The sequence below is a fragment of the Pseudomonas syringae pv. tomato str. DC3000 genome (genome assembly GCF_000007805.1).
GTDB classification, from domain to species: Bacteria; Pseudomonadota; Gammaproteobacteria; order Pseudomonadales; family Pseudomonadaceae; genus Aquipseudomonas; species Aquipseudomonas avellanae.
The window spans coordinates 5,366,171-5,481,513 of the sequence record NC_004578.1 but is presented as its reverse complement, the minus strand read 5'-3'; the positions used below and the strand labels follow the sequence as shown (position 1 = coordinate 5,481,513).

General features: G+C 56.3%; 104 protein-coding genes and 4 pseudogenes (2 of these 108 running past the window's edge). 58 read left to right on the top strand and 50 right to left on the bottom strand.

The window, feature by feature from the left end:
• The 4 genes from speA to PSPTO_RS25015 form a co-directional block, all read right to left on the bottom strand.
• Positions 1-217 carry the 5' end (the start) of an arginine decarboxylase gene (gene speA / locus PSPTO_RS25030; protein WP_005763203.1) on the bottom strand. It extends 1,697 nt beyond the left edge of the window, so the window shows 217 of its 1,914 coding nt (coding positions 1-217); its start codon is at positions 215-217; the stop codon falls past the left edge of the window.
• Between the two features lie 88 nt (positions 218-305).
• Complete coding sequence (locus PSPTO_RS25025; RefSeq protein ID WP_011105201.1) at positions 306-677, bottom strand: translation initiation factor Sui1; 372 nt, start codon at positions 675-677, stop codon at positions 306-308.
• A 209-nt stretch (positions 678-886) separates the two neighbouring features.
• On the bottom strand, positions 887-1,429 hold the full coding sequence (locus PSPTO_RS25020) for an NUDIX hydrolase (protein ID WP_007244663.1): 543 nt from the start codon (positions 1,427-1,429) through the stop codon (positions 887-889).
• Positions 1,429-2,508 carry a DUF2333 family protein gene (locus PSPTO_RS25015; protein ID WP_011105200.1) on the bottom strand — a complete coding sequence of 360 codons (1,080 nt, stop codon included), beginning with the start codon at positions 2,506-2,508 and terminating at the stop codon, positions 1,429-1,431. Before PSPTO_RS25015 ends, PSPTO_RS25020 begins: the two co-directional genes overlap by 1 nt.
• Before the next feature lie 327 nt (positions 2,509-2,835).
• Between PSPTO_RS25015 and PSPTO_RS25010 the strand changes: the two genes are divergently transcribed.
• Positions 2,836-4,491 (top strand): response regulator, encoded by a 1,656-nt coding sequence (locus tag PSPTO_RS25010; protein ID WP_011105198.1) that lies wholly within the window; start codon positions 2,836-2,838, stop codon positions 4,489-4,491.
• Between the two features lie 6 nt (positions 4,492-4,497).
• Here PSPTO_RS25010 and PSPTO_RS25005 read toward each other — a convergent pair whose 3' ends face one another.
• Positions 4,498-5,280 (bottom strand): response regulator transcription factor, encoded by a 783-nt coding sequence (locus PSPTO_RS25005; RefSeq protein WP_005763213.1) that lies wholly within the window; start codon positions 5,278-5,280, stop codon positions 4,498-4,500.
• Positions 5,281-5,437: 157 nt separating this feature from the next.
• Positions 5,438-5,908: an A24 family peptidase gene (locus PSPTO_RS25000; protein ID WP_005763215.1), complete on the bottom strand. Its 471-nt coding sequence runs from the start codon at positions 5,906-5,908 to the stop codon at positions 5,438-5,440.
• A gap of 75 nt (positions 5,909-5,983) precedes the next feature.
• Here PSPTO_RS25000 and PSPTO_RS24995 point away from each other — a divergent pair, with 75 nt between their 5' ends.
• Entirely contained in the window at positions 5,984-6,439 is a 456-nt protein-coding gene (locus PSPTO_RS24995; RefSeq protein ID WP_005763217.1) for a TadE/TadG family type IV pilus assembly protein, read from the top strand.
• Positions 6,429-9,197, top strand: a complete 2,769-nt coding sequence (locus PSPTO_RS24990) for a PAS domain-containing sensor histidine kinase (RefSeq protein WP_046463552.1) — start codon at positions 6,429-6,431, stop codon at positions 9,195-9,197. Before PSPTO_RS24995 ends, PSPTO_RS24990 begins: the two co-directional genes overlap by 11 nt.
• Here the strand turns inward: PSPTO_RS24990 and PSPTO_RS24985 are convergent.
• From PSPTO_RS24985 to PSPTO_RS24975, 3 genes are all read right to left on the bottom strand, one after another.
• Positions 9,194-11,212, bottom strand: a complete 2,019-nt coding sequence (locus PSPTO_RS24985; RefSeq protein ID WP_011105196.1) for a pilus assembly protein TadG-related protein — start codon at positions 11,210-11,212, stop codon at positions 9,194-9,196. The two genes, PSPTO_RS24990 and PSPTO_RS24985, sit on opposite strands and share 4 nt — an antisense overlap.
• 147 nt (positions 11,213-11,359) lie before the next feature.
• Positions 11,360-12,676, bottom strand: a complete 1,317-nt coding sequence (locus tag PSPTO_RS24980) for a bifunctional DedA family/phosphatase PAP2 family protein (protein WP_007244669.1) — start codon at positions 12,674-12,676, stop codon at positions 11,360-11,362.
• A 3-nt stretch (positions 12,677-12,679) separates the two neighbouring features.
• The gene (locus PSPTO_RS24975) at positions 12,680-13,351 is read right to left on the bottom strand and encodes a DNA-3-methyladenine glycosylase (protein ID WP_005763225.1); all 672 of its coding nucleotides are present in this window, start codon (positions 13,349-13,351) and stop codon (positions 12,680-12,682) included.
• Positions 13,352-13,633: 282 nt separating this feature from the next.
• On the opposite strand from PSPTO_RS24975, the gene PSPTO_RS24970 reads away from it, so the two are divergent.
• The 12 genes from PSPTO_RS24970 (at position 13,634) to lipA (ending at position 25,042) form a co-directional block, all read left to right on the top strand.
• Positions 13,634-14,899, top strand: coding sequence for a glutamate-5-semialdehyde dehydrogenase (locus tag PSPTO_RS24970; RefSeq protein WP_011105195.1), 1,266 nt, complete (start codon positions 13,634-13,636; stop codon positions 14,897-14,899).
• Positions 14,900-14,921: 22 nt separating this feature from the next.
• On the top strand, positions 14,922-15,581 hold the full coding sequence (gene nadD / locus PSPTO_RS24965) for a nicotinate-nucleotide adenylyltransferase (protein WP_161458274.1): 660 nt from the start codon (positions 14,922-14,924) through the stop codon (positions 15,579-15,581).
• A gap of 60 nt (positions 15,582-15,641) precedes the next feature.
• Positions 15,642-16,028 (top strand): ribosome silencing factor, encoded by a 387-nt coding sequence (gene rsfS, locus PSPTO_RS24960; RefSeq protein ID WP_005763231.1) that lies wholly within the window; start codon positions 15,642-15,644, stop codon positions 16,026-16,028.
• A 9-nt stretch (positions 16,029-16,037) separates the two neighbouring features.
• Positions 16,038-16,505 carry a 23S rRNA (pseudouridine(1915)-N(3))-methyltransferase RlmH gene (rlmH, locus tag PSPTO_RS24955; RefSeq protein WP_003313894.1) on the top strand — a complete coding sequence of 156 codons (468 nt, stop codon included), beginning with the start codon at positions 16,038-16,040 and terminating at the stop codon, positions 16,503-16,505.
• Positions 16,506-16,534: 29 nt separating this feature from the next.
• Positions 16,535-18,430, top strand: coding sequence for a penicillin-binding protein 2 (gene mrdA / locus PSPTO_RS24950; RefSeq protein WP_011105194.1), 1,896 nt, complete (start codon positions 16,535-16,537; stop codon positions 18,428-18,430).
• A 31-nt stretch (positions 18,431-18,461) separates the two neighbouring features.
• A complete protein-coding gene (gene rodA, locus PSPTO_RS24945) occupies positions 18,462-19,565 on the top strand; it encodes a rod shape-determining protein RodA (RefSeq protein ID WP_007244673.1) in 1,104 nt (367 codons plus the stop codon).
• Positions 19,566-19,582: 17 nt separating this feature from the next.
• Complete coding sequence (gene mltB, locus PSPTO_RS24940; RefSeq protein WP_005736753.1) at positions 19,583-20,590, top strand: lytic murein transglycosylase B; 1,008 nt, start codon at positions 19,583-19,585, stop codon at positions 20,588-20,590.
• Positions 20,590-21,618: a septal ring lytic transglycosylase RlpA family protein gene (locus PSPTO_RS24935; protein WP_007244675.1), complete on the top strand. Its 1,029-nt coding sequence runs from the start codon at positions 20,590-20,592 to the stop codon at positions 21,616-21,618. The genes mltB and PSPTO_RS24935 overlap by 1 nt, the downstream gene beginning before the upstream one ends.
• A 241-nt stretch (positions 21,619-21,859) precedes the next feature.
• Positions 21,860-23,020, top strand: coding sequence for a D-alanyl-D-alanine carboxypeptidase family protein (locus tag PSPTO_RS24925; protein ID WP_003376558.1), 1,161 nt, complete (start codon positions 21,860-21,862; stop codon positions 23,018-23,020).
• Positions 23,021-23,110: 90 nt separating this feature from the next.
• Positions 23,111-23,386, top strand: a complete 276-nt coding sequence (locus PSPTO_RS24920) for a DUF493 domain-containing protein (RefSeq protein WP_005763243.1) — start codon at positions 23,111-23,113, stop codon at positions 23,384-23,386.
• Positions 23,386-24,042 (top strand): lipoyl(octanoyl) transferase LipB, encoded by a 657-nt coding sequence (lipB, locus tag PSPTO_RS24915; protein ID WP_007244676.1) that lies wholly within the window; start codon positions 23,386-23,388, stop codon positions 24,040-24,042. Before PSPTO_RS24920 ends, lipB begins: the two co-directional genes overlap by 1 nt.
• Complete coding sequence (gene lipA / locus PSPTO_RS24910; protein ID WP_005763246.1) at positions 24,035-25,042, top strand: lipoyl synthase; 1,008 nt, start codon at positions 24,035-24,037, stop codon at positions 25,040-25,042. The genes lipB and lipA overlap by 8 nt, the downstream gene beginning before the upstream one ends.
• 264 nt (positions 25,043-25,306) lie before the next feature.
• Here lipA and PSPTO_RS24905 read toward each other — a convergent pair whose 3' ends face one another.
• The 6 genes from PSPTO_RS24905 to leuS form a co-directional block, all read right to left on the bottom strand.
• The gene (locus tag PSPTO_RS24905; protein WP_005763248.1) at positions 25,307-26,644 is read right to left on the bottom strand and encodes a lytic murein transglycosylase; all 1,338 of its coding nucleotides are present in this window, start codon (positions 26,642-26,644) and stop codon (positions 25,307-25,309) included.
• 83 nt (positions 26,645-26,727) lie between these two features.
• Positions 26,728-26,883 carry an alternative ribosome rescue factor ArfA gene (gene arfA, locus PSPTO_RS24900; RefSeq protein ID WP_003376569.1) on the bottom strand — a complete coding sequence of 52 codons (156 nt, stop codon included), beginning with the start codon at positions 26,881-26,883 and terminating at the stop codon, positions 26,728-26,730.
• A gap of 165 nt (positions 26,884-27,048) precedes the next feature.
• Positions 27,049-27,255: a hypothetical protein gene (locus tag PSPTO_RS24895; RefSeq protein ID WP_011105192.1), complete on the bottom strand. Its 207-nt coding sequence runs from the start codon at positions 27,253-27,255 to the stop codon at positions 27,049-27,051.
• A gap of 4 nt (positions 27,256-27,259) precedes the next feature.
• Entirely contained in the window at positions 27,260-28,297 is a 1,038-nt protein-coding gene (holA, locus tag PSPTO_RS24890; RefSeq protein ID WP_011105191.1) for a DNA polymerase III subunit delta, read from the bottom strand.
• A gap of 41 nt (positions 28,298-28,338) precedes the next feature.
• A complete protein-coding gene (gene lptE / locus PSPTO_RS24885) occupies positions 28,339-28,944 on the bottom strand; it encodes an LPS assembly lipoprotein LptE (protein ID WP_005763254.1) in 606 nt (201 codons plus the stop codon).
• A gap of 89 nt (positions 28,945-29,033) precedes the next feature.
• Entirely contained in the window at positions 29,034-31,640 is a 2,607-nt protein-coding gene (leuS, locus tag PSPTO_RS24880) for a leucine--tRNA ligase (protein WP_011105190.1), read from the bottom strand.
• A gap of 311 nt (positions 31,641-31,951) precedes the next feature.
• On the opposite strand from leuS, the gene PSPTO_RS24875 reads away from it, so the two are divergent.
• The gene (locus tag PSPTO_RS24875) at positions 31,952-32,302 is read left to right on the top strand and encodes a hypothetical protein (protein ID WP_011105188.1); all 351 of its coding nucleotides are present in this window, start codon (positions 31,952-31,954) and stop codon (positions 32,300-32,302) included.
• A gap of 70 nt (positions 32,303-32,372) precedes the next feature.
• Positions 32,373-33,143: a YdcF family protein gene (locus PSPTO_RS24870; RefSeq protein WP_011105187.1), complete on the top strand. Its 771-nt coding sequence runs from the start codon at positions 32,373-32,375 to the stop codon at positions 33,141-33,143.
• Between the two features lie 51 nt (positions 33,144-33,194).
• On the opposite strand, the gene lnt is transcribed toward PSPTO_RS24870, so the two are convergent.
• The 5 genes from lnt to miaB all read right to left on the bottom strand — a co-directional run bounded on the left by lnt (position 33,195) and on the right by miaB (position 38,626).
• Positions 33,195-34,715, bottom strand: a complete 1,521-nt coding sequence (lnt, locus tag PSPTO_RS24865; RefSeq protein WP_011105186.1) for an apolipoprotein N-acyltransferase — start codon at positions 34,713-34,715, stop codon at positions 33,195-33,197.
• Between the two features lie 41 nt (positions 34,716-34,756).
• A complete protein-coding gene (locus PSPTO_RS24860; RefSeq protein WP_007243836.1) occupies positions 34,757-35,599 on the bottom strand; it encodes an HlyC/CorC family transporter in 843 nt (280 codons plus the stop codon).
• A gap of 5 nt (positions 35,600-35,604) precedes the next feature.
• A complete protein-coding gene (gene ybeY, locus PSPTO_RS24855) occupies positions 35,605-36,105 on the bottom strand; it encodes an rRNA maturation RNase YbeY (RefSeq protein WP_011105185.1) in 501 nt (166 codons plus the stop codon).
• A complete protein-coding gene (locus PSPTO_RS24850; protein WP_005763270.1) occupies positions 36,098-37,120 on the bottom strand; it encodes a PhoH family protein in 1,023 nt (340 codons plus the stop codon). Before PSPTO_RS24850 ends, ybeY begins: the two co-directional genes overlap by 8 nt.
• 177 nt (positions 37,121-37,297) lie before the next feature.
• The gene (gene miaB / locus PSPTO_RS24845) at positions 37,298-38,626 is read right to left on the bottom strand and encodes a tRNA (N6-isopentenyl adenosine(37)-C2)-methylthiotransferase MiaB (RefSeq protein ID WP_005620645.1); all 1,329 of its coding nucleotides are present in this window, start codon (positions 38,624-38,626) and stop codon (positions 37,298-37,300) included.
• A 130-nt stretch (positions 38,627-38,756) separates the two neighbouring features.
• On the opposite strand from miaB, the gene PSPTO_RS24840 reads away from it, so the two are divergent.
• Positions 38,757-39,083, top strand: coding sequence for a DUF1820 family protein (locus PSPTO_RS24840; RefSeq protein ID WP_003376591.1), 327 nt, complete (start codon positions 38,757-38,759; stop codon positions 39,081-39,083).
• Between the two features lie 42 nt (positions 39,084-39,125).
• Here the strand turns inward: PSPTO_RS24840 and PSPTO_RS24835 are convergent, their stop codons facing one another.
• The 4 genes from PSPTO_RS24835 to PSPTO_RS24820 form a co-directional block, all read right to left on the bottom strand.
• Complete coding sequence (locus PSPTO_RS24835; RefSeq protein WP_003376593.1) at positions 39,126-39,674, bottom strand: tetratricopeptide repeat protein; 549 nt, start codon at positions 39,672-39,674, stop codon at positions 39,126-39,128.
• A gap of 295 nt (positions 39,675-39,969) precedes the next feature.
• Positions 39,970-41,253, bottom strand: coding sequence for a glutamate-1-semialdehyde 2,1-aminomutase (hemL, locus tag PSPTO_RS24830; RefSeq protein ID WP_007243834.1), 1,284 nt, complete (start codon positions 41,251-41,253; stop codon positions 39,970-39,972).
• A 205-nt stretch (positions 41,254-41,458) separates the two neighbouring features.
• A complete protein-coding gene (gene thiE / locus PSPTO_RS24825) occupies positions 41,459-42,076 on the bottom strand; it encodes a thiamine phosphate synthase (protein ID WP_005763279.1) in 618 nt (205 codons plus the stop codon).
• Between the two features lie 23 nt (positions 42,077-42,099).
• Complete coding sequence (locus PSPTO_RS24820) at positions 42,100-42,897, bottom strand: hydroxymethylpyrimidine/phosphomethylpyrimidine kinase (protein ID WP_011105183.1); 798 nt, start codon at positions 42,895-42,897, stop codon at positions 42,100-42,102.
• 434 nt (positions 42,898-43,331) lie between these two features.
• Here PSPTO_RS24820 and PSPTO_RS24815 point away from each other — a divergent pair, with 434 nt between their 5' ends.
• The 3 genes from PSPTO_RS24815 (at position 43,332) to PSPTO_RS24805 (ending at position 47,672) form a co-directional block, all read left to right on the top strand.
• Positions 43,332-45,338 carry a sensor histidine kinase gene (locus PSPTO_RS24815; RefSeq protein WP_005763284.1) on the top strand — a complete coding sequence of 669 codons (2,007 nt, stop codon included), beginning with the start codon at positions 43,332-43,334 and terminating at the stop codon, positions 45,336-45,338.
• 158 nt (positions 45,339-45,496) lie between these two features.
• Positions 45,497-46,960 carry an AMP nucleosidase gene (amn, locus tag PSPTO_RS24810; protein ID WP_003376603.1) on the top strand — a complete coding sequence of 488 codons (1,464 nt, stop codon included), beginning with the start codon at positions 45,497-45,499 and terminating at the stop codon, positions 46,958-46,960.
• A 79-nt stretch (positions 46,961-47,039) separates the two neighbouring features.
• Complete coding sequence (locus tag PSPTO_RS24805; protein ID WP_005763288.1) at positions 47,040-47,672, top strand: rRNA large subunit pseudouridine synthase E; 633 nt, start codon at positions 47,040-47,042, stop codon at positions 47,670-47,672.
• 13 nt (positions 47,673-47,685) lie between these two features.
• Here the strand turns inward: PSPTO_RS24805 and PSPTO_RS24800 are convergent, their stop codons facing one another.
• The gene (locus PSPTO_RS24800; protein ID WP_003376607.1) at positions 47,686-48,165 is read right to left on the bottom strand and encodes an Lrp/AsnC family transcriptional regulator; all 480 of its coding nucleotides are present in this window, start codon (positions 48,163-48,165) and stop codon (positions 47,686-47,688) included.
• Between the two features lie 377 nt (positions 48,166-48,542).
• Here PSPTO_RS24800 and PSPTO_RS24795 point away from each other — a divergent pair, with 377 nt between their 5' ends.
• Positions 48,543-49,967, top strand: a complete 1,425-nt coding sequence (locus PSPTO_RS24795; RefSeq protein ID WP_003408269.1) for an IS1182-like element ISPsy6 family transposase — start codon at positions 48,543-48,545, stop codon at positions 49,965-49,967.
• Between the two features lie 167 nt (positions 49,968-50,134).
• Here the strand turns inward: PSPTO_RS24795 and PSPTO_RS24790 are convergent, their stop codons facing one another.
• Entirely contained in the window at positions 50,135-50,671 is a 537-nt protein-coding gene (locus PSPTO_RS24790; RefSeq protein WP_174518819.1) for a hypothetical protein, read from the bottom strand.
• Between PSPTO_RS24790 and PSPTO_RS24785 the strand changes: the two genes are divergently transcribed.
• Positions 50,573-51,379: a DUF6515 family protein gene (locus PSPTO_RS24785; RefSeq protein WP_310886616.1), complete on the top strand. Its 807-nt coding sequence runs from the start codon at positions 50,573-50,575 to the stop codon at positions 51,377-51,379. The genes PSPTO_RS24790 and PSPTO_RS24785 overlap by 99 nt on opposite strands.
• 6 nt (positions 51,380-51,385) lie before the next feature.
• Here the strand turns inward: PSPTO_RS24785 and PSPTO_RS24780 are convergent, their stop codons facing one another.
• From PSPTO_RS24780 to PSPTO_RS24750, 7 genes and pseudogenes are all read right to left on the bottom strand, one after another.
• Positions 51,386-52,279: a cation diffusion facilitator family transporter gene (locus PSPTO_RS24780; protein WP_005763294.1), complete on the bottom strand. Its 894-nt coding sequence runs from the start codon at positions 52,277-52,279 to the stop codon at positions 51,386-51,388.
• A gap of 15 nt (positions 52,280-52,294) precedes the next feature.
• Positions 52,295-52,714 (bottom strand): hypothetical protein, encoded by a 420-nt coding sequence (locus PSPTO_RS24775; RefSeq protein WP_003376614.1) that lies wholly within the window; start codon positions 52,712-52,714, stop codon positions 52,295-52,297.
• A gap of 364 nt (positions 52,715-53,078) precedes the next feature.
• On the bottom strand, positions 53,079-53,642 hold the full coding sequence (locus PSPTO_RS24770) for an RNA 2'-phosphotransferase (RefSeq protein WP_011105180.1): 564 nt from the start codon (positions 53,640-53,642) through the stop codon (positions 53,079-53,081).
• A gap of 138 nt (positions 53,643-53,780) precedes the next feature.
• Positions 53,781-54,419 (bottom strand): annotated as a pseudogene (locus PSPTO_RS24765) (ATP-binding protein); the annotation flags it as partial.
• A 113-nt stretch (positions 54,420-54,532) separates the two neighbouring features.
• Complete coding sequence (locus tag PSPTO_RS30565; protein ID WP_007243826.1) at positions 54,533-55,846, bottom strand: methyl-accepting chemotaxis protein; 1,314 nt, start codon at positions 55,844-55,846, stop codon at positions 54,533-54,535.
• A 184-nt stretch (positions 55,847-56,030) separates the two neighbouring features.
• Complete coding sequence (locus tag PSPTO_RS24755) at positions 56,031-57,131, bottom strand: GGDEF domain-containing protein (protein ID WP_011105177.1); 1,101 nt, start codon at positions 57,129-57,131, stop codon at positions 56,031-56,033.
• A gap of 41 nt (positions 57,132-57,172) precedes the next feature.
• Complete coding sequence (locus PSPTO_RS24750) at positions 57,173-58,021, bottom strand: hypothetical protein (RefSeq protein WP_011105176.1); 849 nt, start codon at positions 58,019-58,021, stop codon at positions 57,173-57,175.
• Between the two features lie 381 nt (positions 58,022-58,402).
• Here PSPTO_RS24750 and PSPTO_RS24745 point away from each other — a divergent pair, with 381 nt between their 5' ends.
• A complete protein-coding gene (locus PSPTO_RS24745; RefSeq protein WP_011105175.1) occupies positions 58,403-59,329 on the top strand; it encodes a Gfo/Idh/MocA family protein in 927 nt (308 codons plus the stop codon).
• A 74-nt stretch (positions 59,330-59,403) separates the two neighbouring features.
• Positions 59,404-60,375 (top strand): alpha/beta hydrolase, encoded by a 972-nt coding sequence (locus PSPTO_RS24740; RefSeq protein WP_046463556.1) that lies wholly within the window; start codon positions 59,404-59,406, stop codon positions 60,373-60,375.
• 7 nt (positions 60,376-60,382) lie between these two features.
• Here PSPTO_RS24740 and PSPTO_RS24735 read toward each other — a convergent pair whose 3' ends face one another.
• Complete coding sequence (locus tag PSPTO_RS24735; RefSeq protein WP_011105173.1) at positions 60,383-60,922, bottom strand: DsbA family protein; 540 nt, start codon at positions 60,920-60,922, stop codon at positions 60,383-60,385.
• A 119-nt stretch (positions 60,923-61,041) separates the two neighbouring features.
• Positions 61,042-61,737, bottom strand: a complete 696-nt coding sequence (locus PSPTO_RS24730) for a tRNA (adenine(22)-N(1))-methyltransferase (RefSeq protein WP_011105172.1) — start codon at positions 61,735-61,737, stop codon at positions 61,042-61,044.
• 167 nt (positions 61,738-61,904) lie between these two features.
• On the opposite strand from PSPTO_RS24730, the gene PSPTO_RS24725 reads away from it, so the two are divergent.
• From PSPTO_RS24725 to PSPTO_RS24715, 3 genes are all read left to right on the top strand, one after another.
• Positions 61,905-62,288 (top strand): RidA family protein, encoded by a 384-nt coding sequence (locus PSPTO_RS24725; RefSeq protein WP_011105171.1) that lies wholly within the window; start codon positions 61,905-61,907, stop codon positions 62,286-62,288.
• Positions 62,289-62,337: 49 nt separating this feature from the next.
• On the top strand, positions 62,338-62,961 hold the full coding sequence (locus PSPTO_RS24720; protein WP_011105170.1) for a glutathione S-transferase family protein: 624 nt from the start codon (positions 62,338-62,340) through the stop codon (positions 62,959-62,961).
• Positions 62,962-63,340: 379 nt separating this feature from the next.
• Complete coding sequence (locus PSPTO_RS24715; protein WP_005763320.1) at positions 63,341-64,807, top strand: J domain-containing protein; 1,467 nt, start codon at positions 63,341-63,343, stop codon at positions 64,805-64,807.
• 98 nt (positions 64,808-64,905) lie between these two features.
• On the opposite strand, the gene PSPTO_RS24710 is transcribed toward PSPTO_RS24715, so the two are convergent.
• Complete coding sequence (locus tag PSPTO_RS24710; RefSeq protein ID WP_005763322.1) at positions 64,906-66,246, bottom strand: PLP-dependent aminotransferase family protein; 1,341 nt, start codon at positions 66,244-66,246, stop codon at positions 64,906-64,908.
• A gap of 194 nt (positions 66,247-66,440) precedes the next feature.
• On the opposite strand from PSPTO_RS24710, the gene PSPTO_RS24705 reads away from it, so the two are divergent.
• A complete protein-coding gene (locus PSPTO_RS24705) occupies positions 66,441-67,619 on the top strand; it encodes an MFS transporter (RefSeq protein WP_011105169.1) in 1,179 nt (392 codons plus the stop codon).
• A gap of 50 nt (positions 67,620-67,669) precedes the next feature.
• A pseudogene (locus PSPTO_RS24700) lies at positions 67,670-68,050 on the top strand (DEAD/DEAH box helicase); the annotation flags it as partial.
• Positions 68,051-68,464: 414 nt separating this feature from the next.
• Here PSPTO_RS24700 and PSPTO_RS24695 read toward each other — a convergent pair.
• Positions 68,465-69,505, bottom strand: coding sequence for a DUF4062 domain-containing protein (locus PSPTO_RS24695; protein WP_011105167.1), 1,041 nt, complete (start codon positions 69,503-69,505; stop codon positions 68,465-68,467).
• A 239-nt stretch (positions 69,506-69,744) separates the two neighbouring features.
• Entirely contained in the window at positions 69,745-70,779 is a 1,035-nt protein-coding gene (locus tag PSPTO_RS24690; RefSeq protein WP_046463555.1) for a hypothetical protein, read from the bottom strand.
• A gap of 198 nt (positions 70,780-70,977) precedes the next feature.
• Here PSPTO_RS24690 and PSPTO_RS24685 point away from each other — a divergent pair, with 198 nt between their 5' ends.
• Positions 70,978-71,826, top strand: a complete 849-nt coding sequence (locus PSPTO_RS24685) for a DUF2726 domain-containing protein (RefSeq protein WP_011105165.1) — start codon at positions 70,978-70,980, stop codon at positions 71,824-71,826.
• Between the two features lie 10 nt (positions 71,827-71,836).
• Here the strand turns inward: PSPTO_RS24685 and PSPTO_RS24680 are convergent, their stop codons facing one another.
• On the bottom strand, positions 71,837-72,439 hold the full coding sequence (locus tag PSPTO_RS24680) for a DUF4145 domain-containing protein (RefSeq protein WP_226992662.1): 603 nt from the start codon (positions 72,437-72,439) through the stop codon (positions 71,837-71,839).
• Positions 72,440-73,034: 595 nt separating this feature from the next.
• Here PSPTO_RS24680 and istA point away from each other — a divergent pair.
• The 7 genes from istA (at position 73,035) to PSPTO_RS24645 (ending at position 78,949) form a co-directional block, all read left to right on the top strand.
• Positions 73,035-74,057, top strand: a complete 1,023-nt coding sequence (istA, locus tag PSPTO_RS24675; RefSeq protein WP_002551322.1) for an IS21-like element ISPsy4 family transposase — start codon at positions 73,035-73,037, stop codon at positions 74,055-74,057.
• On the top strand, positions 74,054-74,863 hold the full coding sequence (gene istB, locus PSPTO_RS24670; protein WP_005741073.1) for an IS21-like element ISPsy4 family helper ATPase IstB: 810 nt from the start codon (positions 74,054-74,056) through the stop codon (positions 74,861-74,863). Before istA ends, istB begins: the two co-directional genes overlap by 4 nt.
• A 211-nt stretch (positions 74,864-75,074) precedes the next feature.
• Positions 75,075-76,058 (top strand): pentapeptide repeat-containing protein, encoded by a 984-nt coding sequence (locus tag PSPTO_RS24665; protein WP_011105164.1) that lies wholly within the window; start codon positions 75,075-75,077, stop codon positions 76,056-76,058.
• Positions 76,058-76,678, top strand: coding sequence for a nucleotidyltransferase domain-containing protein (locus tag PSPTO_RS24660; RefSeq protein WP_046463621.1), 621 nt, complete (start codon positions 76,058-76,060; stop codon positions 76,676-76,678). Before PSPTO_RS24665 ends, PSPTO_RS24660 begins: the two co-directional genes overlap by 1 nt.
• A complete protein-coding gene (locus PSPTO_RS24655) occupies positions 76,668-76,976 on the top strand; it encodes a hypothetical protein (protein WP_011105163.1) in 309 nt (102 codons plus the stop codon). The genes PSPTO_RS24660 and PSPTO_RS24655 overlap by 11 nt, the downstream gene beginning before the upstream one ends.
• A gap of 42 nt (positions 76,977-77,018) precedes the next feature.
• The gene (gene tnpB / locus PSPTO_RS24650; protein WP_003409203.1) at positions 77,019-77,378 is read left to right on the top strand and encodes an IS66 family insertion sequence element accessory protein TnpB; all 360 of its coding nucleotides are present in this window, start codon (positions 77,019-77,021) and stop codon (positions 77,376-77,378) included.
• Positions 77,379-77,395: 17 nt separating this feature from the next.
• Positions 77,396-78,949: an IS66-like element ISPsy5 family transposase gene (locus PSPTO_RS24645; RefSeq protein WP_003409202.1), complete on the top strand. Its 1,554-nt coding sequence runs from the start codon at positions 77,396-77,398 to the stop codon at positions 78,947-78,949.
• A 488-nt stretch (positions 78,950-79,437) separates the two neighbouring features.
• Here the strand turns inward: PSPTO_RS24645 and PSPTO_RS24640 are convergent, their stop codons facing one another.
• The 5 genes from PSPTO_RS24640 to PSPTO_RS24620 form a co-directional block, all read right to left on the bottom strand.
• Positions 79,438-80,262, bottom strand: coding sequence for a hypothetical protein (locus PSPTO_RS24640; protein ID WP_046463619.1), 825 nt, complete (start codon positions 80,260-80,262; stop codon positions 79,438-79,440).
• A 688-nt stretch (positions 80,263-80,950) separates the two neighbouring features.
• Positions 80,951-81,733, bottom strand: a complete 783-nt coding sequence (locus PSPTO_RS24635; protein WP_011105162.1) for a PP2C family serine/threonine-protein phosphatase — start codon at positions 81,731-81,733, stop codon at positions 80,951-80,953.
• 3 nt (positions 81,734-81,736) lie between these two features.
• Positions 81,737-82,411 (bottom strand): vWA domain-containing protein, encoded by a 675-nt coding sequence (locus PSPTO_RS24630; protein ID WP_011105161.1) that lies wholly within the window; start codon positions 82,409-82,411, stop codon positions 81,737-81,739.
• A 32-nt stretch (positions 82,412-82,443) separates the two neighbouring features.
• On the bottom strand, positions 82,444-84,453 hold the full coding sequence (locus PSPTO_RS24625; protein ID WP_046463617.1) for a hypothetical protein: 2,010 nt from the start codon (positions 84,451-84,453) through the stop codon (positions 82,444-82,446).
• Between the two features lie 356 nt (positions 84,454-84,809).
• Positions 84,810-85,214 (bottom strand): helix-turn-helix domain-containing protein, encoded by a 405-nt coding sequence (locus tag PSPTO_RS24620; protein ID WP_226992661.1) that lies wholly within the window; start codon positions 85,212-85,214, stop codon positions 84,810-84,812.
• Positions 85,215-85,521: 307 nt separating this feature from the next.
• Here PSPTO_RS24620 and PSPTO_RS24615 point away from each other — a divergent pair, with 307 nt between their 5' ends.
• The 6 genes from PSPTO_RS24615 to PSPTO_RS24590 all read left to right on the top strand — a co-directional run bounded on the left by PSPTO_RS24615 (position 85,522) and on the right by PSPTO_RS24590 (position 88,716).
• Positions 85,522-86,271, top strand: a complete 750-nt coding sequence (locus PSPTO_RS24615; protein WP_046463616.1) for a metallophosphoesterase — start codon at positions 85,522-85,524, stop codon at positions 86,269-86,271.
• Between the two features lie 14 nt (positions 86,272-86,285).
• Positions 86,286-86,594, top strand: coding sequence for a hypothetical protein (locus PSPTO_RS24610; RefSeq protein WP_046463615.1), 309 nt, complete (start codon positions 86,286-86,288; stop codon positions 86,592-86,594).
• A gap of 87 nt (positions 86,595-86,681) precedes the next feature.
• Entirely contained in the window at positions 86,682-87,179 is a 498-nt protein-coding gene (locus PSPTO_RS24605) for a hypothetical protein (RefSeq protein WP_046463614.1), read from the top strand.
• Between the two features lie 16 nt (positions 87,180-87,195).
• Complete coding sequence (locus PSPTO_RS24600) at positions 87,196-87,516, top strand: hypothetical protein (RefSeq protein ID WP_046463613.1); 321 nt, start codon at positions 87,196-87,198, stop codon at positions 87,514-87,516.
• A gap of 41 nt (positions 87,517-87,557) precedes the next feature.
• Positions 87,558-88,187: an HAD family hydrolase gene (locus tag PSPTO_RS24595; RefSeq protein WP_046463612.1), complete on the top strand. Its 630-nt coding sequence runs from the start codon at positions 87,558-87,560 to the stop codon at positions 88,185-88,187.
• Between the two features lie 292 nt (positions 88,188-88,479).
• The gene (locus tag PSPTO_RS24590; RefSeq protein WP_046463611.1) at positions 88,480-88,716 is read left to right on the top strand and encodes a hypothetical protein; all 237 of its coding nucleotides are present in this window, start codon (positions 88,480-88,482) and stop codon (positions 88,714-88,716) included.
• Between the two features lie 313 nt (positions 88,717-89,029).
• Here the strand turns inward: PSPTO_RS24590 and PSPTO_RS24585 are convergent, their stop codons facing one another.
• Positions 89,030-89,404, bottom strand: a complete 375-nt coding sequence (locus PSPTO_RS24585; RefSeq protein WP_011105154.1) for a histone-like nucleoid-structuring protein, MvaT/MvaU family — start codon at positions 89,402-89,404, stop codon at positions 89,030-89,032.
• A gap of 185 nt (positions 89,405-89,589) precedes the next feature.
• Here PSPTO_RS24585 and PSPTO_RS24580 point away from each other — a divergent pair, with 185 nt between their 5' ends.
• Positions 89,590-90,435 (top strand): AbiJ-NTD4 domain-containing protein, encoded by an 846-nt coding sequence (locus PSPTO_RS24580; protein ID WP_011105153.1) that lies wholly within the window; start codon positions 89,590-89,592, stop codon positions 90,433-90,435.
• Between the two features lie 803 nt (positions 90,436-91,238).
• Here the strand turns inward: PSPTO_RS24580 and PSPTO_RS24575 are convergent.
• Positions 91,239-92,330, bottom strand: a complete 1,092-nt coding sequence (locus PSPTO_RS24575; RefSeq protein WP_011105152.1) for a TauD/TfdA family dioxygenase — start codon at positions 92,328-92,330, stop codon at positions 91,239-91,241.
• A 144-nt stretch (positions 92,331-92,474) separates the two neighbouring features.
• On the opposite strand from PSPTO_RS24575, the gene PSPTO_RS24570 reads away from it, so the two are divergent.
• From PSPTO_RS24570 to PSPTO_RS24555, 4 genes and pseudogenes are all read left to right on the top strand, one after another.
• The gene (locus tag PSPTO_RS24570) at positions 92,475-93,440 is read left to right on the top strand and encodes a hypothetical protein (protein ID WP_011105151.1); all 966 of its coding nucleotides are present in this window, start codon (positions 92,475-92,477) and stop codon (positions 93,438-93,440) included.
• A gap of 2 nt (positions 93,441-93,442) precedes the next feature.
• Positions 93,443-96,748 (top strand): UvrD-helicase domain-containing protein, encoded by a 3,306-nt coding sequence (locus PSPTO_RS24565; protein ID WP_046463610.1) that lies wholly within the window; start codon positions 93,443-93,445, stop codon positions 96,746-96,748.
• Positions 96,749-96,862: 114 nt separating this feature from the next.
• Positions 96,863-97,342: a hypothetical protein gene (locus tag PSPTO_RS24560; RefSeq protein WP_011105149.1), complete on the top strand. Its 480-nt coding sequence runs from the start codon at positions 96,863-96,865 to the stop codon at positions 97,340-97,342.
• Positions 97,263-98,339, top strand: a pseudogene (locus PSPTO_RS24555) (ATP-dependent helicase C-terminal domain-containing protein); the annotation flags it as partial. The gene PSPTO_RS24560 and the pseudogene PSPTO_RS24555, both read left to right, overlap by 80 nt.
• Positions 98,340-98,410: 71 nt before the next feature.
• Here the strand turns inward: PSPTO_RS24555 and PSPTO_RS24550 are convergent.
• Genes PSPTO_RS24550 through PSPTO_RS24535 form a run of 4 tightly spaced genes read right to left on the bottom strand, consistent with a single transcriptional unit; the run spans position 98,411 to position 104,934 of the window.
• The gene (locus PSPTO_RS24550; RefSeq protein ID WP_011105148.1) at positions 98,411-99,835 is read right to left on the bottom strand and encodes a tyrosine-type recombinase/integrase; all 1,425 of its coding nucleotides are present in this window, start codon (positions 99,833-99,835) and stop codon (positions 98,411-98,413) included.
• Positions 99,836-99,837: 2 nt separating this feature from the next.
• A complete protein-coding gene (locus PSPTO_RS24545; RefSeq protein WP_011105147.1) occupies positions 99,838-100,476 on the bottom strand; it encodes a hypothetical protein in 639 nt (212 codons plus the stop codon).
• Positions 100,473-102,569: an integrase gene (locus PSPTO_RS24540; protein WP_011105146.1), complete on the bottom strand. Its 2,097-nt coding sequence runs from the start codon at positions 102,567-102,569 to the stop codon at positions 100,473-100,475. Before PSPTO_RS24540 ends, PSPTO_RS24545 begins: the two co-directional genes overlap by 4 nt.
• Complete coding sequence (locus tag PSPTO_RS24535; protein ID WP_162491830.1) at positions 102,553-104,934, bottom strand: ClbS/DfsB family four-helix bundle protein; 2,382 nt, start codon at positions 104,932-104,934, stop codon at positions 102,553-102,555. The genes PSPTO_RS24540 and PSPTO_RS24535 overlap by 17 nt, the downstream gene beginning before the upstream one ends.
• A gap of 14 nt (positions 104,935-104,948) precedes the next feature.
• On the opposite strand from PSPTO_RS24535, the pseudogene hrpB reads away from it, so the two are divergent.
• The 9 genes and pseudogenes from hrpB to PSPTO_RS24490 form a co-directional block, all read left to right on the top strand.
• Positions 104,949-107,072: pseudogene (gene hrpB, locus PSPTO_RS24530) on the top strand (ATP-dependent helicase HrpB); the annotation flags it as partial.
• Positions 107,073-107,151: 79 nt separating this feature from the next.
• Positions 107,152-108,639, top strand: coding sequence for a site-specific integrase (locus PSPTO_RS24525; protein ID WP_011105143.1), 1,488 nt, complete (start codon positions 107,152-107,154; stop codon positions 108,637-108,639).
• Complete coding sequence (locus tag PSPTO_RS24520) at positions 108,632-110,527, top strand: hypothetical protein (protein ID WP_057443144.1); 1,896 nt, start codon at positions 108,632-108,634, stop codon at positions 110,525-110,527. The genes PSPTO_RS24525 and PSPTO_RS24520 overlap by 8 nt, the downstream gene beginning before the upstream one ends.
• On the top strand, positions 110,527-112,575 hold the full coding sequence (locus PSPTO_RS24515) for an integrase (protein ID WP_011105141.1): 2,049 nt from the start codon (positions 110,527-110,529) through the stop codon (positions 112,573-112,575). The genes PSPTO_RS24520 and PSPTO_RS24515 overlap by 1 nt, the downstream gene beginning before the upstream one ends.
• Positions 112,576-112,578: 3 nt before the next feature.
• Positions 112,579-113,001, top strand: a complete 423-nt coding sequence (locus PSPTO_RS24510) for a hypothetical protein (RefSeq protein WP_005888823.1) — start codon at positions 112,579-112,581, stop codon at positions 112,999-113,001.
• Between the two features lie 252 nt (positions 113,002-113,253).
• Positions 113,254-113,394 (top strand): IS66 family insertion sequence element accessory protein TnpB, encoded by a 141-nt coding sequence (gene tnpB, locus PSPTO_RS30390; RefSeq protein ID WP_226992660.1) that lies wholly within the window; start codon positions 113,254-113,256, stop codon positions 113,392-113,394.
• Positions 113,395-113,429: 35 nt separating this feature from the next.
• Entirely contained in the window at positions 113,430-113,780 is a 351-nt protein-coding gene (tnpB, locus tag PSPTO_RS24500; protein WP_226992659.1) for an IS66 family insertion sequence element accessory protein TnpB, read from the top strand.
• 42 nt (positions 113,781-113,822) lie between these two features.
• Positions 113,823-114,182: an IS66 family insertion sequence element accessory protein TnpB gene (tnpB, locus tag PSPTO_RS24495; protein WP_003409203.1), complete on the top strand. Its 360-nt coding sequence runs from the start codon at positions 113,823-113,825 to the stop codon at positions 114,180-114,182.
• A gap of 17 nt (positions 114,183-114,199) precedes the next feature.
• Positions 114,200-115,343, top strand: partial view of an IS66-like element ISPsy5 family transposase gene (locus PSPTO_RS24490; RefSeq protein ID WP_003409202.1) — the 5' portion only. It continues 410 nt past the right edge of the window; 1,144 of the gene's 1,554 nt are visible here — the first part of the coding sequence; its start codon is at positions 114,200-114,202; its stop codon lies off the right edge, out of view.

Here is a 115,343-nt window from a genome sequence, read left to right as displayed (position 1 = left end):
CCAGCAACGGCAGCGACAGGCCACTTTTGCGCAGGTTGTCGACTTGCTCATAGAGATCGATGGGCGAGCTGTCCGGCCCGTTGGGGCGAACTTCAACGCGGCCCGCCTCGTTGATTGCAAAATAACCCGCGCCCCAATGGCGAATGCCATAAACGCTGCGGCTGTCCGCAACTGTCCATTGGCTGCCATCGTCTTTGCGTGTGCGTCGTACGGACATCGAGGTCCCCTATAAAGAAGTCATAGCGCCAGCCAGTAGCCGGCTGGGCGCAGTGTAATGAGTTGAAATGACGATTTGAGTCGCGGGTTCAGCCGCCGGACTTTTTGGCCTTGAAGCCTTTCTTGACGAGTTCTGCGATCAGCAGTTCGACATGATCGCCCTGGATCTCGATCACATCGTCCTTGAGCGATCCGCCGGTGCCACAGCGTTGCTTGAGGGCCTTGGCCAGCTCTTTGAGCGGCTCTTCGGCCAGCGGCACGCCGCTGATGGTGGTGACTGTCTTGCCGCCACGGCCTTTGCTTTCGCGACGTACCCGAGCAACGCCGTCGCCTTCGGGGATGGCAGTCTGTTTGCAGGTGCATTCGGCAACAGGCTGACGACAATCGGGGCAGTGGCGCCCTGCGTCGGTTGAAAACACCAGGCCACCCAGGGCGGCGAGGGAAGCGGCTTTTTTAGCCACGGAACATCCTCTTGTTGAGGACTGAAGATGGGTCGGGCTCACACGAGCCATCGACCGCGAAGCCCCACTCTGGCAGGGGCAGCGCTACTGGAAGGGCAGGGCCGGTCCAGTTTGAAAAAGGTCGCGCAGTGTAACGGCAAATAGCCCGAATGCTAAGAGGCTCGATGCGCCAATTTACTGAACAGTCGCTTTACCGAACACTTTCATCGCTAAACAGAAACAGACTGATTCAGGTAGCGTTTCAGCGCAGCCAGCGAGTCCGGGCAGTAGGGCGTGTGTTCTGCCTGATGCAGCACTTCGTCGATGGGCATGAAGCGCGCTTCCAGTACCTCCTCAGGTTGCAGTTTCAGCGGCCCGTCCCACACAGCCGAAAACACTGCACACCACAGGCGGTTGCCGGGCTGATCGAAGAAAAACTGTTCGTGCGCCTGCAACGGCACGCCACTGACGCCCAGCTCTTCTTCAAGCTCACGGGCCGCAGACTCGGCGTAGCTTTCCTCCGCCTGAACCATCCCGCCAGCCGCCACATCCCAGTAACCTGGGTAGATCGCCTTGCTCAGCGTGCGCCGATGCACACAGAGGTCCCCGGCACTGTTGAACAGCAGAATATAGGTGCCGCGGCCGATCAGCCCGCGTTCACGCAAATCGGCGCGTACCCGTGAACCGAGCAGACAATCCTGCTCGTCGACCCAGGCAATGTGCTCGGCGTCGGAGGCGGCGCGGTGCGCGGCCTCGTTCGGGGAGATATCCATCAGCCCTGATTCAGCAACTGGCGAAGGTCGATCACCGCAGCATTGGCGCGTGAGATGTAGTTGGCCATGACCAGCGAGTGGTTGGCGAACACACCGAACGGGCTGCCGTTGAGAATCATCGGGCTCCACAGCGGCTCCTGAGAGGCCTCCAGTTCACGAATGATCTGACGCACACTCACTGTCGCGTTCTTTTTGGCCAGCACATCGGCAAAATCCACTTCGATGGCGCGCAGCAAGTGCGACAGCGCCCAGGCCTGACCGCGCGCTTCATAGAAGACGTTGTCCACTTCCAGCCATGGGGTTTCAACGATTTCCTCGTCAACCTGCGGTACTTCGCCAGGCTTGACCGAAACAGCGGCTTCGGTTTTCAGCGTGCTGTTGAGTTTGACCCTGCCGACACTGGCCGAGAGGCGCTGCGACAGCGAACCCAGGCGCGTTCCGACATCACCCAGCCAGTTGTTGAGGTTGTCGGCGCGGGCGTAAAACAGTGCGCCTTTCTGGTTCGGATCGGACAGTCGTGCCTGGTAGCGGCTCAGAGATTTAATGCCCTCGGCATACTGCGATTCACTGGAGGGCAGGATCCAGCTGCGATTGTTGAAGTTGAACAGCGGCTCGGCACGCGCCAGATCGCCATCTTCGGCAGATTGCGACTGCGAGCGGGCGAAGTCCTTGCGCAGCGCACGGCTCAGGTCACGCACCTGAACCAGCACGCCGTATTCCCAGCTCGGAATGTTGTCCAGCCACAGGCCAGGCGGCATGCGGTCGTTGGAGAGGTAGCCGCCACGCTTGTCGAGCAAAGTGCCGGCCACGGTTTTCAGGGTTTCGACCGTGGTGTAGCCGATCACTATCTGCTTGCCTTCGCGTTCTGCGGCGGCTTGAGCGTTTTGTTGTACCGGGAACAGTGCGGGTTCTTTGCTCCAGTACCAGCCGACAACGAGCGCCACCAGCAGGTAAATCAAGATCAAGGCGCCCAGAGCGCGGCTATAGAACAGGTTACCCAGGTAACCCCGGCGCTTGACCGATGCGGTGTCAGCGGTGCGCTCACCCGCGCTGCCTGCGCGGTTTTTCCAATCCAGCATGGTAGGGTCCTTTCGATCTTGAGTTGAATGCTACACGGCGTTCGACCGCAACCTTCCTGGGCAGTTTCAAGCGATAAGCTGGAAGCTGCAAGCGGTTAGCTTCAAGCCTCAAGCCTCAAGCCTCAAGCCGACCGCTTCTAGTTTGCAGCTTGCAGCTTGCAGCCAAAAGCTTATAGCTATTATCTATCAGTCGATTAATTTTGAGTAGTGGCCATGCGCCATCAAAATGTTGTCAAATAAGTGACTTGCGGCGCTCTTCTGTCGTATGGGAGGTGCTAGCATAGCGCCATCAGCCATTTCGCTCAGTAAATCAACAGTAGTCTGAATATGACCGAGCTCGAAGATCCTAGCCGCGATCGTCTCAAGCATCACTTTGCCCAAAGGGTCATTCATCAGGCTCGGCAGATTCTGGAGACGTGGCAACGCCTGCAAAAAGCCCAGTGGTCGGTTGCCGACATGGCCGAGCTCAAAGAGGCCACGCTGCGTCTGATGCGTTTTGCCGAGCGCTTCGAGCAAGCTGAGCATGTGGCCCTGGCTCACGAGATCAATCAGTCACTGGACGCGGTTGACGCCAATCGCGGCCGGCTCAACAGCCACGTCATCACAGAACTCAATCGCCTCATGCAGCGCCTGTCGCGCACCGGGCTGCGGCATGGCGACCGGCTCGAGCAAACGTCGCTGCCGCCGCTGCGCAAGCCGGTTTACGTGGTGCTTCAGGACCATGAGCGGGCCGAGCGTCTGGCCAAACAGCTGGAGTTTTTCGGTTTGTCGGCCCTTTCACTGCACAGCGTTGCCGATTTCCAGCGTGCCATGGCGCAGCGGCACCCGGCGGCTATTGTCATGGACGTCGATTTCAGCGGTCCTGGCATGGGCTTGGAGCTGGCCTCGCAGGCGCAGGAAGGGTTGGAGCAAAAGCTGCCGCTGTTGTTTTTCAGTGTGCATGAAACCGACACGCCGACCCGGCTGGCAGCGGTGCGCGCCGGTGGTGAGGAGTTTCTGACCGGCGCGCTGGAAGCATCGAGCCTGCTGGAAAAAATCGAAGTGCTGACCTGCGTGGCGCAATACGAGCCTTATAAAGTGCTGATCATCGATGATTCCCGTGCCCAGGCTATGCACACCGAACGCGTGCTGAATGCCGCCGGGATCGTGACGCGGGTGCTCATTGACCCTATTCAGGCGATGTCCGAACTCGCCGATTTTCAGCCGGACCTGATCATTCTCGACATGTACATGCCCGGCTGTACCGGCACCGAACTGGCCAAGGTCATTCGCCACAACGACCGTTACGTTAGTGTGCCGATCATTTACCTGTCGGCCGAGGATGACCAGGACAAGCAGCTCGATGCCATGAGCGAAGGCGGCGATGACTTCCTGACCAAGCCGATCAAGCCGCGCCACTTGATCACCACGGTGCGCAATCGCGCCGCCAGGGCTCGTAACCTCAAGTCGCGCATGGTTCGTGACAGCCTGACCGGGCTCTACAACCACACGCACATCCTGCAACTGCTGGAAGATTGCAGTTTTCGTTCGCGACGTGAAGGCAAGCCGCTGTGTTTTGCCATGCTCGATATCGACCATTTCAAACGGGTCAACGACAGCCACGGCCATCCAATGGGGGATCGGGTCATCAAGAGCCTGGCACTGTTCCTCAAGCAGCGACTGCGTAAAACCGATTTCATCGGTCGTTACGGCGGTGAAGAGTTCGCCATTGTCATGCCCGACACCGACATTCATAACGCCCACAAGGTGCTCGATGAAATCCGTCACCGCTTTGCGGAGATTCACTACCCGGCGCAGCCTGCGGACCTGTTCTGCACCTTCAGTGCCGGCGTGGTTTGCCTCGGTGCAGATGATGACAGCCTGAGCCTTGCCTCCCAGGCCGACAACGCGCTGTATCGCGCCAAGCATGCAGGGCGCAATCAGGTGCACTCGGCGCTGGTGCAAGCGCCTTATCACATCGTGCTGGCAGAAATCGAGGCCTGAGCAGTCTTACCCCTGGCTTTCGATAAGCCGCTGCCGCTCCCCGCTTTTACCGGGTGAAAATGCCAGCGCCAGTTGAGTGCGGTTATGCATATGGGTCAGGCGCAGAACCTGCGACACGTAAAGTTTTACGGTGTTTTCGGTAATGCCCAGTTCGCAGGCAATCTGATAATTGGTCAACCCGGTACTGACCAGCCGCGCCACATCGAGCTGGCGACGTGACAGTTTGGCCAGAGCCACCGGCATCTGTGAGTCATTTTCAGCATTGAGCCGTGGTTTGCGCCCGGCCTGCGGCGTGTTCTGAGCGCTGTCCAGATTCTGATAAAGATCGTCAATGGACGCCGCCAGAAACTGGAGTTTCTCGTTCAGCAGGCCCAATTGCTGGCGGTTTTTCTGGCGCTCGGCCAGCGCTTCTACCTGCGACTGAACGCCTTCCAGCAGCTCATCAAGATTGACCGGCTTCTGGTAGTAATCGGCAATGCCGGCCCGCAGCGCCTTGATGACATCCTTTTTCTCGGCTTGCCCGGTCAGCATGATGGCTTCGAACAAATGCGTCTTGCCGCCCGCCATCTTCATGGCTTCGACCATTTCGATGCCATTCATGCCGGGCATTTCCAGATCGCACAGCACGATGCCGATGGCGCTGTCGTTGGCAAAGTGCTCGATGGCTTCAAGGCTTGAATGACAGCGCACACACGCATAGCCGCAGCCTTCCAGAAACTCGCCGAGTTCTTCAACGATCAAAGGTTGGTCATCGACCACCAGAATTTTTGGGACCGGGTAGTTATTCACATGCGACTCCATGCTGTTAAGGCCGGCAAGCCGGGACCTTTATCCATTCAGCAAAACATGATCAAGTTCTGTTTGCATACGCGACGTTACGCGAGCGCGATGTCTCAACCGTAGTCGTACTTTCCGACTATGTACATAGCATTATATTTTCATTCGACTAATGGATAACACACACTGTCAGCAGCAGGCCGATCAATAAGAACGGTGAGAAAGGATATTTGTCTGGCGTCCCGGGATTCATGTGTTTATAACGCTGCGTAACCTGTTGGTGTATAAGAGGCCAGACTCTTTTACCTATCAAGGCCCATGCCAGCATCGCGACGCCTGCGCCAATAAACGTGCATAACAAATAGGCAGTGTTTGATGCAAGCGCCAATGCCGTCATCAACTTGACGTCTGCAGCGCCCAGCCTGCCCAGCGTGTAACCGGGCAGTGTCAGGGCCAAGGCCAGCACCAGCGCCAGGGCGCCTTCAAGCGGCGGCGAGCCCAGCCAGGTCAGGCCGGTAACGGCCAGATAGCCGGCAGCCAGCGCTGCGGCGCCCAGTGTCAGCCCGTTGAGAATTTCCTTGCGGCGCGCATCCTGTTCGGCGCAAATTGCAAACCAGACCAGCAGAAAAAATAATTTCATCACGCAAAAAACATCCCGTTTTCCGTAAAGAACCTATGCTGTTCAAAGGTCGTAGATGTCAGGGTAGACGTTGAAATGAAAACACGTGCGCAGCAGACCTTTCCCGATAAGCAACAGGGTGCCGCTGCTATTGAGTTCGCTGCTGTATTCGTGGTGTTCTTTGCGGTGTTCTACGGCGTGGTGAGTTATAGCCTGCCGTTGCTGATGATGCAGTCATTCAATGCGGCGGCCAGTGAAGCCGTGCGCCGAAGTGTCGCCCTCAGTCCGACAGTTACAAATTATAACAGTCTATTGAAAAGCCAGGCACAGAGTGTCGTGATGAGCCAGTTGTCATGGATGCCGCCTGCGTTGGGCTTCAGTGCAAGTTATACCAACGTGACTTACACCGCCGGTGTGCTGACCGTCACCATCCAGTATCCCAAGACCCGACTGACCCAGGTATTGCCGCTGCTGACCCTGCCCGGCATCGGTGAGATCCCGCGTTTGCCGACCAATCTGACCGCCCAAGCGAGCCTGCAACTTGTCCCATGAAAAGAATCGCCTGAGCCGGTGGCTCGGACGCGGTGAAGCGCCGTCTTCGCCGCAGACCTTGCCTGTGTCCAGCGAGCCCGATCCGATCGGCGCCGACCTTTATCTACTGCTTGACGAAGAGGGGCGGATACAGAGCATCAGCCCGCAATTGCTTGCGCGACTGGGCATGGCAGCGCCGACGTTCGCTGCTCTGCGGCTGATGAACCTGCTGCTGCCCAATAGCGCGCTGGTCGTTGAAGGGGTGCCGCATGACTGGCTGGGGCACATGCTCGATCTGGACTTCAAGAGCGCCGACACGCACACCTTGCACGCCCGCGGCTGGGTCCAGGCGCACGGCAAGGGCTGGCTGCTGCAATTGCTGGATATCAGCGACCTGATGGAAGAAGCCAACGCCGCTCGCAGTCGCCAGCAGTGCTTGCGGTTCGCCGGGCAGATGGCCGAGCGTGTGCGTGTGTGCAACGTGGAACGGCTGACGGCGGTGGCGGCCGAACAGCTGGAAGAGCTGGCGCAGCTGTGGCGTATTCCTTGTGTGGCGCTGGTGTTGCCGGAGGTTAGCGGTGTCGGCTGGCGTGTCTACTGCCAGTACAGCGCGCATACGGCACCGGAACTGTGGCAGGTCGGACAGCGACTGGGGACGGCGCTGGACCGCTTCGATGCCAATATCACCCATCAATTGAGGTTTGGCAGCGGCGTCGATCAAGGGCCGTTGCAGAGTGTGTTCGCTAACGCTGACGGTTTTCTGATCCCGCACAGTCGTGACAACGCTCCCAAAGCCTGGCTGATGTTCGGCTTCTATGACCCGCGACAGCAGGCACCCGACCTCGGTGAGCGTGAGTGGCTGAACCTCTGCTCGGCGCTGGCAGGTCCGGTGCTGTTTCGCTTGTCCGAACAGCACAACCGTCACCACGTCGAGCGGCTGGCCGTGCTTCAAGGGCTGCTGGGTACCGGGTGGTGGGAGCTGATGCCCGCCAGCGACGAGGTCCTGCTGGCCCCGCAACTGGCGCGCAGTCTGCGTCTGGCTGACAGGGTCGAAAGCCTGTCACGTCAGGACTGGCTGGCGATGATTCATCCGGCAGACCGCCAGGAGCTTTCCAGCCGTCTCGCCCAGTTGCGTGACAAAGGCACGCCATTGCTGCTCTGCGTGCGTCTGGCGCAGAGTGACCCCGCGCAGGAAACCCTTTGGTTTCGTATTCAGGGCCAGGCGCTGATCAGCGGGCAGGTGAAGCGCGTGCTGGGTTTCATGCTCGATGTCAGCGATATCAAGAACCAGGAAACCGAGGCGGCTGCCGCCCATGCCCGGCTGGATAACCTGATTGCCAGCTCACCGGCGGTGATCTACGTGCAGCGTTACGATCAAGGCAACCTGGAGCCGACTTTTTTCAGTGACAGCCTCACGCCTTTGCTGGGCTGGACGCTGGCCGACTGCATCGAGGGGCAACTGGCTGAATACATCCACCCCGAAGACCGCGACATCTGGTTCGAGCGCAATCGGCAGTTGCTGCGTGAAGGCTTGGTCAGCCGGCGATACCGGTTGCGCGACAAGGGTGGCAATTATCACTGGCTGCTGGACGAGGCCCGGCTGTTGCGCGATGACCTCGGCATGCCGGTGGAGGCAGTCGGTTTATGGCTGGATGTTACCGAAGCCACACTGGCGGCCGAGCAAGTGCGCCAGAGCGAAGAGCGCTATCGCATTCTGGTTGAAGATTCTCCAGCGATGATCTGTCGCTATTCGCCTGATCTGGTGCTCAGTTTCGGCAACCGGCCGCTGGCCAACTACATGGAATGCACCCCGGAGCAACTGACCGGGATCAATCTCGGCGACTGGCTCTCGGATGAGCAGCGCGAAGCGTTCATTCGGCGCATCGGCCTGCTGACGCCTGAGGCGCCGTTGAGCACCGAAGAAATCTGCATCGAGTTGCCCGGCCGTGAATACGCCTGGTGGGTGTGGGCCGACCGGGGCATTTTCGATGAGCATGGCACGCTGGTCGAGGTGCAGGCCGTGGGCCGCGACAACACCGACGTGCGCCGCTCGAGGATGCAGTTGAATCAGAGCGCCAAGATGGCGACGCTCGGCGAAATGTCCACCGGACTGGCTCACGAGATCAATCAGCCGCTCAACGTCATGCGCATGGCGGTGGTCAACGTCTTGAAGCGCCTTAGCAGGGGCGATGTGGATATCGAATACCTCACTGAAAAACTCACGCGTATCGACACGCAGGTGCAACGTGCCGCCCGTGTGGTTGACCACATGCGGGTGTTCGGTCGGCGTTCCGAGGTCGAAGAGCAACTGTTCGATCCGGCTCAGGCCGTTGAAGGCACTCTTTCGATGCTGGCCGAGGGCATGAAAGGCAAGGGCGTGCAGATTCGCGTCGGGAGCATGATTGAGGCGGTGCGGGTGCGTGGGCATGTCGATCAGCTGGAGCAGGTGCTGATCAACCTGATGGTCAATGCCCGGGATGCCTTGCTGTCGCGGCGTGAAAAAGACCGTGAGTTCGAGCCGTGGATCAGTGTCGAAGCCGAGCGGGATGAAAATATCATCCGCCTGGTGGTTCAGGACAACGGCGGCGGTATTGACCCGCGTTTGCTGGAGCGCATTTTCGAGCCGTTCTTCACCACCAAGCCTGTCGGGGTCGGCACCGGGCTGGGCTTGTCGGTCAGTTACGGCATCGTCGATCAGATGGGCGGCCAGCTCAGTGTCAGCAACGTGGGCGAGGGCGCGCGTTTTCGCATCGAACTGCCGATCTTCAATGAAGGCTAGATGATCAGCTTTGCCTGGCCGATGTTGCAGCTCAGATTGGCCCCGACGTCGGTGGCGCCCAGGTTCAGGCCAAGCGACTCGAACAGCGGGTCGACGACCGTCGTCAGCAAGTTTGTGAGCGTATTGTCGACGATGGCGTCGAGTGCAACGGTCAGGCTGTTCAGTGTTACTGCCGTTCCAGTGATGACATTGCCCAACACGTTGCTGGTCGCGGGTTTATAGACGTTTACCTTCACACTGGAAACCGTGCCGTTGAGCAATGTGCTGGGTTTGGTGTTTGCAACGCCGGTCAGAAAGTACGGCGCGCTGTTGATTTCAGGGAGGTTGGGTGAGCTGAAGATGGTGCTGACGACCGTCGAGCTGCCCAATTGTGACTGGCTGACCGTGTCGAACGTGAGGCCGATGCCACCGCCGCCGAAGGGGGTACGAGCGGTGCAGTTGCCTAGCAGCCCCAATATTTTCTGGCAGGTTTGAGTGCCGATATCGAGTACGGGCAGCGGTGTGGTGGTTATTGCCGTGGGATCCGTGCTGGCAGGAAAACCGTCATTGATCAAGCCAACCTTGGCGCTGAGCAGTGCCGCATCGGTTTTGACGCTGAGGGTTTTATTGGTATTGCTGGTGCAGGTGAAGCCGGTGACATAGGTGTCGGCACTGGCCAGCGCCAGGCTCAGGTCGATTCGGGGGCCGGAGGTGCCGGAGGTCAGAAGCTTGATATCGGTGACCATACAGCTGTTCAGGCCCAGCGCACAGGTTGTGGAGCCTAGTACGCCAGCAATATTCAGACTCAACGCGCTGTTGAGGATTGGCGTCAGGCTGCCAACCACCGAGGTTGCCGTACTGACCAGAGAATTAATGTTGCCCAGCACCGGCAGGTTGATCGACACCAGCGCACGCATCTGCGCCGTGCGCACGTAGATCCGGTTGGCACCGGTTTTGGGATTGAGCGGGTCGATCTTGCTCGGGTCGCCGATGGCCGACAACTGAGGTGGCTCGACGACCTGAATGCGCGTCGTGACCTGCGCCAGGGTGCCTACGTTGATTTGCGCAGCCGTGGAGATTCCGGTCTTGTCATTGGCCAACTGCGCGAGGCCCTGAACCAGGTCCAGCAGGCGTAGATTGGTGTTTAGTGCGGCGATGTCCGAACTGCCCTGTATCGACAACAGGTCGCCCAGCACCACCGTGGTTGCACCGGCCGCCAGCTTCAAGGCCTGCAGGCCGGCAATAGTGGCCGTACCGGTCAAGGTTGCGCCGGGGTCGAGCACATTGATGGCACTCTGGATCAACTGGCTGACCGAAACCGACGTGTTGAGTACATCGCTGTAGCCGACTGCCGTCAGGTTGAGGTCAGTCTTGAGCCGGTTCAGGTAGCTGAGCAGGCTGAGGTCGGTGCTGGCAAGGCCCTGCCAGTTCGCAACGCTGAGGTTGAGTGACCCGCCGAGCAGGCTGCCAATGACCGGGTTCAGAATGGCCGCCCGGGTGCTGTCCACCGTCATGGTTGCACTGCGGATGGTCAGCGCCACCAGAGGTGCGGCGCTGGCGGCAACGGCTGTGGCGCTGAGCGTGACGTTGGCAGGCGATGGTGATTTATCGAACGCAGCACCAATGCCTGCGGCAATGCTGCGCGGCACCGGATGAGAGGCGACCACCTGAATGGCCAGCGCCTGGGTGGAATCGGCGACGAACACGCGCTGGCTCAGTGCGCCTACCGTGAGCGTTCCGCAGCGAGTCACCAGCGTGCGGCCATCGGTGTTCGGGGTAAAACCGTTACGGATGGCACTCTGGTTGGCAAAGTCGGGCGCACTGGCCGCACCGCTGCACGCTCCTCTGCGTCCTGCGGCCTCCAGCGCGGCGATATCCGCAACCCGTTGCAGCGAGCGTTTCTCCAGGTACAGCCTGCCGCTGTCGACCACGACCAGCGCACACAACAACGCCAGCCCCAGCGTCAGCGCCGCGATCAGGCCGATTGCGCCGCGCTGCCGAGCGGGCATTGCTGTGTAACGATTCAGGGCGGACATCAGCACTCCTTCGACAACGCCGTCGCTTACTCACCTGTTAAAAGGCAGTGTAGTCAACGTGTCGAAAGAGCAATGGCAAGGTGCCAGATTTGCGAAGTATCGCACCCGTTTCAGCGGGTGCGACGCAGGTGCGATCAGGTGTGCTGATCAGTACTGATAGCGCAGCACCGCATGCGACAGGGCGCGCACCGCAAATATACCGAGCAGTGCGGTCATCGCCGGGACGATCAGCCACCAGACCCGTACCGACATGGCTGGCAGGGGTTCCTTGCGCTGAATGAATGCGAGGCTGGCGGCGCAAACGCAGAACGCCAGCAGCATCCCGGCCAGCACGTCGGTTGGCCAGTGCACTCCCAGATACACCCTCGACAAGGCAATCGCCAAGGCCGGAATGCCACACAGCAACATCCAGCTCAGACGCAGGCGCACTGGCTGGCCACGCCCGGCCAGCACGGCAAGCGTCATGAACAGCGCAAAGGCTGCGGAGCTGTGCCCGCTGGGCATGCTGTAGGTGGTCAAGGGGTCGACCAGCACGTCCGGACGGGCGCGGGCGAAGAAGGTTTTCAGGAGGCCGTTGGCGACAGCGGTGCCCAGCGTGGCAGCCAGGGCGAAGGTCGCGTGGCGCCACTGCCTCGCAACCGCCAGGACAATGATCAGCAGGGAGGCCGCGAGCAACTGGGCCTTGAAGTCGCCGATGCTGGTGACGAACAGCACGATGTTCTGCGCGGCTTCGCTGCGGTGTTCCTGGATGAGCGTCATCAGGCCGTTGTCGAAATCAGCCAGGTAAGGCCAGCCGATGAACAGCGCGGCGACCAGCGTCAGGCTGAGCACGGAAATCAGCTTGGTTGCGTAGCGTTTCTGGCGCACGCTGCTTTGAATGCTCAGCCCGAACAGCACCGCCAGCCCGGTGCCGACCACTGCCGCCTCTGGCCAGAAGCCCTCTGGCAACGGCAGGCGAATGGCAGCGCCCGCAGCCCAGCCCGGCATCAGGTAGGCAATCGACCAGCCAGCGGCGGCGAGCACGCTGACGGCGATAAAGCGCGGCAGCGGCATGTCGCACATGCCGGCAATCATCGGCAGCATCGGCCGCAAAGGGCCGATGAAGCGCCCCACCAGCAGGCTGGCAATGCCATAGCGATGGAAGTAGCTCTCGGCGCCGGCCATCCATTCCGGGTGGGTGCGCAGGCCCGGCAACTGGCGAATGTTCTGATGAAAGCGCCTGCCGATGAAGTAAGACACCGCGTCCCCCAGCAGCCCGCCCAGAAAGCCCAGTAACAGCACTTCGCTCAACGGCAGAATGCCGCTACCCGCCAGCGCGGCAATCGCAAACATGATCACGGTGCCCGGCACAACGATCCCGACAATCGCGACGCATTCGGTGAATGCGACTAAAAAGATCGCGACAGCCACCCAGGAAGGGTTCGCCGTCAGCCAGCCGGTCATGCCATTGAGCAGGTCGCCCATGGGTCAGTTTCCTTGATCGAGAAATAAGTAGTCGCGGCCTTCGACCTGACCGCGTCTGAGAGGGTTCCGTGTACAGAAGCGGGCGTAGCCGGCGTCCACAAAGCGATACATGAGGTGTTCGTCGCGTCCGCTGGGGATGCCCAGTCGGGTGGTCTGGATAATGCGCTCGGGTGTCTGGCCGACGTCTTCGACCAGCAACCGTTGCGGGTCGAAGCGCTTGGCGTCCCATGCGGGTACTTTCAGGCCAAGCGCCTTGCACAGCAGCGTCTGGCCGGCGCAAAGCCGCTGCGGCGGGCGAATTGCGCCACTGGCATCGGGGTTGTTCAGTTGCATCTGCGCCAACGCATTTTCATCGCTGGTGGCGTCGGTCCACGGAAACGCCGATTTGATCAGCACCGCATTGCCCGGCCCCTCGGCGCTGAAATTCAGCGAATCACCGCCACGCGCGTAATACATATAGATGTGGCCGCCTTCGAGGAACAGCGCCTTGCGCTTCTCCGTGTAGCCTAACGAGGCATGGCTGCCTTTTTCGGCGCAGTAATACGCTTCGGTTTCGATGATGCGGGCGGCCAGCCACAGTTCACCCACTTTGTGGCGGATCACCTTGCCCAGCAGGTCGCGGGCGAGCACTTGGGCATCACGTTGAAAGAAATGGTCTTGAAGGGCCGCAGGCATAGTCAGACGGGTACGTTGAGAAGGTGCCCGATGATAACAAGCGCAACTTTAATTGCAGCTGAATGTGTCTTGATTAACGGCTTTGTTGTTTCTGAACGTGACTGAATCATGACAATCCAGTCAGCGCCATGCGCGATCTGCATGCGCATGACATGCCGCCATGCTGGTCACCGGCCAATAAATCTGCGCACTGATATCGACCATCCGCCTGTCTGCGCTGTCGTTCGTGCCCCACGACAGCTATAATCGGCCGCTTTCCTCTCCGCCAAGACCTCTGAGACCATGACTGAGTCCGTTCTTGACTACATGACCCGCCTGGGTCGCGCCGCCCGCGAAGCTTCGCGAGTGATCGGTCGTGCCAGCACCGCGCAGAAGAACCGCGCCCTGCAGGCCACCGCCGCCGCTCTGGACGAAGCCCGCGACGAGCTGTCTGCCGCCAATGCACTGGACCTGGCCTACGGTCAGGCCAACGGCCTTGAGCCGGCAATGCTGGAACGACTGGCCCTGACCCCCGCACGCATCGACAGCATGATCGTCGGGTTGCGTCAGGTCGCCAGCCTGGCAGACCCCGTAGGTGCGATCCGCGACATGAGTTATCGGCCGTCGGGTATTCAGGTTGGCAAGATGCGTGTGCCGCTGGGCGTTGTAGGCATCATCTACGAATCACGTCCGAATGTGACCATCGATGCAGCCAGCCTGTGCCTGAAGTCCGGTAACGCGACCATTCTGCGCGGTGGCTCCGAAGCCATTCACTCCAATCGCGCGATTGCCGCCTGTATCGCGCGCGGTCTGGCTGAAGCCGGTCTGCCCGCTGCTGTGGTGCAGGTGGTCGAGACCACCGACCGTGCGGCGGTTGGCGCGCTGATCACCATGCCTGAATATGTGGACGTCATCGTTCCGCGTGGCGGCAAGGGCCTGATCGAGCGGGTCAGTCGCGACGCCCGTGTGCCGGTCATCAAGCATCTGGACGGCATCTGCCACGTTTACGTCAGTGCCCATGCCGATCTGCCCAAGGCGCAAAAGATCGCTTTCAACGCCAAGACCTACCGTTACGGTATCTGCGGCGCGATGGAAACCCTGCTGGTCGATCAGACCATCGCAGCCGATTTTCTGCCTGCCATGGCGGCGCAGTTTCGCGAGAAGGGCGTCGAGTTGCGCGGTTGTGAGCGCACCCGCGAGCTGATCGACGTTATGCCGGCCACCGAAGACGACTGGCACACCGAGTACCTGGCGGCGATCCTCTCGATTCGTGTCGTGTCCGGGCTGGACGAAGCCATCGAGCACATCAATCATTACGGCTCGCATCACAGCGATGCCATCGTGTCCGATCACCAGAGCCAGATTCGCCGGTTCATGGCCGAGGTCGATTCCAGTTCGGTCATGGTCAATGCCCCGACGAGCTTCGCTGACGGCTTTGAATACGGATTGGGTGCCGAGATCGGCATTTCTACTGATAAGCTGCACGCCCGTGGTCCTGTCGGGCTGGAAGGGCTGACCTGCGAGAAGTACATCGTGATCGGTGATGGCCAATTGCGCGGGCACGCCTGACTTGAACAACCCCATGACCACGCTGCCCAGACGTATCGGCATGCTTGGGGGCACGTTCGACCCGGTTCATATCGGCCACTTGCGCGGTGCGCTTGAAGTGGCCGAACTGCTGGAACTCGATGAGTTGCGCCTGACGCCCAGCGCCAGGCCTCCGCATCGTGACATGCCGAGTGTTACGGCCCAGGACCGTCTGGCGATGGTCAGGAGCGCGGTTGCAGGCGTGTCGCCCCTGACGGTGGATGACCGTGAGCTGAAACGGGACAAACCGTCGTACACCCTCGACACACTGGAATCGATGCGCGCCGAACTGGCGCCTCGGGACCAGTTGTTTCTGTTGCTGGGTTGGGATGCCTTTTGCGGGCTGCCAACCTGGCACCGGTGGGAAGAACTGCTGGAGCACTGCCATATTGTGGTGCTGCAACGCCCGGACGCAGACAGCGAGTCGCCGGATGCCATGCGCAACCTGCTGGCGGCACGCGCGGTCAGCGACCCAAAGGCCCTGAAGGGGCCGGGCGGACAGATTACATTCGTCTGGCAGACGCCTTTATCGGTGTCTGCCACCCAGATCCGTCAACTGCTGGCCAGCGGTAAGTCGGTACGTTTTCTGGTGCCAGACGCGGTACTGGCCTATATCGATGTGCACGGGCTTTACCGTGCGCCGAACACTGATGGGTCGCCCTGAAACTGCTTTTATCGATAAGCGTTTGGGCGGTCCCACACATACGAGCTGAATGAGTTTTATATGACAAAGCAAAAAATGAGCAGTGAAGAAGTCGTGCAGGTTGCCATCGCAGCCCTGGAAGAGGTCAAGGGTGGCGACATTCTGACCATCGATGTGCGTGAAAAGACCAGCATCGCTGATTACATGCTGATCTGCACCGGTACTTCCAATCGCCAGCTGAACGCATTGGTCGACAACGTTCGTGACAAGGTCAAGGCTGCCGGCCTGAAATCCCTGAGCGAAGAAGGCAAGGGCGACAGTGACTGGGTTCTGCTGGACCTGGGCGATGTGATCGTTCACGTGATGACCGCTGCGGCACGCCAGTTCTATGACCTGGAGCGTCTGTGGAAAGGTGCCGAGCTGAGCCGCGCCGCCAGCGCTGCGCACCACACGCCAGGCAACGAATAAGGCTTTGATGTGCGTTTGCGTCTGATCGCTGTGGGTTCACGCATGCCCAAGTGGGTGGAAGAAGGTTGGCACGAGTACGCCAAGCGGATGCCTTCCGAGCTTGCGCTTGAACTGGTGGAAATCCCGCTCAATACCCGTGGCAAGAACGCCGATGTCGCGCGCTTTATCCGTCAGGAAGGCGAAGCGATGCTGGCCAAAGTGCAGCCGGGTGAGCGGATTGTCACGCTGGAAGTGCAGGGCAAACCGTGGAGCACTGAGCAGTTGGCGGTCGAACTCGATCGCTGGCGCCTTGATGCGCGCACGGTCAACCTGATGGTAGGCGGTCCCGAAGGGTTGGCACCGGAGGTCTGTGCCCGCAGTGAGCAGCGCTGGTCGCTGTCACCGCTGACCTTGCCGCACCCGCTGGTACGCATTCTGATCGGCGAGCAGATGTATCGCGCCTGGACAGTTCTGTCCGGGCACCCTTATCACAAGTAGCATCGTCCTTTACTGTGAACACGGCCTAAATGTCTCAACCGATCCGCCTAAAAGACCACGAAAAAGACGCACGTCTGGTGCGCGGCAGGGTCGTGTTCGGTGCTGTGGCGGTCGTGTTGCTGGTGTGCGTACTGATTGCCCGTCTGTATTACCTGCAGGTCATCCAGTACGACTATCACTCCACGCTGTCGGAAAACAATCGTGTTCACGTTCAGCCCATTCCGCCCAGCCGTGGCCTGATCTACGACCGCAACGGCGTTGTGGTGGCGGATAACCGGCCCAGTTTCAGCCTCAGCATGACCCGCGAGCGTTCCGGCGAATGGTCCAGCGTGCTCGACACCATCGTCGAGATCCTGCAGCTCACCCCTGACGACCGGATCATTTTCGAAAAACGCATGAAGCAGGGGCGTCGGCCTTTCGAGCCGGTGCCGATCCTGTTCGAGTTGAGCGAAGAGCAAATCGCCCTGATCGCCGTCAACCAGTTCCGCCTGCCGGGCGTCGAAGTGGTGGCGCAACTGGTACGCCACTACCCGCAAGGGCCGCATTTTGCGCACTCGGTGGGCTACATGGGGCGGATCAACGAAAAAGAGCTCAAGAGCCTCGACCCGATCAATTACAGCGGTACGCACCATATCGGCAAGACCGGTATCGAACGCTTCTACGAAGCCGAACTGCATGGTCAGGTCGGCTACGAAGAGGTCGAAACCAACGCTCGTGGCCGCGTGCTGCGCGTGCTTAAACGCACTGACCCGATCCCCGGCAAGGACATCGTCCTGAGCCTGGACATCAATCTTCAGGAAGCCGCCGAAGCGGCGCTGGGCGGGCGTCGTGGTGCGGTGGTTGCGCTGGACCCTTCTACCGGTGAAGTGCTGGCGATGGTCAGTGCGCCCAGCTTTGATCCGAACCTGTTCGTGACCGGTATCAGCTTCAAGGCCTACGCAGAGCTGCGCGATTCCATCGACCGGCCACTGTTCAACCGCATTCTGCGCGGCCTTTACCCACCCGGTTCGACCATCAAGCCTGCCGTGGCGATTGCAGGGCTGGACTCCGGCGCTGTGACGCCTGGCTCGAGGGTCTTCGATCCTGGGTATTACCAACTGCCCAATTACGATCACAAGTACCGCAACTGGAACCGCACCGGCGACGGCTGGGTGGACCTGGATACGGCGATCATGCGTTCAAATGACACGTACTTCTACGATCTGGCACACAAAGTGGGCATTGATCGACTTGCCGCCTACATGAACAAGTTTGGTATCGGGCAGAAGGTGTCGCTGGACATGTTCGAAGAGTCTCCCGGCCTGATGCCGTCCCGTGAATGGAAGCGCGCCACGCGCCGTCAGGCCTGGTTCCCGGGCGAAACCCTGATTCTCGGGATCGGTCAGGGCTACATGCAGGCAACCCCGTTGCAACTGGCCCAGGCGACCGCGCTGGTGGCCAACAAGGGTGTCTGGAACCGTCCGCATCTGGCCAGGACCATCGAGGGCAAAGCGCCGGTGGACGAAAACCCGATGCCGAACATCGTGCTGCGTGATCCGGCCAACTGGGGACGGGTCAACCACGGCATGCAGGAAGTGATGCACGGCGCCCGCGGCACGGCGCGCAAGGCTGCCATCGGTGCGCAATACCGGATTGCCGGCAAGAGCGGTACGGCGCAGGTCGTTGCGATCAAGCAAGGCGAGAAATACGACCGCACCAAGGTGCAGGAACGTCACCGTGACCACGCTTTGTTCGTCGGTTTTGCGCCGGCCGACAACCCGAAAATCGTTGTGGCAGTCATGGTCGAGAACGGCGAGTCCGGCTCCGGCGTGGCTGCACCTGTAGTTCGTCAGGTCCTGGACGCCTGGCTGCTCGACGAAAACGGCCATCTCAAGCCTGAGTACGCCGGTTCCCTGAATCTGGAGGCTGCGGCCCGTGAAGAGTAATTTCGACCGCATCCTGTCCAGCGAAGACGTGATGCGTCGCCGCGCCACGTTTCTGCAGCGCATTCATATCGATGGCCCGTTGCTGATCCTGCTGCTGACCCTGGCGGCGGGCAGCCTGTTTGTCCTGTATTCGGCCAGCGGCAAGAACTGGGACCTGCTGATCAAGCAGGCCAGTTCGTTCGGCATCGGTCTGGTGGCGATGGTGGTGATTGCCCAGCTGGAGCCCCGTTTCATGGCGCGCTGGGTGCCGGTGCTTTATGTGATTGGCGTGCTGTTGCTGGTGGTTGTGGATGTGATGGGCCATAACGCAATGGGTGCGACCCGCTGGATCAATATTCCCGGCGTGATTCGCTTCCAGCCTTCGGAGTTTCTCAAGATCATCATGCCGGCGACCATCGCCTGGTACCTGTCCAAGCGCACGTTGCCGCCGCACCTCAAGCATGTCGGGGTCAGTCTGGCGCTGATCGGTGTGCCGTTCATTCTGATCGTGCGCCAGCCCGACCTCGGCACATCGTTGCTGATTCTGGCGTCCGGGGCCTTTGTGCTGTTCATGGCAGGCCTGCGCTGGCGCTGGATTCTCAGTGTGCTGGCGGCTGCCGTGCCTGCGGCGGTGGCCATGTGGTTCTTCTTCATGCACGACTACCAGAAACAGCGCGTACTGACGTTTCTCGACCCGGAAAGCGATCCGCTGGGCACCGGCTGGAACATCATCCAGTCCAAGGCAGCCATTGGTTCGGGCGGCGTATTTGGCAAGGGCTGGTTGCTGGGCACCCAGTCGCACCTCGACTTTCTGCCGGAAAGCCACACCGACTTCATCATTGCGGTGCTGGGCGAGGAGTTCGGACTGGTGGGCATCTGTGCGCTGCTGATCATCTATATGTTGCTGATCGGTCGCGGGCTGGTGATCACTGCGCAAGCACAGACACTGTTCGGCAAATTGCTGGCCGGCGCGTTGACCATGACGTTTTTTGTTTACGTTTTCGTCAACATCGGTATGGTCAGTGGCCTGCTGCCAGTGGTGGGCGTACCACTGCCCTTCATTAGCTACGGCGGAACTTCGCTCGTGACCCTACTGTCAGCGTTTGGGGTTTTGATGTCGATCCATACACACCGTAAATGGATCGCTCAAGTTTGATTAAGGTGAACTATTCAATGCAAGCAATGCGTAACTGGGCTCGATATGCTCCGGTGGTCGGCCTGGTGGGCATCCTTGGGTCGGTGCAAGAGGCACTGGCCGGTGATTACGAAGGTTCGCCCCAGGTGGCCGAGTTCGTCGGTGAACTGACCCGCGACTACGGTTTTGCCGGCGAGCAGTTGATGGGCCTGTTTCGTGAGGTCGAGCGCAAGCAGGCCATTCTGGATGCCATTTCGCGCCCGGCTGAACGGGTCAAGCAGTGGAAAGAGTATCGGCCGATGTTCATCACTGACACGCGCATAGCCCGCGGTGTCGATTTCTGGCGTCAGCACGAGGCCGCATTGGCCCGCGCCGAGCAGGAATATGGCGTACCGGCGCAGATCATCGTTTCGATCATCGGCGTCGAAACCTTTTTCGGCCGCAACACCGGTAATTACCGGGTGATCGACGCCTTGTCGACGCTCGGTTTCGATTACCCGCCGCGCGCCCCGTTCTTCCGCAAGGAACTGCGTGAGTTCCTGCTGCTGGCCCGCGAGCAACAGGTCGATCCGCTGACCCTGAAAGGCTCGTATGCCGGCGCAATGGGCCTGCCGCAATTCATGCCGAGCAGCTTCCGCGCTTATGCAGTGGACTTTGACGGCGACGGTCACATCAACATCTGGACCGACCCGGACGACGCCATCGGCAGCGTGGCCAGCTATTTCAAGCGTCATGGCTGGGTGGCCGGCCAGCAGGTCGTCAGCCGCGCAACGGCGCGTGGCGACCGGGTTGATGAAGGCTTGAGCCCTGCACTTGATCCGGTAATGTCGGTCGGGGAGTTGCGACAGCTGGGTTGGGCAAGTCATGATGCGCTGCGCGACGACATGCCGGTGACGGCATTCCGTCTTGAAGGCGACAATGGTCCCGAATACTGGCTGGGTCTGAACAATTTTTATGCAATCACCCGTTATAACCGCAGTGTGATGTACGCCATGGCCGTGTATCAGCTGTCTGAATCGTTGGTTCAAGCTCGAGGCGTCAAGTAATGCGGGCATCGCCGATTCTTCAATCATTCAAGCTTCTGGCGTTGACTGGCCTGGCAGTGCTGGTCGCCAGTTGCTCGTCGCCGTCACGCACAACGTCGTCGCAGTCGCCAAAAGGCGGTGCAGTTGTACGCACCATGCCGGGCCTGGACATCAACCGTGCTCACAAGGACGGCGCGCCGTGGTGGGACGTGGATGTTTCGCGCATCCCCGATGCCACGCCGACCCTGCACACCGGGGCCTACAAGGCCAACCCGTACACCGTGCTGGGCAAGACCTATTTCCCCATGAGCGATTCCAGGCGCTACGTCGCTTCGGGCACCGCCTCCTGGTATGGCACCAAGTTTCATGGCCAGAACACCGCCAATGGCGAGGTTTACGACCTGTACGGCATGAGTGCCGCGCACAAGACCCTGCCGCTGCCCAGCTACGTCAAAGTGACCAACCTGGACAACAACCGCACGGTGATTCTGCGGGTCAACGACCGTGGGCCGTTTTATTCGGACCGCATCATCGACCTGTCCTACGCCGCCGCCAAAAAGCTCGGTTACGCCGAAAGCGGCACTGCGCGGGTCAAGGTCGAAGGTATCGACCCGCAGGAATGGTGGGCGCAACGTGGCCGTCCGGCACCGCTGATGCTCAATCAGCCACAAGTGATGGCCCAGGCAACACCGCCAGCGCTGTCCACTTCCACCGGCACCGTCGAACAATACACACCGCCACCCCAGCAGCACGCTGCACCTGTCGTGCCGTTGCAGGTTGACGCAAAAAAAAACGCTTCAGGACAAGCCGCTGGGCTGTTTCTCCAGGTGGGAGCCTTCGCCAACCCGGACGCTGCGGAGCTCCTGAGGTCGAAACTGAGCGGGATGGTTCGAGCGCCGGTGTTCGTCAGCTCGATCGCTCGCAATCAGCAAACGCTCTATCGGGTCCGGATGGGACCGATCGACACGCCGGGTGAAGCCCAGCAGCTGCAAAACAGCGTCAGGTCGGCCAATCTGGGCCAGCCGAGCGTAGTGACATCGGATCAGTAAGTTTTTCGACAGTCGCCTTCCGGCAGCAGTGGAGGGCGAGATGCAGTCGCAGGCGGCGCAGCTTTGCCAGCAGGGCAAGCGTTGCAGGTAACTGCCCACAAGGTCGTGTGTCGAACCGGCGACTTTGTCAGCCAGGGTTACAGCCTGGCGCCACGAGCCGTACCGAGGCGCTTTCGCCTCGCCGGTCTGTTCAGTTTTGCCCGCAAGGGCATGTTTGCCCATTAGGATTCTCGAGAGACGGATGAACATCACCACCTTTGCAAAACGTTTGTGCCTGCTTGTTCCACTGATTATCACCCCGGCTGCCTGGGCTGCGGAGCAGATGACGCCTGCCGCACCGCAACTGGCCGCCAAGTCCTACGTGCTGATGGACGCTACCAGCGGCAACGTTCTGGTCGAGAACAACGGTGATCAGCGTCTGGCGCCTGCCAGCCTGACCAAGCTGATGACTGCCTACATCGCGACCCTGGAAATCCGTCGTGGCCAGATCGGTGAAAACGATCCGGTGACCATCAGTGAAAACGCCTGGCGCACTGGCGGTTCGCGGATGTTCATCAAGGTCGGTAGCCAGGTCACGGTCAGCGATCTGCTGCACGGCATTATCATCCAGTCGGGTAACGACGCCAGCGTCGCGATCTCTGAACACATCGCCGGCAGCGAAGATGCATTTGCCGACATGATGAACAAGACCGCCGGCGACCTGGGCATGACCAACAGCCATTTCATGAACCCGACCGGTCTGCCGAACCCGGAGCACTATTCGTCGGCGCACGACATGGCGATTCTGGCCCGAGCCATCATCCACGAAGACCCGGCTCACTATGCGATCTACTCGCAGAAAGAGTTCTTCTGGAACGGCATCAAACAGCCTAACCGCAACCTGCTGCTGTGGCGTGACAAGACCGTTGACGGTCTGAAAACCGGTCACACCGACGAAGCCGGCTACTGCATGGTGTCTTCGGCCGTCCGTGACGGCATGCGCCTGATTGCCGTGGTGTTCGGCACCAACAGCGAACAGGCTCGTGCGGCTGAAACCCAGAAGCTGCTGACCTATGGTTTCCGTTTCTTCGAAACCCAAAACTTCTATCAGAAAGGCACCGAGCTGGCTCAGGCAACTGTCTGGAAAGGCACCGAGCGTCAGGTCAAGGCCGGTCTGGCTGAAGATCTGAGCATGACCATGCCCAAAGGCGACATGAAAAAGCTGTCCGCCAGCATGACCATGAACCCGCAACTGGTTGCGCCAATCGCCAAGGGCGACGTGATCGGCAAGGTCGAGGTCAAGAAGGACGATCAGGTGGTTCACACCGCCAATCTGATTGCCCTTGATGCAGTCGAGGAAGGTGGCATTTTCCGCCGCGTGTGGGATAGCATCCGCCTGTTCTTCTACGGCTTGTTCAACTGATTCAGTAACCAATGCCGACCTTCTCGCGGCCTGCTCATGATCTGAGCGGGTCGCGTGTCCGTCGTCACGGCTTGTGAGACCTTTACTGCCATGACTGATACCGACATCAAGTCGCACAAAATCGAATTTCCCTGCGTTGACTACCCGATCAAAGTGATCGGTGACACCAGCGCCGGTTTTACGGCCGCCGTAATGGAGGTGCTTGAAAAGCACGCCCAGGTCGATGCCAAAACGCTCGCCGAGCGTCAGAGCAGCAACGGCAAGTACACCACTGTCCAGTTGCACATCATCGCGACCAGCGAAGACCAGTTGCGCGATATCAATAGTGCCCTTCGCGCTACTGGTTTTGTGCACATGGTGCTCTGATGGCCAATGCTCTGGGCTTTCGTGATCTGGGTCTGATCGATTACGAAACCGCCTGGCACGCCATGCAGCGCTTCACCGATGGGCGTGGCCGCGAGGCTGGCGATGAAGTCTGGCTGGTCCAGCACCCGCCGGTCTTCACTCAGGGGCAGTCCGGCAAGGCCGAGCATTTGCTGCTGCCGGGCAATATTCCTGTCGTACAGGTCGATCGTGGCGGCCAAGTGACTTATCATGGCCCGGGCCAGCTGGTCGCTTATTTGATGCTGGATGTCAGGCGCCTTGGCTTTGGTGTGCGCGATCTGGTCACCCGGATCGAGAACACGCTCATTGCCTTGCTGGCCGATTATGGCGTCACGGCTGCGGCCAAGGCCGATGCGCCGGGTGTATATGTCGATGGCGCGAAAATCGCCTCGCTCGGTCTGCGCATTCGCAATGGCTGTTCGTTCCATGGCCTGGCGTTGAACGTCGACATGGACCTGGAGCCGTTCCGCCGCATCAACCCTTGCGGCTATGCCGGGCTGGCCATGACCCAACTGAGCGATCAGGCAGGGCAGATAGAATTTTCCGAGGTAAGTGTCCGACTGCGTGCGCAGCTCGTCAAACACCTCGACTACGCTGAGCAGGCGACCCTTACGGGCGGAATAAACCAATATGACTGACACCGTGCAAACCCTGATCCCGACGCTTGACGTTTCCGAGCGTGTGGCCCGTCCGAAAGTCGAAGCCGGCGTCAAGCTGCGCGGAGCGGAAAAGGTTGCGCGCATCCCGGTCAAGATCATCCCGACTGTAGACCTGCCGAAGAAGCCTGACTGGATTCGCGTGCGCATCCCGGTTTCTCCGGAGGTCGACCGTATCAAGCAACTGCTGCGCAAGCACAAGCTGCACAGCGTCTGCGAAGAGGCATCCTGCCCCAACCTGGGCGAATGTTTCTCCGGCGGCACCGCGACGTTCATGATCATGGGCGACATCTGCACCCGTCGCTGCCCGTTCTGCGACGTGGGCCACGGCCGTCCGAAGGCGCTCGACGCCGACGAACCGAAGAGCCTTGCCATCGCGATTGCCGATTTGCGCTTGAAATACGTGGTGATCACCTCGGTAGACCGTGATGACCTGCGTGACGGCGGCGCTCAGCACTTTGCCGACTGCATCCGCGAGATCCGCCTGCTGTCGCCGGGCATTCAGCTCGAAACACTGGTGCCCGATTACCGTGGGCGCATGGACGTAGCGCTGGAAATCACTGCAGCCGAGCCGCCGGATGTGTTCAACCACAACCTGGAAACCGTGCCGCGTCTGTACAAGGCCGCGCGTCCTGGCTCGGATTACCAGTGGTCGCTGACCCTGCTGCAACGCTTCAAGCAGATGGTCCCGCACGTACCGACCAAATCCGGCCTGATGCTGGGTCTGGGCGAGACTGACGAAGAAGTCATCGAAGTCATGAAGCGCATGCGCGAGCACGACATCGACATGCTGACCCTGGGTCAGTACCTGCAGCCATCGCGCAATCACCTGGCGGTGCAGCGTTTCGTCCATCCGGACACCTTCGCCTGGTTCGCCGAGGAAGGTTACAAGATGGGCTTCAAGAACGTCGCTTCAGGCCCGCTGGTGCGCTCGTCGTACCACGCCGACGAGCAAGCCAAGATCGCCAAAGCGATGCTCTGACAGCGAGCCGCAAAACAATAAGGGCCAGGTTGCGATCCCTGGCCCTTTTTTGCGGTTGATTATCGTGCCGACGCTCCGCGTTGGCATGCAGTTCGTGACGCTCCGCGTCACACACTTCGCCGCATCTTTGGTCGAGATTGGACGCAGAGCGTCCGGAAATGCATTCCCACGCCGGAGCGTGAGGAACGATAGGCGTCCGTAAGAACACTATCGTGCCGACGCTCCGCGTTGGCATGCCGTTCTGGACGCTCTGCGTCCTCCCGATTACTGCCCCACAGGCTTGCGAAGGGCTTCCAGCAACTCATGCGTCGGATAGCCATCGGCCGGCCAGCCGAAGGATTGCTGTGCGCTGCGGATTGCTTTGCGCGTATTGGCGCCGATAATGCCGTCTGGCGCGCCTGCGTCGTATTGGCGGGCCGAGAGCAGGCTTTGCAACTCGATACGCTCAGAGCGGCTCAGCGGCGTGTCTGCGCGTGGCCAGGCACCGACCACGTACCCTGCGCCCTTGAAACGGTCGGAAAGCAGGCTGATCGCCAAGGCATAGGAGGTGGAGTTGTTGTACTTGAGAATCGCACGGAAGTTATCCAGCACCAGAAAGGCCGGGCCGCGATAACCCGCGGGCAACAACAAGACCGCCTGCTGCTGGCTGGCCGCGACCGGAATCGCCGAGCCGTCGGGTTGCTTGAGGCCCAGTTGCTGCCATTCAGCAAGACTCTTGCGGGTTGTCGAATCGGCCAGCGAGTAGTCAAACCCGGAGCCTAGCACCACCTCAAAGCCCCACGGCTGACCACGCTGCCAGCCGGAGCTTTGCAGGTAGTGCGCAGTGGAGGCGAGGGCGTCGGCCGGGGTGTTCCAGATGTCGCGGCGGCCATCGCCGTCAAAATCGACGGCGTGGGTGTTGTAAGTAGTCGGGATGAACTGGGTCTGGCCCATTGCCCCGGCCCACGAGCCGAGCATTTTGTCCGGGGTGATGTCGCCATGCTGGATGATCTCCAGCGCGGCCAGCAACTGGCTCTGCGCGAAACCTGGACGACGGCCTTCGTAGGCTAGCGTCGCCAGTGAGCGAATCACCGATTGCGAACCCTGAAAGCTTCCGAAATTACTCTCCATGCCCCACACCGCGACCAATGCCTGACGGTCCACGCCGTACTGCTGCTCGATCTTCTGCAGATCATCAGCGTACTGCGACAGCAACGCCTGACCCTTGCGCACGCGTACAGCGGAAATGGCACCGTCCAGGTATTCCCAGACCGGGCGGCTGAACTCGGGCTGGCTGCGGTCGGCTTTGACCACGCTCATGTCGGGCGTGACACCGGCAAACGCCAGGTCGAATACGTCCGCCCGAATGCCTGCCTTGAGCGCCTGAGCACGAAAACCGGCTTGCCATTCGCTGAAGCTGACGGCGGGTTGAATGGTGAGCGTGTCATCGACGACCAGTGCTGGCGTGGGGGCCACGGCCGGAGCGTTTGTTTGCGCTTTACTGGTTTGAAGGGGCGTGGCATCGGCAGCAGTGGGTTTTTCTGCGCAAGCTACCAGGGCGATAAGGCTGGAGGCAGCGATGAGTTGGCGCAGCTGCGGGCGATGGGTAAAACGAGAAGGCATGCTTGAGTCCAAGGGTATTACCGTTAGGTGCAGACCATAACACGGCTAAGCGGTGGAAAGCGCCCCGCAGGTGTTGCTCGATATCAGGCTGCCATAAAGCAGGAAGCCTCCCAGCTTTTAGACTGGAAGGCTTCGCGGCGGTAGCTGCCTTTGCCCTTGGAAGGTTGTTCCTGACGACTGCGGAACAACGGCTGGGCGATGATCGATTTGGCCTTGTTCGGCCGTTTTGGCTTGCTCATGGCGGGTGCTCCTGATGGGTGTTGTAAAGCGCTGCAAATCATCGGGCAGATTGGCGGTTATGTCTAATAGTTGTGTGCTATGGCGAAGGAGCGGGGCCTTGGCTGAGTGAACACCTGTAGGAACGACCGGGGCGGCGCTCCCGCGAATTTGCGTTTACCCTCAGCTCAATGCACGAACAGCGCAACGATGGAAAACACCAAGACCACGAAACCGGTGGCGCTGGTCCATCCTGCTTGCCAGTTATCTTTGAGCCAAGAGCCTTTCCTGGGGTATTTCCCCCACGTGACGATGCGCACGATCGGCCAGCCTATGGGGTAGCAAATGTAACGAAGCGGTATTTCAAAAAACAGCTGAAAGAATATGTCCGACATGCACTCACTCCGCTGGCAGCGCCAGCCTCTGTCCCGCCATCAGTAGCGCCAGTCGGCTCAGGCTGCTCCAAGGCGAGCCTGCCGCCTGGCCCTTGATTTGCGCGTCGATGCGCTGCGCGTCCATCAGCAACTGGCTCCAGCGTTTTGCCGAGTGGCGTTGCAGGGCTTTGCTCATCAGCGGTTTGCGCTTGTCCCAGACCGGTGGGCGGGCCGAGCTGAACACCTTGTCGAGCGGCACACCCTGGCTGAACTGTTGGGACATGTTGGCCAGCGCACGCAGTTCGCGAGTCAACGCCCAGAGAATCACCGGCGTCTCGACCCCCTCGCCGCGCAGGCCCTCAAGCATGCGCAGGGCATGTGCCGCCTCGCCGTTGAGCACTGCGTCGGTCAGGCCGAATACATCGAAACGCGCACTGTCGGCCACCGCAGCCTGTACGGTCTGAACAGTGATCTGGCCTTCTTCGGCCATTAGCTTGAGCTTTTCGATTTCCTGCGCAGCGGCCAGCAGGTTACCTTCAACCCGCGCTGCGATCAGTTCGACAGCATCCTGTGTGGCCGAAAGCCCCGCCTGCGACAAACGTTGGCGAATCCATTGTGGCAACTGGCCGATGTCCACCGGCCAGATCTGCACGAACTGGGTGTGCGCACCTTCAACCAGTGCCTTGCCCCATTTGGTCTTCTGCGCACTGCCATCCAGTTTGGGCAGGCTGATCAGCAGCAGGGTGTCTTCGGCAGGTCTGGCGCAGTATTCCATGAGCGCGGCTGCACCTTTGTCACCGGGCTTGCCCGAAGGCAGGCGCAGTTCCAGAAGACGGCGTTCGGCGAACAGCGACATGCTGGCACCGGCCTGGAGCAACGTGCCCCAGTCGAAGCTGGCGTCTGCGCTGAACACCTGACGTTCATCGAAGCCCTGCTGGCGTGCAGCGGCGCGGACGGCATCGGCAGCCTCCTGACAAAGCAGCGGGTCGTCGCCACTGATCACATAGACAGGCGCGAGCGTACCTTGCAGGTGTTTAGCCAGTTGGGCGGGGGCGAGTTTCATGGGCTGGAGAATGTCGGGGCCATATGACTGGCCCCGCACACTTACCTGGCCGGTACTTCGACAGGCGACTGCTGAGGCGTCTCGTCGCGGATCCGCTGAGCGGCTTCCAGTGCGTCGGCTTCGGCTTTGGCAACTGCGTCGGCCTTGGCCTGCAGTTCGTCCAGACGGGACGGCGTCAGTTGTTGCAGGCGTGCCATCAGTTTCTGGATAAGGTCGTTGCGCATTTCCTGACGGACCTGCGAGGCTTCCTGATCGGAGCCGGTCAGGTTGTTGCCGTCATGTACGTAGGAGCGGTCTGCGCTGACCTTGTTGTCCAGCAGGAGGCGGTCCCGGTCACCGTGAATTTCATACGTCAGCGTGTTGGTCAGCTGGTATTCCGCCGAGCGGCCCGAACCGGAGAAGCTGATGGTGCGCTGGGTTTCGTTCTCACTGGTCAGAATCAGCTTGTAGGGCGCGCCGGTGTAGACCTTGACGCCGGAGCTGGTCAACAGGCGAGTCAGCTGAGTGACGGTTTCGCCGTAAGCGTTGCGTGCGCTGACATCCAGCTCCTTGATCGCCAACTCGGTCGTGCCGGTGCCACGCAGCTGGAAGCCACAGGCACTCAACAGAACAGCCAGGCCCATCACCAGCAAATTGCGTTTGATCATCTTGATGCTCCCGTTGAATCCGTTTGGGCCGCCACTGCGAGCCCTGAAAATATGTTCGGCGCCCGGCAGCTGCCAGGCGCCTGATCCAGTTAGCTTGCGACGATGTTGACCAGCTTGCCAGGCACGACGATCACCTTGCGAATGGTCAGGCCATCAGTGAAGCGCAAGACGTTCTCGTTGATGCGTGCCGCCGCTTCGACTTCTTCGCGGCTGGCACTGGCGGGCATTTCGATGTGGCCGCGCAGCTTGCCGTTGACCTGAATCACCAGTTGCAGGCTGTCCTGCACCAGCGCATGGGCATCAAACACAGGCCAGCCAGCGTCGATGACCGGCTCATTGTGGCCCAATTGCGTCCACAGTTCGTGGCTGATGTGCGGCGTGATCGGTGCCAGCAGCAGGGTGACTGTTTCCAGGCCTTCCTGCAGCAGTGCGCGATCCTGTGGCGTGGCCTGAGGGGCTTTTTCCAGCACGTTCATCAGCGTCATCACTTGCGCGACAGCGGTGTTGAATTTCTGATTCTGGCCAATATCCTGGCTCGCCTGCTTGATGGCCTGATGGATCGAACGGCGCACGGCCTTCTGCTCATCGGTCAGGGCGGCGATGTCCAGGCTGCCCGATGCACCCTGACCAACGTGCGCCTGAGCCAGACGCCATACACGGCGCAGGAAGCGATGCGAGCCTTCGACACCCGAGTCCGACCATTCCAGGCTCATGTCAGGCGGCGAGGCGAACATCATGAACAAACGGCAGGTATCCGCGCCGTACTGATCGATCATGGTCTGTGGGTCGATGCCGTTTTTCTTCGACTTCGACATCTTCTCGGTGCCGCCGATTTCTACCGGCAAGCCATCGCTGGTCAACGTGGCGCTGATCACCTTGGCCTTGGCGTCTCTTTCGAGGGTCACGTCGGCCGGGTTGATCCAGGTTTTCTTGCCGCTGGTTTCCATGCGGAAGTAGGTTTCGGCGTTGACCATGCCCTGGGTCAGCAGGTTCTTGAACGGCTCGTTCGACGTCACCAGGCCTTCGTCACGCATCAGCTTGTGGAAGAAGCGCGCGTAAAGCAGGTGCAAAATGGCGTGTTCGATGCCGCCGATGTACTGGTCGACCGGCAGCCAGTGGTTGGCTGCGTTTGGCTCGACCAGGCCACCTTCGTAATGCGGAGAGGCGTAGCGCGCGTAGTACCAGGAGGACTCGACGAAGGTGTCCATGGTGTCGGTTTCACGCTTGGCCGGTGCACCGCATTTCGGGCAGCTGCACTCGTAGAATTGCGGCATGCGCGCCAGCGGCGAGCCAGCACCGTCGGGCACCACGTCTTCCGGCAGGATAACCGGTAACTGGTCTTCAGGGACCGGCACGTCGCCGCAGGTGTCGCAATGCACGATCGGGATCGGGCAGCCCCAATAACGCTGACGGCTGATGCCCCAGTCGCGCAGGCGGAACTGAGTGCGCGACTGACCCAGCGCTTTTTTCACCAGAGCGGCTTCGATGGCATCGAACGCGTCCTGAAAATGCAGGCCGGTGAACTCGCCGGAATTGATCAGCGGGCCTTGTTCGTTGTACTCGGCTTGCCACGGCGCAGGCGTTTCGTCGCCAGCGCTGGTGCGTACTACGGGTTTGATCGGCAAGTCGTATTTGCTGGCAAATTCGAAATCGCGCTCATCGTGCGCCGGGACTGCCATGACAGCGCCATCGCCGTAATGCATCAATACATAGTTGGCGACCCACACCGGCAGTTTTTCGCCGGTCAGCGGGTGCTCGACGAACAACGAGGTCGGCTGGCCTTTCTTTTCCTGGGTGGCAACGTCTGCTTCGGCGACGCTGCCGCCCTTGCACTCATCGATAAAGGCTTGCAGCGCTGGGTTGCCTTGCGCTGCAAGGGTCGCCAGCGGGTGTTCAGCGGCGACGGCAACGTAGGTTGCCCCCATCAGGGTGTCAGGGCGTGTGGTGAAGACTTTCAATGCGCCCGCTTCGCCGATCGACGCCTGGTCGTACGGGAACTGCACTTCCATGCCGCGCGATCTGCCGATCCAGTTGCGCTGCATGGTCTTGACCTGTTCAGGCCAGCCCGGCAGTTCGTCGAGGCTTTCCAGCAGCTCGTCGGCGTAGGCGGTGATCTTGAAGTAGTACATCGGGATTTCGCGCTTTTCGATAAGCGCGCCGGAACGCCAGCCGCGACCGTCGATGACCTGCTCGTTGGCCAGTACGGTCTGGTCGATCGGGTCCCAGTTCACGGTGCCGTTCTTGCGGTAGATCACGCCTTTCTCGAACAGGCGAGTGAACAGCCATTGTTCCCAGCGATAGTAATCAGGCTTGCAGGTGGTGACTTCGCGAGACCAGTCCACCGCCAGACCCAGGCTCTTTAGCTGGTTCTTCATGTAGGCGATGTTTTCGTAGGTCCACTTGGCCGGCGCGACGTTGTTGTCGATCGCGGCGTTTTCAGCCGGCATGCCGAACGCGTCCCAGCCCAGTGGCTGCAGGACGTTCTTGCCGAGCATGCGCTGGTAGCGGGAAATCACGTCACCGATGGTGTAGTTGCGCACATGGCCCATGTGCAGCTTGCCGCTGGGGTAAGGAAACATCGACAGGCAATAGAAGGTTTCCTTGCCTGGCTGTTCACTGACTTCAAAAGACTTTTGCTCATCCCAGAACGTTTGGGCGGCGGCTTCGATTTCGCGGGGCTGATAGAGTTCGTGCATGGCTACTTTTTACTAAAGATTAGTGACCCTTGACCTCTTCATTGCTTCGCCGAGTCAGGTCGGCACCGCTGGGCTGACAATTGTAACTGTCTGTGCGGTGCGTTCGGGCTCAAGAGCGCGGAAGTGGAATTACAGGAAGCGCCGTAGCATACATGAGGGTCATCTATCGAGGGAAACCCTGATTGCTCCGTGCAGCGGTCAAAGCCCGGCTGACCGCTCTATCTGGCCGTTGGTCGCAGTTTTATGCCGGTTCCGGCAGCGCCGCTAAGCTCAAGCGCGAGGATAACGTTTATCTTCGATGAGGTGAGCAGATGACAGAGTTGCAGCACGCAGTAAGCACATCTGAGCTGTATGAGCGTTTGATCGATCGTCTCGGGCTTGCGCTTGAAATGGCAAGTACCTCGGTACGCTTGCGAAACGAATCGCCCGCCGAACTTGAACTCAAGGGGTTGAGCAGCGCCGAGTTCGAGTTGATAGAAGCCTGTCTGGAGAAAGGCGTCGGTACGTCAGGCGGGGCTGTCATGGATATTTCCAGGGGCAGCCATACGGATTCGTCTGAACACGCCAGCCCGGTCAAGTCGTCCAGAATGTCAGCCACGATCATCTGGCTGAAGGACAAGCGACGAGCCAGGGCATCGGCACGGCTGGGCCGTAGCGGTTAGGTATCCGCCTTCAAACATTGTTGCCTGGCTTCAAACATTCTAGGCTTCGGGCATCTCTGGAGATGCCCCGATGCCTTTGCGCTACCTGTTGAAAACCCTCTTGTTGCCACCCGGCGTTCTGTTTTTGCTGCTGATCCTCGGCTGGTGGCTGCGTCGCTCGCGTCCGCGTCTGGCAACAGCCTGTTTTGCTGCGGGTCTGGGCGGTTTATGGTTGATGAGCGTGCCGGTTGTGGTGGAGTTCGCCGCGCGCAAGATGGAGCAGATCCGGCCCTTGCCGCAACAACAATGGGCGACGCTGGCACAGCAGGCGGATGCGATTGTGGTGCTCGGCAACGGACGTGAGCGCAACTCGCCCACCTGGGGTGCCGATACGCCGACGGGGCTGGGCCTTGAGCGGTTGCGCCTGGCAGCCCGATTGGCGAAAGAGTCCGGGCTGCCGATACTGACCGCGGGCGGTTTGCACTTCGACCAGCCACCCAGCGAAGCGTCGATAATGGCGCAAGCGCTGCAGCAGGACTTCGGCGTGACAGTGCGTTGGCAGGAAGGTCTGAGCCGTACCACGTGGGAAAACGCGACAATGACCGCCGCAGTTCTGCAACCTCAGGGTATCAAGCGCGTGGTACTGGTCACGCAGGCCTGGCATATGTCAAGGGCGCGATGGAGTTTCGAGCAGGCGGGTTTTACCGTGGTGAGTGCGCCGGTCGGCTTTCTTGGGGTGGACAATGCCCGGCCCTTTGGCGGCTGGTTGCCCGAGAGTCGTGTGTTCACGCAGAGCGGGGTGTTGCTTAACGAAGCGGCGGGTTTACTGGTTTACCCGTGGATTTACCGAGGCGGTCACTGAGAGGAAGCCGATTCCAGCTGAAAACAGCTGGAACCGGCTTTGTGCAATCGGTCAGACAGTCTTGGAGATCCGGGCCGCCAGCAACGCCCAGCCAAATAACAGCAGGCAGACAATCGCCAGTGGCCACGAGCGCCAGTGCAGATACGGCGTGAGTTCGTGCATCGGCACCACCTCGCCGTACAGCACGCCACGCTCGAACTGCGGAATCTGCACGGTGATCCTGCCGAACGGGTCGATCAGCGCAGTAACACCATTGTTGGTCGCGCGGATCATCCAGCGTCCCGCTTCAAGGGCGCGCATCTGGGCCATCTGCAAATGTTGCAGAGGACCGATCGAGGTGCCGAACCAGGTGTCATTGCTGACCGTCAACAGCAGATCGCTCTGCGCCGACAGGCCTGCGGCGAACTCCGGATAAACCACTTCATAGCAGATGAACGGCGCGATGTGATAACCCTTGGCCTGCAATAGAGCCTGATCGTTCGGGCCGCGTGCGAAGTCGGACATCGGCAGGTCGAAGAAGGAGATCAGCCCGCGCAACAGGTCCTGCAACGGCACGTATTCACCGAACGGAACGAGCTTCTGCTTGAAATAAGTGCCGTCGCCCTGGCCGGTGACGGTGATGCCGTTGTAATAGCTGTATTCGCCACGCCCGGTCGGCTCACGCACCGGCACGCCCGTGATCAGCGCCGCGCCACGGTCCGCAGCAAACTTGCCCATCATCGACAGGTAGCCTTCTGCGCTTTCCTTGAGGACCGGCACAGCCGTTTCCGGCCAGACAATCAGGTCGGCCTGCTGTGAGCGAAAGGTCATGTCCCGATACAGCGCCAGTTGATCGTTGAGCTTTTGCGGGTCCCATTTCATGCTTTGTTCGATGTTGCCCTGCATGGCCGCCACTTTCAGCGGCGGGCCGGAAGGCGAGGTCCAGGCGTGATCCTTGAGCGCCAGACCTGCGACCCACGGTGCCAGCAACAGCAGCACGCCCATGGCCAGAAACGATTTGCGTGCCCGCAAGCGGTGCAGGTTGCACAACAGTGCAGCGGTCAGGCCCAGCGCAAATGAAATCAGCCAGACGCCGCCAACCGGCGCGAGGCCGGCAAGCGGGGCGTCGAGCTGGCTGTAACCGGAATAGAGCCACGGAAAGCCGGTAAGAAACCAGCCGCGAAACGCCTCTTGCCACAGCCACAGGGCGGCAAACGCCAGCGAATCTGCCAGTGGCGCTTCGTTGCGTCTCAGCCAGCGCGCCCAGACCCAGGCGGGCAGGGCAAAGAACAGCGCGATGGCTGCGATGAACAGCAGCATCAGCAAACCTGCCAGCAGCGCGGAAGCACCGCCGTAGGTGTGGATGCTGACGTAGATCCAACTGGTGCCTGCGCCGTACAGACCGAAGCCGTAACACCAGCCGCGAGCCAGTGCCTGACGCGGACTCAACTCGCGCAGCCCCAGATAGAACATCGCCACCGATACCAGCACCAACGGCCAGAAGTCGAAAGGCGCCAGGGCCAGGGTCGTGAGCCCGCCAGCCGCCAGGGCCAGCAGGTTACCGGGCCAGCCGGGGCGGGTTATCCAGCGCATGTAGATTCCTTAACGCAACATCAGGTGTGTGCAGTCGGTGATTACGGGCGAGAAATCGGGCTCACGCGCAGCAAATGGATGCGGCGGCTGTCAGCGCTCAGAATGCGGAAGCGATAGGCACCGATTTCGGTGATCTCGTTACGCTTGGGCAAATGACCGAAGGCATTCATCACCAGGCCGCCCACTGTGTCGAACTCGTCATCCGAAAACACGCTGTCGAAGAATTCGTTGAAATTCTCGATCGGGGTCAGCGCCTTGACCAGGAAGTCGCCGCTGGGCAGCGGTTTGATGTAGCTGTCTTCCTCGACGTCATGCTCATCCTCGATGTCGCCGACGATCTGTTCAAGCACGTCTTCGATGGTCACCAGGCCCGCCACGCCGCCGTATTCGTCAATGACGATGGCCATGTGGTTATGGTTGGCGCGGAATTCACGCAGCAGCACGTTGAGGCGCTTGGACTCGGGGACGAAGGTCGCCGGGCGCAGCAGCTTCTTGACGTCGTCGCTGTCGCCGTCAGCCTTGAGGATCAGTGGCAGCAGGTCCTTGGCCAGCAGCACGCCGAGCACGTCATCGTGGCTCTCGCCGATCACCGGGTAGCGCGAGTGCGCTGCATCGATGACCGCGGGCAGGAACTCGCGAGGGGTCTGGGTCGCCTTGATGCTGATCATCTGCGAACGCGGCACCATGATGTCGCGCACTTGCAGGTCAGCCACCTGAATGGCGCCCTCGACGATGGCCAGCGCTTCGCTGTCCAGCAGTTTGTTCTGGTGGGCTTCGCGCAGCAGCTCAAGCAGCTCCTGGCGGTTTTTCGGCTCATGGACAAAGGCCTGGGTCAGTTTACCCAACCATGACTTTTGCCCGTTGCTCGATCGGTCTTCGCTCATAGCCCTTACTCGTGGTCCTTGCTGGGTGTGTCTGAATGGGGGTGGTCGGCACTTTCGTCGTCGGCGTAAGGATCGGGGTAGCCCAACTCCTCAAGCAACGTTCGTTCCAGTGCTTCCATTTCTTCGGCTTCTTCATCATCGATGTGGTCGTAACCCAACAGATGAAGGCAGCCATGAATGACCATGTGTGCCCAGTGCGCGTCGATGGACTTGCCTTGTTCAGCGGCTTCGCGGTTGACCACCGGGACGCAGATGACCAGGTCGCCCAGCAACGGGATGTCCAGCATGTCGTCTGGAACATCCGCCGGGAATGAAAGCACGTTTGTAGCGTAATTTTTATGTCGCCAGGTGTGATTGAGCTCACGGCCTTCGGTTTCGTCAACCAGCCGGATGGTCAGCTCGGAATCGGCACTGCGCTGGCGCAGGCCCATTTCACACCAGAGGCGAAATCGGGCTTCATCGGGGGCGGGCGTTTCACTCGCAATCTGCAGGTCCAGCTCAAGCATTGCGATTCTTGTCCCGTGAATAACCGTTGTTGCCCGACGGGCCGTCGCTGAGCTGGTCATCGAAGCGCTCGTAGGCCTCGACAATGCGCTGCACCAGCGGATGGCGAACCACATCCTTGGGTTTGAAATGCGTGAAGCTGATACCTGGCACGTCCTTGAGCACATCGATGACATGCGTCAGCCCCGACCGCGTGCCCTTGGGCAGGTCGACCTGGGTGATGTCGCCGGTGATCACGGCCGTGGAGCCAAAGCCGATACGGGTCAGGAACATCTTCATCTGCTCGACGGTAGTGTTCTGACTTTCGTCGAGAATGATGAAGCTGTTATTAAGGGTGCGTCCGCGCATGTACGCCAGCGGTGCCACTTCAATGACCTGTTTCTCGATCAGTTTGGCGACGTATTCGAAGCCGAGCATCTCGTACAGTGCGTCGTACAGCGGGCGCAGGTACGGGTCGATCTTCTGCGCCAGATCGCCAGGCAGGAAGCCGAGCTTCTCGCCCGCCTCAACGGCCGGGCGCACCAGCAGGATGCGGCGAATCTGCTCGCGCTCCAGTGCATCGACCGCGCAGGCAACCGCCAGGTACGTCTTGCCAGTCCCCGCAGGGCCAATACCGAAGTTGATATCGTTGCTGAGGACTTCCTTGACGTAACGCTGCTGATTCAGGCCGCGCGGGCGAATCATGCCCTTTTTGGTGCGCAGCGAGACGCCGACTTCGGCGGCAGGGTGGTTGTCCAGGCCGTCGACGCCTGATTCCTGAAGAAACAGGTGGACCATGTCCGGCGTCAGCTCGGTACCCTTGGTTTCCCGGTACAGGCGGCGCAGAAGGTTCTCGGCGGATCGGGTTTGAGTGGTTTCGCCGATGAGTTCGAATTGATTGCCGCGATTGCGGATCTCGATGTCCAGGCGTTGTTCGATCAGGCGCAAGTGCTCGTCGAGTTGCCCGCACAAGTTGGCGAAACGATGGGCCTCGAATGGCTCGAGGGTGAAGCGATGAGGTTCTATGGGTGCGTTCAAGGTCGTTTAATGGCCGTCCGGCGGCAATTGAGATGTATTGAAGAATACCCCCTGGCAGTGGTGGTGCGAAAGCTTTGCCGTGTTAAAGGCTGTGCCAAGGGTTCACCGTGCTCAATGGTAGGGACCGCGCAGAAACGAATTCATTCGCCTATTCGCCTCTGCACCGACACTCAAGGTTTACTGTAGCAGCGAGCCACGCAACGAGTGGGGCTGCGCATCATCAATGTGTACGTCGGCAAACTGCCCGATCAGGCGGGGATTGTCGCAGCGAAAATTGACAATCCGGTTGTTCTCGGTGCGACCTTGCAGTTCGCCGGGGTCTTTCTTTGAGTAATCTGTAACCAGAATACGCTGGATGCTGCCAACCATCTGTCGGCTGATCTCGAAACCCTGTTGGTTCAGGCGATGTTGCAACGCGGCCAGTCGCTCTTTTTTCAGCGCTTCCGGCGTGTCGTCTTTCAGGTCAGCGGCCGGTGTGCCGGGGCGCGGGCTGTAAATGAACGAGAACGAGAAGTCGAAACCGGCGTCTTCGATCAGCTTCATGGTGTTGTCGAAATCCTTTTCGGTTTCACCGGGGAAGCCAACGATGAAGTCGGAACTGATGCTGATACCCGGCACTGCCGCCCGAAGCTTGCGTAGCCTGGACTTGTATTCCAGCGTGGTGTGGTTGCGTTTCATGGCCGCCAGAATGCGGTCCGAACCTGACTGCACCGGCAAATGCAGGTGCTTGACCAGTTCCGGCACGTCGGCGTGCGCCTGAATCAGGCTGTCGGAAAACTCGAGCGGGTGCGAGGTTGTGTAACGAATGCGGTCGATGCCATCGACGACGGCAACTGCCCGAATCAGATCAGCCAAGTCGGCGACTCGCCCGTCATGGGTGGTGCCGCGATAACCGTTGACGTTCTGCCCCAGCAGTGTGACTTCGCGCACGCCGTGTTCGGCCAGGTGAGTGACCTCGGTCAGCACGTCATCGAACGGTCGGCTGACTTCTTCGCCGCGCGTGTAGGGCACCACGCAGAAGGTGCAGTACTTGCTGCAGCCTTCCATCACCGACACGTAAGCACTCGGGCCATCCACGCGCGGCTCGGGCAAGTGGTCGAATTTTTCGATCTCGGGGAATGAAACATCGACCTGCGGCAAGCGGGTGATGCGCGCTGCGTCGATCATTTCCGGCAGGCGGTGCAATGTTTGCGGGCCGAACACCACGTCCACGTAGGGCGCGCGGTCGCGGATGGCCGCGCCTTCCTGGCTGGCAACACAGCCGCCGACGGCAATCACCATCTCGGGGTTGGCCAGTTTCAGCTCACGCCAGCGGCCGAGCTGCGAATAGACCCGGTCTTGCGCACGCTCGCGAATCGAGCAGGTGTTGAGCAGGATCACGTCGGCGTCTTCCGCGCGAGCGGTGACTTCCAGAGCCTGATGTTCGCCCAGCAGATCGACCATGCGCGAGCTGTCGTACTCGTTCATCTGGCAACCGTGGGTTTCGATGTAAAGCTTCTTGGCCATGCGTGATCATCAACCGATTCAGTGAACCGATCATTATAAGGATGAAGGGCTCCGGTTCCTAGCGTTGGCTGTCTGATGGACATGCTATAGTCCGCGCCCCTTTTTCATCTCTGATCGTTAACCGCCCGTTATGACCAAACGCGAAGCTCCAATCTACAAGGTGATTTTCCTCAACCAGGGACAGGTGTTTGAAATGTATGCCAAACAGATCTATCAAAGTGATCTGTGGGGCTTTCTGGAAGTGGAAGAATTCGTCTTCGGCGAGCGCACGACTGTCGTGGTAGACCCCAGCGAAGAGAAGCTCAAGGCCCAGTTCGAAGGCGTGGTGCGCAGTTTTGTGCCGATGCATTCGATTGTGCGTATCGATGAAGTCGAGCGCATGGGCGTGCCCAAGATCAGCGAAGCACGCGGCACCAGCAATGTGATGCCGTTTCCCATGCCGATGCCGGAAAAATAGTTGCCTGGGGTATGAGCAGCGATTGCCCTGAGCTAACGCGGATCAGGGCAGTGGCGAGAAGGGACTGCGGCCTTCGGCGGTTTGCAGTTCAAGCAGGTATTTGCGGAAAATCTGACCGAGTACCTGAGTGGCCACTTCGAGGTCTTCGCGCTTCATCTTCGCCGACACTTCGTCTGCTGCGTCCAGCGCGTCTTCCGAGCCATTGACGGCGGCCATTTTCAGCACGATGTACGCCTGAATGTTATTGGCCTGCACCCCTTCGCCCCGGCTGAACATCAAGCCCAGCTGGTACTGCGCCTGAGCGTGGCCCTGCAATGAAGCCTGCTCGAAGTAATTCAGCGCCTGTGGCAAATCGCGAGGTGCATTTCTGCCCTCGTAATAGAACTCACCCAACTCGTATTGCGCCTGAGCATCCCCGCCCTGAGCGGCCTGCTGACAGGCTGCGAGCGCAGCAGGCAGGTTCTCTGGCTGGGTATTGAGGGTGCAACGACCCATCGCCGGGATTAACAACGAGTTGCCGCCGGCAGTCGCCAGCAGGGGATAGACAAGCAACAGGCAGCCCAATACAAGGGTGCGGCCGGTGCGGTTCATGGGAGTCGACTTACCTCTGAAAAAGGTGCGGGCATGCCCGACCAGCTAAACGTGCTGGCTGCGCATTATGAAATAAGCAGAGCCAACCTTACAAAGTCTTTACGGATTTTCTGCTGCACGGCGAGGAAAAACCCGTTTTTACGGGTGTATTGCCTGAAACCAAACTTCCAGTGCCGTGTATTTGCAGCGTTCGCACTGCATTGTAGAAGCAAAATACGCACTTAACGTTCCGTTTCATTCACAGACTTCACTTGCGCCGGTTCAATGACACCCCGCGCAAGTGTGTCTGGCGTGCTTATTTGAGCGCAGCGAACGCCTTTTCTGCGGCATCAAGTGTCAGTTTCAGCTCGGCATCGCCGTGGGCAATAGAGGTGAAACCGGCTTCAAAGGCACTTGGCGCAAGGTAGACGCCACCTTCCAGCATCAGGTGGAAGAAGCGCTTGAAGCGCTCGGCATCGCTGGTCATCACGTCTTCAAACGTAACAATTTCGCTTGCATCGCTGAAGTACAGGCCGAACATGCCGCCTGCCTGAGTCGTCACGAACGCGATGCCCGCGGCGTCAGCCCTTTGTTGCAGGCCTTCGAGCAGGCGGCGAGTGTAGTCGCTCAGCTCATCGTGAAAGCCTGGGCGGCTGATCAGGCGCAAAGTGGTCAGGCCAGCGGCCATCGCCAGAGGATTGCCCGACAGGGTGCCGGCTTGATAGACCGGGCCGAGCGGCGCGATGTGCGACATTATTTCGCGTTTGCCGCCAAAGCAGCCCACCGGCATGCCGCCGCCGATGATCTTGCCGAACGTGCTCAGATCAGGCTTCACATCGTAGTAAGCCTGTGCACCACCGAGGGCCACACGAAAACCGGTCATCACTTCGTCGAAAATCAGCACCACGCCATGCTCGTCGCACAGGGCGCGCAGCCCTTGCAGATAGCCCGGCGCGGGCGGTACGCAGTTCATGTTGCCTGCAACGGGCTCGACGATGATGCACGCCACTTCCTGGCCCACTTCGGCCAGCAGGTCGCGCACGGCGTTCAGGTCGTTGAAGGGTACGGTCAGGGTATGTTTGGCGAAGGCCGCTGGTACGCCCGGCGAGCTTGGCACGCCCAGCGTCAGTGCGCCGGAGCCGGCCTTGACCAGCAGGCTGTCGGAGTGGCCGTGGTAGCAGCCTTCGAACTTGATGATGCTATCGCGGCCGGTGAAGCCACGGGCCAGACGAATCGCGCTCATGGTCGCTTCGGTGCCCGAGCTGACCATGCGCACCATTTCCATGGACGGCACCAGCTCGCAGACCAGATCGGCCATCTCGGTTTCCATCGCGGTTGGCGCACCGTAAGACAGACCGTGTTCCAGCTGATTGCGCACGGCATCGAGCACGTCCGGGTGGCTATGGCCCAGAATCATCGGGCCCCAGGAGCCGACGTAGTCAACGTAGCGTTTGTCGTCTTCGTCAGTCACGTAAGCGCCAGCAGCATGCTTGAAGAACAGCGGCGTCCCCCCCACGCTCTTGAACGCGCGAACTGGCGAATTGACGCCACCGGGAATGTGTTTTTGGGCATTGGCGAACAGTGTTTCGGAACGGGACATGATCGGGTCTCTGCTTTGAAACGGGGAATTCGTGTCTACGCTGGGGTCAGCCGAGGCGGGCAGCTTTATACCGGGCTGCTTTATTGAGTGGCATGAGCCAGAGCAGGCGCAGGAACGCGCACTATATCAAATGAAGCGCGCACATATGACCATCATGCCAATGCTCCGAGCATGGGAGCACGAGTTTTGTGGCAGCGATTGCGCTCTACAACAACGCCATAAACGCTTTCGCCCGACGGGTGACTTCCTGTGGGGTTTCGGCGCCGAACAGGCCATGCACCACGGCCAGCAGGTCAGCGCCGTGCTCGACCAGTTGCGGGGCGTTTTCCAGGGTGATGCCGCCGATCACCGCAATCGGCAAATGAACCCTGGCGCGGACCTGGGCGATCAGGTCCAGCGGCACGGCCGGTGCGCCGGGCTTGGTCTGCGAATTGAAGAACCTGCCAAACGCCACGTAGGTCGCGCCGTCAGCCTTGGCTTGTTCCGCCAGCTCAAGCTGGCCGTGGCACGTAGCACCGACGATCGCCTTGTGCCCCAGCAGGGCGCGGGCATCCGGCAAAGAACCGTCGGTCTGCCCCAAATGCACACCAACCCCCAGACGAGCCGCCAGCTCGGCGTCGTCGTTGATAATCAGCCGCGTCTTGTAGCGTTCGCAAAGTTTGAGCAGTTCGGTCGCTTCGCGCAGACGGCGGGAGTCGTCACCGGTTTTGTCGCGGTATTGCAGCAGCGTCACGCCGCCGTCCAGCGCAGCCTCGACATAAGACAGAAATTTGCCGGTCAGCAACTGGCTGTCGGTGATGGCATACAGGCCACGTAGTTTCATGAATCGAGCCTCATGGCAGTGCGTTACGAGCAAAAATCCAGCGGCACGCGACGAGGCACAAATTGCCCCCGGCCCAGCTGTTCGGCATCGCGCAGTGTGCGCCAGGTGTAATCGAGTGCCGACTTCACGGCGCTGACCAGTTCTTCTCCCTGGGCAAGACGCCCGGCCAGCGTGCTGGCCAGTGTGCAGCCTGAACCGTGGTAGCTGCCCGGCAACCGCTCGCAGATGAAGGTGTGGGTCTGGCCGCCGCGGGTGTACAGGCGGTTGTGGATTTGCTGTTCGTCGCCATGCCCGCCCGTGATCAGCAGGTGCTGACAAAACGGCAGCAGTTTAGCTGCGCACTCATCTGCCGTGCCTTCAGGCAATTCGGCCAGAATGCGCGCTTCCGGAAGATTGGGTGTGGCGATGGTTGACAGCGGCAGCAGTTGTTCGCGCATGGCATAGCCGACTTCATCCTTGCCCAGGCGCCCACCACCGCCGGCACGCAGCACCGGGTCGCAGACCACTGGCACGTGTGGGTTGGCCTGCAGTAGTTCAACAACGGTGTCGACCATTTCCAGTGAACCCAGCATGCCCAGTTTGACTGCGGCCACGCTCGAATCATTCAGGATGGCATTGGCCTGGGCCATGACCCATTCACGGTCCAGCACCCGAAAATCACTGACGTTCACGGTGTCTTGCACGGTGAGCGCAGTAATGGCGGGAGCGGCATGGCAGCCTTGGGCGAGCAGGGCTTCGATATCGGCCTGTATACCGGCGCCGCCACTAGGGTCGTGGCCGGAGAGGCAGAGGACAACGGGGCGGGAGCTATAGATATTCATGGTGCGCGAGCTTATCACTAAACCTTTCACGGACCGCTGGTGCACCCGCTTTTTATTGCACATGTAGTTTGCATAAGTGCTGCCCAAGGTTTGCACGTGTTTTGCATACGTTCTGCATGAGTTCTGCATGCGTCTGCCAGCCGCACTCTGCGCGTGCCCGGCGACGCGCAAAATTACTCACGTTTGCTCTGAAATGACCGATATAGAGCTATTGCTTTGATTTTTATCGCGATACTGTCTTTACGCTATTAGCGACTATGCTTCAGTGGCAGGCCGGTTGTTGGCGGTTTGCGGGTGTTTTTATAGCGATGTCTGCTGGTGCATTTCCACGTTCAATGGTCTGTTTGAATCATTAGCCTGTTTCAAGGATAGAAATCTGCAGGACGTCGTCATCAACGGATGGATTGAACGCGACGACCTACCTTGGGGCTTCAATGCGCTATCTGTTGATCATCCTGGCTTTCTGGCTGCCGTTGCAGAGTCACGCGGTCGAGTTTGATGAGAACACTCGTTTTCTGCCGCTGGGCCGTGCCGTTCAGGTTTTTGAAGACCCGACCGGCACAGCGACCATCGACAGCGTCAGTTCGCCAGCCGGGGCGCAAGCCTTTCGGCCCGCACCCGCTGGCACTTTCAATGCAGGCTATTCGCGCTCTGCGTTCTGGCTGAAAGTCGAGCTTTCGTATCGTCCCGCCGATGCCGATATTCACAACGACTGGCTGCTGGAGCTGGCGTATCCGCCGATGGACCGGGTCGACTTTTACGCGCCAGATGCCAACGGTCGTCCGACACTGACCTGGCAGACCGGCGACATGCTGCCTTTCGCCAGCCGTCAATTCGCCCAGAATAACTACCTCTTTCAGCTGGAGCTGCCGCCAGGCCAGACGCGCACCCTGTATGTGCGTATCAGCAGCGAAGGTTCGGTACAGGCACCGCTCAACCTTTGGTCCACACACGCCTATTTAGAGGCGCAGCCCACCAAGATCTATGTGTTTGGCCTGATCTACGGCGTGCTGCTCGGCATGCTGGTCTACAACCTGTTCATCTACCTCAGCGTGCGCGAGCCCGATTACCTTTATTACCTGTTGTACGTGGCCGCCTTCGGGCTGTATCAGATGTCGATCAACGGGGTCGCCATCGAGTACTTGTGGCCTGACAGCCCCTGGTGGGCGAACGCCTCAACGCCGTTCCTGATGGCGCTGGCCACGTTGTTTGCCTGTCAGTTCACACGCAGCTTTCTGGGCACTGTGCGGCTGGGCCGCTGGCTCGATCGTTCGCTGTTGACCCTCATTGGCGCTGCCGTGCTGGTGATGTGCATCGCCTTGTTCCTCAGCTACGGGCCGGCGTTGCGCGCTGCCACGCAGCTGGTGATGGCCGGCGCCTTGACGATTTATCTGGCCGGCATCGTCGCCGTCGTGAAAGGTGAGCGGGTGGGGCGCTACTTTGTGCTTGCCTGGTCGGTCTTCATGATTGGCGGGCTGGTCTTCGGGCTGATGCTGATGGGTTACATGCCCAACACCTTCCTGACCATGTACGCCTCGCACATCGGCACATTGCTGGAAATGGCGTTCTTGTCGATGGCGCTGGCGGACCGCATCAACCATGCCCGTTACCAACAGGAACAAACCTTGCTGGCTTACGGCAAGGATCTGGAACGCCTGAACCAGCAACTGGCCACCAGCAACCGGCTCAAAGACGAATTTCTTGCCACGCTCACCCACGAATTGCGCACGCCGATGAACGGGGTGATCGGCTCGCTGGAGGTGATGCAGACGCTCGACATGGACGACGAAGTCGAGATGTACCAGCAAACGGCGGCCAGTTCTGCGCGGGACATGATGAGCATGATCAACGGCATTTTGACCCTCACCGAGCTTCAGGCCGGTGTGCTGTATGCCGAATGCAGCGCGTTTGCGCCCGTCGATCTGGTTGACAGGTTGCGTGAGCGCTTCAGCGGGGCAGCGCAATCCAAGGGCCTGACACTGACGCTTGATCTGGACGATAAGCTGCCGCCCGGCATTCGCGGCGATGCCGGCAAGCTCTACCAGTGCCTTGAATGCCTGGTGGACAACGCGATCAAGTTCACGCGCAAGGGCGCGGTGCAGGTGCGTTTCAGCGGGCAGCCGCAGGATCTGGAGCGCATGTACCTGCGCGTCGAAGTAATGGACAGCGGGATTGGTTTCAGCCATCTGGACGAAGCTTTGCTGTATCAGCACTTCCTGCAGGTCGATGGCTCCATGACCCGCGAATACGGCGGGTTGGGTATCGGTCTGGCGATCTGTCGGAAACTGGTCGAGTTGCAGGGCGGCGAACTCAGTCATCGTTCAGAGCCTGGCAAGGGCAGTTGTTTTACACTGAGCATTCCCATGCTGATGGCGGTGCCGGGCGCAGTACGCCGGGCGCCCGAAGCCAAGGCTCAGTGGGGGCACGTAAGCCGCTCCTGACACCGCTAAGCAGCAAAAGCGCCGGTTTTTCGGCGACTATGGCACCCTGCTGCAAGGCCTTGATGTCGAATCATTGCTGTTCAAGCCTTCTCCGCAGGTGGCATGAGCACGCGAACCCGTTACGATGCACGTCTGCAAGATCAGACAGGACATGAATCGTGACCCAAGCCTTTGTTGTCGTAGACACCGCCGAGCAAGCCGTCGAGCGGCTTGCCGAGCTGCACGAGCGCGCCACCAGCGCGTTGAGCCAGGCGCTCAAGCGCTACCTGAAAGACCGCGTCGAGCCCACCGCCGAAGAGCGAGCGCAGTTCAGCTACCCGCAACTGCGCCTAGTCTACAAATGCCACGGTGAAGTGCCGCTGACCACCCGCGCCTACGCCAAGGTCCAGCTGCCCGGCACTTACAGCGTCACGGTCACGCAGCCCAAAGCCTTCAAAAAATATCTGCTGGAGCAGCTTGTCCCGCTGATGAGCGACTTTACCGTCACGGTCGAAGTCGGCATGAGCGAGCAGAGCATTCCTTATCCTTACGTGGTCGAGCAGGGCGATGAGCTGGCGGGCACCGGCGTGACCGCTGCGGCGCTGGCCCGCGTGTTCCCGAGCACCGACCTGTCGGCCGCCACCGACGGCATTGCCGACGGTCTTTATGACTGGGCCAACGTTGACCCGCTGCCACTGGCGCTGTTCGATGCCGCACGAGTGGATTTCTCGCTGCGTCGTCTGGTGCACTACACCGGCAGCGACTGGCGTCATGTACAGCCGTGGATTCTGTTGACCAACTACCACCGGTACGTTGACCAGTTCATCTTGCATGGCCTGGAAAAACTCCGCGAAGACCCGCGTTTCGTGCGCATGGTTTTGCCGGGCAACGTGGTGGTCGACAAGAGCATGGGCGTCGACGAGGCCCAGGCGATTGTCGCCAGCGTGGTCTGGCACCGTTACCAGATGCCGGCTTATCACCTGATTGCCGAAGACGGTCACGGCGTGACGCTGGTCAACATCGGCGTCGGCCCGTCGAACGCCAAGAACATCACCGACCATCTGGCGGTGCTGCGTCCGCATTGCTGGCTGATGATCGGCCACTGTGGCGGCCTGCGTCAGTCGCAGACCATCGGCGATTACGTTCTGGCGCACGCTTACATGCGTCGCGACGGGATTCTCGACCGCGTACTGCCGCCGCATATCCCGATTCCAGCGCTGGCCGAAGTGCAACTGGCCTTGCAGGAGTCTGCCGCGCAGATCACCGGCGAGCGTGGCGAAGAGCTCAAGAAGCGTCTGCGCACCGGCACGGTTCTGACGTACGACGACCGCAACTGGGAGCTGCGCTGGGCTCAGGAGCGTCCGCTGATCAACCTGTCGCGCGCCGTAGCGGTGGACATGGAAAGCGGCACTATTGCCGCTCAGGGTTATCGCCTGCGTGTGCCGTACGGCACGCTGCTCTGCGTCTCCGACAAGCCGCTGCACAGTGAAATCAAGCTGCCGGGGTCGGCCAATGCGTTCTACGAACGTGCGGTCAGTCAGCACTTGAAGATCGGCATTGCCGCGCTGGACCTGATGCGCACCCAACTGAACTCGCTGCACTCACGCAAGCTGCGCAGCTTCGATGAGCCACCGTTCCGTTGATGGCTGCTCGTTAACAGGTTGGTATTTGCACCAAGGGCCACTAAAGTGGCCCTTTCTGTTTTCCGATTGCCGAATTCCCATGCCTCGCACCCAACGCCCCGTTTCCCGTCGTCCTGCGTCTAAGCCGGCAGGCGCTGCCCGCCGTGTCGCCAAAGCGCCACCGGCCGAGCCGAAGCTGATTCTGTTCAACAAGCCTTTTGATGTGCTGACCCAGTTCAGTGACGAGGAAGGCCGGGCCACGCTCAAGGACTTCATCAAGATCCCCGGCATTTACCCGGCTGGCCGGCTGGACCGTGACAGTGAAGGCTTGTTGCTGCTGACCAATGATGGCCAGTTGCAGGCGCGGATTGCCGACCCGAAACACAAGCTGGCCAAGACGTATTGGGTGCAGGTCGAGGGTGAGCCGACGCCAGAGCAGTTGCAGCAGTTGCGCAACGGCGTTCAGCTTAATGACGGTCCGACCTTGCCCGCCGAGGCGCGGCAGCTTGATGAGCCGCAACTCTGGCCGCGCAACCCGCCGGTGCGCTTTCGCAAGAGCGTGCCGACCAGTTGGCTGGAGCTGGTCATCAAGGAAGGTCGCAACCGTCAGGTACGGCGCATGACCGCCGCAGTCGGGCTACCCACCTTGCGGCTGGTGCGGGTCAGGATTGGCGACTGGACGCTGGATGGTCTGGACCAGGGCCAATACCGGGAAGTCGCTGCAAAGCTGTGATTGCAGGTATCAGTCAGCTGCGCAGGTGAGTCAGCGGCATTTCGGTGCTGGCCAGTACCTGATTGAGCACGAAGCTGGATTTGACGCTGGTCACGCCTTCGATACGCGTCAGGTGGCCCAGCAGCAATTTCTGATAGTGATCCATGTCAGGGACCACCACTTTCAGCTGATAGTCCGCGTCCATGCCGGTCACCAGGCTGCATTCCAGCACCTGAGGCAGGTTACGGATGTGCTGCTCGAAGTTCTCGAAGCGCTCCGGCGTGTGGCGGTCCATGCCGATCAGCACGTAGGCGGTCAGGTTCAGGCCAAGTTTCTTGCGATCAAGCAGGGCAACCTGACGCACGATATAACCGTCGTCTTCCAGTTGCTTGACCCGGCGCGAGCACGGCGAAGGTGACAGACCAATGCGTTCGGCCAATTCCTGGTTGGAAATACGTGCGTCCCGTTGCAGTTCAGCCAAAATGCTCAGGTCATATCTGTCGAGCTTGCTCACGATGCACCCCTTTATGAGTTGAATTGCGCTGGATTATTCATCTGAAGTCAAAAATTGCGCAAGTGATGTTTTAATCGGCAATATTAGCAATCCCCTGCCACTGCCTCAGGCCTATTCTTTTAAACAGAATCACTGCCCGGACACAGCGTCCAGCGACTCGCCAAATCAGGCCAGTTGCGGCCTCCCACCCAACAGGGTGTGCCAGGCCCCCGGGCTACATACTGTCCAGAAGACGGCATGAGGTGAGCCGACGTCAAAAGCGTTGCGCCAGGACGAAGCATCTCAAGGGGACCCTCTCAGACTGTGTGAAAACCTAGCAATCTGCGCAGCGCTCAAAGAAAATGCTCCGTATCGAAAGATACAGAGCATTTTTCGTTATGGCCTACATCCAAGGTGAGTCCCGCAGCCAGACCAGCCTATTCCCGGTCTCGCTGGAAGAGTTGATCCCCGAGGATCACCTCGTTCGTGTCATTGACCTGTACGTTGCCAAGCTCGATCTGGTGCAACTGGGCTTCGATAAAGCGATTCCAAAAAGCACGGGGCGCCCTGCTTATGATCCCGCCGATCAGCTAAAACTCTACCTCTACGGCTATTTTCAGCGGATTCGCTCATCGCGACGTCTTGAAGCCGAGTGTCAGCGCAACATCGAAGTGATGTGGCTGATCAACCGGCTCAAGCCCGACTTCAAGACCATCGCCGACTTTCGCAAGAACAATAAACCCGCCTTCATCGCGACCTGCCGTGCTTTCGTTCGATTTTGTCGCACAGCAGGCTTGATCGCCGGTGAATTGGTGGCCATCGACGGCAGCAAGTTTCAGGCGGTCGCCTCCTCACGGCGTCATGTGAATTTGAAGCAGCTCAAGCGCCAGGAAGAAAAACTGGATAAGCGCATCGCTCAGTATCTGGCCGAGCTGGATGAGGCCGACAAGGCTGAAACCACAGATTCAATTGATCGCAGCGCAATCAAAGCAGCACTGGCACAGCTTGAGGCTCGACAACAGGATAATCAGAGTTGCCAGGCACTGATGCGTTCGATGGGCATCGAGCAGTTCAACACTCATGAAAGCGATGCCCGAATGATGCGCACGGCCAAAGGGCCACGTGTGGCCTACAACGTGCAAACCGTCGTGGACGCCGAGCATTGCCTGATTTTGCATCATGAGGTCACCCAGGATGGCGATGACCGAAAGCAACTGGAGCCGATGGCCAAGGCCGCCAAAGCAGAGTTACAGCAAGATGAGCTGACGGTCACTGCCGATGCCGGCTACTCCAATGGCAAGCAGTTTCAGGCCTGCGAGGATGCTTCGATTACGGCCTATGTACCGCCCAATCGTTCGAAAAACCCTGGCAGTCAGGAAGAGCAGCTCTTTGAGCGAAAAGACTTTATCTATGAGGCCGGACACGATCGTTTCCAGTGTCCGGCAGGCAAATGGTTAACGCTAAAACAGCACAACAAAGGTGATCGGATCTATCAGGCTGAGGTCGATGACTGCGCCAACTGCGCGCTGAAAACGCAATGCACTCGAGCCCAGCGCCGTTATGTCTCACGACATGCCCATGAAGAGGCTTTCGAGCGGATGGAGCAAAGAATGCAGGCGCATCCTGAGATGATGGCCAACCGAAGATCCATCGTTGAGCACCCCTTCGGCAACCTCAAGCAATGGCTATTTGGTAATGGCCGTTTCTTGCTGCGACAACTGGAGGGGACAAAAGCTGAAATGGCCTTGGCGGTGAATGCTTATAACCTGAAACGAGCGATTAAAGTGCTCGGTGTGCGCCATCTGATGGCTTTGATGGGCTGAGCGGTCATTTTTTCGTCTGCTGCCAATACAAAACAAAACGCCCCGAACAAGTCGGGGCGTTTGCTTGGGCCTTCATCAGTGTGTTTTCACACAGTCTGCTCTGGTCCCCTTTTCTTTGTCTGCCGATAATGCGCTCTGCTGATAAAGTGCGCAGAACGGCGCTACGCTTAAGCAGTCTTAACTACGTCAACCCGCGCTCTAGTGAGGAAAGCATGAAATCTGGCATCTGGCAGTTCGCGGGTGTAAGTCTGTTGTGTCTGGGCATCAGTGCTCAGGCGCTGGCTGATGAACGCGATGAATCGCGGCAAAACCAGCTTTACGGCGGCTCCAATGACAATGGGCAGCAGCGTCAGCAGCAGCAAAATCAGCAGCGCAATGTGGAGCGTCAGCAGCAACAACAGCGCTTTCAAGAGCAGAATAATCAGCAGCGTCAGGTACAACAGCAGCAAAACCAGCTGCGTAATGTCGAGCGCGAGCAGCAACAGCAGATCAATCAGCAGCAGGACAACCAGCAGCGTCAGATTCAGCAACAGCAGAATCAGCAGCGCCAGGTCGAGCGCCAGCAACAGCAGCAGATCCAGCAACAACAGTTGCAGCAGCGCAATGTGGAGCGTCAGCAGCAACAGCAGATCGATCAGCAACAGCGTGACCAGCAGCGGCAGATTCAACAGCAGCAAAACCAGCAGCGTCAGCAGTTGCGCCAGAGCCAGGACAACCTGCCGATCCAGAGTGGCCCCAGAGAGGCGTGGCAAACCCAGCAGCCACGCCAGGGCTACTATCAGGACATTCCGCGCGGCAACAATCGCAATTGGCAGGCCGGCAATGGCCGCCCCAATGATCGATGGGAAGGTCGCCCGGATGGACACGGCAACGGCTGGGGTCCCGGCCCGCAATATCGGCCTGGCTACGCGATAGACCGAGTGCCTGGCGGTTACTCGCGCATCCCTTATCGCGGGCAGGATTATTTTTATTCCGGAGGCTACTGGTATCGCCCGCAAGGCCCACGCTATGTCGTGGTAACCCCGCCTTATGGCGTTCGGGTGAGCAGGCTGCCGTCTTATTCGCAGGAAGTGTGGATCGGCAGCAGCCTGCTGTTTCTGGCGGCGGGCACTTACTATGCGTATCAGCCCGACAGTCAGGATTATGTGGTGGTCAACCCGCCGCAGAACGAGGCGGTTTATCAGGCCCCGGCAGAGCAGCAGGGCAATGGCTACGATCCGGTTGCCTACCCGCAGAACGGTCAAAGCCAGCAGCAGGTCGAGCTGGATCGTTACCAGTGCTACCGCTGGGCCGCGGAGCAGAGCGGTTTCGATCCGGCCAATATCACCTCGCAGCCGCAACCTGAGGTGGTGGACCTTTACCGTCGTTCGATGGGTGCGTGCCTGGCGGGGCGTGGTTACAGCGTCAATTGAGAGGGGTCAGGCGTGTGCCTGCCTGACCACTTCCTGAGGGTCGGCGTGCACCAGCACTTCGGCCTTCGGGAATTGCTCGTGAATAGCGTCGGCGGCCTGATCGCAGAGTGCGTGCGCCACTGACAGGGTCAGCGTTCCCGGCAGTTCCAGGTGCAATTGCACAAACCAGTGATTACCGGAAATCCGCGTGCGCAGATCATGCGCCCCGAGTACGCCCGGCACACTGCGCGCCAGTTCCAGCATGCGCGTGCTGACATCGGCCGGCAGCTCTTCGTCCATCAACACTGACACGGTTTCGCGGGCAATCTGCAGCGCGCTCCAGAGTATGTACAGCGCGATGCCCAGGCCAAAATAGGCATCCAGCTGTTGCCAGCCGAAATACGCCAGGGTCAGGGCCACCAGAATACTTGCGTTGAGCAGCAGGTCAGAGCGGTAGTGCAGCGAGTCGGCACGGATGGCTGCAGAGCCGGTCGCCTTGATCACCCGGTATTGCAGGCTGAGCAGCGCGAGCGTCAGCGCAATGGAAATCACCATCACCACCATGCCCAACAACGGCGCGCCGAGTGGCTCCGGGTTCTGGATGCGCTCGACTGCCTGAACGGCAATAAGCACGCCACTGACAGTGATAAACAGCGCCTGCGCCATGCCTGACAGAGCTTCCGCCTTGCCGTGACCATAACGATGATCATCGTCGGCAGGGCGCAGCGCGTAATGCACCGCCAGCAGATTAAGAAACGAGGCCGCGCCATCGAGCAACGAGTCCGTCAGCCCGGCCAGCAGACTGACCGAACCGCTCAGCCACCAGGCCACGCCCTTGGCCAGAATCAGCGTCACGGCAACCGCCAGCGAAGCCCGTGTCGCCAGACGCAGCAGGCGGGAATGTTCGGCAGTGGTGCTCATGACGCTTCCTTCTTGTCAGGCTGCCGGGATCAGACCCAGTGTCGCCAGTTGCTCCACGCTGCCTTTGTGTTGGATCAGACGCGGGTCGTTCAATGGCAGGGAACGGCCCAGCTCGGTTTCGATAATGGCTTGCAGCTTGATGTTGTCGACACTGCCGTCAGCCTTGAGGGCTTTTTGCAGCTTCTGCGGATCAATCTGCGCATGCTCGCCAGGTCCGTAATAAATCGCACCTGTCGCGAAGTCCACCGCAAACGCGATCACACCGGGAACGATATAGAACAACAGCGCGAAAGCATCCAGCGCCGCAATGGCCGGATCCACCTTGCCATCAATCTGACCCCGACGGTCCGGATAGAAAATACTGCCGCAGGCAGAAATCTGGGTCAGCAACGTGGCGACCAGAACGCCACCGATCAAGCGAGAAGGAATGCGCATGGAAAGCTCCTGAGATGAAGAGGGCAACTATACAAGGCAATGGCTGCAAGGCTAAGACTATTGAGTGATGGGGTGGTTCTGCGGTTGATGCTCGTGTCGCGGGTAAGCGCTCAGCGTTATACACAAGTCCTGAAGATATAAGCCCATTTCTCTGGCTTCTGGCGGGAGTGGACCGGGCGACGCTTCGCTTGTCCACGCTTGACCTCAGGTGGAGCGGGTTTCCCGTGGGAGCGGACTTGTCCGCGAAAAGAACGGTACATTCGCGGAAGGTTGTCGCCCCTGCCAAAGCCTTCGCGGACAAGCGAAGCGTCGCCCGGTCCCACACAAGCGACGCGCCGACCGGTCTGCTCTTGCACAGGCGTATCTACGAAACGGTATCTGCGACTTTGGTCAGCCACTCAATTGGCACCGCCTCCACCAACCAAACCCCATTGTCTGCCTGAAAAAACTGTACCCCTGCCTCGAACATCCCCTTCGCATCAACGGCCAGCAACACCGGTTGCCCGTAACGTTTTCCAACGCTCAGTGCGGTTTCGGGATCTTCTGTCAGGTGAACATGATGCCGACTGCCAGCGATCAGCCCCTGAGTTTCGATGGATGCCATGAAGCGGCTGGCGGTGCCGTGGTAGAGCCAGGCTGGCGGTTCCTTTTCGATGTGCTGCACCTGAACCTGCTCGGTGCTGTGGCCTTGCGCTGCACGAATGCGCTGGCCATCTTCGGACAGCGTGAAGCGCTTTTTCTCGTTGGTCTCGACCACTTCTTCCAACGCCTGACGGTCGAAACTATGGCCGTTCGCGTTTGCCTTGCCGACCAGTTCATCGACCTCGCACCAGCCGTCGCGGTCCAGGGTCAGACCCATTGATTCAGGCGCGTGGCGCAGAACGTAGCTGAGCAGCTTGCTGATCTCGTCGCGTTGTTTCTTGTTCAAGGACGTGCCCTTTTTATGTCGGCTGCCGGTTTACAGTCTCTCTGCGTAATGACCCTAGTCTAGAGACAAACTCTTTCCGGTTTCAATGCCGGGAATACTGATCAGCTCTCTGCTTCAAGCATGTTGCGTACCCGCGTGGCCTCCTGATTGCCGGGCAAAACCATAAATCATGCAAAGCCCCGACCCCGTCCCTCCACCCATAGGTTTAGTCGTAAAAAAAGGTTCAAACGCCTTGCTGAGCGTTTCCGATGACATGCCAACCCCGTTGTCGGTTACGCACAACGAAACATACCGACCCTCCGGGAGGTCCTGCACATCGCGTGCGGTTTCGTCGAGCCACGTGTTGGACGTTTTTACTGTTATACGCCCGCCGTCCGGCATTGCATCCCGAGCATTAGCGAACACATTCAGCAGCGCATTTTCAAGCTGTGAAGAGTCCACCAGAACCGCGTACAACTTCGATGCCCTGATGATTTCAAAAGAAATATCCGGGCCCAGCGTATGTTGAATCCGTTCATGCATGTCACTGAGAAGCCGGTTGACGTCTACAGGTCTGGGATCAAGGATTTGCCGTTGTGAGAACGCAAGCAGGCGATGCGTCAATACGGCGGCTTGTTCGGCTGCACGCTGAGCAGATGTCATGTAGCGATCAACGTCGCTTAAACGACCCTGTCGAATTCGAACGTGCATCAATTCCAGCGAGCCAGAGATACCTGCGAGCAGATGGTTGAAATCATGCGCAAGGCCGCCGGCAAGTTGACCGACTGCTTCCATTTCATGCTGCGTAAGCATTTGAAAATCCAGTACGTAGAGGGGTTTTAAATTCGCTTGACGCGTCAGGGTGACCTTTGGCTCTTGCGCCATGACATAAACCGAGTGGGGGTGTTTGCCTACGTAATCTCCTCAACAAACCTTCTTACTGCGTTTACAACTTCCTTGGCACCTTTCTGTATTTCGATAATTTCCTCACCCGCCTGGCTGGCAAGTGCAAAACCTCGTTCGACCTGTTCCTGACTGTTGGTCATCTCTTCGGTGGCCTGGTCAGCCAGTCTTCGGTTTTGAAGCACAACGTTGACGATCTCCTCCGTCGCGCTGCTGGTGTGACTGGCAAGCTGCCGGACTTCGTCGGCCACGACCGCGAAGCCGAGTCCATGCTCGCCAGCACGTGCCGCCTCGATGGCAGCATTGAGCGCTAAAAGATTGGTTTGTGACGCTATGCTGCTGATGGTCTGCACGATTGAGCTGATCAACAGAGATTGTTTGCCGAGCGCGCCAATACTTTTAGTGGCTGATTGCACTTGTTGAGCAATATTGTCCATGGTGTGCACCGTTTGCTGGACCACAGACGCTCCGCGTTCAGCGCTGACATCGGTTTGTCGCGAAATGTTGTAGGCCACCACCGCTGCTTCTCTGACTTCAGTTTCTCTGGCCACCTGACGAGTGACCACGCTGGCAAACTTTACGACTTTGTAAAGACGACCAGCGCTGTCATGCACGGGGTTGTAAGTGGCTTGCAGCCAGATTTCCTTGCCTCGGCTGTCCATCCGCCTGAAGCGCCCCTCGACATATTCACCTTGGTTAAGCTTCTTCCAGAACGCTGTGTACTGGGGGGACTCAGCATCGCCGGCATGACAGAACATCCGGTGGCTACGATTTGCCACTTGCGCGAGGGTGTAGCCCATCGCCTGTAAAAACTGCTGATTGGCGGTGATGACCGTGCCGTCGAGATTAAACTGGATCACCGCCGTCGATCTGAAAAGCGCGTCAATCAATGCCTCGTTTTCAGCAGCGCTCTCAGCACTTTTGGTGACGTCATGGCCATAGCATTGAATGTGAGACAAACCGCCGTTTTCGGCCTGTACCGGGAACCAGAATAGTTTCAAGCATGCGATGGTGTTGTCTGCACGGATGAAGTGATATTCATTTGTCATCGATTCAAAGCGGAGCAGCGTTGTTTTCAGGCCGTGAAACCATGGCATGCCTTTCGAGTCAAACGCAGCGATGCTGGATAGCGGAAAACCCGACAAGCGATCTGGCGTATATCCCAAGGCTTTAGCAAAACCTTGATTAGCGGCAGAAATCGTGAAGTTGCCGTCCACTTGAACCGTCAGCATGTCTTGATCAATCCTGCCAAGCAGTTGATGCAACACGTGCAGTTCTGCCGTGTGCTCACGCAGCTTTCTTTTTACATCATTATTAAACATGATAACGCCCGAGCTATGTTTCGATTGAGTAGATAAAGCCCGACGTTGGGTAATCAGGTCTGTTGTGAGTGAGCAGGATCAGATGCTGCAGTTTCACGCCACGGCAATACGGCAGCCTGGCCATGCGGCAGTTGTGTGGCTTTTTGATCGTTTACCGCTCGTTGGTCAGGGTGAAAACTGCAGATCACTGAGTATCAGTTTGGTAAGTATTCTCAGAGAGCGTTTCAGTCGGGTATTTTTCTTTAAGCTTTGAATCGTCGAAAAGGAAAGAGACAATTTCCTGACCTTCAAAGTAAGCGCAGTCCTTGCCGTTTCTTTTAGCAATGTACATGCTCTTGTCCGCCATGCTCAGTGCTTCAGACATTGTTGATGCCGCCGAAAACCTGACCATTCCCACACTACAGCTGTAGTTATAGGGCGGATCGAAATTTGCTCTTACCGTCTCCAGCAGCCTTAATATGTAGTCACACGCAGTCAGCTCATCGCCCCCCGTGATCAAAACTCCAAACTCCTCCCCGCCAATTCTGCCGGCACAATGGCTGCCGCTGGTTGCTCTAAGGCATGCAGCCATGGAGCACAATATTCTGTCACCTATTTCGTGACCGTGTCTGTCATTGATCAGCTTGAAGTTGTCAATGTCCAGCATGATTAGATAACCAGACTCTCCCCCCTTGATCAAGCTGTCAAAGCTTTCCATGAAGGCGCGACGATTTGGAATAGACGTGAGGTAGTCGGTTTCTGCCAGCTCTCTGAACTTGCTTTCAAGTGACAGCACAGCTCGCAAGGTTTTGATGTATGAGATATTCAGCACACTGCCAATGCACACGGAGGCCACACAAAAAATCCAGACGTAAATCCCTATTTCTCCGTAGACGCCTTCTTGCCAACACAGCCAGGTCAGGAGCCAGACGAAAACTGCCGAAAGTAGGTAGTCTAAAAATTTAACAAATAACAACGCGCTGCTGATCGCCAGCGTTATGGTCAGCGGCAGGGCAAATATATTTATCTCAGGATCGCCGTCCATTAGGTAGAAAAATCCTGTGGCCAATAAAAGCATGTAGGCAATGCCTAGCAAGCGCCAGATGCAAAACACGGTCGTGGTGTGTTGTATCCAGCAAATACAGGCAAGGCTCAGTGTCAGAAAGCAGGTGAATAGATTAATCTTTACGGAAGGGCCAAGCATCAACACCCATAACCAGGCTGCGCCGCCAAGCAACTCAGCCTGCATGACGGCGGGTGAAAGTAACCTTTTAATTCGGGGTCGGAGTTTAAGATCTTTATCCATCTACGTTCTCCAGGAAAGCGCTTGATGCAGGACATGTTAATCTAATTCAGGTTCATGCAATGCAGCCCTACAGCGAAAGAGAGCGACATGAATCGTCTCACCATCGTTTCAAAAGCTGGCAGAACCTCAAGATTGTTTTTAGGGTGCGCTTTAAAATATCCCCTCTCGACACCTTCCTGAACCAGGCGCATCACGTGTGTTTTTGACACCGATAGTTGTTTTCCCAATGTTAGATACGAGGATGATTTAAACCCTGATCCGTCGATATCGCTGCTGCGAGCGTCAAGGTAAATAGCCAGAATCAGCATATGCCCGGCTTCTTTCTTTATCAGCCAGTGGCACTCTGGAAATACGATATCAATGGTCACGTTGTTCTTCTGTAACTCTGAAAAGCCCCTGAAATAAATGGCCAGAAAATCATAGTCATTCAGCGTCGATAACGTATGAACCGAATCGCTGTCAGCGCCCATGTCGGCCAGAGGGTCAATGACGGACGCTATCATTGCCCTGACTTCTTTGCAGGCTTTGTCAGTGGGTTTGAACACGCGAAGGCGTGCATCCAAGGCGTGCGCCGTTACGTCTATAAACCCTAAAACCCTCAATGACAGGAAAATTGACTGAATGCTGTTATGAGAACACAGTTTGCGTTCAGCACAAAAATCTCTAACCTGGGACAGCAGTGGCGTAGTGCTGGTGAAATAATGACTCAGCAGGCTAAATGCAATTAGCAGGCGATTGAATTGCAATGCTCGTTTGTAGAAGAATGGCCGCTTGTTGTAATGTTTCAGTAAGGTTGCGTAGTGTGATTCTATTGATCGTTCAAAATTATGGTGTCGCGCGACTTCATCCGCTGCACGGCACAAAGAGGTTTTTAAAAAAGTACCAGTCATTAAAACAGTTTCCGTAGAGAGTTAGTAGCATCTTGACAGAGTAGCATCGCCTCATGTTACTGCCTCGGTATATAGAACGATAACCAATGATGGCGTTTTGCCTTGGCTGGATCATAGCTATTTTTGATGAAGATTACTCATCCATACCAAATTTGTTCCGCTTTTTGAGAGTGATTTCTTCACAGGTCATAAACTTACATCTCGAAACAATTTATACTCACAAAGTAGGCTGGCGGACGCAGAAAGCGGTAAGCACGACGCATTGCCTGCCATCTCGATGAGGCAGGCCTGAAATCAGCAAGCGGTGGCTCCCCCTTACCGGCCATGCCATGCATCTGGTTTACTGTGCCCACGATAATTACAAAAAATCAGGAGTCATGTATGCAATCGATTCGTCTCGGGCTGGTGGGCTACGGCAAGATTGCCCAGGATCAGCACGTCCCGGCGATCCACGCCAACCCCGCCTTTCAACTGGTGGCCGTGGCGACGCAAGGGCAGCCGTGCGCAGGCGTCGAGAACTTCAAGTCTCTAGGCGAATTGCTCGAAAGCGGGCTGCACGTTGACGCCATTGCGTTCTGCACGCCGCCGCAAGGTCGATTTGCGCTGGTGCAGCAGGCGCTAGCCGCAGGCAAGCATGTGCTGGTGGAAAAGCCACCCTGCGCCACATTGGGCGAAGCAATGGCCTTGGTGCAGCAGACTGCAGAGCAGGGCGTCAGCGGTTTGTTTGCCTGGCACTCGCGTTATGCGCCCGGCATTCAGGCGGCGCGTGACTGGCTGTCCACCCGCACCCTGCAAAGCGTCCAGATTGACTGGAAAGAAGACGTGCGCAAATGGCACCCCGGTCAGGCGTGGATCTGGCAGCCTGGCGGTCTGGGTGTTTTCGATCCAGGCATCAATGCCCTGTCAATCGTCACCCATTTGCTGCCGCGGCCCCTGTTCGTCGAGTCTGCCGAACTGCGCGTGCCCGGCAACTGCCAGTCGCCAATCGCTGCTTTTATCAAGATGTCCGATACGCGCCAACTCGATATCCGCGCCGAGTTCGACTTCGATCACGGTCATGATGAACTCTGGAGTATCGAGATCCGCTGCGCCGAAGGTACTTTGCGACTGGACAACGGCGGCGCACTGTTGAGCATCGATGGCGTGCGTCAGGCAGTGTCGGAGGAGGGCGAATATGCAGCGGTGTATAAACACTTTCAACAGCTGATCAATAGCAACGCCAGCGATCTGGACGTGCAACCACTCAGGCTGGTCGCGGACAGTTTTTTTGTGGGCAGCCGTGCGTCCGTTGAACCGTTCTACGATTGATAGCCTCTCAGGTATAAGCAAAAGCGAGCAGCGTGCTCGCTTTTGCATACGTCAGCCTGATTAGAGAGCAGAAATTGGACATCAAAAAACGTTGGCCTTCCAGTGAGCAGGAGTTGGTAGAAGTCCGACGGTTTAACAAAACCCTCGCCCGGCTGCCGCGTTTCCAGGTTCGCAATCGCCTCACGCCCCGCTTGATTCAGGCGCTGCTGCGGGCGGCTCAGATTGGTCGCGCGTTGAAACCGGTCAAACATGACCTGCGGATTGAAACAACCATCGTCAGCACCGGTAACGTCCCTGTTTCAGTGCGAATCATAAGGCCCAAAGGCAAACCCAAAGGCGTGGTGTTTGATATTCACGGCGGCGGTTGGGTGATCGGCAACGCCCAGATGAACGATGACCTCAATATCGGTATCGTTAACGCGTGCAACGTGGCGGTCGTGTCCGTTGATTACAGATTGGCTTTATCGACCCCCGTCGAAGGGCTGATGGATGACTGCTTTTCTGCCGCATGCTGGCTGCTGGGTAGCGACTGTAAGGAGTTTGCCGGCCTGCCGGTTATTGTCGTCGGTGAGTCCGCGGGCGGGCATCTTGCCGCAGCCACTTTGCTCAAATTGAAAGCCAGGCCCGACTTGCTCAAGCGCGTAGTCGGCACGGTTCTGTATTACGGCGTGTACGACCTGACCGGGACAAAAAGCGTTCGTACCGCAGGCCCGGAAACGCTGGTGCTCGACGGCCCGGGCATGGTCGGCGCAATGCGCTTGCTCGCCCCGGACAGAACCGACGAGAAGCGCCGCGAGCCGCCGTTATCGCCCTTGTATGGCGACCTCACGGATCTGCCGCCCGCCCTGATGTTTGTCGGCGAACTCGACCCGCTGCTGGACGACACGCTGGAAATGGCCGAGCGATGGAAAAACTCGGCAGACGTTGAAATGCATCTTCTGCCCGAGTCTCCACATGGGTTCATCCACTTCCCGACTGCCTTGGCGCGCAAGGTACTTGCGCGCAGCCACGAGTGGATAAACGCGAGGATGGAAGGACGGCCTTAAACGTTCATCAGCCGATATCCGACACCCACTTCGACACCGGATCGCCACTGCTCATGCCGGGCTGCACGAGGCCGTTGATCATGAAGGTCGGCGAGACGTGTATGCCGTTCTGTCGGGCATATTTGGTGTGCCACTTTACGGCGTGCTCAAGTTCGGGATTGGCGAACGCCTCAGCCAGCGCGAGGCCGCTGTAACGCTCGATGCGCGCGATGATGTCGTTGGGCGTTGCATCGAGATTTGGCCCGCCCGCGTGGTGTTCAAACTCGAATTCCTCACGGTGCGATGCAACCGCTGTCATCACCGCTTTGGCGCTTTCCTTGCCGCCTTCCAGTGTCGCCGCGGCCAGAATACAGCGCACGATAACGCCGGAAAACATATGCCAAGGCTGGGATTGCAGACGGATTCTGACCGTGACGTTGTCTTCCCCGGCCTGCGCCAGCAAATCATCAAGCTTGAAGAACGCCTTCACGGAAAAAGGGCAGGTTGGCTCAAGGAAGACTTCGAACAGGCGAGGCCCGTGGCCCCAGGAAAGTGCGTCTGAATGCATGGTCGTGTTTCTCCCGTTGATGAGGATGTGGGATGCGCAGGCTGATTGACGCCAGGCATTGATCATGCGGTTTTGAGAGCTGGTTGGGGCGTGAGTTCGATTTTCAGGCCAGCAGCTGTTTAATTCAGCAACGCGGTAATCCAGCGGATCTGCTGCGCAAGGTCCTGCATTTTCTCTTCAGGCACAGCCTTCCGGGCGCGGGCGAAATTGCTCAGGGCCTTGTGTTTTTTGCCCAGCAGGCGCTGCCACTTGAGCAAAAAAGCCGGGCTGCGCGTCTGCATCTGTATGGGGCCGAAATACAGCTGTTCGGCGGTGTAGATCATCGGGCCGGTCCGCTCGGCGACGATGATTTCGTAGTCGAAGCGGTTCTCTCGCAGCACTTCCTCGTCAAGGATGCGGTAGTTATGTTCCATCAGCCACACGCGCAATGGCTGCTCGCCACCGTTGGGTTGCAGAATCAGCCGCTCCTGACCACTCAACCGCGCCTTGCCGCTTTCAAGAATGTCGCGGATTGTCTCGCCGCCCATGCCGCAAAGACTGATTGCAGTGATCCTGTCAGTCGGTTCTATCGCCGCCAACCCATCGGCCAGACGCACGCTGATCTGCTGATCCAGATCGTTCTCGCGCACGGTACGTTCGGCCGCGTAGAACGGCGTCAACGCTACTTCGCCCGCCACCGCCGCCGAGACGGCGCCACGGTTCAGCAGCGCCACCGGCAGGTAGCCGTGATCCGAGCCGATATCGGCCAGTCGCGCACCGGCGGGCACGTGCGTCGCCACACGCTCAAGGCGCATGGACAATCTCTGTTCGTTCAACGGCAACCCCTTTCAACGCAAGCGTCCGGCAGCGTGGCCGGGTCCGGGCGCGATTCTGTAGAGCAACGCCGCGCATTTCAACTTTCTACGAAAAAGCCTGCGGCTCGACCCGTACCTTTCGCTCGCGTAGGCTTGCCGTTTTCCGTCCCTGGCAAAGCAGAGAGCCCATGGCAAACGCAGACATCACCTTCACCCCCGACCCTGACGCGGACTCTATCTCCTCCGACGTCGCCGACTTCAACGGCTTGCTGGTCAGCACCCAGATCCCGACCCGCGCCGACGGCAGCCTGGAACTGGGCGGCATCACCGAACAAAGCGAATGCACCCTGCGGGCTCTGAAAGACGCATTGGAGCGGGCCGGCAGCTCGATGGATCGAGTCCTGCACCTGACCATCTACCTGACCGACATGGCAGATCGCGCGGCATTCAATGAAGTGTACAAACGCTTCTTCAAAAAACCGTGGCCAGTGCGCGCAGCCTTGGGCGTGGCATCGCTGGCGGTTGAGGGCATGCGCGTTGAAGTCACGGCAATGGCGGCCAAGGCGGGCTGATGCCCGTCGTTTCTGATGAGTGATGCGCTCCCGAGCATAAGGAGATGGAATGCTACAGATACGGGGCAAAGCCTCATCAATCAATGTGCGCAAAGTGCTCTGGGCCTGCACAGAGTTGGACATCCCGTTTGAACGACAGGACTGGGGCTCTGGTTTCAGAGAAACGAACACGCCTGAATTCACGGCACTGAATCCCAATGCGATGGTTCCGGTCATTGAGGACGATGGCTTCGTTCTGTGGGAGTCGAACGCGATCATCAGGTACCTGGCGAACCGCAACAGCGCCCTGCATCTTTACCCCGCAGAGGCGATAGCCCGAGCCCGAGTGGACCAATGGATCGACTGGCAAGCCACTGACCTCAACAAATCCTGGGGTTATGCGTTCATGTCGCTGGTCAGGCAATGCGCCGCCCATCAAGACCCCGACGCGCTGGCTGCCGGATGCCGTCAATGGACCAGGCACATGGCGATCCTGGATCGACAACTCGATGCTACGGGCGCGTACGTCAGCGGCAGCGAGTTTTCGCTGGCAGACATTCCGATAGGCCTCTCAGTGAATCGCTGGTTTGAAACCCCGTTGACCCATTCGGACTTCCCGGCCGTGAATGCCTATTACGAACGACTGAGCGAACGCCCCGGCTACCGCCTGCACGGCCGAAACGGTACACCGTGAGCCCTGCGTCTTGATACACGAGTCTCTATAGCCCCGGAAAATGTGTCTCAGACTACGACAATGATCGTTCCTACGCTCCGCGTGGGAATGCAGTTCGTGACGCTTTGCGTCACACATTGAAGCCCTGACGCCTATTTCACGGCGTATGAGATGAAGGCCCCAGTCAGGCCTTAACCTCGGTTACCTGGCTGTCTGGTCAGGCTGAAGATTTGTGACGCAGAGCGTCACGAACTGCATGCCAACGCAGAGCATTGGCACGATAGTCATTCCAAGACCTGTATAGCGTGGAGCGCTTGAGCCCGGCATCGAATATTGACTCGACCGTGGAACCAGATCTCGTTGCTTGCCACCAAGGCGATATCAGTTCCCGGGGAAGCCTATGATCAACCTCACCCACATTGCGTCTTCATTGGCGCGGGCAGCGCTCAGCGATTCGACAAAGCCGAAGATGGAGCGCGCGATAAACGTCGCGAGCCACATCGCTGGCAAAGTCGCGTTGCAGGTCACCAGCTCATTACTGGAGCAGAAAGGTCTGCTTAACGAGCGTCAGCAGAAAGGGCTCTCGATGATTCTGAAGGCCTTGAGCGGCAAGGAGCCGGTGAACAATGTCGAGACGCACGAAGGGGGAGGCCGATTCAATCTGGCGCGAGCCGCCTTCGACGTGGCCAGCGTTGTCTGGGAGCGCGACAAGTCGATGCATAACGTGATGAGCTTTCTGGGCGTCAGCGACAGCAAGGGCAAGATGTTGTTCTCTCTGGGCAAGAAGCTGGCGGATGCAATGGCCAAGCCTGAGCCTGGCAAGGACAACAGTGAGGCCACAAATGCGCGCCATGCCTATTTCTCCAGCAACTTGAAACTGAACAAGTTGATGAACGACCTCACTGACCAGGTTTTCAACAAGATTCGCCAGTCGAACGGTGATCGCGTGCGACGACCCATGCCAGAACCATTCTGGAGACCTTACGGCGCCCAACAGCAAGCGCGCCCGCAAACGCCTCCCGGCACTCGCCCACAAGCCAACAGCGCCCCGCCACCGCCGCCGAAAGCAGAGCCACGACCTGCGTCGGGCCGGCCTGACGGCGCCCAACAGCAGGCGCGCCCGGAAACGCCGCCTCGTACTCGACCGCAGGCCAATAGCACTCCGCCACCGCCGCCGAAAGCAGAGCCACGACCTGCGTCGGGCCGGCCTGACGGCGCCCAGCAGCAAGCACGCCCGGAAACGCCGCCGCGCACTCGCCCGCAGGCGAACAGCACGCCGCCACCGCCGCCCAAGGCAGAGCCACGACCTGCGTCCGGCCGGCCTGACGGCGCCCAACAGCAAGCACGCCCGGAAACGCCACCTCGCACTCGCCCCCAAGCGAACAGCGCGCCGCCTCCGCCGCCCAAAGCAGAGCCACGACCTGCGTCCGGCCGGCCTGACGGCACCCAACAGCAAGCACGCCCGGAAACGCCACCTCGCACTCGCCCCCAAGCGAACAGCGCGCCGCCTCCGCCGCCCAAAGCAGAACCCAGCGCAGGCGGCGAACGGCCTTCAACGGCGCGGCCCAATAACACATCGGCTGCTGACGCATCTGCCAGGGTGGGCGATTCCGCACCTGCCAAGCCGCCCGTCAAGCCGTTGTACGAGCACTTGGGCCTCACTGACATGTCGGTAGACTTATCCGCCGTTAAAAAGGCTTACAGAGATGCCGCGATGAAGAACCACCCTGATAAAAACCGCGGCAACGAGGCCGAGGCGGCCGAGCGCTTCAAAGTCATTTCAAATGCGTACAAGATTTTGTCCGACCCGGAGTTGCGCAAAGCATACGACAACGGCCGTATCAATGAGGCTGGTAATAGGGCATGAGTAGATGTTCCGGTCTGACTCCACGCTCACGGCGGTGCCGTTGAGCGGTGGGTGCCGCGCGTAAGCAGTCAGGATAACTAAACGCTGCTCTTCGCCGATCACACCGAAAAGTGCGCTTCCACTGCCTCGGAAAAATGCGTGCAGTTTATTCGCGCAAAACGTTGGTAATCGCGCGTCACCGAGAACGCTGAGCCCGGCATCAGCAGGATCCTGTGCTGTTCAAGTTTTGTCATGAAGGGCTGCAGGTCAGTGATGTCCGGGTGATAGGCCCAGATGAACATGCCGCCTTGCGGCGCTATATCAAACTTCCAGCCCCGTGCGAGCAATGAACGCTGAGTCTGTACTTGCTGGCTGATAAGCCTTTGCTGCACATCCTGCATATGCCGTGCGTAAGTACCGTCTGCCAGAATGGTATTGACGAACCGTTCGCAAAACGCTGGAACTGCCACGCAGGTCAACAGCTTCAGGCGTGTAAGCGGTTCTATGAGTTCTTGCGAACAGGCGATGTAGCCAACACGTAGCGAAGCGGAGAGGCATTTGGAAAAACTGCCGATGTAAATCACCCGATCCAGATTGTCCAGTTCAGCAAACGTCTGGCGGACAGTAGGGCTGAAGTCGCCATAGACATCATCCTCGACCACAAAGAACTCGTGCTCTACTGCAAGGCGCAAAACCTTGAAGGCGTTGTGCGGGCTGATGTTACTGCCAGTCGGGTTGTGAAAGGTGCTATTGCAAAAGAACGCTTTGACGGTGTGCTTCGCCAGATAGCTTTCCATCTCGGCAATGTCTGGCCCGTCCTGAGTCCGACGCACGCCGACCACGTGCCCGCCTGCCAACTGGATCAACCTGATCAGGTTTCCATTGCCTGGCTCGTCCACGAATACATGATCGCCCGCCTTGATCAGCAATCGTGCGACCAGATCCAGGCCCTGTGTCGCCCCAAGAGTGCTAAGCACCTGACTCGGGCGAATATCGATACGGGTCAGCCGCTTCATGTGCACACAGAGCTGTTTGCGCATGGGCAGATACCCCGAGATGTCACCGTACTCGGCCAGCGAACTCTGCTCCAGCCGCGCCGTGCGCCGAATGGCCTTGGCCAGCAATTCCGTATCTCGCCATGCCGGTGGCAGCCAGCCACCCCCCAGTTTGGTGTATTGCGGCCCGGCTTGCAGAAGCCTGAACAGCGGGTCCGCACTCATGCACTCTGGTTCGCGCGGGCTTACCGCTTGCGATGCACCGCTGTTTACAAAATAGCCTCGGCCTGGAGAAGCTGATAGCAATCCTTCACTCACCAGACGCGCGTAGGCCGTCACCGCATCGTGATAGCTGGCCTCAGACGTCGAGGCCAGTTTTCTGATTGAAGGCATGCGTTGCCCGGCAAGCCACTCGCCTGATTCAAGGCGCTGCTTCAGTGAGTTATAGAGGGCATTGAGGCTCATGGGGGCTTCGGCAGGCTGATAGAAAAAACACCCTAACAGTTAATCGAAAAGCTTGTCGAGTGTGCGCCTATGGACGTCGGACAGATGCGAACATGCGTCTGTCGGTGCCTAAGCCGAGAGCAGGTGAGGCATCTATCGAAACGACGTTTTTGTCCTGAAAGACCACAGCTCTTTCCCCACCCAGAGCAAGCCCCATGACGAGCACGCTTCCCCGTCGCACTTACCTGTATTTCGCTGCGCAATCCATCAACCTGACCACTGCGGTGATGTCAGTGACAATGGCCGCTATTGTCGGTGCCACGCTCGCACCCGAAGCCAGATTCTCGACCGTTCCGTACGGGTTTCAGTTTTTATTCCTGATGCTGGCTACCTATCCTGTCTCAAGAATGATGAGCCGCATCGGCCGAAAAAATGCTTTCATGCTTGGCGCCATCCCGCTGGTGATATCTGGCCTGAGCGGCTTTTGGGCCGTTGAATATCAGCATTTCCCACTGCTGGTTTTCAGCCATGCAGCGTTGGGGGGTTATATTGCGTTTGCCAACTTCAACCGATTTGCTGCAACCGACAATCTGGATCAAACGTTAAAGCCCAAAGCGATCTCGCTGGTCGTCGCCGGCGGAGTCATCGCTGCCGTCGTCGGGCCAACACTTACAGAGTTGCTCCGGGACTTGCACGGCTATTCCTTATTTTCGATGTGCTATGCATCGTTCATCGGCCTGGCGGCGCTATCGCTGTTAATCGCTGCTTTGCTGCCTGACGACTCGGTGAAACCCGCAACTTTCAGCGCAAACGAAAAGCCTGCCAACGCACGCCATAATCCGACCACTTCAACGGTCATGATCGCCCTGTCGGTCGCCGCAGTAGGTTACGGAGTCATGAACCTGCTGATGATTCAGGCTTCGATGCACATGAAGCATATGCATCAGGATTTCTCGGACGTCCGTCTTGCGATTCAGTGGCATGTGATTGCCATGTTTGCGCCGTCTTTTTTCACCGGAGCGATCATTCAGAAACTCGGGACCAAAGCCACAATCTGCTTGGGCCTGATCATGCTGATCGGTTGTGCGGCCGTCAATATGGGGTCAAGCAGTTACGGGGTAATGACCTTTTCGCTGATTATTCTGGGGCTGGGCTGGAACCTGACCTATGTCGGAGGCGGCGCACTGCTGGCACAGACGCTACAAAACAGTCCTGAGGCCATGAACATGCAGGGCAAAAACGATCTAGCCATCGCCATTTTTGCAACGATAGGTGCGTTCAGCCCCGCGCTATTGCTCAGCACAGTAGGTTGGGGCGGCACCAACGCAATTTGTATGGCGCTGTGCAGCGTGTTGTTAGTGGCTACCGCCCTCAAGCTAAAACATGCCGCCTGATTCCGCACTCCCGCGCCGGTATACTCCCCCGCATCTCTCCGGGAGCCCCCATGATTTCGTTACCCATCGATGCCGTCCTGCCAGCCCTGCGCCAGGCCCTGACCACACGCCACGAAGCCGTGCTCGAAGCCCCTCCCGGTGCAGGCAAGACCACGCGTGTGCCGCTCGCGCTGCTTGAGGAAACATGGCTGGCCGGGCAGACCATTCTGATGCTGGAGCCGCGCCGTCTTGCTGCGCGTGCGGCGGCGGAACGGTTGGCCAGTGAGCTGGGCGAGAAAGTGGGCGAAACTGTGGGTTATCGCATTCGTCTGGAAAGCTGCGTCGGCCCGAAGACGCGTATTGAAGTGGTCACCGAGGGGATTCTTACGCGTTGCTTGCAGGACGACCCGGCACTGGAAGGCGTCGGGCTGTTGATTTTCGATGAGTTTCACGTTTTGCCATTTGCACCGAAATAACCCTGAATCTTGTCAAACCCTAGGGCATTCTCCTGGCCCCATCGAACTCCTCCGAGCATCCCCTTGCCTCTTCGCCCTAAGTCATCTCAGTGACAAAAAATCTCTTCCACGCGGAGCGCCAAAGCCACGAGATAAATGCATCCGCCCCATGTGCGTCCCATCCTGTCCATTGCCCAAGCCGCGTGGCCGTCCAGACGAGGGGGCGGTAAAAGCACCGACTGCGGTGTATGAGTCACACCTCTCGTGATGACCTGATAGCAGAGCTCTCGAAGGGGTATGCAGGCGGGCGACGAGATTCTATGTCGGCACCTCGGCAGGGGAGAGCTTGCGATTCTGGCTATCAGCAAAGCAAGAGAGCCCTTCATCCGCTCCAACGCAGGTCGTAGGTAATCAGTAGGTCAAACTCCTCGCCATTCTTGCGATGGCCTCCTGTACCCACTGCTCTGACATGGCGCGCGTCGCAGGAATAAAAAGGTGTGATTCACTAACCATTTTTTCTCGCTGCATTGGCATTGAGTAGCTGGTGGGTGCAGTTACAGGTGGTTCTTCCACCTTCGCCATACCAAGGTTTTTAAGCGTGATGCGATACCAGCCGCTGCCGAATGCGGCCACCTCAAAGCAGGACAAAAGTAGTTTAGAAAGATGGCTTGGAGACACGAAGTAGAGGCCAACTGAGCGACCCTCCACAGGCACACTCGCATCAGCTTCTATCAGGACTAGTCCGTCGTCGAAAACCTGCCAAGTTGTATCCCCTGACTTCAAGCCTGTGAACGCCTTGTCATCCCAATCTTCATAACCTTGCTTGAGTTTCGCGAGGCCCAACTTATGAAAGTTTTGAAAAACGTCATCGCGCCGTTGCGACGCCACGTGTACAGCATGTTGTTCTGTCGGTTGTGGCAGAAACGCAAATTCAAAGCGCGGCGCGTAAGAGTGAGTCCCGTACGAACGAGAGCTGGATGCCTCTGTGATACGCTCGTGGAACGCTCTCTCGGAAAGCGAACTCTTGGATTTCTCCATTCTGCTGAGGCCTTGGATTATCGCTCTCAGCAGCTCCTGAGGCTCTGAAAATGAGGCTCGGAAGTACCCCTGCTTATAGTCAGAAACCTCGTCGACAAACACTGCCTGCTTCTCATCAAAATCGGTCTGCTGAACGAATACCAAGATTGGTTTTCGCTTGCTAACTGCCTGGCGGAATTCTTGTTGGGTAACTGAGAGGCCCGGCTCAGACTCATAGCCATAGTTAGCCCCCAAAATTAGGATATAGACGTCGCACTGATCAACTTCTGTCAGGCATGCATGCTCTGAGGAGTAGGCGCGAGCTCCAAAATGCTCGCTCATGATCGGTCTCATATCCAATGTTTCCACAGCGTCCTTGGCAGCATCCCTGAAGTCCTTGAATCCTTTAATCACCGAGCTTATGAATACCTTCATTTATCCCTCCCAAGACGCTCGTGTGTGTTCCGGTTGGACTCCCGCTTCCTGGGATGGTTTCAGCTTGGTATGGCATGCAGCATACAGTTGCAAGCGCCTGAAAAATCCAGATGTTTTATTGATTCCGTCGCGGTAGGTATTTATAGAATTGAACCAAGTTTGCAAGAGTTGAGCATGATGGTTATAGGGGCTGAGGAGTGACGGGCACCTATCGCGCAACCTTGAGGCGTTCGCCATGGTCATTCCTGCTCGGGGACGTCAGTCACTTTCATTGTTTTGATCATTCTCAGCAGTAGGAAATCGTCAGGGGCAGTCATGATGAGCTCACCGTCCGCAGCGACGTTGACTTCGCACAGGCGAGGGTGGCTCAGCAGTCCCGATGGCAGGGGATGCCGAGCGAAGGGATTGTGGAGCACATACAGCCCATCCATCAGGTGCTCGCTGTAGTCCTTCTTCATCGCTGAACGCATGATCGGTAACAGGTTGCCCGGATTGGGGTAAAGCGTGCAGTACGCAGAGAGTGCATCAGGATTGTCAGCCAACGCCCTCAATTTTCCCCAGGTCGCGAGACTGCTGTAGACGACAGCGGAAACGTCCGCATAAGTGTCATCGCAAAATAATCCCACTTCGATGTTGGTTTTGGCATTTTTTGGGGCTGCTGTGACGTTGTAAGACGCAACGTGAGTATCCCCCGGCCTAGTCGCGGCTTCATCATGATAGAGCCCGTAAAGCGCAGCCATGATCGGGCGCCCAGCTGCAAAATGCGCGTGCGGCCTGTCGAATGATGCGATACCGATGACGAAGGGCTTGTCTTGAACGTGCCCCAGTTTTGAGTAGCTGTTCCTGTATTTTCTGACTTTCGCATCGAAGCTGTTGCAGATTCGCAAGGTGGACTCGATGTTGAAGTCGGTGAAGTCCTTAGGGGGATGGGCCATAGAGAAGCCGTAAGCTGGCTGCCCGCCAGCCGGGGGATTTGCGATTGTCGCTTCCAGGCAAAATGGGACTTCACCCTCGACGACAAAATCAGGCGCATGGTGACGAGGATCAGTCGGCAGCCCCCATTCCTTCAGCGCTGCGAACAGGTACAGCTCCCAAAACGATGATTCAAAGGTGGTTTGAAGCTCCTTTACGAACTTCCTATCACGATCTTCGAAGCCTTCGGCCCATTGAGATAGCACTGCGCGTTCAGGGCCATAGATTTCCTCAGACATCATTTTGAAGATCGGATGCTGCGCGGCGGTGGCGACCTGAGGGGAAAATAGATCAAGGGGCATACGCGGAGCTCTCCGTAACGACAATTTCAAGATTGAGTGCGCAGCAGTGTAGCTAAAGGCTATTTGAGGTTGTTCGAGACGGGATCGAGGCTGCAAGCACAGTACCTACACGGAACCTTCGCTCTCGCTGATGTTGCACGCGCTTCGACCCCGGACATATCCTAGCTCGATGTCCGGCATCAAGCGTGGAGCGCAGCCATGGAAGACAGAGAGCAATGGTTTACGTTGTTGGCGCAGAAGGACTGGGAGGCGATTGGCAAAATCATCTATCAGAAGAAGAAAGCCAAGGTGCAGGATCCCTTTTTGACACAAATGACCGGCTTCTTTGAGTCGGAATTCTTCACTTTCGCTGAGCCACTGCCACCTGCTGAGCGCTCCAGGCAATTCGAATACACCAATCTGATTATTGAGCTGAACCAGCATGGCTTCAGCCAGGGCTTTGTGGATCGCTTCGTTGATGAACGACTGAAGCTGATGCAAGAGACCAAGCACACAGCCCTGCTCAACTATGCTCAAACGCACCAGCACCGCCCGCTGGCCAAAGAAATTATCCAGTCTTTCCTTCGGGCCAAGCCGGAAGCGGTCTCAGCGAGCCTACGGACGAATATGACCGTCCGTGCAACGGAAGTGACACCGGGAGAGCCCAAGACCATCCGCCTGTTTAAGTCCAAGCAGGAAGAGAATTTCTATGAGGCGGTGCGGCGGGTCTTCCCGACGTTCCACCCATACCCCAATGTTGCCTTAAGCTGCGTTTTGGATTATCAGGCCATCAAGGATCAGTTGTCGGAGAAGGCCCGGTCATACTTCTTCCGGGGAATAGTCGACAGCGTCGTGTTCGACGTGGGCAGTGGCTATGTGCCGAAGTACTTTATTGAGCTGGACAGCAGCTTCCACGATGATCCCCAGGCGCAAGCGAATGACCTGTTGAAGGACGCCATTTTCCGCGCAGCCAACACCAAGCTGATACGCATTCGGCCTCTGGACGCCAAGGCCTCCTCGGTGGAGGAATTTGAGCGGCTGGTGCGAGAGCTGATGCGTCAACTCTGACTGCCTTGCATTAGGCTTCACCTGCCCGCCGCTTCTTGAATTGTTCAAAACGATCCCGGTACGAGAACAGGTAGTCGAGAATGGCGTTCGTGAATTCAATGGTGTCTCTCGCGTCTGGTTGGGCGATGGAACCCCCCACACCATGGGCAGCTTCATTGCCAACAATCCGCAGAGCATCAGACCACTCAAACAGACGCTCGTCGATGAGACCAGCCTCCTTCATCTTCTTCAAGGAAAGGCTGAGGTTTCGTTCCGTAACGCCATGCTCTGTGCATACTCCTTCAATGGTCTTGCGACACATAATTGCGGATGCTGTGTAGGCTTGAGACCGATAACATGCGCAAGCTTCCTCAAAGGCAGCGCGAATATCCCTAGGGGCATTTGGGTTAACTCGCACATCGGTTTGGGGGAAGACAACGAATGGGGTATCCCATTTATCGCCTTCTGCCATGTTTCCGATATTTGTTTGTCGCACCAGTATGGGAGATCTGCAAGCCGTGCATGAAAGCAGCGTGTAGCGGCAAGAGGGTTCTTTGCCCTCAAATCCACGCCAGTATCCACCGGTCTCTTCTGCCTCGACGTATTGCCGACATTCTGCGCACTGGATGATCATTTCTTTTGGCTACGTCCTTTCAAATCAGAGTAAGCGAATCAAATCAGCTGCCAAGCTTAGTCACTTTATCTAATCGGGCAATTTCGACGGCGATTTAGCCTGCCTTGAAACCATTAAAAAAACGGGGCTCCCATCGATATTTCGAGCACAGAGTTACTCCTTCAAATCCTGTCAGCGATGACTTTGACTTTGACTTTGACTTTGACTTTGACTTGCACGTAGCCATCGATTATCCCGATAAACGGTATATCACAGCGCCCTCCATTCTACCTTGATCGCAGCGGCCCCTTTCCTCAGCCTCATCTCCCAGCGCTATTTCAGCTTCTCCACACCAACTGCCTTGCAATAACGCACACCGATCTAGGGCAAATCTCCGGCCAGGTACGACATCCGACTCAACAGACCCTTTTTCAATATTGGCTAAAACCCAGTCAACAATCCTATCCCTGCAGCCCGTGAGCAGATAAAATCACGCTCCAATGCGTCGCGGCGGTACGCGGGGCTGGTAGGTGTCACCGCCACTGTAAAAATGACCCCCTAACGCCAACCTAGAATTGACCCCCCTGGGTAAAACTGGCGGCTTTGAGCTGCCAATATGTTGACCCAGGAGCAGTCTGTGGAAATTAAAGTGTTGGCCCGTCAGGGCCATGGCATCAAATTCATCGCCCGTGAGCTGGGTATTTCGCGTAACACCGTGCGCAAGTACCTGCGAAAGGCCCGGTCGCTACCCAGTGACAAGGTGAGACCCGCACGTCCGTGCAAAATCGACCCCTTCAAGGACTACCTGCACGAGCGTATTGAGGCGGCGCGCCCACACTGGATTCCGGCGACCGTCCTGCTGCGTGAGATCACGGCATTGGGGTACAGCGGCGGCGTCAGTCGTCTGAAGGCTTATATTCGCCCCTTCAAACGTAAGGCAGAAGAGCCGGTGGTACGTTTCGAGACACTGCCCGGCAAGCAGATACAGGTGGACTTCACCACCATTCGACGAGGCCGTCAGCCGCTTAAGGCGTTCGTGGCGACACTTGGTTTTAGTCGAGCAAGCTTTGTCCGTTTCTCCGAGCGAGAGGACAGCGAAGCCTGGCTGACAGGGCTTCGGGAGGCGTTCGCTTACTTTGGCGGCGTGCCCGAGCAGGCATTGTTTGATAACGCCGGAACCATCATCACCGAGCGAGATGCTTTTGGGGAGGGCCAGCACCGTTGGCATCCCCGATTGGCTGCGCTGGCCGATGAGTTTGGTTTTATTCCCAAGGTCTGCCGCCCTTACCGTGCCCAGACCAAGGGCAAGGTTGAGCGCTTCAACGGGTATCTGAAGGGCAGTTTCATTACCCCGTTGGCCGCTACGCTCAAGAGTGCGGGTCTGACGCTGGATGTGGTGACGGCCAACGCACATATCGGCCAATGGCTCGACGAAGTCGCTCATCAGCGGATTCACGGCACGACGGGTGTTCAACCGGCGGTACGTCTGGCCCAAGAGCAGCAGGTACTATTACCACTGCCAACACAGAGCCTGCGCCCACAACCCGCCCAAGGCCTACGCCTGGGACGGGTCCTGCCGTACGAGAGCTTGCAGCATCCGCTGTCGGTTTATGAGCAACTGCTGGAGGTGAGAGCATGAACCTTCAACATGCTCGCCTGACAGAACTATGCAAGGGGCTAAAGCTTGAGCGCGTCGGGGTGGACTGGCCGCACCTGGCCCAACAAGCAGCAAGCGGCGAAGACAGCTTTGCCGACTTCCTCGAAAAGCTGCTGGCTGCCGAGACCGATGCCCGAAGTGAACGCTCTCGACAGGCCCTGCTGAAAACTGCCGCGCTGCCCGCTGTGAAAACGCTGGAGCAATACGACTTCGCGTTTGCCACCGGCGTCCCCCGGGCACAGCTCCAGGAGCTGGCAGCACTGAGTTTTGTTGGACGTGCCGAGAACATCGTGTTCCTGGGGCCTAGTGGTGTAGGCAAGAGCCACCTGGCTATCGCCCTGGCCTACCGGGCAGTGATGGCCGGTATCAAAACCCGCTTCGTCACGGCGGCTGACTTGATGCTGCAACTGACCGCTGCGCACCGCCAGGAACGGCTCAAGGAATACTTCAGTCGTGTGGTGATGGCCCCTGGGTTGTTGGTCATCGATGAAATCGGCTACCTGCCGTTTGGTCGTGATGAAGCCAACCTGTTCTTCAATGTTGTCGCCAAGCGCTACGAGCAAGGCAGCCTGATCCTCACGAGTAACTTGCCGTTTACCCAGTGGGCCGGAACCTTTGCGGATGATCAAACACTGACAGCGGCCATGCTGGACAGGCTGTTACATCATGCCCATATCGTGCAGATGACAGGTGAAAGCTATCGACTCAAGGACAAGCGCAAAGCAGGAACCAAATCTTCTCGGGCCGAACCGGCTCGAAAATATGAACCCGAGGGGGGTCAAAACTAAGTTGGCGATTTAGCACGGAAGGGGGTCACTTTTTAGTTGGCGTTGACAGGTAGGTAGCTGTTTGGGCCTCAGAGTAGGGCAGTAGCTTTGCCCTGCCATGACATCAGCCACGCAGCGCGCAAACCATAAACGAGGTAAGTTGCCTACGCGGCGATGCCTCACTCACGCTCACTACCTAGTATTTGCTCATTAGCCACGGATTGACTGATTTATGTCGTCGAATGAAATGGACAGTGCTGAACAGCGCCCCAAAGGCCAGGCTGGAAACTCGTCAGCACGAGACAAACACGCCGCCGATGAGAACTGCTCTTCGTCCGGCGACGTGGCAGTGAACGACAGTGCTCCAGTTGTTGAAAAAACCAAGTCACAGTTCTTCGAAGACGATGGTCGTGAAGCGCTGACAGACGTGCGGATAAATGCGCCCGATTATAAAGTCGAAGGCGATCAAAAAACTTTTTATCGTAAGCTGCTAACGCGAGTTAGTGCAAAAAATATCACTTTCAAAAACGTCTCATTTTTTCAGACAATTTTTGATGCTTGTTACTTTAATCATTGCGTTTTTGATTCCTGTACGTTTATTGGTTGCAAGTTTGTCGGTTGCAATTTTAATCAAACGTCATTTCCTGGCTCAAACTTTGACTATGCCATATTCGAGCGTACTCAGGTGGATGACGATATTTTTAAGGCTGCCCCAGAACGCAGTAATATAAAGCTAAAGTTTGCGCGAACATTAAGAATGAATTATCAGCAAGTGGGTGATGCCAAAGCTGTTAATCGTGCGATTGTACTGGAGCTTGAGGCTACTGACGTCTTCCTGAAAGAGTCGTGGAGCAGCGATAGTTCTTACTATCGTGAAAAATATGCAGGCTTTGCCCGTATTGCTCAGCTTTTGAAATGGGCTGACTTTAAGGTGTTGGACTTCATATGGGGCAATGGTGAGAGCATCGCCAAACTTCTGAGGTCAATAATTTTGGTGATCTTGGTAGTTGGTTTTGTAAACATGTACTATATGAAAGAGCCGAGGCTGTTTGCGGAGTTCTTGCACAGCCTCTACACCGCTCCTGCAATGTTTTTGGGTGTGATGCCATTGCCTGCTGAGGTACCATCGCTTCTATCTTCTGGAATTGCGGCACTTCGCCTGGTTGGGTTCGCTTTTTTGACTGCCATATTGGTCAAGCGGTTCGGGAGGCGATGATGCATATTTACGCTTTCGGGTCGGTGTGTCGTGGTGAGATCGATCTGGGGTCTGATGTCGATATGCTTGCGTGCGTGGATGAAGACGAGCTGACTGTAGATAGTCAACAGTTTTCAGTTTACACCTATGACAAGCTCCGTGACCTCTGGGATGTGGGTAATCCCTTTGTCTGGCACCTGCACCTTGAGTCTAAACTAGTCTTTAGCTCAGATGGTAAGAACTACCTAGCAGAGCTCGGCGCGCCCGCGAGCTATAGCGAGATCAAAGCTGATCTGGCAAAGTTCACCGAGCTTTTTGAAGGCGCTAGCTCAGCACTGGTTAATGAAGAGACGAATTCTGTATTCAATGTTTCCTGTATATTTCTTGCCGTGCGCAATGCTGCAATGTGCTACTCGATATATTCGGGGAGGGCTGAGTTTTCTCGTTACTCTGCATTAAATATAGAGCCTGCCTTGCCAGTGTCTAATGATGTTTACAAGGTTTTGGTTAGAGCGCGGTTGTTGTCGTCTCGCGGCTATGGCACTCTAATCTCTAAACAGGAGATCGCTACGGTGGTTAGCGCCGTTGAAGTGATCCGGGCGTGGCTGGGTCACCTGGAGGAAAGCACGAATGAAGCGTGAGTTTAACAATCGCATCGATGCGCAGAGAAATGTTCTCAATATCGTTAATAAGCTTGGGTGGCGGGAGGAGCTCTTTGGGCTCTCAGCAGGTGCCATTGCGCGCTGGGTTGAGGCGAATCAGATTCCGGCTGGCGACCAGCTCCATGCAATGGTGACCCAGGCCGCAGAGAAGCTGTTCTTCTTGGCAAACAAGAGCCAGGAGCAGATCACGGGTGAGTATCGTGCGCTTTCGATCGAGGTAGCGGATCTGGTGCTTCGTATCCGATCCACGAACCCCACATTTCAAGCCACTGGCTGACGCCTGATGCTGTGCTCCCGTTTTCTTTCAGGAGCCAGCACCATGATGCGACCCGACGCCAAAGTCGAGAAAGTCTACCTCTATCCCAAACCCGTGGATTTCAGAAAATCCATCGATGGCTTAGCTGCTTTGGTCGAGTTGGATATTAAAGTGGCGGTCTTTGATCCGGTGCTCTTTGTCTTTCTCAACAAATCCCGGAATCGAGTGAAGATTTTGTATTGGGAGCGTAACGGCTTCTGCCTTTGGCTCAAGCGTCTCGAGTCCGAGCGTTTCAAAATCTCGCCAGATGATGTCGACGAAGCCATTGTGCTGACGGTTCAGGAATTGAATTGGCTGCTGGATGGATTTGATCTGTGGCGCAACCGTCCTCATAAGATTTTGACTCCAAGGTTTGTTGCCTGACGGGTATAATCCAGGGCATGCGACCATTGCCCGACAACCTTCCTGACGATCCCGTATTGCTCAAACAGATGCTGCTTGAGAGCTACGAAGCACGCTCGCGCGAACAGGAAGTTAAAGACGCCTACGCCACTCACATCGTTGATCTCAAAGAGCAGATCAAGCTGCTGCGTGACCGTATTTTTGGTCGAAAGTCCGAACAAACCGTCGAGCCTAATACCCCTCAACTTGCCTTGTTCAATGAACCTGAAAGCGAGCCTATGCTCCCGGTCGGCGATGCTGATGAGGAAGTAGTTGCTCCTGCGCCACGCCGTGGCAAGCGCAAGCCACTGTCGGCTGATCTGCCGCGCATTGAAGTCATCCACGAGCTGCCCGAACACGAACTGACCTGTGCCTGCGGTTGCCGCAAGCATGTCGTCAGCGAGGAAACCAGCGAGCAACTGGATATCGTGCCGATGCAGATTCGGGTGATCAAACACATCCGCAAAGTCTACGGCTGTCGTGGCTGTGAGTCGGCACCGGTCACAGCCGGCAAGCCTGCGCAGTTGATTGAAAAGAGCATGGCCAGCCCCAGCGTGTTGGCCATGCTGCTGACCACCAAGTATGTCGACGGCTTGCCGCTGCATCGTTTTGAAACGGTGCTAAGCCGACATGGCATAGAAATCCCGCGTCAAACGTTGGCCCGCTGGATTATCCAGTGCGGCGAACATTTGCAGCCGCTGTTAAATCTGATGCGTGATCGATTGCTGGAAAGCCCGGTCATCCACTGTGACGAAACCCGCGTTCAGGTACTGAAAGAACCAGATCGAGACCCGACCAGCCAATCCTGGATGTGGGTACAGGCCAGCGGGCCTCCAGATCATAAAGTCGTATTGTTCGACTACACTTCCAGCCGCGCGCAGGACGTACCGTTACGGCTGCTGGAAAGTTATCGCGGCTATGTGATGACTGATGATTACGCGGGCTATAACGCGCTGGCGTTACAACCGGGCGTGGAGCGCTTGGCGTGTATGGCCCATGCGCGGCGCAAATTTGTCGAAGCACAAAAAGTGCAACCTAAAGGCAAGACCGGGCGTGCCGATATCGCGCTGACGATGATCAATAAGCTGTACGGTATCGAGCGCGAATTGAAAGACGGCAGCGACGAACAGCGCTTTACCGGTCGGCAGGAGAAAAGCCTGCCAATCTTGGCTCAGTTGAAAAGCTGGCTGGATAAAACTCAGTCCCACGTGACGCCGCAAAGCGTGCTGGGCAAGGCAGTTGGTTATCTGGCGAATAACTGGAGTCGGCTGAAGCGTTACGTGGAAGCCGGCTTTTTACCGATCGACAACAACCCGGCAGAGCGCGCAATAAAGCCGTTTGTTATTGGGCGCAAAGCCTGGCTGTTCAGCGACACGCCTAAAGGCGCCACCGCCAGTGCACAGATCTATAGCTTGGTCGAGACCGCCAAGGTCAACGGCCAGGAGCCCTATACGTGGCTGCGCCACGTACTGGAGAGGTTGCCACTTGCGCAGTCGGTGGCCGACTATGAGGCGTTGCTGCCGTGGAACTGCTCACCGGAAATGCCAAGATAAACGGAAGCCGCATCTGATGGTAGGTGTGGTTGGTGGATCGCTTACGGTGCTTCAGATCGAAGAGATAGCAAGGGCTCGGTGAACTCTGTTCCTCTTGGATGTATTACAGAGTGAGATCGTAGCGTGGGAGCTTGAGGTTTTACTCAACCACTCTGAATTCTCCCTTCCCACCCCGATAACGGCTGGCTGTAAGTCAGCCGTGCTTGCATACCGTATCTCCTCTCTCGCCTACCCAAACGCAGTCCTTGACCGGCAGGAGTCGACTCGAAGCAGCCGCTAGGGGTGGGCAACTCGCGGTCGAAGAAACTCCCTGTAACGGAGTAATGGAGTGATTACTGTTGGTAGGGGTCGCCACCGACTTCAACACGTGCCTTTGCTCACTTGAAGACTAAACGCTGAAGAGTGTACTTTCGCAGGAGCCGTATTGGAGGAAAGCGCGACACTGAATAAAATATTTCCTGAATGCTACTATGACGTTGAAGCAAAATTTAGTAGCTGTACCGGAAAGGCACTTTAGAATCGAGACCATAACGCTCCAAGTGCAATATCATATCCGCGATACGGCCCATGTCCAAAAATTCCAGTCGTCGCGAGTTCCCAGTCAGTACAATACCAACAGGGATGGATTGAATACCTAACAATCTGTATTCTTGGGTGAGAACTGGAGCCCCGCTGAAGCCAATAAGATCTGTTCCCTTCCAGTTAAGTTTATCAAGCGCCTTGCGATCTAAATAGTGCGCGTCATTGGAATAGTACCCCCAGAGGAAACGGCGTTGAGTCCGTGCTTTGCCATCCAAGATTTCAGCCTCTGTTGTAGAGTCTTTCGGATAGCCTATAACACGAAGTTTTGTTCTGAGGCTGATTTTCTCAAAAAATGATTTGTACCACTGTGGATTATTTATGACTAAAGCTCTACGCCTTAGAGTCTCCTCCTGTTTTAATGTTAAATCTGCCTCAACCATATAAACCAGAGCGTCTTCATGCGCCCCAGGTTTGTTTTTGTCTCCGTGTGCGACATTTATAAAGCCTTCAAATCTCACGTCTTCACTGACTATAGGAGACTTTAGGCTGGTCTCATAAGCTACCTTTAGCAGAGGAAAGTCTTCTATCTCTCCGCTGTAGCCGCCTTGCTCTAAACAATGAAGAGCAGTGACATAGTAATATCGAACGCCGTCTGCAAGCCTGCAAAAAAAGCCTGTACCGTTTAAAAAAGGGTAGTCTGGAGCATTTTTGTCTATGAGAATATTTGGGGCGATAGCTGCCCAAGGTATCGTGCACTCTCTATTTGTGTAATTTCTTCCAGCGAAATACATTACCTATCTCACTAAGGTTACTTGAATAATCGTTTCCATAGGGCTTCAGATTGCCTAATGAGCGCGCCAAAAGTCAACGCCCTGATTCGTGCTTGGTTTTGCAGGCAGACGTAATGCATGCCTTCTTGCCGATTTTTGCCTTTTCCACCGCCTGCGGTGGTTGGTGAGTCCCCTCTCGACCTATCCTGTTGGAAAAGTCAGGCGTGGTTTTCACGGCAGAAAAGCGCGCGTCTGAGCTCGAATCTAGAACCCGCGCAGAGGCATCGGCCTCGGATTTTACGTGGTAACGTACTAAGAGGCTTTTTCATCCATTAGTATTCTCGCAGTGTGAGAAAATCGACTGTTTTCAACGGATCGACACGAAGCGGCCTCTCACCATGAGGGGAGAAAGCTAACGCCACACTCATTATTCGAGAATCGGCTCTGGGCAGTTGACCACTACAATGTTGCCGCTGATGCGATTTTGACCCAGGCTGCCGGAATTCATTGGCCTACCCAAATATTCAGTGAACCAAGTCTTCGCGCGGAATTTCAAATGCCGCATATAGGTCAGTCAAAATCAGCAACTTGGGTCAAAATCTTTTCAGCGCCAACATGCCCTGAAAGCTACTTGGTCGCAGGGTGCCCCATGTGGGCTATTCCGGCACCACGGGATGTGCAGTCTATGCCTAAACTGCAGCGGCCATCTTTACTTAGTGCCATCTGGAGTGAGCGCCAGGACTCCAATCGAACAATCGTCTGCTGATTTGACAGCAAAAGTTTTTTCCAAGTTGCCGGCCAAGACGTCTCTCATAGCTTTAGGAGTCGCGGTGCTGCACCAAGCGATAATTTTCCGTACCGCCGATGTTGCGGGTAATTTATCAAATCGTCGATACAAGCTCTCTGCTGTACCGTCGCTCATGATCACAAAGCCTGAGTCTGCTCCGCTTTCTCCACGATACAGCCGAAAGTGGCTATGTACGGTCGAGTCCGTCATGAAGAATGTCGTATTGGCGTACTCGCCATTATCTGGGTGCGATAGGACGACAATCTCGCCATCAGTTCGCTGCTGAACAATGCATCCATCACCCACGTGGCCTGCAAGGTACCGGCCTTTGGAGTGGGCAACGAACAGCAGGGTGCAGGCCAAGTCAGGAACTTCGCACTGCATTTTTATGGCCTGACTCTCCAGCGCTACTTTGCAGTGAGCGAGGAGCCTCTCAGACGCTTGAGAAGGCTTCACCTCGGAAAGCGCCCAAATCTCTTCGAACCCATCAACCAGCGCGCGTGAAACTGCTCTGACGACTACGCGAGCTCCATCGGCTGAGTACGCTCGCGAGCCAGCACCATCGGCCAAGGCGATGCATGCAATGTCACGCTCTATGCGGGCCGCAGCATAATCCTGGCATGGCATATCACTTTTCAGGTGCGCCCGCCCGGTGATCTGCCCGCACGAAGCTCGGTAGGAGTAGCGGCGATCCGCATCACTCATGTCTTAGACCTGACCCCAAGCATCGATACCAGCCTTGTCCAGTATTACGGTTTCACCAGGCGTGGATTGCGATACGCGAGATACGCTGCGGCTCAGCCAGAGAAAAAACTCTTTGAAGTTAAGGCCCTTCAAACGCAGAGGAGGGCGGCCAGGCGAGAGCATTCCAAGGATATCGAGGTTGGCAGCGGTACCAATCGCAATTGGAAAGACTGTCAGCTTCTTGCTTTCGCACATTTCACGAATACGCTCGCTAGCGCGGGTGATGTCGTCGGTAGGCTCGCCATCGGTCATCACAACCATCCAAGGCTGATAGTAATCAACCCCTGCTCGTTGATAGTCGCCTTTACGTACTTCGAGCAGATCGAGCGCAAGATTTACACCTTGCCCCATGGAGGTGGTGCCCTCGGCTATTAGGGCGGGTACGTCTTGGCGCTCGATCGCCATGAAGTCGACTGTTCTTTTTGCCTCACTGCCAAAGGTAACGATGCTGATTTCAGCGGCATACTGCGCTACTTCGTCCTCACGGATCGCTTGGTAGAACATGTTTACCCCAGCCTGTAGTTCTCGAATCGGTTCTCCAGCCATGGAGCCGCTGACATCAAGAACGAGGCAAATGGGAACCCTGGCAGTTGGGTTATCTACCAAGTCTTCTTGACTGAGAATGTATTCTTCCTGCATGTGCGATCTCCTACGTTTCTAATCATCGAGAGTTATTTGAAGAATGCGCGCCAGAGCATGTTGAAGAGTTCAGCTACTTTGGACTTTCGCTTGCGGTTGTATGGTTGCGACCGGGGTGTGGAACTAATCTGGCCGTGGGGTGGGACAGTTGAGTGTGGACGAGGACTCAGGGGCGTACGTTGCTGGGCCTGGCCCTGTGGCTGTGTTTGCCGTGGCTGTGGTGTCTGTACGGTACGAGCCTGTACGGGCTGAGCTTGGCGAGACAACTGTGGTTTGGCTGCTGGTGGGGCAGGGACTGCGCGGGGCGCGATTAACGGCTGTGCACTTGGAAGGATTGGGGCGGGTCGTCCTTGGTTGTTTCTTTCAGCCTGTTGACCTTCCTTATAACTCTCTTCGGCCATGCGCTTGAGTCTGTGCTTTCTATGGCAGTCCTGACACCAAACCTTGCGGCCTCGTTTCGCCTGGTTCTCGGCATATTTCTTCGACGCAGTGATTGTCGTGTTGCATTTTCCGCAAGCGACCCTTATCGGATCTCTAATAAAAAAATATGATGTTGGGAAGATTTCGTTTCCTAGGTATTTTTTCTCCACGGAAAATCGATAACGACTTAACAAACCAACCCAGTCATCAATCGAAATTCGGTCGTCGTCGCGGAAGGTACGATGGAATGCTACACGGACATCCTTTTTCAGGTGATTCCAAATCGTTTCCCACGATCCTTGCGGAGTGTTTTCGCCAGAGGAGTTTTCCTGGTCATCAAAGTCCCGGTATGGAAATTTCTTCGCTCTGATATTTTCCGACGGCGACCCTCCGCCTTGCTGAGAATAGGGAGGTTTACCAGGAAACAAAATCATGAACAGCATCGTTGCCACAGCGAAGAGCTCATGCTCCTTGGTGCGCATGAACGTTCCGTAGTTAACGCCCTGGATTTCAGGCGCAGTAAAATTGACAGTACCTACAGGGCATGGAAATCCCTCAATCTGGAAACTGTCGGTATCAACCATCCACAGCTTGGTGCTGTCTTGAGTAACGAGTAGGTTCTGGGCATTAATGTCACCTACCAAGATATTCAATTTATGAAGAAAACGGATGTGCTCTAAGAACGCTAGGCAAACATTGAGAAGGTCAATGCGGCCCCATGAGGGGAATGTTTTCAGCAGCACCGGTTTGACGAACATCGCTGCAAACATCGTCTTTCCTTGCGCCTTGGGCATGAGGTATCCGACAAACTCAGAATGCTGGTTGAGAACGCAATCCGTGGGCCAGCAGATGCCGTCGCGGCTGATCTTACGGGTCACCATCAGCTCAATCTTGCTGCGTTTGAGCGAGGTCAGCTTTTCCGTGTGGTAGATTTTGCAAACCAAGGAGGGCGTGTCAGTTTCATAAATGACGCCTTCACCCCCTTGGCTTATCTTGATACCTAAACTTACCCGTTTTCCAGCCGGTGTCACGACGGTGTCGCCTGTGCGAGGAAGCACCTTAGCGATTAGAGGTATATCTGAAGCGCTTATGGGGGTTTTATGTACCGTAAACGGTGCTAGGGGAGCGAGCACAGGTTTTGGTGCTTCGACTTTAGCTGTAGACGCAGGTTGGTTTCTGGGTGGCCACTTATGACAGGAAACGCCATTGGTTTTTGCTTGGCTCATCAGATGATCGTCGCAGGTCACGATGGTCATGCCATATTGACTGGCAACCTCGACTAATCGAGTACCGGCAGTCTGAGCGCTGAATCGCTGTCGCTTGAAAATGAGGGCCGGCGCACCGTCAAACTTGAACTCAGCAAGCAGATCACCTTGCTGAAGGGGAGCGCCGGCAGGGAACTGCTTAACCTCTTGTGCTCGACCACCCTCGATCTGTTTAAGTACGCGCTCAGCGTTTTTACCCTGCTCGGTAGGCTGGGCCCTTTGATCATTCAAAACGGTGATCGCTTCAGCGAGCAGCACTGGCAGATTGTGCTTGTCGCGAATTCTCGAAATGATGTCTGGATGAGCAAGCAGCACTCCAGTGTCAATCAGCACTCTTCGACTTTTTTGATCCGTCATAAGCCTTAACACATGGCGCGATTGGGGGTCTTTGGGACTGCAGCCTTACCAAACCCTCAGAGCAAGAGCCAGTTGCGCACACTTGGCTAGCATTGGGAGTCCGATCACCCGTAACGCAGTTTGACAGCCATGTTCTCGCTAGGCAGTGGCACTGTCAAATCGTTGTCCTCGTTGTGGCTGAAGGATTTCAGGGGGGGCGGTGGCTAAGCCCTGTCTACAGAGTGATTCGGGACAAAGCTCTCTGCCAAGCGCCGTGCGTCATCCCTCACGCGATTTTGACCGCAATGGCTTGGTCAAAGAGCGAGTGTTGAGAAATCCGTTCACGCCAGCTCTTTAAGCATTCGTGGCCCTAGGCGTTACCAATGGCGTGCAGCGGTCGATTTTGCAATCCCCATCAGTCGAGAGATTTCTGCCTTGGTGTGCCCAAGCGCTTTCAGGCGCTGTACTTCATTGCGCACTTTTTCTGCCTCAATGATTCTCGGGTGCACAGCGGGCTGGTCATCGATAGCGATTGGCCGCAAAAGTCCTTCGACAGATTCAAGCTCCCGACGGACGCGCTCCAATAGCTCCGCCGGCGGAATCTGCTCGCTAGCTCCCCATGTGAGAGCGATCAAAGAAAGTGGGTGCACGTTTAAGTGCGCGGCGATCTCTTCCAGTCTCTCCAGCGTGACACTAGATTCGCCCCTTTCCAGCCGACTGATGTGGGATTGCGAAACACCGCCTTCAAAGTCAGCTTGAAGAACGGAGCTGTGGCGGCGCACGAACCGCAAAGCTGAGGCAAACGCTATTCGGAGCATGAGCGAACGAGACCAGTAAATCGGACTATATGCCGCGTTTGCATGGTTCGACTCAAACCCGTATATTCATACGCGAAAGCAGAGCTGTCCGCTCATAAGTCCACAGTCGACCATTGAGGCGTGGCGAGTCTGTCAGTCCAGCTGGTACATGGCTCAATATTTCGATAAAGCCTCGCGTATCTAGCTTGGTGGACGAAAGCCCTCTGCCTAGCATCAATATATTGGGAAAGTCTTCTAGGCCTTCCCTCAACCGAGAGTTGGAGACCTGCTGTTGAAAGTCCGCATCTACTCCGACCTCCACCTAGAGATCGACGCTGCACCTGGCTTGATACCAGGAAACGCGAGCGATGGTGCTGATCTCGTGATCCTTGGAGGCGACATCCACACAAAAGGACGAGGAGTAGCATGGGCCCAGGAGGTATTCAATGTCCCGGTCATTTATGTGTGTGGAAACCACGAGTTTTACAAAGGTCACATCGACCGAACCCTAATGTCTATGAAGCAGCTCGCGGCAGGCAGCAATGTGCATGTTCTTGAAAATGAGTCTTTCCAGATAGATAAGGTGCGCTTTTTGGGGGCCACAGCTTGGACAGATTTCGCAACAGGTGAAAGCGTGTACCAAGCGTCCCAGGAGGCAAGGCGAGGCATGAATGACTTTCGCTTGATCCGTGCAGGCGAGGGTTACCGCGCATTGAGCATCAGTGATGTGATCAGTCGAAATCATCGAACTTACGAGTGGCTCAAGGAAGAGCTCGCCATGGAGTTCGATGGTCAGACCATTGTCATCACTCATCATTGCCCGTTGGTCAATTACTGTGGCCCAGAGCAGGGCTCACCGCTAATGCCTGCTTATTCAAATGATTGGCCAGAACTCGTTCGTCAGGCTGATGTGTGGGTCTTTGGGCACACGCACAGTCATGTCGATGTCATGGTGGAAGGATGCCGACTCATTAGTAACCCTAGAGGTTATCCAGGTGAGAGTTGCGGCTTTGCCAATGACTTTGTGGTCGATATTAACTAGTTGATTGGATTGAGATGCATAAGTATCTAGAATTGCTAGCTGAAGCTGCTAATCAAGATTTCAAGCGTGTAGTGACCGGTTTTTTGCTGGACGCACGTCCTAGGGACGGAGGGTTTCGAGGGGCGATATTTAACGACCGCCTAAATCGCTTCGAGGACGGTGAATCATTTACGACCAGCACTATTGTAGAGACATACCAAGAACGCGGGTACACGGTGTTGTTGACGGAAAGCGGATCCTGCTACGTGATCGTCAGCCATCTGCTGTTCATTGAAGATGTTGTAGCTGGCGTGCCGCACACAATGATCCTTCGAGCCAGTTGATGCCGGACTGCCAAATACTCAGTTAAACGAAAGATAAACTATCTCGATATCGCCAGATTTTAGTCCAGCACTGCTTAAGGAAAATGCATGTCTGACCTCAAGAAAATGACAGTGGTTGTGAAAAATTTCAATTTGCGGGCCTCCGGAGATATCGATGCGCTCTACAGTCGTGTCAGACTTGAGGATGAAGAGGGAAAAACGTTCTACTTTAAAGAGGTGGTGGTACCAAAATATCTATCTGACAAAGGAGCGCTCCGTACAGATACCCCGAGAACTTGGTTTTTTAAACACCTTGGGAAGAAATCGATCATTGTTGTCGCGTTCGAGAATATACACGGTAAGGTCGAGTATGACCTCGGTGATATGCGGCTCATAGTCAGGTCGACTGTCATTAAAGGGGTTTTGTATTCGCTCGGATCAATCCCTGGAGGATTCATTGCGGCGACTGCTACATTCGGTCTAGGCCTTGCGCTAATTCCATGGGGACTTTGGTACGGCTATCAAAACATCTTCAAGGTTCCGGCCATGCTAAGTCAAAAACGGCTCTTAGAGGACTTTTCTAAGTATGGGGTTGTCGTTAAATAACGAGGAGTCTAACTGAATGCGCTCGTCGACTAATGTCAAGGTACCGCCGAAAGTGATGGATGCGTTACAGGTTGATTTTGCAGTGGCAATTACTGGGTATATTAATGAGCCCGAAATCGTAGATTTTTCACTGGTAGGGAGCATCTACTTTGACCACAAAGACCGTTTCCTGAATGGCCGGTTGATCAGGACATCCGACGTTTCAGAGTTCCTGGAGCGTTCAGGCTATCTTCTGGCATTCACGCTGACGCTAAGCGTTTACGTCCTGATCGCCCCCGACCCTAGTCTGTCGGGGCTGCCCATGGGTGACGAATACGCACATCCTGCGAAGTCCTAAGACCCTGTGTTCAGATAATGATCATGTAGCAGGAGCAACCAATGAGTTATCGAGCAGTGCTAGTTGATGCGTTCGGCACAATCCTTCGAATTCGATCTGCCTCGCATCCATATCGCAGTCTATTGAAAGAAGGGCTGCGGAACGGTAGGCATCCTAGGCCAGGTGATATTCGAACGATCATGACGTTTGATGGCGACCTCCCTCAGGCCGCCGAGCTTCTTCAGATCACGGTTCTGCCACGGCGGCTTACTCAGATCCAAGATGCCCTGACTCGTGAGGTTCAAAGCATTGAGGCTTTCCCTGACGCGGTTGAAGCCATTCAAGCCTTGCAGGCACAACACGTGCGGGTGGGGGTCTGCAGCAATCTTGCTGCGCCGTATGGGACTGCTCTGAAGCGTCTTTTTCCAACGCTGGACGCTTATGCACTGAGTTACGAAATCGGAGCGCTCAAGCCGGATCCAGTAATGTACCGCACCGCCTGTAGACTGCTCGGAGGGGGCATTGGCGAACGGTTTAGTGATGAGCGCATTGCAATGGTGGGTGACTCACTGCGCTGTGACTGCTTCGGCCCAAGGGCTGTTGGAATCAATGGACTGCACCTTGACCGATCTGGCGCTGGAAAAATTACTGACCTGACGGATTTTGCCTCATTGATCCTCGCCGACTGGTAGTCTCACAGAGCCCGTGTTCTTGAGTTTTCATGGCAGTGTAAACCCAATTTGTAGCTTGTTAACCTCATAGGTTTACAACGCAAAAATTTGGTTTACAGGCCTGACTCATCGCAGGATCGTTCGAAATCTGAATGGGAAAAAGTCGAACATACCGCTTACCGCTATACAAAACTTGGGCTTTTAGCATTCGATTGGTTATGTAACGCATTCTGATTATCTCGAATAGATCCTACGTGATCTCCATTGCCAGCTAGTCTGGGAAACAATTGAAGCATAAAGGAAGGATGCCGTGATGCCAGACACTCAAACTCGTGAGGCGCAAGAAACCCTCGTCGCTATTCTTAGCACCGCTGCATCTGCCGGCATGGATCTCGAACTGCTTTGTCTCCTCGCGGCGGAGGAGCTCGACAGTCATGAGGACTCCGGTATCGTGAATCCTTATAGCGCCGGTGCAATTAACCAGCTTGGTTTATGTATGAGGTATGTTCTAGAACCGCATAGTACACTTGGCGGAGAGCCAAATCGCTAAGCGGGCGGATGGGTAGAGATCCTTAACGTGTTAATTTTTAAGTCCTAATGGTGAGTTCGTTATCGATGATGAGTTTCGCGGTGCTTTGTGTCGCTCGGAGCAGATTGGACTTGCGTTCTTCAGTTGGGTTGGTCACTGCCTCATAACTACAATCGATTCAGATCTTCGATGGTATTGCGAAGTTACGAGCTCTATATGGCCTCGGCTGTGGCTGATAACCAAGGCTCATGCATTTGAAGGAGAAAGTCACTTTAACGATGCACGCACAAACAAAAGGCCCTCATGGAGGGCCTTTGCTCGTACCCAGCGTAATTTACTTGGCGAGCCACGACTCAACAACTTCCGAACCATGCTCGCTTTTCCACGCCTTCAGCAGCTTGTGATTGCCACCTTTGGTCTCAACAATCTCACCGCTATGCGGGTTCTTGTAGACCTTCAGCTCGCGTGCCTTGCGAGTACCTTTCTCTGGCGACGCCTGCGGTGCTGACTTGCCGCGTTTCGCAGCTGTAGGATCCAGCAGGCTAATCACGTCACGCAAGCTGTAGCCATACTCGCCAAGCAAGCCACGCAGTTTGGTCTCAAACTCCATTTCGGCTTGCAAGCCAGAGTCATTTTTCATGGCATCTAACTCGGCGAGCTGCGCAGCGAGCTGTTGTTCGAGTTTTCGGTATTCAGCGAGACGAGACATTCGAGTTCCTATGGGTTTGGTGACGCAGTTCGTCACATAGTAGGTGATGATCGCGCTCTGGTCATCTCTCATCACGTACCGCCAGGCGCTCTAGATTGTGCCTCTGCTAAAGCGAATAGCTCGGTGGACAGATAATGGGATTGAACGTAGCTTGCCAGTACACAGGTACGATGGAGTAGGTGGCTATGAGGGACTCATTTTCTAAGCGCAATGGATTCGCTAACGCTGTTGAAGCCGAGATCACAGTCAGGGAGGACGCGCCCGAGGAGCTGCGAGGCTATCTCGTACAGCTCTGTTATGAATGCGGATTGAAGCCGAGTGACTTGCGAGCCATCCTGTGCAAGGCGCTAAAAAAACAACCTGACCAGAACAATTGGAGTGAGTTTCCCAACGTAGATTGGGAGGTCAACGGTCTATTGAGTGAATGCAAATGGTACAAGGTTTACGACGTCATTGAGCGCATTCAGCATCATTTAGGTGAGCGTAATTACAGCTCTGACATCTACGAGCATTTCCACACGGAACTGAATGAATATTTCGTCGAGAACGGCATCGGGTGGCAGGTAGCAGATGGCCATGTTGAGATCCGGGGGCCCGAGTCATTTGAAGTCATTGTGCGCCATGCGCGGAAAACTGAGCATGACTATGGTCATGTCACCGCCAGCAAAGAGTTACATGAAGCTATAGGTGACCTTTCGCGTCGTCCCAATCCAGATCCAACAGGCGCCATTCAGCACGCCATGGCATCACTGGAGTGCGTCGCTCGGCAGGTGACAGGGGACGTTAAGGCTAACCTTGGCGACATCATGAAAAGGCACGGCACCATCATTCCAGCGCCGCTGGATCAAGCGGTAGTCAAGGCTTGGGGATACGCATCTGAAAATGGTCGTCACATACGAGAAGGACGAGAACCTTCGTTCAATGAGGCAGAACTTATCGTTGGGCTCTGTGCATCTCTAGGCACCTATTTGATTAAGAATGCCCAGTTGGCTGAGTCGAACCAAGGGGATACTGAGTGGGATGCATTCTAGATGCATACGCATCGTCAGTTAGGCCTCTGTATCCTGGATACTTGCAGGTCATGCACAGCCTCTAAAAAACTGATTACGTTGGAGGCGAGAGCTGGCTGGGTATCTCACAGGGAGTGGAGCCTGAGTTTCATCTTCCGTAACTGACATCGTCGGTCGTTTTTGACGTGTTCCACTCCGGCTCTTGGCCAAGACTTTGAAGGCTGATGGATCCTGCCCCGCCAGGGGCTGAGGGGATCGGCCTTTTAGGCCGTCAGGCCGTACTGCTCTTCTTGAAATCAAAAATAGCTTAGGTGACTTGTTACCTTGATACGGATAAGTCCGTTGGCTTTATTCTCGTTTCGGACAACATGGACAAAACGCCGCTACGACTTGTCACTGGTCTTTGATCAGCTAGCGGTCTGGGGCTGCTCTCACTCGACCTGTAGCAGGGCCTGCCCAAGCGCTTGGAGCGCGTCAACCAGCCGCGCATCTTCTCGGCCCTCGTCAGGGGCTGGCGAGTAGTGCAGGGTTGCGGGGATGTTGGATGAAGGTTGTCGCGAGTATTTCCAATCGCAGCTTGCCCTGCATCGGTTGTAAATACGGTGGAAGGGGCATGGTGGCCAAAGACATCATCCAGGCAATGAATGGCTTGCCTTCGGTGGAAACTGTATGCCTGTTCAGCGACGTGTGCTGCTTTACAAGGAAAAACGTCTGATGATTTTCTCGCCGGCGAGCTAGCTCGCTGCGCCGGTTGAGGTTGAGCCTTAGAGAGGTAATCCCCCGAGAACTGTGTAACTGGCACTGCCGAGATGCCGTCGTTATATCTACGGATACAGCATGAAAGCGCTGCCGTCATGCCACTGGCTAGGATCGATATCCGTGATGTCTAGCCCGTAGGTACGTAGCAGCCAGCGTGTTTGCTGACCGTGGTCACTTCCAGGCTCACTGCGACCGTGAAGCGCGATCCGATTGTTTACGAGGGCGATATCACCTGGTTGCAGAGCCACAGGGATCGCACAGTCAGCACATGCGTGCTTCAAGGCGTCCATTGCCTCCTGAGCGGATTTGTGGCCGATATCTGCAATCTGCGTGGTGCTGTGGCTGAACCTGATCCACCAGCTCTCATTCATTTGGAAAAGAAGCTGCGCATCATCGACATCAAGTTGGTCGCCCAGGATGTCTACCATTCCATCCTGGAAGGTCAGCTGCGAACCAATGATGTACTGGGGCTTCTGGAGCTCATCGATATGCTCTTGGCTCAATCGCGCCATGAGGTGGTCGAGGGGCATCACTGTAGTCGGAACTTGCCTCGGGTTACGCAGTGCCGACAAGCACACAAAGTCTGGAGAAGGTGCAATGCGGTCGTTCCCGGGATCGCGATACCCTCGCAGCGGGAAGGTCACGCCATCAGTGTGCCCGCTCATCTTGTCCGCCGATTTGACCGTGAATTTACCTCGGCCAGGCGGGAACACCACTAAGTTCACGAACAGGTCGCCTCCGTTCTCGGAGCCATAGGAAACCGTGGCGGAATTGATAGCCGCAAGACACGCGATCGCAGTTACTCGGGCAATGACAGTTCCTTCTGCTTCAGGCACCGGGCAAAAATCAGTGGGGGTATCGGGTAGGTCATCTGGTTGGAATATTCCCTCCAGCTTCAGGCAAGGCTGTGCCCATGCAAAGGTTTGCATCTCTGCACAGCTGCTGCCCCGGCTGATCAGCTCACGTTCGATCGCTGGCTGCAGCTCAAGCCCCAGATCGCCAGGCCGCGCCAAGTACTCAAGCGCCTGCTCAAAGGTCAAGTTCGCTCGCCATTTGCTGACGGCGACACGCACTGCTTCTGAAAAGATTGCCTGGATCAATTGTGTCCCTACACCCGCGAGTGATATAAAAGTGATGTACGCCAGCGTGATTCTCACGCACGATCCTACTAGCGACCAAATCTGTCTATGAAAATGCCTAAGCTTCAGCCTGCCGATTATCTCCAAGGGTGCGCTAGTTTCCTAGCCTGCCTTAAGCCATTCATGCACTTGCGGGAGACATCCCAAGGTATTGAGTGTGAGATGACTCTGGCTAACGGCCAGCCTGTGGTGGTCACTGGTAAGGACGAGCCGCATCTGCTGCTTGGCTTGATGTCTGTTCTCGTCGAGCTGATTCCTCAAGTTCCTGCTGACGAACGGTCAGCAATGCCACCTGTCTCACGCACAGTGCCTGCAGATAAGCAGACTTTGGAGACGACCATGCAACCTACCGCTACTACCAAAATCACCGATGAACGAACCCAAGCTGCCCGCTTGCAAATTGGTTTAACTACCAAGGTCTCGCTTCACGAATTGGTGAGAGACGTAGCAGAACGCCGTGGGGTATCGCTGTCGATCGCTGCGCGAGATCTGGTGCAGGACGGGCTGACCCGGTTCGATAAAGAATCAAGGACGGTAGACCCTTCGGAGCTGCTGACTGATTACGAGCGCACTGCCAATGATTACGCAGGTGCCGATTCGGAGAGTTGGATCATTCGGGCTGACAGGCGTCTGGTGATGAGAGCGCGTTTACGCGCAGGCGAATATGAGCGCTCGTTGTCATCATTCACCAACTTCCTTCTCGCAAACGCGTTGAGCCATTGCCCTCACGCTGCCGCTGTGCGTGAGGCAACGACTAGTTCGATTACCAGTGATGAGGCTGTCGTAGAGGCTATCAAGGCGATTGAGCAGGTCAGTGGGGTCAAAGCCCGTGCTCTCGCTCCTCAGATCGATCTAGGTGAGCAACGCGGCCTGACCAACATGATCCTTGGTGGTTCGGTACTGGCGCCTGCGCGAGTCCTGGCGAAGCTGGCCGTCGTTTTGAAGAAGCCTTTGGACGTTGTGTCGGTGGCCTTGGAGCGTCGGTTCGCCACCCAATGCGTTCCAGCTTTCAAAGCGACTGATGGAAAACCAACCGTGCAAGCGGAACGCAAGGCTTGGAGTGTTGCAGTCAAAGAGCTTCAGCTACCGGCTGAGGAGCAAGAGCGTCTCCTCAATCTAGAGGGCTAAGTGTGAATCCATTCGACCGGGCACGTCGGCAAGCATTCGAAACCCGAGAAGCCCTGGTCGGATTGGCCGCCTCTCTGGGTGGGGTCAGATCCGCTGAGCTTCTGGCTCATGTAGAGGACACGCTCGAAATCGCAATCGAGCGGTTGCCTTTTGGACACCCAGAGTTGGGTGGCGGCAGCGGGGTGCTCAAGCGAGAAATTCAAACTATCTACATCCGCAACGACGTGTCTCCAGGAGAAACGGCCTATCTCATCGCCCATGAGTTGGGTCACTGGTATCTCGACGGCGATCGCCCCGCACAGACGGTCGCTCATCTGACCAGCATGACGGATTCCTATGGGAGTCAGGCTACGGTGGCGGTGGAAGCATACGGTGCTCGTGAGCGCTTGGAACTTCAAGCCAACGTGTTTGCTCGTGAGCTTCTGCTACCCCGTGGTGTCGCAAGCCAACTGTTCCATAGCGGTACTGGTGCCATGGTCATCGCGGCCACTCTGGAGGTACCGCTGGAGATCGTTCGTCTTCAGCTATTCGACGGCATTCTGCTCCCCATATTGCCTCCTGCTCCACCTCCTCCTCTGCCGCTTATGACGCAGGGGCAGCACGATGCTGCTACCGCGTCCGAAACCTTCGTCAACGTTGTTGCCGGGCCGGGTACTGGTAAAACGACGACACTGATCCATCGCATCAAACACCTGGTCGAGCGCGGTATCCCTCCCAGCCAAATCTTGGTGCTGACCTTCACGAACAAGGCGGCTCATGAATTGGTGGAGCGCCTTAAGGTATCTGGCATCGCCGGAGCCGCCGACGTGTGGGCCGGGACTTTCCATGCATTCGGGCTCGAATTCCTTCGCAAATACCATCAGATTTTCGGCCTGGAGTCCGACGTTCGGCTCGCAGATCCGCTGATGCAAGTTCGCCTGATGGTGAGCACGCTGCCCAAGGTGCGGCTCAAGTATTATCTGAGGCTACAGAACCCGTACGATTGGCTACCTGGCGTTCTGGGCCATATCAAACGACTCAAGGAAGAATGCCTCACCGTTGCCGACTACCGAGCACGTCTGGCTGCACTGCCGCCCTGCGAGCCGGATGTGGCCAATGAGCGCGAAGACATCGCCACCCTTTTTGAAGCCTACGAAACAGCAATGCGGGCTGAGCATTTGGTCGACTACGTTGACCTCATTGCCCTACCTGCATCCCAGGCCAAGCGGGATCGCACGAGCGTTGCTCAGTACATCGACCATTTCTCGCACGTGCTCGTGGATGAGTATCAGGATGTCACCGAGGTAATGGTCGACCTCCTTCGTCAATTGGCTCTCAATGCTCAATCATTCTGGGCCGTTGGCGACGTGCGCCAAGCCATCCACCATTGGCGAGGCGCATCGATCCGTAGCTTGATGCACTTCGACGCCACGTTTTTGAGCACCATCCCAGGAGCAACGGTGCGCCGTTACGCTCTCGACCTGAACCGGCGAAGCACCCCTGAGATCCTGGAGTTATTTTCCTGCGCAGGCATCCATCATGCACTGAATGACCGGATGCCTCTGGAGCCAGTCACGGCGTATCGTCCCTCGATCGGGGTCATACCTACCCTATATGAATGCGACTCCAAGCTTTCCCAAGCCGTCACGATCGCTCAGCGCATTGATGGGCTGGTGCAGAGGGGTGTCCCGTACAGGGATCAAGTCGTGATCAGCCGTAAATCGGCAAACGTTGAACAAATTGTTGAAGCGCTTGAAAACCTGAATGTGCCAGTGCTGCACATCGGCGATGTCTGCCAGCGCCCTGAGATAAAGAAGCTGCTGTGCCTGATGGAGCTGCTGTGTATGCGACAGCCGCGGTCTTTGGTCGGGCTGATCTCTGAGCCAGCGTTTCGGATGCCACCCCAAGACATTGAGCACCTCATATTCCTGACCCGCAAAGGCGCGGGGTTGAGCATGCAGCGAGGCCGGTGGCTATGGCTACCTACGCCAGGCCTCTCGCCCGCTGGCCAGCAAGCCAAGTCAAATTTGGCGTTGCTGTTGAGAGGGCTCAAGCGGGATTCACGGCCTTGGGATTTTGTCTCCAAAGTATTGCTCGATCAGCGCTACGGTCTCCCCAACCCTGCTGATCAAACCATACAGGCTCATACCCAGCGATTGGCAACATGGCTGTTCGTCTACGCCGTACGCAATGGTGACGGAGATATCCGCCAGGCACGGCTTTCCCAGTTCCTGCTTCGTGAGGAGCTACGCCGCAGGATCGGAGAAAAGCTAGGGGATCGTGGTTTACCGCCTGAAGCGCGAGTCCTGGATGCAGTGAGCGTCATGACTGTGCATTCCAGCAAGGGGCTTGAATACCCAGCGATTCACGTCACCGACGTTGACGACGCGTCCTACGGCGCCAATCGACCCTTTGCATACGATGTACGAGGGTTGGATCTCATCCCCCCGGAAGTGCTGAACAGCAACGGGGCGGAGTTCATGTTCGAAGAACGGGTGGAGCGCAATAACCTGCTCTACGTCGCTCTGTCTCGGGCCCGTGATTACCTGTATCTCTATGAGATCAGCGGGTGGCCACGTCCAGTTCCGCTCAATCGCGCTGCTGCCACGAGTCTGGTTAAACGCTCGGGGGTGAAGGTACCGCCCGCACCCATCATACCGCTGCCTTTGGCTAGCAGCACCGTGGTACCCACTGTGAGCTATGAGGCGTTCCAGGCCTACATGAGCTGTCCCCTCCAGTATCACTATCGCTATGAGCTAGCGCTCACTGCCGAGCAGGAAATCGACGTCTCGATCCGTGCTCGCTGGGCGATTATGGACATGCTGTTGACCGTGGCGAGGGACGGCACTGACCCTAACACGGCATTTCAAGCCGCATGGGCGTTACACGGTCTACCAGATAGGACAGAAGATCCTGGCTTGATGGATGATGCGATTGCCGCCACCAAGCGCGGGCTAGTGGTGGTTAACAGCGTCGGCGGCGCCGTCGAAGAAGGGATGGTTTCCGAAGTCAACGGGGTACGCATTGAGCTCCCTTGGATGATCGCCGATAAAGGGCAGCTGCACTGGATTCGAGCTCAGACGGGGATCCAGTACACCCTCAGTCAACTACGGCCCATGATGCTGGATATCAATGGGTCTCGAAGGCCGAGTGCGAAGATCTATTCCATTATTACTGACCAGCACGTGATGGATGGGCCTTCCAGGCAGGTCGCAAGCACGTCCGTATACAAGATGGCTCAACGTTTTGCCGCAGGTGATCGATCCGCCTCCAGAGGTCGGCATTGTGGGCGCTGCGCGTATCTGAGCATCTGTGCCAACATCCCCTGATTAACCTCAAGCTCCAGCGCTGTATCGCCATGGGCTATCTCTCTGCGGTGCGGAAAGCTGTGCGCTGAGATTAGGAGGTAGCTTGGCCGCCATTACACAAGGACAGTTTTGGGTATGACTTACATTAACCTGCCGAGTAATCAGCAAGCTGCAATCAGCGACGTTGACGAAGCGGCGCTTCGGGCAGCAGTACGCAAGTGCCTGGATGAAGAGCGCATAGGGCCGATTCATGGCCTCGGTCTCAGTAACTGTGGGCCCTATGTGGCTAACAAGCTCCATGGGTTCCAGCAAGCGATCACTGAGTACAGCAAGGCTAAGGCCCATGCCAAGCGCGAACGCACTCGGCAGGATGCGCTGTATGCCGGCAATGACCTCATTCACGCTATGCAGCAGATGAAAGGGCGGCTCGAAACTGAGCGTAAAGAGGGTGAGCTGTTCTTCATTGATGATCAGATCAGGCCGCCTTTCCTTCTCAGTAAGCGACTATCGGTGCAAGTGTCGTTCCGCTGGAGATGCCCAAAGGGCCAAGCAGTTGGCGAAGCAGTACCGTTCATATCTGCAAGGACAATCGCTGAAGCCTGTAGCAGATCCTGATGATGCCAAGTGGGTAGGGTGCCTACTCGCTCTTGCCTACCCGGATCGTATCGCCCAGCAGCGGCGTCCAGGCGGGGCAGAGTACCGGTTGAGCAATGGGCGGGCAGCCATGTTTGCCGACGTTGATGCACTCATGAAGCATCCGTGGTTGGTCGTGGCTGATCTGGGAAGCCGTCAGGGTCAACGTGAAGAGCGAATCTATCTTGCAGCAGATCTTGATCCGCAACTCTTCGAGAGCGTTTTGCAGGATCAGGTTCGCCAGGTGGATGAACTGGACTGGGATGAGCGTGAAGGAGTCCTTCGCGCAGAAAGGCAACGCCGTGTAGGTGAGCTCGTGCTCTCTACAGCCCCCCTGGCTAACCTCCTTGATGAAGTCCGTGGCCAAGCGTTAGTGAACTATGTGCGGCGTAAGGGGCTGGAGCTGCTTGCCTGGACGCCTGAACTGCGCCAATGGCAATTGCGCATCGGGCTTTTACGCGCACTCGATCTGACGAGCCAAAGCACAAGCGACTGGCCGGATGTCACTGACGCGTCGCTGCTGTCCACGCTCGAAGACTGGCTTTCGCCATACCTGACGGGTGTCACGCGGATGAGTCATTTTGCCCGGTTGGATCTGTCCTCAGCGCTGAAGGCGTTGCTGCCCTGGCCTTTGCCTAAACAGCTGGAAGCAATGGCCCCGCAGACGTTCCAAGTCCCTTCAGGCTCGAATATTCGAATTGATTACAGTGAACAGCCCCCTGTGCTCGCCGTTCGTTTGCAGGAGCTCTTCGGGCTGGCAGAGACACCTAGGGTTGCAAATGGGCGCCAAGTTCTAAAGTTGCACCTGCTGTCACCCGCACGGCGACCTGTGCAGGTTACCCAAGATCTGGCTAGCTTTTGGAATACGACTTACGCCGAAGTGAAGAAAGATCTCAAGGGCAGGTACCCCAAGCACTACTGGCCTGAAAATCCATTGATCGCAGAGGCAACAGCGCGGGCAAAGCCGCGCGGCACTTGATCTGGTTGAGGGTGTGTAGGCCTGATTTCCTTGTCTCGGGAACTTCTTGCCGCTTGCGAATCAACCAGAATCTAGCCCAGGCTTGACTCACGCCGCTTGGCAATCTCCATGTCTTTTTTGGATGATTCTCTTAAAGCCTTCTTTGCTTGCCGATATTCGACAATAGGCATGCCCTCTTCCAGCCGCGCCTCAAGCTCTTCTTCTTCAATAAAATATTGATCCATGGCCATTACCATGTGTACCGAGGTGAGGGTTTCTGAGTAGCTAGTCACGTCCCGGAAAGCCAGGTCGATGTAACGCTCAAGCGAAATAGGGTCGATATGGCCCGTCCAACTGACCACTTCCGCGAGAAAGGTGCTGGTGTCCAGGAGCGCTTGACGAAACTCATCAGCGTTGTTGATTTTGTGGCGCGTGACGAACCTTACGAAGAGCTTCGTTATGAATGCATGTCTGAACATATGCGGGCAAATCTGGCACTCGATGCCGGCAGCCTTTCTCAAATCGCGCACCTCGTTGGAGATCGAATCGCTAGACAAAGGTCGGCCAGTGGTGGAGGAGACGAAGACAAATCCGTGATCCTCACCATCCTTGTAAACCTCCCGCATCAGTTTGCGTCGCTCGCCTTCTATGTAACGGTTCAGCTTCACAAGGGTCGATAGGAGCATAGGAATTACCCGTTGAGCTTTGTCTTCACGTTTGAGTGTAGTCAGGCGAAGCATCGGCTCTTCCATGGCCAGTGCCGCTCTCACATCCTCTACCCTCAGCAGCGCGATTTCTGTTCTGCGCGCGCCTGTACCTGCGAGCATGTCGAGAATGTTTGCCCTGCGAACCTTCACGAATGCTGAGGCCTTCTGCACGCGGATAGTAGCTTTCAGCAGCTTGATCTGTTCATCGGTGATCGGATCTCGTGTGTGGCTGCGGTGATAGCTACCGAAAGAGTGATGCCACATATATGTGCGAGCAATCGGCTTACCACTACGGGTTTTGATGTAGTACGTTTCCTCTCGTGCCCGTATAGCTCCCTGGAGAGAAACGAAGCCGGGCTTTCCGTAGAAACGTCCCACAAATCCCAAAAAATCGAGCCAGCGCTTGCCTGTGTCGATCACGGCATTTTCTGTTTTCTTGGGCTGTGCTGGGTTGCTGCTAGAGGGTTCTTCGCGCAGCTCATCGATGTAGTCAGTAAATTTGCCATCTGTTAGGTGGATCGGGTCAATGTGATCTCGGTAGCAGCGCCTGAGCAATTGCCCCACATTGGCAGCATAGCCGGCCATTGTTCCGCCTTTGCTGCCCTTTCTGGACAATCCATTCGAGCGTCCTGGTCGATGGAGCAGGGACTGAATATATAGGTTCCCAATGATACAGGGAGACCCGTTCGGCCAGATCATGAACGGCATGTTGCTGGCGTCGACTGTGGTGACCTGATTGATCGAGAAGCTCCTGAACATCTTGAATTCGCCCAGGAGGGAGTAGAGGCGACGACTGTTTAATACGTCCATCATTACCCCTTGCGGTAATCGCTGAGGTTGGCGATGTCTGCCGATGGCGCAGGCGCACTGTGTGGGGCGTCAATGACATTAAAGGGGGGCATTGCCATGCTCAGGATCGCAAAGATGGTCTCAGTGGCATCCTGCGTGAATTTCTTACGAACATGCTCACTGGATGCATCACGGATATTGACGAACTGATGAAGGCTCTCGGACAGAGCCCGAGTCAGAATCATATTTGTCTGGCGGTGAAGTTCCATCTCGTGTTCGAGCTGAGCGACCTTCAGCGTGAGGCCAGAGCGCGTGCGTTTATTGGCACGCTCACCTTGTTTAAGCGCACATTGCAAAGAATCTGTCGCTTTCAATCTAAGGTCGTTGAGCCCTTTGAATCCACCGGGCAAGTGCTGGTCGGCGTAAGTTTTGAGTGAGTTAAGGCTCATGGGGAGCGTCTCTACGACTTCGCCATGCTGCACGATGATGGATCGACTGAGCTTGGCGATTCCACCTTGCGTCTTGAGGGCGGCATGAAGCTCCTCATCGTTAGAAAACTGAAGAGGTCGTTTGATGACGTCTACCAGCAATGCTCTGAGGGCTTGTATCCCAGGAACTGCTTGTGCGGACAGAGAACTGCCTTGCTTGTTACTTGGCTTCATGCGGCCTCCGGGACGCGCTTCAAGCGGGCGACGACCTTGAATTGTTTGCCTTGGTGATCAGTGAAGAACTCAGGCTCGATTTCGACCCAGCCTTCGAGCACCAGCTCTTGGATCTGATCCTCCAAATCATGCGCATCGACGGTGGTGAAATCCCTGGCTCCATACCGTGCTTTTAGCAACTGAGCGAGATCCTGGAAGTCTTCATCATCGCCTTCAATGAGCCTTTCCGCAGCAAAGTGAGCCTTCGCTCCTGCCAGAACTGCGCCATCCATTGATTCAGTGATGTATCGATAGATATGTTTGGGATCTGCATGGCCCATCATCCACTGCAGCGTGTCCAGTTTTGCGAAACTTCCACAGTAAAAGAACAGCATGGCGAAGAACCGGCGCAATTGGTGCTGTCGTAGGTAGTAGCGTTGGCCCTCTGCATTCAACGGCATTTCAAAATAATCACAGAAAAGATCTAAATTGCGGTTATAGAGATAGGCGCTTGAGTCTGAAAGTTTTTTTGCACCCTTGAAATCAGGTACAGCGAAAAGAGTTGTAAGATTCGACAGGTATCCGATTCGAACCAATATCTTTTGCATGCGGATGAGCGTCTTGATCATGTCAGCCGCAATAGGCTCAATGGGGCGCGCTTCCTTGCGGCGTAGGCCGAACAAGTGGCGCGTGCTTTTAGCGTTCATGAAAAGCAGCCATTGCTCAGTTTCGTCCAGACAGTCTTCAGCTTTCAACATGTGCAGCTCACTGATCCGTCGCGCCATGAGGACGCCTACCGTTAGCTGAACAGCCCCCGTATAAACTGCAATCAGCTCATAAAGGCCACAGTTGCTTCTGAGGTTGGAAAAGTAGCAGTCTTTTGTGCCTTTCACACCTGAGTGATATCTGCCGCTGTTCATAGAGCGGATCGCCATGGAGAGCTGTGTAATGCCAAATTTTCGAAGCTTTTCGCCCACAATGGCCTGCACTTCCTCGTGGGTGAGGGATGCAGGAGAAATATTGCGTTTTTTACATTCCAGTGCGATCCGGCAAAATGCCTTGGTCAAGTCTTGGCCGTGATCAAGATGAAACTCGATTGCATGTTGCAAGGATTTGAATACTACATCCGATGGCAGGGTGCGGAATCGTCCAGTTGTTGATAAGTCCGGAGTGAAGTGCTCTGCAAGCTGTAGGGCGTTAATGGTCGGGGCAGCCACTGGAATCTCGTGCAACACACCGAGGTTGTAAATGGCGCGGCGATACATGGCATAGGTTGAATCGCGCATTTTTTCTCGCAAACCGCTGGTTACCGGTGCTGGGGGGTACTCGCGTTCGAATACTGAGCTGTCATCGTTATAGCACAAAATCTTATACGTAATTTTCGCTTGGTTTTTGCCCCAAAGTGTCTCAGGGTAGAGCAACTTCGAGATCAAGGTAGTGTTAGGCTGGCTTCCGTTTGTTTGTTTGTGGTATAGGTTTTTGAGATAAAGCGCCGCCCGGATCTTGGGAATCCACCCGTGAGGGATTTCTAATGTGTCTTCATCCACCTGCTCTGCGGTGATGAGTGAGATCGACGGTTTATTTTGAATCACTGCATCCAGCGCCGTGGTATTGGAACTTTCCAGCAGACCAAGGCAGAATCCTCGAAGCCGCTCTTTCCAGTTATATACTGACTCAGCGATCAATGGGGTCGCAGCCACATTCTCCAGAATTTCGATCAGATTACCCCCTGTCAGACCTTCCAAGCCGTAAGTACCTAGCTGAAAACGCTTTCCGTTAATCAGGAGGTAATCGACAATGTGGCAGGCGTGACAGAACCTCTGAAGCATGGCGCCCTGTAATTCATTGGTCTCTCCTGGCCCGAAAGCATCACGTGTAGAAGACGTCAGGTAATACTTCAACCCTTTAAGAAGGGTATCGTTCTTTGGGGCCGTGAGCAGCGATCCATCTTCAAGTGTTAAGCCCCAATCCAGATGTTTAGGCTCCTTGTAGTCGAAGCTGTATTCCCAAACCTGTTCATCGAAATCGCTTCGCAGCCAAACCGCTGTCCTGTACGTTTCAGATGGCTCAACAAAAAAGGGGGATAGGAACGCAAGTTCAGGAGGCAGTTGCATAGATCAGGTTTTCCATGTGAGCGGCGTTAGCGTACTGGCGGGCGACATCCAGATGATCCTGCAGGTCTGAGTTAAAGCTTTCTTCAATGTCTCGGACGACAGCGTCGCTGAAGTTCGACCAGTAAATGGCTTGGCCGCATACGCTGGCATTGGGCTTGGCACCAGCGACCGCTGCCTTCAGAGAAAGCAGAGCAGTGAGTACGCCGGCATCGATTGATACGATTACGCGGTCAGCGTTGCCGCTGTCCTTCGCGGTGGTAAGGAATGGCTTCGGCAACTTCAGATAGTCAGGGTTTTGAAGGTGTTCAGGGATGTCACGCAGTGCGTGGTTCTTGAGAAACTCATGAAGCTCCTCCATGTCAATGAACCGCGCAGCTTCCAGTAGTCGGGGGCTGTCCTTCATTGCTCTGCAAATTATCCCGCGCTGGAAAATTCGGATCCAGCGAGTTTGGAAAAAGGCCAGGATCGCCTCGGGTAGATAGCTGCTTAACAGGGAGGAGCTATATCGACTGTGGCCCAGCGCCCGCGCCATTTCCTCCACACTATGCGTATTCAGGTAGACTTCAACGCCAGCAGAAGCGCGAAATGCCGTGACGGATAGCCGAACGATGAACTGCTTAGCTTTATCTTCAGTTAAGTTGCCTACACTCATGAACTCGCTGATCATGGTTTGTTGGAACTTGATCGTCTTGGCGTTAAGTTTTATGGCTTCAGCGCGGGATGGTGTATTTATACGCCCACCGCTGTGCAGAAATAGGTACCGCCAGGCGTCGTCTCCTGCTGCCTTGAGCTCATCCCGGAAAGGCGTGGTCACAGAAATGATTAGCTTCACCCAGTCCGCCTGTTCAGCTGTCAGGTCGATCTTTTGCTCACTGAGCGCGCCGCCCTTTCGATCTTTGTACCCGACGAGCTGATAGCCAGAATTTGTTTTCAAAAAGCCTGAAAGATTTCCACGCTTGTTGTACAACTCAAAGTGAGTGAAAAAAGATTCAGTTACGCACGGGTGCGCATGGGTTAATAGCATTTGAAATGCAAAAAAAGTATCTACTGTGGGTACACCTATACGTAGCAAAAGTGCGGAGGTTGGCCTTTTCCTAAATACTTCTTTCTTTATGCTCTTAAGGTACTTCATGCCCTTATGCTGATAAGTGGCGCACAAGTTCTCGATGCCAATTTCCGCAATGTCTTTGGGGTTGTAATTGCCGCCGGTGATGATTTTTCCTTGCTCTGCTAGAGCTATGCATTCCATATTTTTCATATGGACTATGGCTAGCCTAGATCTAGCCCAATCTAGAACGAGATTGTTGTCGGCGCGGATCTGTCTGAACAGTAGGTCAATCGCTTGGGAGTCTGTAATGTGAAGCGGAATTTCGGTAATGAGCTTGTTCTTAACAACGGTTCCGTCTTTTGTTTTCTTCAGGTTGGTATGCGAGCCTGGTAGTGATTTTGTAATTGGGCGAGGCAGCTGCCCTGCAAAGGGGCGAGCCCAAACTCCAGACTCTAAAAACACTTGTTCTATTGTGAAGATAAACTTTGAGTAGCTCTTCGTTCTGACGTAGATATCCGTACCATTCTCGACAGCTTGGATGAAGTTGTTACCCATGAAATCTAGGAATAGTTTTTTGATTTCAATAGGGTGCTGAAACGTAGTGACAGGCCAGCGTTCCGAATTTTGAGAAAGGTATTCTAGGAAAAGGTTAAAGTCAGCATGTGAAGGCGCCAGTTGCTTAGCAGCATTCTGGCGATACTTTTCATAGATGAGTTCAGCGAATTCCTCGCCGTAAGAGCGCCAAATACCAGGAATAGGCAGATAGCTAACCTTCCCCTTGCGACCCTGAACTTCCCAGCCATGCCAGTACCGGAGCGCCTTGGTATCGAGGTTTCGCTTCATCGTTTCCCAAGCAGCATGGGCTTCCGCCGAATCAGCATCAGTCACTGCAAAGGAAGGCAGGAGGGGGACTTCATCACGTGCCCTGTCCATCAGTTTAACGAAGGTGCGAAGGTAGTCCATCCGAGTTGTACGGCTCATTGGGCTAACTGCACCATCTAAAACAGCCCTCATGAACCCCTTGCCAGCAGTTTTGAAGCTGTGTTTGGACAGCCCAAAGTACGTGACCTGGAAGCCCGTGACGTGGAAAAAAGCCGCCAAGAGCTTCAAGAGGTGACCGGTCTTTGCGGAGGTCTCTAGTTTTATTGCGTCGTAGCAGCGCTCAAAGAGATCCAGGACGTCGGACGGGATTCTGTCGATGGAGTGGTGGGCCAAGCTGTTGGTGCTTTTGATGATTGTCAAACCACTTTCCATCTGGTAGATCTCTATAAGCAACTGTTCTGTAAGTATTTTCTGACTTTTGACAGGATCGTGCAAGTGGTAAAATTGTTGAGCGCAGTCTGGACGCTGATCTGGCGCTGGCCCTGAGCCTCAATGGTCGCGAGTTGTTTCGTGACGACCAGCCGCTGAAGATTCTGCTGATGTCGGCAACGCTGGAAGGCGAGCGACTGGCAGCGTTGCTGGACGATGCACCAGTGGTACGCAGCGACGGGCGGATGTTTCCGGTGACGATGCAGTGGGGGCGTCCTTTTCAGCCCGGTGAGTTTGTCGAACCGCGAGTCGTGCAGACGGTGCTGGATGCGCTGGGCAGCGAGTCCGGCAGCCTGCTGGTCTTTCTGCCGGGGCAGGCCGAGATTCGTCGGGTCAACCAGCATCTGGTGGAAGCGCTGGGCGAGCGCGCCGATATTCTGCTCTGCCCGTTGCATGGCGAACTGGACCTCAGTGCGCAGCGTGCGGCCATCGAACCGGCGCCCAAGGGCACGCGCAAGGTGGTGCTGGCGACCAATATCGCGGAAACCAGCCTGACCATCGACGGCGTGCGTGTGGTGATTGATGCCGGGCTGGCGCGAGTGCCGCGTTTCGATCCAGGCAGCGGCATGACGCGGCTTGAGACCCAGCGCATCTCCCGCGCCAGCGCCACTCAGCGCGCCGGACGGGCAGGGCGGCTGGAGCCAGGCGTGTGTTACCGGCTGTGGTCCGAGGCGCAACACGATCAACTGGCCGCTTATGGCGCGGCAGAAATTCTTCAGGCGGACCTCGCCGGGCTCGCACTGCAACTGGCGCGCTGGGGGGTTACGCCTGCGCAACTGGTCTGGCTCGACGTGCCGCCCGCAGCAGCTTATGCACAGGCGCAGGACCTGCTGGTGCGGCTTGAGGCGCTGAGTAATCAGCCAGGTCAGCCGCCAGCCCTGACGCCCCACGGTCAGGCGATGGCCGAGTTGCCTGCCCATCCACGTATCGCTCATTTGCTATTGCGCGGCCATGCCTTGGGTCTGGGCGAACTGGCCTGTGACGTGGCTGCGCTGTTGGGCGAACACGACATCCTGCGCGGTGGCGGCGCGGACCTGCACAGCCGCCTGACCTTGCTGGCGGGCACCGAGCGTGCTGCGCGTGGCGCACAGGGCGGCGTGCAGCGGGCTAAACAGCTGGCACGGCAATATCGCGGATACCTGCGCGGCACTGCGAAAAGCCCGGTCAGCGATCCCGATCATTCACGCTGGCTGGGCGCTCTGCTGGCGCTGGCCTACCCGGATCGCGTGGCACAACAACGTCGCCCCGGCGGTGGTGAATATCGCTTGGCTAACGGTCGTGCGGCACTGTTTGCCGAGGCCGACGCACTGATGAAACAGCCGTGGCTGGTCATCGCAGATTTGGGCAGTCGCCAGGGCCAGCGCGAAGAACGCATCTACCTTGCCACCGATTTCGATCCGGCGCTGTTCGAGTCCGTGCTGGCCGAGCAGGTCATCACCGTGGACCAGATCGACTGGGACGAACGCGAAGGCGTGTTCCGCGCCGAGCGACAGCGCAAAGCGGGCGAGCTGATCATCAGCCGCGAACCACTTACTGGCCTCGACGACGCAGCCCGCAGCCAGGCGCTGCTCGCACTGGTGCGTCGTAAAGGCCTGGAACTGCTGCCGTGGACGCCGGAACTGCGCCAGTGGCAAGCGCGTGTCGCGCTGTTGCGCAGCCTCGATATCGACAAAAGCGCAACCAGCGAATGGCCCGACCTGAGCGACGCGCAACTGCTGGCGACACTCGAAAACTGGCTGATGCCCTACCTGGGTAAAGTCACCCGGCTCAGTCATTTCAGCCAACTCGACCTGTCATCCATCCTGCGCAACCTCCTGCCGTGGCCTCTGCCGCAACAACTGGAAGCACAGGCCCCGCAGACCATCCAGGTGCCCTCTGGCTCGAACATCCGCATCGACTACAGCGAACAGCCGCCGATTCTGTCTGTGCGGCTGCAAGAGCTGTTTGGATTATCTGATACCCCGCGCATTGCCAATGGGCGGCAGGTGCTGAAACTGCACTTGCTGTCCCCGGCGCGTCGTCCGGTGCAGGTTACGCAGGACCTGGCTAACTTCTGGCGGTCGACTTACATTGAGGTGAAGAAGGATTTGAAGGGGCGCTATCCGAAGCTATCACGCAACGTTCATCAATTGGCATATGCGTGAAACGTTGGAGTATTGACATTTTTGTTGGAAAAATATTGCCTAACGTTTATCATTGACGTTCTAGCGAATTGGGTATTCAGTGGCTGCTTACGAAAACACAGATCATGAAGGGCGTTTAGTTCTCATCCCCCAAGTAATCGATGCTTTTGCTGATCTTTGCTTTGGCGATACACCTGAGGGTTCAATCCCTGTAACCATTTTTGGTGTTGGCAGGCAAATAAACGGCTTTCAGGTAAACGAGGCAATTGGCGATACTGCAGATAGAGCCATCTTCAACATGCCTTTTTTATTTCATCGCAATGGAGAACCTTGGAAAGAAGCAAATTCTTTTCTTCTCAGTCTTGTAAAAAACAAACATGTAAGCAGTCGTCCAGCAGACGAAGCAAGACGAAAGGCTAGTCGGTTACTCGACTATTTAATATTTACTGAGAATAATAATATCCATTGGATGGACTTCTCCGGGCGACGAATAGTTCATAGACCGACGTATAAGTATCATCTGTATTTATTCCAGCTCCTAGAGCGTGGGCCTGCTGTGGCCAATCAGTATACTAGTGTTGTTTATCAGTTTTATAAATTTGTTTCAATGCATTGGCACCCTATTGATATTGCCAGGGTTGATTCGGTTCGCGAGATAAAGGTAGCTATAGAAAATAAATATGGGTTCACCCGGCAAATCACCGTAGAGAAAAGAAGTCAAACGCAGAAGACTAACAAAGGTAAGGTGGTGCCGATTGGGTTGGTGGACGACGAAGGTGAATGCCTAAGGCCATTGACGAATCCGGAACTTTCAGATTTGCTATCCCTTTTCGATTCGGGGGGGTGGGATGCGCAAGAGCGTCTCATTATCCTGTTGCCCTTGCTGACCGGGTCACGAAAACAAACTGTTCTAACGCTTCGAGTAAAACACGTTGAGGCGTTGATGCAGGGCTTGCGTACCCCTAAGGGTACGTACCTGTTGAAGGCTGGGCCTAGGACAGGGATTGATACTAAAGGCAACAAGCCTCAGACCCTACATGTCCCGGAGCAACTAGCCGAAGACTTGCTAACATATGTTAGAAGCGCCTATGCAAAAAACCGCAGGAAACGCTTTCAGTTGAACTATGCAACAGATTATCCTCATCTTAAAAGTATTCCAGACGAAGACATGTACGTGTTTTTGTCGGAGCAGGCTAACTGTTATTATATGGCTTCAAATGACCCGCGTTTTCCATTCATTAAGACTAGGCCGCTAGGTGCCGTAGCCGATACTCTTAAGAAGAAAATAAAACGCTCTGTGTCGTCCAGTTTTCCCCGAGGTTTTACTTACCACTGGCTTCGCGCAACGTTTGCTTATCAACTTTATCAGCACTTGATTCCTCTCTTGAAGGATGGGCATCTGCTGTCTGGAGAGGATATCTCCATCATTCAGTCACGCATGCATCATGAGCGCCGCGAGACCACTGAAAACTACTTAAAGCTCTTCAAAATGACGCCTGATAAGATTCGCGCCCAGGAAGATTATGAGGGTGTACTATTCAAAATGTCGTCCTATAGCGATTTGATTTTGGTTGATGATAATGCTTGATGCTTCACAGGTACGTAAACTTCATGTTGTTCGACTTCCTGAAATTGCCGATCAACGAGAGATTCTTCACCCGGAACTGATGGCCCTCAATCTCGATCATAGAGTAAGTCCGCTCGATGTTGGGATTTATGTGTATTCTGTCCGCGCAAAGACGGATAAGCCTAGAAAGTATTTGGTTGATGTGAAATCAGTGGTTCCGAGTCGACGTAAGATGCTTTTGGCTTTTTTGGAAAAACATTATGTTTCGAACTCATCCCACAAGTCGATTGAGACAGATTTCAAGTATCTTGATCGTGCTGTTAACTGGTGTGATGAAAATGGCCATTCTGCGGTGTTCTGTAATCCTGCTGCCGCTCGAGCAGCTTACGTAGAATATTCGAATTTCCTGTTTCAGGAAATTCTTAAACCCAACGGTATGGCGCCACTTACGGCACAGCTTCGCCAAGGAATTTTAAGGCGTATCCTCCAACTTCAGTTTCCAGAAGCCAGTAAAAATATTATTTCTAGTGTTCCTCCTATTAAGACGAGGCGCGATGGGCTGACGCCGCCTGAAGATGGGGATGTAAAAAAGTACATAGATATCACCTTGAATATTGCCTTTCAGTTCTCAAGGTTTTTGGTTGACGGAGCCCCCTTCCCATTTAAATTTCAAACTAATGAATATCATGCTCATCTTTTTCCTGGCAATGGAAAGCCTATTACACCTCACACTAAGGGAAAGCATGAGTATCAGGCGTATAACTACGAAGATGGGCGTATTTTTTCCACTGAAGAATTGAAGAGTACGTTTCCTAATCTTTCCTTGGGTGAACTTAAAAAGGCTGTGGAACGTGCTCAAAACCTGATGGTCGAGGTTAATGCTGATTTATATCATCCCTTCCGGTTGCGAATCGCAACCATGGCCATGAAAGCCTACGCCTGTTTGCTGAACTGCGTGGTTGGTGCTAACTCAAGTGAGTTTATTCAGTTTCTGCATGATGATGCAGTCGAGCTTGTGAAGTCTCCGTTGAAAAACGAACTGTCGGCAGTGAAGCTAAGAGCGAAAGGCTTGAATGTCACCTATACGGTCGGGCGTGGGCCTGGTATTCAAATCTTGCGCGAGTATCTCAGGTTTCGGGAGTGGTTTTTAAACGGTCGTAAGAGTGAGTTACTTTTTTTTCAGTTGCTCGGATGGCAGTATATTCCAAAAGAACCTAGGCCGTTAGAGGAAAACTTTTCGTCCACGTTTTTTAAGCGTATTGAAGGGGTGTTCGTGCCGGAAGGCACAAAAAATATCCCGCCGGTGTTGGTTCGTAAGTTTAAAAGTCTTACGCTTCATCAGTTGAAGCATTCGCCGCTTTTGGTGGGTGCGGTTATGAATCATAGTTCGCGAACTAATGTTCAGTCTTATGCGGGAACTACGAGCGCTAATTCAAGGGCGGAGTTCGGCAAATACTGGGCCGCCATTAAGAAGGCCGCTGCGCGGATTAAAGATTCAGAGCACGCTCCAGGTGTTTCTATTGCGGTAGGACACTGTGATTCAATTGATAGTCCCGAGAAAGATGTTTCGGTAGTTGCGATTGAACCAGATTGCAAAACCCAATATGGTTGTTTATTTTGTGTTCACTATGTTGTTCATTCCGATAAGTTGGATATTCATAAGCTTCTGAGCTTTCAGTACGTAATTGAGGGCGTGAGGGCCAATGCTCCCGACTTTGAGTTTTCTGAAGAGTTCTTCAAGGATGTAGTTATTCGCATTGATTTTATTTTAGAAGCTGTTTGCAAACGCTCTCCTGAAATAGCAAGTCTAGTTGGTACTATGCGGAAAAAAGTTTTCAGGTTGGGAATCCTCACGCCTTTTTGGGAAAGGCGGCTGCAGCGTTATGAAAAGATGGGGATTTATATCTGATGGTTGACTTCTATGAAGGTGTCGTTAATGAAACTCAGCCATTCGACGCAGCGGGTTCAATTCCTGTTGATCCAACTTGGAGGCCTTCGGCTGATTTCGTCATTTGTCGCAATGTCGATGGTGAAGTTACAGCATGTTACGGCGGAGCGAAGTGGGATCTTAATCCCATAAGGCTCAAGGCAAATCGCATCGCCATGATCGGGTTTAATAGCATTTTCAAAAAGTATGACTCTGGCCAGAGTTGTCTTGTAAAGGAAGTGAGGTATCTCTTGTTTTGCTTGTTTTTCTATGTTCAGACCGGACATCTAGGAAGGATGAGCGCGGGGATGCTAGGCCAATATTTTTTGACTTTACGAACAGCTGCGCGCTATTGCTGGGATCAAGAAGCCAATCCGCTGGTAGGTGTCATAAGTCTCCAGCAGTTATTTTCTAATCCGGCCTATCTTAATGCCTATAGTAAATGGATGGCTAGGGAGAATATAGGGAGTACTCAGCGAAGGCTCACTAAGTCCCTTATTTCGCATATGGTCGCCATTGGCGAAGAGCGTCTAGGCTATAAGCTGCATGGCGTCTTTAATATTGACTTTTGCGCTGTCGCAGAAGTTCAGCATCAGCATCCAGTAATTCCGACAAAGATATATCTCGGGGTAATTAATTCTGTTGGCGATTGGATGGATTTCATTTATCCAAAGAGGAAAGCTATTGAGCATTTCCTAGATTGCTTCATAAGTCCATATTACGGATATACAGAAGCCCATCAGAAAACTATGTTCGGAGGGCCGGATGTAGTCGAGCCGGAATTTGATCAGGCTTTGCGACTACATAAGCTTGATAAGATTTTCACCGGAGATTTGAATTGCGCTGGTCGAGGTGTATTGTCTTCGGCTATTCTAAAAGTGCAATGGATTCTTAAGACGGTCATTCATATCTACACAGGTATGCGTGACCAGGAAGTAATGCTTCTGCCCTACAACTGTATCGACGTCGAGGAGGTTGTTGCTGCGACTCTTGATGAGGATGGAGTGAGTCGAGATAAACCGAAAATCGTGAAGGTGCTTTCGAGTACGACTAAATTCACTGGATATCGTAAGTCCTCGTCTTGGTTGGCTACGGATGAGGTTGTACGTGCAGTTGAAATTGCTCGCTCCATTTGTCGAGCGATCTCCAATTTATTCGGAGTTCGCCCAGAGGATATGCCTCTTTTCCTCAATCCAGCGATTATTAATAGGCGTGAAACGAAAGTAGGCGTGCCGACATGGAACGACGTGTCGAAGCCGAAGTTTCTTTTGAATCAGCTAGTAATCACAGAGTCTGACTTTCAGGAGTTGCAGGCTACCGACCCTCTCCGAGATTTCTTAAGCGCGGCAGGTTTCAGTATTGGTTCGCCATGGTCATTTACAAGTCATCAGTTTCGCCGGTCGCTGGCTTTTTATGGAAGTAATAGTGGATTTATCTCTCTCCCCACTCTTCGAAAGCAGTTCAAGCATCTTTCTGTTCAAATGACGCGCTATTATGCGAATAACTTCTCAAGGCTCAAAACTATTTTTGGGTACTACGATGAGGAGGTAGGTGACTTTGTACTGCCTAAGCATCATGTGCTTTTCGAATATCAAATTGGCATGCCTTTAAATATCGCATATGATCTTCTTTCTCACGCGTTTGGAGACGGTGCGCAACTTTTTGGGGGAACTGGAAGCTACATTTCCACTCAGCGCAAAAAGATGCATGAGAGTGGTATTCATATTGCTACTCTGAGGAAGAAGACGGAAAACCAAGCATTAGATGGCAGGATCTCTTTTAAAGTTACCTTGCTGGGTGCCTGTACATACCCTGGAAAGTGCGACTCCTATCTTTTGGGGGATATTACATCATGCTTGTCTTGTGCAGATGGCATCATTGAACGAGATAAGCTGGAAGAGGCCATCGGTGACAGCGAGGCGGATCTGTTGCTATATGAGCCTGGTTCAGGCGAGTACCAGGTTGTTGAGGCCGAGTTGACAAGCTTAAAAAAATTCCACCAGAAATTCATTGCGGTTGTTGAGGTATAGCGTATGGCCGGTACTGGATTAAATGCTTGCAGGGAGGCTTTCGAGAGACTAAAGCTCGGTCAACCTCGAGTTGCAGCCCATATGGGATTGGATCCTACAAGAATTACTGCAGGTATTGTGAGTTTCGAGGCGGGCTTTGATCGTGGCTATCTGAAAAAAGACCGCAATAATCATAAGCAGTTAATTGCAGAGGTTGAAGCGTATCGCAACAGTTTCGGTACAGTCAGCTCTTCTAAAGCGTTACAAATAAAACGAGCTAATGATAAGGCAACGAAGGCTCATGCCGAGCTCGAAGTTGTGAAAGGCCAGCTTTATCAAGTCATGACGCAGAACATTCAGCTAGTGGAACGCGTGCGTTACCTCGAAGAACAACTGAAGAGCCTTAATAATATTGCTAAGCTGAATGTCACTCAAATACGAAAGTAGCCTCATTGATGAAGTGGTGTGCGCCTCTTCTTTGCAGAGGCAAGGATGTGCCAATAGCCCCATGTTCCGCTTTCTCGTGCCGAAGCTATATGTCAGGCGTCGCCTGATATTGGTTCATGATTTTCCCGTTTTATTTACCTCAAGACCGAACTGCTAATTCAGATCCACCGTATCCGATCCACGAACCCCACATTTCAAGCCACTGGCTGACGCCTGATGCTGTGCTCCCGTTTTCTTTCAGGAGCCAGCACCATGATGCGACCCGACGCCAAAGTCGAGAAAGTCTACCTCTATCCCAAACCCGTGGATTTCAGAAAATCCATCGATGGCTTAGCTGCTTTGGTCGTATCCGATCCACGAACCCCACATTTCAAGCCACTGGCTGACGCCTGATGCTGTGCTCCCGTTTTCTTTCAGGAGCCAGCACCATGATGCGACCCGACGCCAAAGTCGAGAAAGTCTACCTCTATCCCAAACCCGTGGATTTCAGAAAATCCATCGATGGCTTAGCTGCTTTGGTCGAGTTGGATATTAAAGTGGCGGTCTTTGATCCGGTGCTCTTTGTCTTTCTCAACAAATCCCGGAATCGAGTGAAGATTTTGTATTGGGAGCGTAACGGCTTCTGCCTTTGGCTCAAGCGTCTCGAGTCCGAGCGTTTCAAAATCTCGCCAGATGATGTCGACGAAGCCATTGTGCTGACGGTTCAGGAATTGAATTGGCTGCTGGATGGATTTGATCGTATCCGATCCACGAACCCCACATTTCAAGCCACTGGCTGACGCCTGATGCTGTGCTCCCGTTTTCTTTCAGGAGCCAGCACCATGATGCGACCCGACGCCAAAGTCGAGAAAGTCTACCTCTATCCCAAACCCGTGGATTTCAGAAAATCCATCGATGGCTTAGCTGCTTTGGTCGAGTTGGATATTAAAGTGGCGGTCTTTGATCCGGTGCTCTTTGTCTTTCTCAACAAATCCCGGAATCGAGTGAAGATTTTGTATTGGGAGCGTAACGGCTTCTGCCTTTGGCTCAAGCGTCTCGAGTCCGAGCGTTTCAAAATCTCGCCAGATGATGTCGACGAAGCCATTGTGCTGACGGTTCAGGAATTGAATTGGCTGCTGGATGGATTTGATCTGTGGCGCAACCGTCCTCATAAGATTTTGACTCCAAGGTTTGTTGCCTGACGGGTATAATCCAGGGCATGCGACCATTGCCCGACAACCTTCCTGACGATCCCGTATTGCTCAAACAGATGCTGCTTGAGAGCTACGAAGCACGCTCGCGCGAACAGGAAGTTAAAGACGCCTACGCCACTCACATCGTTGATCTCAAAGAGCAGATCAAGCTGCTGCGTGACCGTATTTTTGGTCGAAAGTCCGAACAAACCGTCGAGCCTAATACCCCTCAACTTGCCTTGTTCAATGAACCTGAAAGCGAGCCTATGCTCCCGGTCGGCGATGCTGATGAGGAAGTAGTTGCTCCTGCGCCACGCCGTGGCAAGCGCAAGCCACTGTCGGCTGATCTGCCGCGCATTGAAGTCATCCACGAGCTGCCCGAACACGAACTGACCTGTGCCTGCGGTTGCCGCAAGCATGTCGTCAGCGAGGAAACCAGCGAGCAACTGGATATCGTGCCGATGCAGATTCGGGTGATCAAACACATCCGCAAAGTCTACGGCTGTCGTGGCTGTGAGTCGGCACCGGTCACAGCCGGCAAGCCTGCGCAGTTGATTGAAAAGAGCATGGCCAGCCCCAGCGTGTTGGCCATGCTGCTGACCACCAAGTATGTCGACGGCTTGCCGCTGCATCGTTTTGAAACGGTGCTAAGCCGACATGGCATAGAAATCCCGCGTCAAACGTTGGCCCGCTGGATTATCCAGTGCGGCGAACATTTGCAGCCGCTGTTAAATCTGATGCGTGATCGATTGCTGGAAAGCCCGGTCATCCACTGTGACGAAACCCGCGTTCAGGTACTGAAAGAACCAGATCGAGACCCGACCAGCCAATCCTGGATGTGGGTACAGGCCAGCGGGCCTCCAGATCATAAAGTCGTATTGTTCGACTACACTTCCAGCCGCGCGCAGGACGTACCGTTACGGCTGCTGGAAAGTTATCGCGGCTATGTGATGACTGATGATTACGCGGGCTATAACGCGCTGGCGTTACAACCGGGCGTGGAGCGCTTGGCGTGTATGGCCCATGCGCGGCGCAAATTTGTCGAAGCACAAAAAGTGCAACCTAAGGGCAAGACCGGGCGTGCCGATATCGCGCTGACGATGATCAATAAGCTGTACGGTATCGAGCGCGAATTGAAAGACGGCAGCGACGAACAGCGCTTTACCGGTC

Excerpts from the sequence above, each read along its gene's own strand:
- PSPTO_RS25020 (WP_007244663.1), bottom strand. The coding sequence starts at position 1,429 with ATGGATATCTCCCCGAACGAGGCCGCGCACCGCGCCGCCTCCGACGCC.
- PSPTO_RS25015 (WP_011105200.1), bottom strand. The coding sequence starts at position 2,508 with ATGCTGGATTGGAAAAACCGCGCAGGCAGCGCGGGTGAGCGCACCGCT.
- PSPTO_RS25010 (WP_011105198.1), top strand. The coding sequence starts at position 2,836 with ATGACCGAGCTCGAAGATCCTAGCCGCGATCGTCTCAAGCATCACTTT.
- PSPTO_RS25000 (WP_005763215.1), bottom strand. The coding sequence starts at position 5,908 with ATGAAATTATTTTTTCTGCTGGTCTGGTTTGCAATTTGCGCCGAACAG.
- PSPTO_RS24995 (WP_005763217.1), top strand. The coding sequence starts at position 5,984 with ATGAAAACACGTGCGCAGCAGACCTTTCCCGATAAGCAACAGGGTGCC.
- PSPTO_RS24985 (WP_011105196.1), bottom strand. The coding sequence starts at position 11,212 with ATGTCCGCCCTGAATCGTTACACAGCAATGCCCGCTCGGCAGCGCGGC.
- PSPTO_RS24980 (WP_007244669.1), bottom strand. The coding sequence starts at position 12,676 with ATGGGCGACCTGCTCAATGGCATGACCGGCTGGCTGACGGCGAACCCT.
- PSPTO_RS24975 (WP_005763225.1), bottom strand. The coding sequence starts at position 13,351 with ATGCCTGCGGCCCTTCAAGACCATTTCTTTCAACGTGATGCCCAAGTG.
- PSPTO_RS24970 (WP_011105195.1), top strand. The coding sequence starts at position 13,634 with ATGACTGAGTCCGTTCTTGACTACATGACCCGCCTGGGTCGCGCCGCC.
- rsfS (WP_005763231.1), top strand. The coding sequence starts at position 15,642 with ATGACAAAGCAAAAAATGAGCAGTGAAGAAGTCGTGCAGGTTGCCATC.
- mrdA (WP_011105194.1), top strand. The coding sequence starts at position 16,535 with ATGTCTCAACCGATCCGCCTAAAAGACCACGAAAAAGACGCACGTCTG.
- rodA (WP_007244673.1), top strand. The coding sequence starts at position 18,462 with ATGCGTCGCCGCGCCACGTTTCTGCAGCGCATTCATATCGATGGCCCG.
- mltB (WP_005736753.1), top strand. The coding sequence starts at position 19,583 with ATGCAAGCAATGCGTAACTGGGCTCGATATGCTCCGGTGGTCGGCCTG.
- PSPTO_RS24935 (WP_007244675.1), top strand. The coding sequence starts at position 20,590 with ATGCGGGCATCGCCGATTCTTCAATCATTCAAGCTTCTGGCGTTGACT.
- PSPTO_RS24925 (WP_003376558.1), top strand. The coding sequence starts at position 21,860 with ATGAACATCACCACCTTTGCAAAACGTTTGTGCCTGCTTGTTCCACTG.
- PSPTO_RS24920 (WP_005763243.1), top strand. The coding sequence starts at position 23,111 with ATGACTGATACCGACATCAAGTCGCACAAAATCGAATTTCCCTGCGTT.
- lipB (WP_007244676.1), top strand. The coding sequence starts at position 23,386 with ATGGCCAATGCTCTGGGCTTTCGTGATCTGGGTCTGATCGATTACGAA.
- lipA (WP_005763246.1), top strand. The coding sequence starts at position 24,035 with ATGACTGACACCGTGCAAACCCTGATCCCGACGCTTGACGTTTCCGAG.
- PSPTO_RS24905 (WP_005763248.1), bottom strand. The coding sequence starts at position 26,644 with ATGCCTTCTCGTTTTACCCATCGCCCGCAGCTGCGCCAACTCATCGCT.
- arfA (WP_003376569.1), bottom strand. The coding sequence starts at position 26,883 with ATGAGCAAGCCAAAACGGCCGAACAAGGCCAAATCGATCATCGCCCAG.
- PSPTO_RS24895 (WP_011105192.1), bottom strand. The coding sequence starts at position 27,255 with ATGTCGGACATATTCTTTCAGCTGTTTTTTGAAATACCGCTTCGTTAC.
- holA (WP_011105191.1), bottom strand. The coding sequence starts at position 28,297 with ATGAAACTCGCCCCCGCCCAACTGGCTAAACACCTGCAAGGTACGCTC.
- lptE (WP_005763254.1), bottom strand. The coding sequence starts at position 28,944 with ATGATCAAACGCAATTTGCTGGTGATGGGCCTGGCTGTTCTGTTGAGT.
- leuS (WP_011105190.1), bottom strand. The coding sequence starts at position 31,640 with ATGCACGAACTCTATCAGCCCCGCGAAATCGAAGCCGCCGCCCAAACG.
- PSPTO_RS24875 (WP_011105188.1), top strand. The coding sequence starts at position 31,952 with ATGACAGAGTTGCAGCACGCAGTAAGCACATCTGAGCTGTATGAGCGT.
- PSPTO_RS24870 (WP_011105187.1), top strand. The coding sequence starts at position 32,373 with ATGCCTTTGCGCTACCTGTTGAAAACCCTCTTGTTGCCACCCGGCGTT.
- lnt (WP_011105186.1), bottom strand. The coding sequence starts at position 34,715 with ATGCGCTGGATAACCCGCCCCGGCTGGCCCGGTAACCTGCTGGCCCTG.
- PSPTO_RS24860 (WP_007243836.1), bottom strand. The coding sequence starts at position 35,599 with ATGAGCGAAGACCGATCGAGCAACGGGCAAAAGTCATGGTTGGGTAAA.
- ybeY (WP_011105185.1), bottom strand. The coding sequence starts at position 36,105 with ATGCTTGAGCTGGACCTGCAGATTGCGAGTGAAACGCCCGCCCCCGAT.
- miaB (WP_005620645.1), bottom strand. The coding sequence starts at position 38,626 with ATGGCCAAGAAGCTTTACATCGAAACCCACGGTTGCCAGATGAACGAG.
- PSPTO_RS24840 (WP_003376591.1), top strand. The coding sequence starts at position 38,757 with ATGACCAAACGCGAAGCTCCAATCTACAAGGTGATTTTCCTCAACCAG.
- PSPTO_RS24835 (WP_003376593.1), bottom strand. The coding sequence starts at position 39,674 with ATGAACCGCACCGGCCGCACCCTTGTATTGGGCTGCCTGTTGCTTGTC.
- hemL (WP_007243834.1), bottom strand. The coding sequence starts at position 41,253 with ATGTCCCGTTCCGAAACACTGTTCGCCAATGCCCAAAAACACATTCCC.
- thiE (WP_005763279.1), bottom strand. The coding sequence starts at position 42,076 with ATGAAACTACGTGGCCTGTATGCCATCACCGACAGCCAGTTGCTGACC.
- PSPTO_RS24820 (WP_011105183.1), bottom strand. The coding sequence starts at position 42,897 with ATGAATATCTATAGCTCCCGCCCCGTTGTCCTCTGCCTCTCCGGCCAC.
- PSPTO_RS24815 (WP_005763284.1), top strand. The coding sequence starts at position 43,332 with ATGCGCTATCTGTTGATCATCCTGGCTTTCTGGCTGCCGTTGCAGAGT.
- PSPTO_RS24805 (WP_005763288.1), top strand. The coding sequence starts at position 47,040 with ATGCCTCGCACCCAACGCCCCGTTTCCCGTCGTCCTGCGTCTAAGCCG.
- PSPTO_RS24795 (WP_003408269.1), top strand. The coding sequence starts at position 48,543 with ATGGCCTACATCCAAGGTGAGTCCCGCAGCCAGACCAGCCTATTCCCG.
- PSPTO_RS24780 (WP_005763294.1), bottom strand. The coding sequence starts at position 52,279 with ATGAGCACCACTGCCGAACATTCCCGCCTGCTGCGTCTGGCGACACGG.
- PSPTO_RS24775 (WP_003376614.1), bottom strand. The coding sequence starts at position 52,714 with ATGCGCATTCCTTCTCGCTTGATCGGTGGCGTTCTGGTCGCCACGTTG.
- PSPTO_RS30565 (WP_007243826.1), bottom strand. The coding sequence starts at position 55,846 with ATGTTTAATAATGATGTAAAAAGAAAGCTGCGTGAGCACACGGCAGAA.
- PSPTO_RS24755 (WP_011105177.1), bottom strand. The coding sequence starts at position 57,131 with ATGGATAAAGATCTTAAACTCCGACCCCGAATTAAAAGGTTACTTTCA.
- PSPTO_RS24750 (WP_011105176.1), bottom strand. The coding sequence starts at position 58,021 with ATGACTGGTACTTTTTTAAAAACCTCTTTGTGCCGTGCAGCGGATGAA.
- PSPTO_RS24745 (WP_011105175.1), top strand. The coding sequence starts at position 58,403 with ATGCAATCGATTCGTCTCGGGCTGGTGGGCTACGGCAAGATTGCCCAG.
- PSPTO_RS24735 (WP_011105173.1), bottom strand. The coding sequence starts at position 60,922 with ATGCATTCAGACGCACTTTCCTGGGGCCACGGGCCTCGCCTGTTCGAA.
- PSPTO_RS24725 (WP_011105171.1), top strand. The coding sequence starts at position 61,905 with ATGGCAAACGCAGACATCACCTTCACCCCCGACCCTGACGCGGACTCT.
- PSPTO_RS24720 (WP_011105170.1), top strand. The coding sequence starts at position 62,338 with ATGCTACAGATACGGGGCAAAGCCTCATCAATCAATGTGCGCAAAGTG.
- PSPTO_RS24715 (WP_005763320.1), top strand. The coding sequence starts at position 63,341 with ATGATCAACCTCACCCACATTGCGTCTTCATTGGCGCGGGCAGCGCTC.
- PSPTO_RS24710 (WP_005763322.1), bottom strand. The coding sequence starts at position 66,246 with ATGAGCCTCAATGCCCTCTATAACTCACTGAAGCAGCGCCTTGAATCA.
- PSPTO_RS24705 (WP_011105169.1), top strand. The coding sequence starts at position 66,441 with ATGACGAGCACGCTTCCCCGTCGCACTTACCTGTATTTCGCTGCGCAA.
- PSPTO_RS24695 (WP_011105167.1), bottom strand. The coding sequence starts at position 69,505 with ATGAAGGTATTCATAAGCTCGGTGATTAAAGGATTCAAGGACTTCAGG.
- PSPTO_RS24690 (WP_046463555.1), bottom strand. The coding sequence starts at position 70,779 with ATGCCCCTTGATCTATTTTCCCCTCAGGTCGCCACCGCCGCGCAGCAT.
- PSPTO_RS24685 (WP_011105165.1), top strand. The coding sequence starts at position 70,978 with ATGGAAGACAGAGAGCAATGGTTTACGTTGTTGGCGCAGAAGGACTGG.
- PSPTO_RS24680 (WP_226992662.1), bottom strand. The coding sequence starts at position 72,439 with ATGATCATCCAGTGCGCAGAATGTCGGCAATACGTCGAGGCAGAAGAG.
- istA (WP_002551322.1), top strand. The coding sequence starts at position 73,035 with ATGTTGACCCAGGAGCAGTCTGTGGAAATTAAAGTGTTGGCCCGTCAG.
- istB (WP_005741073.1), top strand. The coding sequence starts at position 74,054 with ATGAACCTTCAACATGCTCGCCTGACAGAACTATGCAAGGGGCTAAAG.
- PSPTO_RS24665 (WP_011105164.1), top strand. The coding sequence starts at position 75,075 with ATGTCGTCGAATGAAATGGACAGTGCTGAACAGCGCCCCAAAGGCCAG.
- PSPTO_RS24660 (WP_046463621.1), top strand. The coding sequence starts at position 76,058 with ATGCATATTTACGCTTTCGGGTCGGTGTGTCGTGGTGAGATCGATCTG.
- PSPTO_RS24655 (WP_011105163.1), top strand. The coding sequence starts at position 76,668 with ATGAAGCGTGAGTTTAACAATCGCATCGATGCGCAGAGAAATGTTCTC.
- tnpB (WP_003409203.1), top strand. The coding sequence starts at position 77,019 with ATGATGCGACCCGACGCCAAAGTCGAGAAAGTCTACCTCTATCCCAAA.
- PSPTO_RS24645 (WP_003409202.1), top strand. The coding sequence starts at position 77,396 with ATGCGACCATTGCCCGACAACCTTCCTGACGATCCCGTATTGCTCAAA.
- PSPTO_RS24640 (WP_046463619.1), bottom strand. The coding sequence starts at position 80,262 with ATGTATTTCGCTGGAAGAAATTACACAAATAGAGAGTGCACGATACCT.
- PSPTO_RS24635 (WP_011105162.1), bottom strand. The coding sequence starts at position 81,733 with ATGAGTGATGCGGATCGCCGCTACTCCTACCGAGCTTCGTGCGGGCAG.
- PSPTO_RS24630 (WP_011105161.1), bottom strand. The coding sequence starts at position 82,411 with ATGCAGGAAGAATACATTCTCAGTCAAGAAGACTTGGTAGATAACCCA.
- PSPTO_RS24625 (WP_046463617.1), bottom strand. The coding sequence starts at position 84,453 with ATGACGGATCAAAAAAGTCGAAGAGTGCTGATTGACACTGGAGTGCTG.
- PSPTO_RS24610 (WP_046463615.1), top strand. The coding sequence starts at position 86,286 with ATGCATAAGTATCTAGAATTGCTAGCTGAAGCTGCTAATCAAGATTTC.
- PSPTO_RS24605 (WP_046463614.1), top strand. The coding sequence starts at position 86,682 with ATGTCTGACCTCAAGAAAATGACAGTGGTTGTGAAAAATTTCAATTTG.
- PSPTO_RS24600 (WP_046463613.1), top strand. The coding sequence starts at position 87,196 with ATGCGCTCGTCGACTAATGTCAAGGTACCGCCGAAAGTGATGGATGCG.
- PSPTO_RS24595 (WP_046463612.1), top strand. The coding sequence starts at position 87,558 with ATGAGTTATCGAGCAGTGCTAGTTGATGCGTTCGGCACAATCCTTCGA.
- PSPTO_RS24590 (WP_046463611.1), top strand. The coding sequence starts at position 88,480 with ATGCCAGACACTCAAACTCGTGAGGCGCAAGAAACCCTCGTCGCTATT.
- PSPTO_RS24585 (WP_011105154.1), bottom strand. The coding sequence starts at position 89,404 with ATGTCTCGTCTCGCTGAATACCGAAAACTCGAACAACAGCTCGCTGCG.
- PSPTO_RS24580 (WP_011105153.1), top strand. The coding sequence starts at position 89,590 with ATGAGGGACTCATTTTCTAAGCGCAATGGATTCGCTAACGCTGTTGAA.
- PSPTO_RS24570 (WP_011105151.1), top strand. The coding sequence starts at position 92,475 with ATGACTCTGGCTAACGGCCAGCCTGTGGTGGTCACTGGTAAGGACGAG.
- PSPTO_RS24560 (WP_011105149.1), top strand. The coding sequence starts at position 96,863 with ATGACTTACATTAACCTGCCGAGTAATCAGCAAGCTGCAATCAGCGAC.
- PSPTO_RS24550 (WP_011105148.1), bottom strand. The coding sequence starts at position 99,835 with ATGGACGTATTAAACAGTCGTCGCCTCTACTCCCTCCTGGGCGAATTC.
- PSPTO_RS24545 (WP_011105147.1), bottom strand. The coding sequence starts at position 100,476 with ATGAAGCCAAGTAACAAGCAAGGCAGTTCTCTGTCCGCACAAGCAGTT.
- PSPTO_RS24540 (WP_011105146.1), bottom strand. The coding sequence starts at position 102,569 with ATGCAACTGCCTCCTGAACTTGCGTTCCTATCCCCCTTTTTTGTTGAG.
- PSPTO_RS24520 (WP_057443144.1), top strand. The coding sequence starts at position 108,632 with ATGCTTGATGCTTCACAGGTACGTAAACTTCATGTTGTTCGACTTCCT.
- PSPTO_RS24515 (WP_011105141.1), top strand. The coding sequence starts at position 110,527 with ATGGTTGACTTCTATGAAGGTGTCGTTAATGAAACTCAGCCATTCGAC.
- PSPTO_RS24510 (WP_005888823.1), top strand. The coding sequence starts at position 112,579 with ATGGCCGGTACTGGATTAAATGCTTGCAGGGAGGCTTTCGAGAGACTA.
- tnpB (WP_226992660.1), top strand. The coding sequence starts at position 113,254 with ATGATGCGACCCGACGCCAAAGTCGAGAAAGTCTACCTCTATCCCAAA.
- tnpB (WP_226992659.1), top strand. The coding sequence starts at position 113,430 with ATGATGCGACCCGACGCCAAAGTCGAGAAAGTCTACCTCTATCCCAAA.
- tnpB (WP_003409203.1), top strand. The coding sequence starts at position 113,823 with ATGATGCGACCCGACGCCAAAGTCGAGAAAGTCTACCTCTATCCCAAA.